A 112464-nucleotide genomic window follows, 5' to 3' on the forward strand; every position below is an offset into this window, starting at 1 on the left:
TAATATGAAGCGTGTGATCTCCATCCTCGGGGTTGGCGGCCTACTCCAGGCGATCCGGGCCTGACGCCTGGCCTCACATTCCGTCACAACGACTGCACCGCAACCCATCCAGCGCTCATCGCACACGCGTTTCCACACGGCCTCGGTCGCATGCGCTCAGGTCCGCTATCCGGAGATGAGGGCGACGGCAGCTTTCGGGCAGCCGCAGCAAGCCTGACCGACCGGAACGGGCGGTTAGCGGACCTATCCGGCGCAAGGAGGACGCGTCAGTACAGCGTCGAATCCCGAGTGGCGCGTCACTAAGGTGGACATCGAACAGGTCGGCTGAAAAAAAACCTTTTAAGGCAACAACCCTTAGCCGCTGCACACTTCAACAGTGATTTCGATGCTATTGCTGGAAACCGCCAAACATTGGCTTGCCCGTTTTTTTCTCAACAAAAACGATAAAGCCACTACCGAACACTGTCGGCTCTGGCTTGCGAGGATCCCGAAAATAATAAATCAGCCAGCCATGGGCGTTCTGATCCAAACTACGGATAGGATGCTCTATCAGTAGCTGAGGGTTCTCGCGTCTCATATATTCGTCTGCAATTACTATCGGTGACCTTCTATCTACAAATTCTCTGCCGCATCCGCCGATATAGAACGCGAACACTATGATGGCAAATAAATTCTGCCACATTCTCGCCATCGCCTCTCTGTTAAAATTATGATCGAGTTATTGCGTTGCCAGCGAAGCATATTTGGAAATTAGCATCGGGAGAACAATGGACACCATCATGCTGTGTCGAATGACGTGCCCCCCATATCGTACGCTAGGTCTGCGCGCTTCAGACAGTGGAGACCACCTCGGAATCAAGTCGGCGAGTCCGCTCCGGGTCGCATCCGGTCATGTCCGCTCCGGGAGCCTGCCGTCGCGGCCGCTGTTCACCCTTTCCGGTCCGACGCTGAGGCGGAACGGCCGCCTGTCTGGCGTGATGTGCCAGCGGCCGCCAACGGCTCGGTGCGGACATGCTTGCATGACCTATCCTCCTGGGTCGTTGGAAGTAAGCCCAGGGATATTGCCCTATGGGTCCAAGACACCTGCCTGTCGGTTCAAGATCGGCGCAGCCAGCGTGTCAGAGTGGCGTCGCCCAGCACCGCCAACACGACGATCAGACCCAGGAGCAGCACGAACCACTGCGGCTGCGCCCCCATGATGATCAGTTGGCTCTGAATCCCGCTGAGCACAAAGGCGCCGATGGCGGCGCCGATGATGGACCCCCGCCCGCCCGCCAACAGGCAGCCGCCCATGACCGCTGCGGCGATGACTTTCAGTTCCATGAGCCGGCCGAAGCTGCCATCGGCGAAGCCCAGCTTGGCCGCCTCCAACACGCCGGCGAAGCCGGCCAGCGTCGAGCACAGGACGAAGTTGACCCACTTGGTCCGGACCACGCGAACCCCCCGCGCGCGGGCGCTCTCGAGGTCGCCGCCCACAGCGAGAAGATGATTGCCGTAGACCGCGGAGGACAGAGCCAGCTGGAAAATGACCACGAGAACGATGAACCAAACGATCGCGGTGTTGAACCCGCCCAGCGTCGTTCCGCCGAAGACTTGATAGATGGAGTCACTGCGGAGTTCACGGGAAGCGGCGAAGTGAAAGCCCTTGGTCAGGGCGTAAGATATCCCGCGGAATACGAAGAGCGTCCCCAACGTCGCAATCAGCGCCGGGATGCCGCCTGTCAGCACCATGAGCCCGTTGGTGAAGCCGATGGCCGCTGCCGCGGCGAGCGACACCACGAGCGCCGCTGGAGCGCCCAACTCACGCCCCACCGCCAAGTAGATCAGAGCACAGATGCCGAAAACGGATCCGACGGAGATATCGATCTCGCCGTTCATGATGACCAGAGCCTGGCCGATTGCCATGATGCCGAGGATGGCCGTGATCTGAAGGATGATCTGGAGGTTCGCGGTCGAGCTCCATCTTCCGCCGGAGACCACGGTAAACAGGACGGCGAGGAACGCGGCCACGACGACCGCCCCGATCTCTGGGTGCTTGCGCGCCAATTTGACAGTGGATCGCGTCATCGCCTGCTATCGTTGCCCGCTTTGGGAGGTGCCGGCTTGGCCTTCACAGCCTGAGCGAGCGGCCACCCGAGCGGATAATGGCCTCCAGTTCGTCCGCCGTCATGTCGCCCTGCGCCACGTCCGCGATCTTGCGCCCGTTTTCCAGGATGACGATGCGGTCGGCTATGGCATGGACCTGGTGGATATCGTGGCTGATGAAGATCACCAACAGCCCTTCGTTGCGCAATCTGACCGCAAGCTCGTGGACATGCTGGCGCTCCCGAACCGACAGCGCGGTGGTCGGCTCGTCCATGATGATGATCCGCTTTTCGAACATCACGGCGCGGCCAATCTTGACCGACTGGCGCTCGCCGCCGGACATCACCTCGACTTCGTCGTCGGGATCGACGTTATCGCGCAGCCCGAAATTGCGAATGATAACCTGCGTCCGCTCGCGCATCTGGGCGAGATCAAGGAAGCGGAGACCGAGCCACCGCACTGTGGGTTCGCGCCCCAGGAACACGTTGCGCGCAACGGACAGGTTGTCGCACAGGCCGATGCCTTGATGGATTGCTTCGATTCCCAGCTCGCTCGCCGCTTTCGGCGAGAATTTCGTGATCCTGGTCCCCGCGACGAAAACCTCGCCTTCCGTAGGCGCATAGATTCCACAAAGAATTCGAATGAGGCACGTCTTGCCGGCGCCGTTGTCGCCGACGACTGCGACAAGCTGTTTGGCCTCGAAGTCGACGCTGACATGGGACAGCGCCTGGAAATGGCCGAATCTGAGGCCGATATCCTTCATTTGGACGAGCGGGTGTCCTGCCACGGTGTGGGACGACCTTGCTGCTGCGATGGGGTTCATGAGCGCCTCAACCACTGGGCCAGTGCTGTGTTGCCCATGACCGCGAGGACAAGCACGATGCCCACGAAGCTGATGAACCAGTACGGCGGTGCGCCCATTGCGATGAGCTCATAGCGGATAGCAGAAATGATGAATGCGCCGAGAACGGCGCCGAGGATCGAGCCCCGGCCACCGCTCAATAGGCAGCCGCCGATGACGGCAGAGGCGATGGATTCGAGTTCCATGTCCTCGCCGAGGGTGACATGGGTGTGAGGTGTATCGGCGATGGTCACGATTCCGGAAAACCCGGCCAGGGTCGAGCACAAGACAAAGCAGCTCCACTTGACCCTGCCGACCCGAACGGCGCGCGCCAACGCGCTCGTTTCGTCCCCACCGACCGCCTGCACGTGATTGCCGAACGCGGTCCGCGAAAGAAGGACGCTGAAGAACACAAGGCAAAGGAAGAGCCAAAGCAGCGCGTTCTCGAAGCCGAAGAGGTAGTTTCCGCCGAGGAGATCGATCAGGTAGTGTTCGCGCGCCTCGGCATCGAGGCTCCTCGCCGTACCGCCGGTGGTCACGTAGATTGCGCCTCGGTAGAAGAAGAGCGCGCCAAGGGTGATGATCATCGACGAGACCCGCCCCTTTAGACTTAGCAGCCCATTGAAAGCTCCGATAAGCGCGACCAGGATCATCGCTGTGATGAAGGAGCCCGTCACACCCACGAAGGGCTCGAAGCTGATGAAGGCTATGGCCCCGATTCCATAGACCGAGCCGACCGACAGATCGATTTCCCTGCTGATCAGCATCAGCGCTTGACCGATGGCAATCAACCCGATGATCGCCGTGTAGCGCAGGATATTGCCCAGCGCGTACACGCTGAGCCAGTCATCGCCGGCGACCACCGTGAGAGCGAGAATTAAAGCCAGCGTGCCGGCGATGGTGCCGGCATCCGGTCGTCTACGCACCGCCTCGAACCATGACCGCCTCATGCGACCCTCCGGCGAGCCGATCGGTTCAGTCGGGTTCTAGAAGTTCGCTGACCGATTGTCGGCGCTGAGGATCGGGCGCAGCGGCACCCGAACCCAAGTACACTCCCCACCCACTTTTCCGCAGGCGGGGCGCCCTCGTTGTTCGCCAAGCCGAGGACGCACCGCCGCGATCAACTCATCAGGATACCCGGGGGACCGCTTACCACTTGCCCATCTCGTCATACTTCTCGGCGAACACAGTCTTGGTGAGCTTCGTCCACGTATCGAGGTTGCCGCTGTGAATGATGATCGGGCCAACCTGCAACCGCGGCGGCGGCGTGTAGCCGAGCGACTTGTAAAAGTACAGCCACTGGGCCGGCTCGTATCCCTGAAGCCAGAACCCCTGGCTGTGCGTGGCGAGAATGTGGCCGGCCCGAATGCCCTCGAGCGCAATCGGGCTTTCGTCCACGGTGATGACAGTAATGCCCTTGTCGTCGACGTCCGGCGACAAGTTCAGCTCGTTGGCCACAGACCAGCCCCACGGCGCCGACCAGGACGCGACGTGGAAGAGGTAATTCACTTGATCCTTGTTGGCCTGTAGATAGGCCTGGAGAATGCTGCGCGCCTTGGCCGGGTCGGCGCCAATGAAGAGCTGTTCAAGCGGCGCTCCAGCCTCCTTCATTGCGTCTTCCATGCCCTTGCAGCGCAGTTGCAGCCCCTGGTGCGCTGCGTCGTGAACAGCGCATAGCACCTTCGTTGGCGACGGGATCTTGCCCTCCTTCGCCTGTTGCAGAGCGAACTTGCCGAGTTGCATGCCGGTCTGATACTCGTCGCCACCGACATAGGTGAGATAGGGGATCTTTTCGCCTTCGGGCCTACTGTCCTCGATGTTGAAGGCGATCACCGGAATTCCCTGTTCGATCGCCCTTGACAGGATCGGTTCGAAGGCGTCCGTGCTGACGATCGGAACCGCGATGCCGTCCGGCTTGGAAGCGATCGCCTGCTCGAGCATTTGCACGTGAGCTTGGACGCTGTACTCGTTAGTCGAAACGTACTCGACCTTGACCTCCGGGTAGCGCTTTTCGAATTCCGCTATCGATAGTGTCAACCACTTCATGTTGGGATCGTTGGATCCGATGTGGGATACGAACACGAATCGATAGCGAGGCTCCTGCGCTTGCACCAGGGTTGCGCCCGCAACGAGCCACAACCCGGCTGCGATAGCCGACAACAGTCTGGACATGTGATCCTCCCTGGCCCGCGCCGCTTCTTCTCGCCGCCAGATCGTTCCGGCGATCCTTTGGTGCGCGGGTCCTAAGTGCGTGATCTGTCACGACTATTTGAAAGCATAGGCCCCCACTTTGGCGGCGTCAACGCGAGCCGGGGGGCGGCTGCGCGGTCGTTATCTTGGCGTCGCCGAACACGGACGGCCACTCGCCGGAGGGCCCATCATCCAGTTCATCGACGATCACAACCGCCGCGCGCCGGCGTTCCCGGACATCCATCCGTAAACCTGGCGCTTACTGGACAGTCACCGCACCGATCTACGGGAACATAAGTGCCGTGGTGGGAGGCGCCGAATGGTGTGTCCTGAAGATCCGCAGAGCCTTAAGGCCGCTCCTCACCCAAAGCGACGGTTCGGCGCGTCGAGGTCCAAAGTTGAGCCGGGACGCTTACGCATGAGATGACGCGAGGGCGCCCCGGTCCGGCAGACGCCTCCGCATATAGGCCTGCGGGCTGCAGCCCATGTCGGTCCGGAACGCGTAGACAAAGGCGGATGCCGAGCCGTAGCCGAGCTCCATCGCCGTCTGCGTCACGCCCAGGCCGCCGCCCAGCAGCTCGATCGCCTTGAACAGCCGCAGGCGCCGCCGCCAGGAGCGCAGGCTCATGCCCAACCCCGCCTCGAAGCGGCGGGCCAGCGTCCGGGCCGACATTCCGAGCTCTCGCCCCCACTCCTCCGGACCGCGTGGATCGGCCGGGTCGGCATAGAGGGTCTCGCATAGGGTTGCCAGGGCCCCTTCCCGCGGCCAGGGGAGCGCGCCCGGGAGGGGCCGCGCGCGCCGGAGCTGATCGAGGATCAGGCCAACGACACGCCCTGAGTAGCCGTCCGGATCGTCCTGTCCCTCGATCGCGGCGGCCTCGACGATCAGGGCCTGCAGCAGTGGCGAAACGCTGAAGACCGTGGGGCTCTTCGGAAGGCCGGCTCCAGCCTCGTGGGCGATCCAGAGGCTGCGGAACTCCGCCCCCAGCAGCGATCCGACCCGGTGCGGCGTGCCGGTCGGCAGCCATACCGCCTGCTCCGGCGAGATCACGAAGGAGCGGCCCGTCACCGCCACCGTCAGCACCCCGGAAATGGCGTAGACCACCTGGTTCCAGCGGTGCTCGTGCTCCGGGAAGTGGTGGCGCGCCGGAATGGACTGCGCACGGACCGTCATCGGCCTCGGGGGAGCCGCGTCAGGTGGCGCCGTGATCGTCTCCCAGGTCATGATCAGTCTCCGGGTTTGTCTGATAATCTACATAGATTGTCAGTCCGTCGAAAGACAGCCATCACATGGAAGGATAGTTTCGGCGCAGGAGAGCACGCCCTTCTTCCGACCTGAGGACCATCATGTCGCACGTCAATGCCGGCACCGCGGCCGGGTTTTCAGCCGCTGCCCTTTACGAACACGAGCGCGGCAATGTCCTCAGGCTGGCTGTCGCGCAGGCGCTCGCCGGAGCGAACTCGACGGTCGTCTACGCGACGGGAGCGATCGTCGGCAACATGCTGGCGCCCAGCAAGGCGCTCGCGACTCTGCCCATCTCCATCTTCGTCGTCGGGATGGCCGCCTGCACCCTGCCCGCCGGCACGATCGCGCAGCGCCACGGCCGCCGCGCCGCCTTCCTGGCGGGGACGGGATGCGGGTTGCTCGTCGGCCTGCTGGCGGCCCTGGCGGTGGTTCTGGGCTCCTTCTGGCTGTTCTGCCTGGCGACGTTCTTCGGCGGGGCCTATGCAGCCGTGGTGCTGTCCTTCCGCTTCGCGGCCGCCGATTGCGCGCCGCCGGAGCGGCGGCCGCGGGCGCTCTCCGCCGTGATGGCGGGCGGGGTGGCCGCCGGGGTCATCGGCCCGCAGCTCGTCACCACCACCATGAATCTGTGGCCGCCGCACCTGTTCGCCGCCACCTTCCTGGCGCAGGCCGCCGTGGCCGCGGTGTCCGCCCTGATCCTGCTCGGCGTCCGGCTTCCCACGCCGACGGCGGCGGCAGGAAAAGCCGGCGGCCGCCCGCTCGGCACCGTCGCGCGCCAGCCGCGCTTCATCACCGCCGTGATCTGCGGGGTCGTGTCCTACCTGCTCATGAACTTCCTCATGACGGCCGCGCCCCTGGCGATGCAGATGTGCGGCCTGTCACAGGAATCGTCCAATCTCGGGCTGCAGTGGCATGTGATCGCGATGTATGCGCCCAGCTTCTTCACCGGGCGGCTGATCACGCGTTTCGGCGCGGCTCGCGTGGTGACGGCCGGGCTGGTCCTGACCGCCGCGTCCGCCGCGGTCGGGCTGACGGGCGTGGATGTCGCGCATTTCTGGCTGACGCTGATCCTGCTCGGCCTCGGCTGGAACTTCGGCTTCGTGGGCGCTTCGGCCATGGTGCTCGACTGCCACGCCCCCGAGGAACGGGCGCGGGTGCAGTCGCTCAACGACTTCGTCGTGTTCGGGACCATGGCCTTCGGATCCTTCCTGTCCGGCAGCCTGCTGACATCCTACGGGTGGACCACGGTCCTCTGGCTGTCCTTCGCCCCTCTCGCCGTGGCCGTCGTCGCGCTTGCCGCCGCGCCTCGCCCCCGCCGTGCAATCGGCTGAAGCGCGCCGATCGCCTCCAAAGCGCTCACTCGTACCGCAAGGCCTCGACAGGATCGAGCCGCGCGGCCCGCCAGGCCGGGTAGATCGAGGCCAGCAAGGACAGCACCAGCGCCATGCCGCAGACCAGCACGACCTCACCCGTGTCGATCTCGGTCGGGATCCGGGTCAGCTGGTACTGCCGGGGGTCGAAGATCGGCGTGCCGGTCAGCTGCTGCAGCCCCTGGCGCAGCGTCTCGAGGCTGTCGGCCAGGGCGATGCCGAGGCCGAGCCCGGCCAGGGTGCCGATCACCCCGATGGTTGCGCCGGCCAGGAAGAAGATGCGCAGGATCGACCCGCGCGAGGCGCCCATCGTGCGCAGGATGGCGATGTCGCCGCCCTTCTCCTTCACCAGCATGATCAGGCTGGAGATGATGTTGAAGGCGGCCACCAGCACGATCAGCGACAGGATCACGAAGATCACGTTGCGCTGGCCGGCGATGATGTCGAGATAGCCGCTCAGCGCCTGCTTCCAGTCGAAGAAGCGGACGCCGGGGCCGGCGGCCCGCTGCAGGGCCGGGCCGATCTCGGCGATCCGGTCCGGATCGCGCAGATAGAGGTCGAGCCGGGACACGCCCTTGAGGCCGAGGAAAGACTGCGCCGTCTCCAGCGGCAGGACGGCGACGCCGGTGTCGAACTGATAGAGGCCGGCATCGAAGATCGCGGCCACGGTGAAGGCGCGCGCCGTCGGGCCGGCGGATTGCTCCCCCTGCCCGGCGGCACCCGGGGCCAGCAGCGTCAGGCGGCCGCCCAGGCCGAGGCCGAGTTTCTCGGCCAGGCCCTTGCCGATCGCGACAGTATCGCCGCCGGCGAGGGCGTCGGGCGACTGCAGCTGCAGGGCCTGCGCGATCAGCGGCCGAGCCAGGAATTCCTCCGGGCGCTCGCCGCGGATCTCGACCCCGGCCGAGGCCTTGCCGGCGCTGGCCAGCGCCATGCCCTGGACTACCGGCACCACCCGGGTGACGCCCTCGACCCCGCGCAGCCGTCCCGCCACCGCCTCGTAATCGGCGATGGCGCGGCCGCCCAGGGGCGCGACGCTGACATGGGCGTTGAGGCCGAGGAACCGGGCCAGCAGCTCGGTCTGGAAGCCGTTCATCACCGAGGTGACGGTGATCAGCGTGGCGACGCCGATGACGATGCCGAGCAGGGAGAAGCCGGCGATCAGCGAGACGAAGCCCTGGCCGCGGCGGGACCGCAGATAGCGGAAGGCGACTTTGCGCTCGAAGGCATTGAACATGGGGATTTTCAGGAGCCGGGCGTCGTTGCGAAGGGGTTGGCGATCCGCAGCCGGCCCTCGACGACCAGCCCGTGCTGCATGTCCTCCGACCACAGCGTCTCGCAGTCGGCCTGGAGCGCCGCGGCGACGATCATGGCGTCGTAGATCGAGAAGCCGTATCGCTCGGCGACGGCGAGGCCCATCTCGTGAAGCGCCGTGGTCAGCGGCTGGACCGGCAGAAGGGCACGCATCGCCGACAGGAATGCCCGCGTCTCCTCCCACGACAGCGCCATCTTCCGGCGCGCCACATTCGCGATCTCGTTCAGCACCTGGACGCTGATCGTACCGCCTTCGGCGATCAGGCGTTCCGCCCGATCTGCCTTCGCCCTATCCGCGGAGGCGATGTAGAGCAGGACGTTCGAATCGAAGAAACTACCGGGCATTCGCCTCGTCCCGGTCGAACTTGAAGTCCGCGGGCAGGCGGCCGCGAAACGCGCGAAGCCGGGCCAGCCATTCCTCCCGGCCAGGCTTGCGCGAGACGCCGAACTCCCGTTCGTCCTGGACGTGGATTTCGATCTCGTCGCCTTCCTTCAGGTTCAGCGCCTCGACCACGGCGGCAGGCAAGCGCACGGCCAAGCTGTTTCCCCATCTGGCAACCTGCACGGCATCCTCCATCCATATACATTTTTCAAAGTATATCATGGAGCAGACACCCCGCCGTACCCCCTAACGCTCCACCAGCACGCCGTCATGCATCTCCACCACCCGGTCCATGCGCGCGGCCAGCTCCAGGTTGTGGGTGGCGATCAGGGCGCCGACGCCGGCCGAGCGCACCACCTCGACCAGCATCTCGAACACCGATTCCGCGGTCGCATGGTCGAGATTGCCGGTCGGCTCGTCGGCGATCAGCACCTTCGGCGCGTTGGCCAGCGCCCGGGCGATGGCGACGCGCTGCTGCTCGCCGCCCGAGAGCTGGGCCGGGCGATGCTCCAACCGGCCGGCCAGGCCGACCCGGGCCAGGAGCTCGCGCCCGCGCTTGCGGGCCTCCGCGCGCGGGCGCCCGGCGATCATCTGCGGCAGCACCACATTCTCGAAGGCGCTGAACTCCGGCAGCAGGTGATGGAACTGGTAGACGAAGCCGATGGCCGAGCGGCGCAGCGCCGTGCGCGGCCCGTCGCCGAGCCCGTCGCAGCGCTGGCCGGCGATGCTGATGGCGCCGCTATCCGGCTGCTCCAAGAGGCCGGCGATGTGCAGCAGGGTCGACTTGCCGGCGCCGCTGGGGCCGACCAGGGCCACGATCTGCCCCTCGGCCAGCGACAGGTCGGCGCCGCGCAGCACGTCGAGCCGCGTCTCGCCCTGCTGGAAGCTACGGCGGATGCCTTCCAGGCGCAGCACTTCGGGACCGGAAGGCGTCATGGCGGCGTCACTCATAGCGCAGGGCCTCCACCGGATCGAGCCGGGCCGCCCGCCAGGCCGGGAAGATCGAGGCCAGGAAGGTCAGGCCGAGGGCGATGAGGCAGACCGCGATCACCTGCCCGGGATCAACCAGCGCCGGCAGCGAGGCCAGGAAGCTGAATTCGGCGGCGAAGGTGCCCGGTCCCAGCACCCGCTGCAGCCACTCGCGGATGGCATCGACATTGGCGGCGAGCCCCAGGCCGAGGGCGAGCCCGGCCAGGGTGCCGACCACGCCGATGGTGGCGCCGGTCAGGAAGAAGATGCGCAGGATGGCGCCGCGCGAGGCGCCCATGGTGCGAAGGATGGCGATGTCGCCGCCCTTGTCCTTCACCAGCATCACCAGGCTGGAGATGATGTTGAAGGCCGCCACCAGGATGATCAGAGTCAGGATGATGAACATGGCGCTGCGCTCGACCTGCAGCGCCGTGAAGATGGTGGCATTGGCGTCGCGCCAGTCCGACACCTTGAGCTCCGGCCCCACCGCCTCGGCCACCTGCGCGCGCACGGCGTCGAGCCGCTCCGGATCGGTGGTGAAGAGGTCGAGCCCGCCGGCCTGGCCCTTCATCTGGAACAGCTGCTGCGCCGCCTCGAGCGGCATGTAGACGGTCAGGCTATCGACCTCCTGCAGGCCGGTGGTGAAGATCGCGGCCACGGCGTAGGTCTTGGCCCGCGGCACCGAGCCGAAGGCGGTACGGTTGAACCGCGGCGTGACCAACGTCAGCTCGTCGCCCAGGCGGACGCCGAACTGGGCGGCCAGGCCGCTGCCGATGGCGATCACATCGGTGCCGGAGAAATCCTCCGGCCTGTCGATCAGCAGCGATCGGGCGATCGCCGGACGGCCCAGGAAATCCGCCGGCTCGACCCCTTGAATCTCGACCGGCGCGCCCTGCAGGCTGGTGAAGTCGGAATCGCGGCTGACCAGCGCCTGATCCTCGATCACCGGCGTCACCTGCACCACGCCCGGCACCTGCCGCAGCTTGTCGGCCAGCGGGCCGTAATCCGGCAGGCCGGCGCCGGCCGCGGCGCTGACCTTGAGATGGGCGTCGAGGCCCAGCACGCGCTGCACCAGCTGCGCGCGGAAGCCGTTCATCACCGACATGACGATGATCAGCGTCGCCACGCCCAGCAGGATGCCGAGGAAGGAGAAGCCGGCGATGACGGAGATGAAGCCCTCCTTCCTGCGGGCCCGCAGGTAGCGGAAGGCGACTTTCCGTTCGAAGGCGTTGAACATGCGGGCGGCCGCGCGCGGGTCGCGGGCTCAGCCCTTGATCCGCGCCACCACCGCGTCGAGCGGCAGCTCGATCTTCTCGCCGGTGGCCCGGCGCTTGATCTCGGCCGTGCCGGCGGCGGCGCCGCGCGGCCCGATCACCACCTGCCAGGGCAGGCCGATCAGGTCCATCTCGGCGAACTTCGCCCCCGCCCGCTCGTCGCGGTCGTCGTAGAGCGGGTCAAGCCCGGCGTTGCGGAAGCGCTGGTACAGGTCCTGGGCCGCCGCGTCGCAGGCGGCGTCGCCCGGCTTCAGATTGATCAGCCCGACATCGAAGGGCGCCACCGCATCCGGCCAGATGATGCCGGCCTCGTCATGGCTGGCCTCGATGATGGCGCCGACCAGGCGCGACACGCCGATGCCGTAGCTGCCGCCCTCGACCGGCCGCGGGGTGCCGTCCGGCCCGGCGACCACCGCGCCCATCGGCTCGGAGTACTTGGTGCCGAAATAGAAGATGTGGCCGACCTCGATGCCGCGCCGGGTCTGCAGCTCGGATTCGGGGATCGGGCACTTGGCCGGGTCGTGCAGCTCGTCCGCCGCGGCGTAGAGGCTGGTGACGCGCTCGACGAAGGCGGCCAGATCGTCCTCGGGGCCGAGTTGCCGCGCCTCGGTGTCGAGCTCGAGCACGCGCGGGTCGACATAGAGCTGGCTCTCGCCGGTGTCGGCCAGGATCTGGAACTCGTGGCTCAGGTCGCCGCCGATCGGGCCGGTGTCGGCCTTGACCGGCACCGCCTTCAGCCCCATCCGGGCGAAGGTGCTGAGATAGCAGACGAAGAACTTGTTGTACGACTTCCGCGCCGCCTCGTAGTCGATGTCGAAGCTGTACGCGTCCTTCATCAGGAACTCGCGACCGCGCATCACGCCGAAGCGGGGGCGCACCTCGTCCCGGAACTTCCACTGGATGTGGTACAGCAGCTGCGGCAGCTGCTTGTAGCTCCTCACCGAGGCGCGGAAGATGTCGGTGACCATCTCCTCGTTGGTCGGCCCGTACAGCATGTCGCGGTCGCTGCGGTCGCGGATTCGCAGCATCTCCTTGCCGTAGTCGTCGTAGCGGCCGCTTTCGCGCCACAGATCGGCGGGCTGGATCGTCGGCATCAGGATCTCCTGACAGCCGAAGCGGTTCTGCTCCTCGCGCACGATCTGCTCGATCTTCTTCAGCACCCGAAAGCCCAGCGGCAGCCACGAATAGATGCCGGCCGCCTGCTGCCGGATCATGCCGGCGCGCAGCATCAGGCGATGCGACACGATCTGTGCCTCGCTGGGAGTCTCCTTCAGGGTGGGCAGAAAGAACTGGGACAGGCGCATCGAGCGGGCTTCCGTCTGGAACCGTTGAGACACTACAGGCGCGCGACTTTAGGGAAGGACCGGCGGCCTGTCCATGCAGGGTTCCGCCGCCTTTCGAATCTTCCGGCCTGGCCGAGATCGAGTGGGAGGACATGACGGAATTCGTGCCCGCCGTTGTCTGCGCGGCGGCGATGCCGCTGGCTTACTCAATCGCCCAGGGAATAGCCTTCGGCTTCATCACATATGCCGGCGTCAAGCTGCTCGCCGGCCGCGTGCGGGACATCCCATCCGGCAGTGGCGATCCTGGCGGTCCTGTTCGTGCTGAAATTCGCTCTGATCTGACCGCATGGGGGGCATGCGATTCTGCGTGACAGCCGCGCTAATCCTCGCTAAGGTCCGGCTCGCCTGAACAATAAAAGCGACAAGGGCAGGCTCGAGTTTAGGGAGGAAACTGTCGGGAGTGCGGGCAGGACGAAAGTCCGCCGGACTCAATTATAAGGACAGGTTTTCGACCGGCAGGCGCTTCGGCCCTGCCGTTTTTTTGTGCATGAATACATATGCCGGACGGCAGCCATCAGCCCGGCTTCGGCAGCGCCTTGTCGCCCCGGCAGCCTCTCGTTCAAGTCTGGCTTCGGGCGGCTTTGACGTATCCCGCGAAGGCGAGGCAGATCAGGGCGACGAAGATCGGCAGGCCGTGCGGAACGGCGTCCATGGCCAGGCCGGCCAGGGTGGGTCCCAGCAGCGCTCCCAGCCCCCAGGCCAGCGACATCAGGGCATAGATCGCGACCAGGTCGCTGCCCTGGAAGCGGCTGCCCACCACCGTCAGCATGATCGTGTAGATACCGACGAACACGCCGCCCCAGAGGAAGATCAACGGATAGGCCAGCAACGGGATGCCGATGACGAAGGGCCAGATCAGCGCGCCGCCCCCGGACAGCAGGCCCAGGATCAGCACGAGGCGCCGCCGGTCCATGCGGTCGCCGAGCCAGCCGATCGGCAACTGCAGCAGGATCGCGCCGATCATCAGCGTGGTCACCAGGAGCGTCGCCGCCCCCTCACCCCAGCCGAGGCCGATGGCGTAGAGCGCCACGAAGGACAGGCCCGCAGTCTCGACCGCGGCGTTGAGCGCGGTGCTGCCGATGGCGATCGGCGCGAGCCCGAGATACTGCGCCAGGCGGCCCGTGGTCGGCTCTTCGAAGCCCGGAGCCTCGACCTTGAACGCGGTCATGACCAGCAGCGCCAGGACCGCGATCGCGCTGCCGGCCAGGAACGGCGGCGCGCCGTCGGAGCCGACGGTGGCGAGGATCACCGGGCCGAGGGCGAAGCCGAGGGACAGCGAGGCCGTATAGACAGCCATGGTCCTGGCCCGGCTCCGCTCGTCACTCAACTGGTTCAGCCAGGTTTCCGACATCACGAACAGGATCTCGGACGCCACCCCGAGGCAGAAGCGGAGGGGGAACCAGAGCCAGATGACCGGCGCCAAAGGAAACAGGGCCAGGGCAGCCGCCGCCCCGGCCAGGGCGAACAGGACGAGCCGCCGCGCGCCCCAGCGCCGGGCAAGACGCGGCAGGGCCGGCGCGACCGCCAGCACCCCGACGGCATGCAGGGCGGCGTTGAGGCCGATGACGGTCTCCTCATAGCCCCGCTCCGTCAGCTGCAGGGCGATCAATGGCGCCGCCAGGCCGTAGGTCAGGCCGAAGATCGTCGCGGTGGCCACGACCACCGCCCGGCTCGCGAGCTGCCGGCGCGGCTGCAGACCGATCTCGGCGTCCGTCATGACCGTCCCACCGTGTCGACAGCCGCGGGGCGCATCCTCCTCAGCCTTCGAGATCGGCCGGGCCGCCATCGACCCGGGACCGGTCTGCCCTGAGGTGCCTCGGCCACAGGCGGTGAGACAGGTGCCGCGATGCCCGTCCGACAACCTGCCAGGGCGCCGGCGGCGGATGCACGATGCCATTCAGCGCCCGCGCATAGTCGAGCACCAGGCCGGGAGTCCACGCCATCGTCTCGGCCCGTTTGCGGAGCTGGCTCGCGATCCAGAGCTCTGAGCTGAGGATCATGCGCAGGACGGCCATCCAGCTGCGGCGGCGGCCGAGCACCCCTTCCAACGCGACCTCCAGGGCATGGGCCACGGTGCTGGAGCAGTTGCGGTTGGTGAGATTGTAGGTGTTGTCCCGGCCGTAGCCGTCCCAAAAGGCGCGCAGCCTGGCCGGGTCGTAGTCGCGGAACACGACCTTGGCGTTGGACTCGCACCAGCCCGCCGCCTCCTCGGCATAGCTCGGCTGGAAGCGGCCGGGGACGTCGTTCTCCGCGGTCGCCCGCAGGATCCGGCCGAAATCCTCGGGCGAGTGGTCGAGCTCCACCGCGGGATAGTGGCTGATATAGAGGTCGGGTGGCATCTCCAGGGCGGCGTGGCCGGTGGAGATGACGCCTTTCCCGTCGACCGCCGCGATGTAGCGGTCGATGATCGGCCGGTGGACCGGATCCTTGGCCGAGCCGAAGGGCGTCCAGACATGGACGATCAGCGGACCGGGCGGCTCGATGGCGCCGGCTTCCCCGGCCGCCACCTCGATCCCGGCACCGCCCCGGGCCAGCAACTGCGGCAGCAGCACATGCTCCGGCAGGCGGCGCAGCCGCAGGGCAAGCCGGAGAATGGCCCAGGCCGAGAGCATCAGGGCGACGCTGACGCAGAGCTCCACGGTGCCGGCGTACCAAGTCGGCCAGGGTTCGAGGATGAAGGCGGCCAGGAGCAGCTCCACCACGGCCGCCGCGACAGACAGGCGCCAGCCGGGAAAGCGGACGACGGTGGCGGCGGCGATCCTCAGGCCCGCATCCAGGGCCAGGCCGAGGCCGAACAGCATCGCGAGTATGACATTGCTGGCGCGGTGCGGGTCGAGGATCAGCAGCGAGATGACGATGAGCGAAAGGCCCCGAACAGAACGCAGCCATTTCTGCGCCCCGATCCCGGCCGGCGCCAGCAGCAGGGCGATGGCGGCGTCGACCAGCAGCAGATAGGCGAAGGTATGGATCGGGAAATACGGGACGTTGTCCAGGCCGTCGACGAAGAGGCCGATGCCGAGCGCACCCCAGAGCAGGCCGAATGCGGCAAGAAATCCCCAGTGTCTCCGCACGGCTTCTGCGCCGAGCAGCAGCAACGCGAGCCGTACCATCAGTCCATTCCGGCTGTGGTGGCGAGGAAATTTTCAGATGATCTTAGCCACAGCAATCGTGCATACAAGTATAATCGGCCGAGACTCCAACAATCCTGCTGAGGCTCTGTCTATATTGAAGTTTAGACGAACTTGACGGGAGCGGCTGAATGGATGCGACGCTCGTCAGGTCTTCTGGATCCTGCACCTGTTCGAGGCTCCGAGCCAGGCGCGCCTAAGGTTCGCGCCGCCAGGGCGGATCGAGCGCCAGGATCCGGGCATAGACCGGGCAGTCCGGGTGATGGGTGCCGGGCAGGTAGCCCAGGCTCATCAGGAACTCGCCCACGATCTCGCCGCCGGTGAAGCGGAAGGTCTTCTTGAACAGCTTCACCCATTCCGCCTTGGTCAGCGGGTGATGGGCGTCGAGCCAGGCGGCGAAGCTGCCGTGGCTGTCGCGGATCGCCTGCAGCCGGCGGGCGTTGTCGATCGCGGCATCGACCTTCAGCCGGTTGCGGATGACACCGGGATCGGCCAGCAGGCGGACGCGGTCGGCCTCGCCGAAGGCCGCCACCTTATCGATGTCGAACCCGGCATAGGCGCGGCGGAAGCTCTCGCGCTTCTTCAGCATCAGATCCCAGGACAGGCCGGCCTGGTTGATCTCGAGGATCAGCCGCTCGAACAACACCGCGTCGTCACGGGCCGGAAAGCCGTATTCGGTGTCGTGATAGGCCTTGTGCAGCGGATCGCTCTCGGCGAAGGCGCAGTAGGTCTTCGCCGGCGCCGGAGTGTTCAGTACTGCCCCTTCGTCCATGATTCGGCCCAATCCCGGAAGGAGAACACGTTCTCGCTGATCAGAACATAGATCACCAGCCATAGCACGATGCTGATGGCGGTGGTGATCAGCACCTTGCGTCCCATCCGCGGATTGGCCGGCGCCCCGACCTGATGGCCCGGCTCCGCGTCGTCGACCTGGGGCCGCACGCCCCAGGGCAGGACCGCGAAGATCACGGTCCACCAGATGATGACGAAGACGACGATGCCGCTGAACAGGCCCATGCGCTGACCTCCCGGACTGCTTGCCTCTTACTCGCCCGCTGTGCCGGGCGACATGGGTCTTTTCGTCCTAGACCTGCTCGATCTCGGTCAGGGTGCCGGCGATATCGGCCGGATGCAGGAACAGCACCGGCTTGCCGTGCGCGCCGATCTTCGGCTCGCCGTCGCCGAGCACGCGCAGCCCCGCCGCGACCAGCCGGTCGCGCGCCGCCAGGATGTCCTCGACCTCGTAGCAGAGATGGTGGATGCCGCCCTTCGGGTTGCGCTCCAGGAACCTGGCGATCGGCGAGCCCTCGCCCAGCGGATGCAGCAGCTCGATCTTGGTGTTGGGCAGGGTGACGAAGACCGTGGTCACCCCGTGCTCCGGCAGGTCGACCGGCGCCGACACCTCCGCCCCCAGCGTCTCGCGGTAGAGGCGCGACGCCGCCGCCAGGTCCGGCACCGCGATGGCGACGTGGTTGAGCCGGCCGATCATGTCACAGCCGGATCAGATGCACTTCGGTGACCGGCTTCTTGCCGTGCCAGCTGCGGATCGTGCGCCGCACCGTCACCCGCGCCGTCTCGCTGATCGCGGCATCGTCGTTGCGCTGGGCCCGTGGCAGGCTCTCGATCGCGGAGCGCACCTCCTCCGCCACCTCGGCCTCGCTGTCGGCCTGGTCCTCGGCGTCCTCGATGCCGAGCAGCGCCACCTTCGGGTCCGCCGCCATCCGGCCGTCGCGGTCGAGCACCAGCGTCACCACCGCGGCGCCGTTGTGGATGATGCGCTGGCGGTCGCGGATCGCCTCGCCACCCAGCGGCACCAGATGGTGCCCGTCCAGCGCCAGCCGGCCGTGTTCGACATTGTCGACGATCTCCAGCGGGCCGGGCGCCAGGCGGATCAGGGCCCCGTTGCGCGGCACCAGCGTCTGCGCCACCTGCCCCGCCTCCGCCAGCGCCGCATGGGCGCGCATGTGCCGTTCCTCGCCATGCACCGGCACCACGGCCTGCGGCTTCAGCCATTGGTAGAGGGTGGTCAGCTCGTCCCGCGCCGGGTGGCCGGAGCAGTGGACCATGGCGTCGTCCGGCGTGATCAGGGTGACGCCCTGGGCCACCAGCGCGTTCTGCACCCGGCCGATCGCCTTCTCGTTGCCCGGGATCTCGCGGGCCGAGAAGATCACCGTGTCGCCGGCCTCGAGCGTGATGTGCGGATGGCTGTCGCCGGCGATGCGCGACAGGGCCGAGCGCGCCTCGCCCTGGCTGCCGGTGCAGACCAGCACGATTCTGTCGCGCGGGATGTAGCCGGCCTCGTCCTCGCGCAGGAACGGCTCCGGCAGGTCGGTCATGTAGCCGGTGCTCTGCGCCGCCTCCATGATCTTCCACAGCGACCGGCCGACCAGGGCGCATTGCCGCCCGGCCTGCTGCGCCGCCAGCGCCACGCTGCGGATGCGCGCGACGTTGGAGGAGAAGCAGGTGACGACGACGCGGTTCGGCTGGGCCGCGATCACCCGGGCCAGGCCCTCGCGCACCTCCTCCTCCGAGCCGGAGCGGCCGGGGGTCAGGGCGTTGGTGCTGTCGCCCATCACCGCGATCACGCCCTTGTCGCCGAGCTGGCGCAGCGTCGCCTCGTCGGTCACGGCGCCGATCTGCGGCGCCGGGTCCAGCTTCCAGTCGCCGGTGTGGACCACGGCGCCGTGCCTGGTCCGGATCACCAGGGCGTTCGGCTCCGGCACCGAATGGGTCATGGTGATGAAGCCGACGCCGAAGGGGCCGATCTCGATATCGCCGCCCAGCGGCACCTCGATGATCGTCACCTGGTCGGCGAAATCGGTCTCGCGCAGCTTGATCCGCAGCACCGCGGCGGTGAAGGGCGTGGCGTAGATCGGGCAGCGCAGGTCAGGCCACAAGAGGGTGATGGCGCCGATATGGTCCTCATGCGCATGGGTGATCACCAGCCCCAGCAGGGCCTTGCGCCGCTGCTCGATGAAGACCGGGTCGGGCACGATCAGGTCGACGCCCGGCACCGATTCGTCGGCGAAGGTGACCCCGCAATCGACCATCAGCCACGCGCCGTCGTGGCCGTAGAGATACAGGTTCATCCCGATCTCCCCGGCGCCGCCGAGCGGCAGGAAATAGAGGGCTTCATCGGGGCCGTTGACCGCGGGAGAGAGATTCATGTGGTGGCGTTTCGCTCGTAGATGAGGCGCAGTCCGCGCAGGGTCAGTTCGCTGTCGATGTGGTCGATCATATCGGTCGCCTGGGCGAAAACGCTACCGAGGCCGCCGGTGGTGATCACCGTGACCGGAGGGGTACCGGTCGGCGACAGCTCTTGCTTGATGCGGGTGATCAGCCCCTCGATCATGCTGAGATAGCCCCAGAACATGCCGGATTGCATGGCCGGGATGGTGCCGGGGCCGATCACTCGCTCCGGCCGCACGATCTCGACCTTGGGCAGCTGGGCCGCCACCTTGTGCAACGCGTCGAGCGCGAGCTGGGGTCCCGGGGCGATGACGCCGCCGATGAAGTCGCCATCGGCATTGACGATGTCGAAGGTGGTGCCGGTGCCGATGTCGACCACGATCAGCGGCTTGGGATAGCTGGCGCCGGCGGAGACGGCGTTGACCAAGCGGTCGGCCCCGGCCTCGCGCGGGTTCGGGAGCAGGTTCTTGATGCCGAGCTCGACCGACGGGTCGCCGACCCGCATCGGGTCGGTGCCGAAATGATCGCGGCACAGCTTCACCAGGTTGAAGGTGGCGGCCGGCACCACGCTGGACAGGATCGACCGGCTGATGTCGACCGGTCGCAGGCCCCGCATCGCCATCAGCGAGACCAGCCAGACGGCATATTCGTCGGAGGTGCGGCGGCTGTCGGTGGCGATCCGCCACTGGCCCTTCTGCTGCGCCCCATCGAACACGGCGAAGACGATGTTGGTGTTGCCCGCATCGATGGCGAGAAGCATCTCAGCCCCTCCCGAAGAAGACGTCGCCCGCGGTGATGCTGTGCCGGCCGGTCTCCGTGCGCAAGATCAGAGCGCCGGTGGGATCGATGTGCTCGAACACTCCCTCCAGCGTCTCGGTCTCGAGCCGCACCGTGATGCGGGCGCCGAGGCCGATGGCGCGGCCGAGCCAAGCGGCCCGGATGGAGTCGAAGCCCTGTTCGCGCCATTCCAGGAGGCGCTGGTCCAGCGCCGCGACATAACGCTCCAGCACCGCTTCGACGGTGGCGCCGGGCGCGCCGGCGGCGTGCAGGTCGGTGGCGTGGTAGTCGGCGAGCTGCGGATGATGGGCGATGTTCATGCCGGTGCCGGCGACGATCCAGTCGACCGACCGATCCGGCGCGACCGCGGCCTCCAGCAGGATGCCGGCCAGCTTATCGCCGGCGATCTGCAAGTCGTTCGGCCATTTCAGCTTCGGCTCGACCCCGAAGCTGGCCGCTGCATCGGCCAGGGCGACGCCGACTACGAAGGTCAGCTCCCCGGCCCGGGCGAAGGGAAGCTCCGGCCGCAGGATGGCCGAGCAGAAGAGATTGCCTTCCGGCGAGGACCAGGCGCGGCCGCGGCGGCCCCTGCCCGCCTCCTGCCGCCGGGCCCAGACGATGGTGCCGTGCGGGGCGCCCGCCACGGCAAGCGCCCGCGCCTCGTCATTGGTGCTGCCGACGCAGTCGCGTGCGTCGAGCCGCCAGCCCCGCGGGAGGGCGATCGAAGGCAGGAGCTGGGGCATCAGCCCCCGAACAGGCTGGCCGCAGCCGCCTGGGCCGCGCCGGTGAGCGGCGCCGGCAACAGCCAGAACACGACGATGAACAGGGTCGACACCGCCAGGATCGCCGGGATCGCCGCGCCTTCCGGCTTGTCGAAGGCAACCTTCGGCTCGTCGAAATACATCACCCGGATGATCTTCAGATAGTAGACCGCCGACACCACGCTCGACAGCACGCCGATCACCGCCAGGATGTAGAACTGCTGCTCGATCACCGCGCGGAAGACGTAGAGCTTGGCGAAGAAGCCGGCCAGCGGCGGGATGCCGGCCATCGAGAACATCATGATGACGAGGGCGAAGGCCAGGCCGGGGCTGGTCTTGCCGAGGCCGGCCAGGTCCTGGATCCCCTCCACCGCCTTGCCGTTGACCCGCATCGACAGGATCACGGCGAAGGCGCCGAGGCTCATCGGGATGTAGATCGCCATGTAGACGATCACGCCGGTGATGCCCTGCTGCGTGCCGGCGGCGAGGCCCAGAAGGGCGAAGCCGACATGGCCGATCGAGGAATAGGCCATCAGCCGCTTGATGTTGGTCTGCGCGATCGCGGCGAAGGCGCCGAGGATCATCGACAGGGCCGAGGCGGCGACGATGATCTGCTGCCACTGGTCTGTGAGCTGGCCGAAGGGCTCGACCAGGACCCGGACGAACAGCGCAATGGCCGCCACCTTCGGGGCCACCGCGAAGAAGGCGGTGACCGGCGTCGGCGCGCCCTCGTAGACGTCCGGCGTCCACATATGGAAGGGCACGGCCGAGACCTTGAAGGCCAGCGCGGCGCAAACGAAGACCAGGCCGATGATCACGCCCATCGCGGTGGCGCCGAGCGCGCCGCCCGGGGCCCCGGCCGCAGCCTGCCCTGACAGGGCCTGGGCCAGCGCCTCGAAGCTCGTGGTGCCGAGAAAGCCGTAGACCAGCGATGCGCCATAGAGCAGCAGGCCCGAGGACAGCGCGCCGAGCACGAAGTACTTCAGCCCGGCCTCGCTCGACCGCTCCGAATCCCGGTTGAAAGCGGCGACGACGTAGAGCGACAGGCTCTGCAGCTCGAGGCCGAGATAGAGCGAGATCAGGTTGTTGGCGCTGACCATCAGCAGCATGCCGACGGTCGCCAGCACGAACAGCACCGGATACTCGAAGCGCGACATGCCCTCATGCTCGAGATAGTCGAGCGACAGGATGAGCGCGAGGGCCGAGCCGATCAGCACCAGGATCTTCATGAACACGGCGAAGCCGTCGGCGACGAACATGCCGCTGAAGGTCACGACCCGCCCGTCCGGCCCCATCAGCAGCAGGGCGCCGGTGATGAGGAAGGACAGCACCGCGAGCGAGGCGACAATCCGGGTCGACCGCTCGCCCAGGAACACGCCGATCAGCAGCAGCGCCATGCCGGCGCAGGCCAGGAAGATCTCCGGCAGCGCCGGCATCAGATCGGGAAGAGACACCATGGCGATCGGATCCCCGGCTCAGCGGACGGCCATCGCGACCGCGCCGGCGCGGCCGAGATCGGCGTGGTATTGGGTGATGAGGTGGTCGACCGAGACCGACATCACGTTCAGGAAGCTGGACGGGTAGATGCCCATCCACAGCACCACCAGGGCCAGCGGCACGAAGATGGCGACCTCGCGCGGGGTCAAGTCGGTCATGCGCCGCACATCCTCGCGCGTGATCTCGCCGAAGATGACCTTGCGGTACAGCAGCAGCATGTAGGTGGCGCCGAGCACCAGGCCGGTCGCGGTCAGGGTCGCGACCCAGGTGTTCACCTGGAAGAGGCCGAGCAGGATCATGAACTCGCCGACGAAGCCCGAGGTCGCCGGCAGCCCGACCGAGGCGAGCATCATGATCATGAAGAACACGGCGTATTTCGGCATGTTGTTGGCCAGGCCGCCATAGCGCGCGATCTCGCGGGTGTGCAGCCGGTCATAGACCACGCCGACGCAGAGGAAGAGCGCCGACGACACCACGCCGTGGCTGAGCATCTGGAAGATCGAGCCTTCGACGCCCTGCTGGGTCAGCGAGAACATGCCGGCGGTGACGAAGCCCATATGCGCGATCGAGGAATAGGCGATCATCTTCTTCATGTCCTCCTGCGCCAGGGCGACGAGGGAGGTGTAGATGACCGCGACGATCGACAGGCCGTAGATCAGCGGCGTCAGCAGCGCCGTCGCCTCCGGCAGCATCGGGATCGAGAAGCGCAGGAAGCCGTAGCCGCCCATCTTCAGCAGCACGCCGGCCAGGATCACCGAGCCCGCCGTCGGGGCCTCGACATGCGCGTCCGGCAGCCAGGTGTGCACCGGCCACATCGGCACCTTTACGGCGAAGGAGGCCAACATGGCGAGCCACAGCCAGACCTGCATCTGGTAGTCGAAATCGGTCGCCAGAAGCGTCGGGATGTCGGTGGTGCCGGCCTGGACGTACATGGCCAGCAGCGCCACCAGCATCAGCACCGATCCCGCCAGCGTGAACAGGAACAGCTTGAAGGCGGCGTAGATGCGGCGCTCGCCCGAGCCCCAGATGCCGATGATCACGAACATCGGGATCAGCACGCCTTCGAAGAAGACGTAGAACAGCACGTAGTCGAGCGCACAGAACATGCCGATCATCATGGTCTCGAGGATCAGGAACGAGACCATGTACTCCTTCACCCGGCTCTGGATGCTCTCCCAGCTGGCCAGGACGCAGAGCGGCATCAGGAAGGCCGACAGGACGACGAACAGCACCGAGATGCCGTCGATGCCCATGTGATAGGCGATGTTCAGGTCGGGGAACCAGGCCACCTTCTCTTCCATCTGGAAGCCGACCGCGGTCGGGTCGAAGCCGAGCCAGATGGCGATCGAGAGGGCGAAGGTGACGAGCGTGGTCCACAGCGCCACCCAGCGCGAGGTGGCGGCCACGGCGGCCTCGCTGCCGCGGGCCAGCAGCAGGATCAGCGCGGCCCCGACCAGCGGCAGGAAGGTGGCGAGCGAGAGGATCGGCCAATTACCCATGAGTCACTCTCACATCCGGCCGCCGAAGACATACCAGGAGACCAGCGCGACCACGCCGATCACCATGGCGAAGGCATAATGGTAGACATAGCCGCTCTCGAGCCGGCTGGCCCGGCGGGCGATGCCGACCGAGGTGGCGGCGACGCCGTCCGGCCCGAGCCGGTCGATGATCGCCCCGTCGCCGCCCTTCCAGAAGGCGCGGCCGATGACGAAGGCCGGCTTCACGAACAGCGCGTCGTAGATCTCGTCGAAGTACCACTTGCGGAAGAACAGCTGGTGCAGCGGCTTGAACGCCCGCACGATCCCGTCGACCAGCGCCGGCGCCTGGATGTAGCAGACCCAGGAGGCGGCGAGGCCGATCAGACCGGCGAAGAGCGGCAACAGCTTGACCCAGAGGGCGACGTGGTGCGCCTCCTCGATGCTGTCCTGGCCGTGCAGGACCAGGATCGCCTCGCGCCAGAAGTGCTCGCGCCCCTCGCCGACGAAGACGTCGTAGCCGATCAGGCCGGCCAGCACCGCGCCGACGCCGAGGATGATCAGCGGCACCATCATCACCGGCGGGGATTCATGGACATGGTCCATGGTGTGGTGGTCGGCGCGCGGCGTGCCGTGGAAGGTCATGAACAGCAGCCGGCCGCTGTAGAAGGCGGTCATCACCGCCGCCAGGATGCCGAGCCAGTAGGCGAAGGCGCCGACGCCGGAATGGGCGGCCCAGGATGCCTCGAGGATCATGTCCTTGGAGTAGAAGCCGGCGAAGCCGAACACGCCCGGGATGCCGATGCCGGCCAGCGCCAGGCTGCCGATCCACATCAGGGCGTAGGTCCAGGGGATCAGCTTCCAGATGCCGCCCATCTTGCGCATGTCCTGCTCGCCGCCCATGGCGTGGATCACCGAGCCGGCGCCGAGGAACAGCAGGGCCTTGAAGAAGGCGTGCGTCATCAGGTGAAAGATCGCCGCCTGATAGGCCGAGACGCCGATGGCGAAGAACATGTAGCCGAGCTGGCTCATGGTCGAATAGGCGATGACCCGCTTGATGTCGAACTGGGTCAGGCCGATCGTCGCGGCGACGAAGGCGGTCAGCGCGCCGACGACGCAGACCACGGCCAGCGCGTCCGGGGCGTACTCGAACAAGGGCGACATGCGCGCCAGCATGAACACGCCGGCGGTGACCATGGTGGCGGCATGGATCAGGGCCGAAACCGGGGTCGGGCCCTCCATCGCGTCCGGCAGCCAGGTGTGCAGGCCGAGCTGGGCCGACTTGCCCATGGCACCGACGAACAGCAGCAGGCTGGCCGTGGTCAGGGCCGGCAGGTCCATGCCGAGGAAGTTGAGCCGCGCATCCACCAGGTTCGGCGCCGCGGCGAAGATCTCCTCATACCGCACCGTGCCGAAGATCTTGTAGACGGCGAAGATGCCGAGGGCGAAGCCGAAGTCGCCGACGCGGTTGACCAGGAACGCCTTCACCGCGGCGGCCCGGGCGCTCTCCTTCTCGTGCCAGAAGCCGATCAGCAGGTAGGAGGCCAGGCCGACGCCCTCCCAGCCGAAGAACAGCTGCACCAGGTTGTCCGCCGTCACCAGCATCAGCATGGCGAAGGTGAACAGGCTGAGATAGGCGAAGAAGCGCGGCTTGGAGTGGTCGTGCGACATGTAGCCGATCGAGTAGACGTGCACCATCGCGGAGACGGTGTTGACCACGATCAGCATCACGGCGGTCAGCGTATCGAACTTCAGCGCCCAGTCGGCGACGAAGGGGCCGCTGCTGATCCACAGCAGCAGCGAATGGGTGCGGACGTTGCCCTCGATCGCGACGTCGAAGAACAGCCACCAGGAGATGACGCAGGCGACGCAGACGGCAAGCGTCGTCACGGCCATCGAGGCGCGGTCGCCGATGAGGCGGCCGAACAGTCCTGCGATCAGGAAGCCGGCCAGCGGCAGGAAGATTGCGGCGATGTCCATCGGGGGCGCCTCAGCCCTTCATCATGTTGATGTCCTCGACCGCGATCGAGCCGCGGTTCCGGAAGTAGACGACGAGGATCGCGAGGCCGATCGCGGCCTCGGCGGCGGCGACGGTCAGCACGAACAGCGCGAACACCTGCCCCACCAGGTCGCCGAGCGCGACCGAGAAGGCGACGAGGTTGATGTTGACGGCGAGCAGCATCAGCTCGATCGACATCAGGATGACGATGACGTTCTTGCGGTTCAGGAACACGCCGAAGATGCCGAGCGTGAATAGGATCGCCGCAAGGACGAGGTAGTGCCCGAGTCCGATCGTCATGGCGTCAGGCCCCTTCCCCGGTGCCGATCTTCTTGATCACCATCACCTCCTCGCGCCGGCGCGCGAGCTGCTGCGAAATCACCTGGCGGCGGACGCCGGCGCGGTGCCGCAGGGTCAGCACGATCGCCCCGATCATCGCGACCAGGAGAACGAGACCCGCGGCCTGGAACGGATAGGCGTACTGCGTGTAGATCAGCTGGCCGAGCGCCGCGGTGTTGGTCGGGCCCGACTGCACCGAAGGCGCCAGGATCGAGGGGCCGCCGACCGAGCCGTAGAGCAGGAACAGCTCGATCAGCAGCACCACGCCGATCAGCGCGCCGACCGGCAGGTAGCGCAGGAAGCCGGCCCTGAGTTCGGCGAAGTTGATGTCGAGCATCATCACCACGAACAGGAACAGCACCGCGACCGCGCCGACATAGACGACGACCAGGATCATCGCCAGGAACTCCGCCCCGATCAGCACGAACAGCGCCGCCGCGTTGAAGAAGGCGAGAATCAGGAACAGCACCGAGTGCACCGAGTTGCGGGCCGAGATCACCATCACGGCGGAGGCCACGGTGATCGCGGCGAAGATATAGAAGGCCAAGGCCTGGATGATCATCTCACGGTGCTCCCTGTCGTCCCCTTGCGGACGCTCGAGGTCACGGTTGCTCTACCCCTCTCCCGGCACCGGCCCTCTCGCGAGGACCGGGCCGAATCTGCCGGCGAGGCGGCGCGGCGGGTCTTACCGGTACGGCGCGTCGGCCGCAATGTTCGCGGCGATCTGCGCCTCCCAGCGGTCCCCGTTCGCCAGCAGCTTCTCCTTGTTGTAGAAAAGCTCCTCGCGCGTCTCGGTGGCGAACTCGAAGTTCGGCCCCTCGACGATCGCATCCACCGGGCAGGCCTCCTGGCACAGGCCGCAATAGATGCACTTGGTCATGTCGATGTCGTAGCGCGTCGTGCGGCGGCTGCCGTCGGCGCGCGGCTCGGCCTCGATGGTGATGGCCTGGGCCGGGCAGATCGCCTCGCACAGCTTGCAGGCGATGCAGCGCTCCTCGCCGCTGGGATAGCGGCGCAGCGCGTGCTCGCCGCGGAAGCGCGGGCTGAGCGGGCCCTTCTCGAACGGATAGTTCAGCGTCGCCTTCTGCTTGAACATGTAGCGGAAGGTCAGCGCCAGGCCGCCCAGGATTTCCTTGAGCAGGAGGCTGCGGGCGGTGCGGTCGATGAACGCCATGGTCTCGGCCTCTCAGTTCGGCAGCCAGCCGAAGGCGGTGAGCACGCCGGCGGTGATGACCACCCAGGCCAGCGAGAACGGCAGGAACACCTTCCAGCCCAGGCGCATCAGCTGGTCGTAGCGGAAGCGCGGCAGCGTCGCCCGGACCCAGATGAAGACGAACAGGCAGAAGAGGATCTTCAGCACGAACCAGATCACGCCGGGGATCCAGGTGAACGGCGCCACGCCGAAGGGCGGCAGCCAACCGCCGAGGAACAGGATCGAGGTCATCCCGCTCATCAGGATCATGTTGGCGTATTCGCCGAGGAAGAACAGCGCGTAGGTCATGGACGAGTATTCGACCATGAAGCCGCCGGTGATCTCGGATTCGCCCTCGGGCAGGTCGAACGGCGCCCGGTTCGTCTCGGCCAAGGCCGAGATGAAGAAGATCACGAACATCGGCAGCAGCGGGATCGCGAACCAGATGGTCTCCTGCGCCTTGACGATGTCGGAGATCCGCAGCGAGCCGACGCAGAGCAGCACGGTGATGATGACGAAGCCGATCGAGACTTCGTAGGACACCATCTGCGCCGCGGATCGCAGGCCGCCGAGGAAGGCGTATTTCGAGTTCGACGACCAGCCGGCGATGATGATGCCGTAGACGCCGAGCGAGGAGATCGCGAACAGGTACAGCACGCCGACATTGATGTCGGCCAGCACCCAGCCGTCGTCGAACGGGATCACCGCCCAGGCCACGAGGCTGAGGAAGAAGGTGATCATCGGCGCCAGGATGAACAGCATCCGGTTGGCGCCGGACGGGATGATCGTTTCCTTGCTCAGCAGCTTGAGGCCGTCGGCGATCGGCTGCAGCAGACCGAAGGGACCGACCACCATCGGGCCCTGGCGCAGCTGCATCGCGGCCATGACCTTGCGCTCGGCATAGGTCAGGTAGGCCACCGCGATGATCAGCGGCAGGACGATCGCGATGATCTGAAGGACGACGAGAACCGTCGGCCAGGCGTATCCGCTCCAGAAGCCCATCGCGTTACTCCGCCGCCGCCTTGTGCTGGCCCAGGATCTCGTCGATGCACTGCGCCATCGTCTCCGAGGCGCGGGTGATCGGGTCCGTCATGTAGAAGTTCTCGACCGCCGAGGCGAAGGGCGCCGAGCCCATCGGGCCCTCGGCGCCGAACGCCCCCCACTCGCCCGGCGCCTGGGTGTCGATGGCCCCGAAGATCGGGTTCACCGCCACCAGGCGCTGGCGCACATCGCGCAGGCTGTCATAGGGCAGCTTGCGGCCCATGACCTCGCTGGCGGCGCGCAGGATCTTCCAGTCCTCGCGCGCCTCGCCCGGCGGGAACACCGCCATGCGGGCCTGCTGCACGCGGCCTTCGGTGTTGACGTAGGTCGCGTTCTTCTCGGTGTAGGCCGCGCCCGGCAGGATCACGTCGGCGCGATGGGCGCCGCGGTCGCCATGATGGCCCTGATAGACCACGAAGGCCTTGCCCAGGCGGCCGGTGTCGATCTCGTCGGCCGCGAGCAGCCAGACGAAGTCGATCTCACCCTTGCTGGCACCGTCGAGGATGCCGGCGACGTCGCGCCCGCCCGGCCCCGGCACGAAGCCGAGGTCGAGGCCGCCGACCCGCGCCGCCGCGGTGTGCAGCACGTTGAAGCCGTTCCAGCCGTCGCGGACTAGGCCACAGGTCTCGGCAATCCGGCGGCAGGCGGCCAGCACCTGGGCGCCGTCCTCGCGGGCCAGAGCCCCTTGCCCCACGATCAGCAGCGGCGCCTTGGCGTTGCGCAGCACCTCGGCGAAATCGTTGCTGCCGTCGGCGATGGCTGCCAGCGTCTCCGGCCCGGCGCCGAGATGGCGGGTGCGGTAGGTCAGGTCGACATTCGGCCCGACCACGCCGACCGTCAGCCCCATCTTCAGCCAGCGCTTGCGGATGCGGGCGTTGACGATCGCGGCCTCGGAGCGCGGGTTGGTGCCGACCAGGAGGATGACGTCGGCCTGCTCGATCCCGGCGATGCCGCTGTTGAACAGATAGGCGCCGCGCGGCCCGGCCGGCAGCTTCGCTCCGTCCTGGCGGCAGTCGAGGTTCGGCGACCCGAAGGCGGCCATCAGGTCCTTCAGCGCCACCATGGCCTCGGCGTCGACGGTGTCGCCGGCGATCGCCGCCATGCGCCTGCCGTCCAGTCCCTTGACCTTGCCGGCGATCGCCTGGAAGGCCTCGGCCCAGCTCGTCGGCTGCAGCTTGCCGTCACGCCGGACATAGGGCCGGTCGAGGCGGCGACGCTTCAGCCCGTCGACGGCGAAGCGGGTCTTGTCGCTGATCCACTCCTCGTTCACGTCCTCATGCAGCCGCGGCAGCACGCGCATCACCTCCCCGCCACGGGCGTCGATGCGGATGTTCGAGCCGACGGCATCGAGCACGTCGATCGTCTCGGTCTTCCGCAGCTCCCAGGGCCGGGCGCTGAAGGCGTAGGGCTTGGAGGTCAGCGCCCCGACCGGGCAGACGTCGATCAGGTTGCCCGACAGCTCGGAGGCGATCGCCTGCTCGACATAGGTGGTGATCTCCATGTGCTCGCCGCGGAACACGCCGCCGAGCACCGGCACGCCGGCGATCTCGTCGATGAAGCGGATGCAGCGGGTGCACTGGATGCACCGGGTCATGAAGGTCTCGATCAGCGGGCCGAGATACTTGTCGGTCACCGCCCGCTTGCCTTCGGTGTAGCGGCCACGGTCAAAGCCGTAGGCCACGGCCTGGTCCTGCAGGTCGCACTCGCCGCCCTGGTCGCAGATCGGGCAGTCGAGCGGATGGTTGATCAGCAGGAACTCCATCACGCCGTGGCGCGCCTTGCGCACCACCTCGGTGTTGGTCTTGATCACCATGCCGTCGCCGGCCGGCATCGCGCAGGACGCGATCGGCTTCGGCGACTTCTCCATCTCCACCAGGCACATCCGGCAGTTGGCCGGAACCGACAGGCGGTCGTGGTAGCAGAAGCGCGGCACCTCGATGCCGAGGCGTTCGCAGGCCTGCAGCACCGACGTGCCCGGCTCGACCTCGATCTCGATCCCGTCAATCGTCAGCTTGGGCATCGGTGCCTTCCTACTCCGCGGCTTCGCGGCGATAGGCGCGGTCGCGATAGTCGCGGATCCGCTGCTCCATCTCGTCGCGGAAATGCCGGATCAGCGCCTGGACCGGCCAGGCGGCCGCGTCGCCCAGGGCGCAGATCGTGTGGCCTTCGATCTGCTTCGTCACCTCGAGCAGCATGTCGATCTCGTCCGACCGCGCGTCGCCGGTGACCATGCGCTGCATCACCCGGTACAGCCAGCCCGCGCCCTCGCGGCATGGCGTGCACTGGCCGCAGCTCTCATGCATGTAGAAGCGCGACAGGCGGGCGACCGCGTAGATCACGTCGGTCGACTTGTCCATGACGATCAACCCGGCGGTGCCGAGCGCCGACTTGACCTCGCGCAGCGCGTCGAAGTCCATCAGGACGGTGTCGCAGATGTCCTTCGGCAGGATCGGGGCCGAGGAGCCGCCGGGGATCACCGCCTTCAGGTTGTCCCAGCCGCCGCGGACGCCGCCGGCATGGCGCTCGATCAGCTCCCGCATCGGGATGCCGAGCGCCTCCTCGACGTTGCAGGGCTGGTTCACATGGCCGGAGATGCAGTACAGCTTGGTGCCCTGGTTCTTCGGCCGGCCGATGCCGGCGAACCAGCCGCTGCCGCGGCGCAGGATCTCGCCGACCACGGCGATGGTCTCGACGTTGTTGACCGTGGTCGGGCAGCCATAGAGGCCGGCGCCGGCCGGGAATGGCGGCTTGTTGCGCGGCTGGCCCTTCTTGCCCTCCAGGCTCTCCAGCAGCGCCGTCTCCTCGCCGCAGATATAGGCGCCGGCGCCGCGGTGCAGGTACAGGTCGAAGTCCCAGCCGGTGCCGGCCGCGTTCTTGCCGAGCAGGCCGGCGTCATAGGCCTGGTCGATCGCGACCTGCATGTTCGACGCCTCGGCGTAGAACTCGCCGCGGATGTAGATGTAGCAGGCGTGGGCACCCATGGCGAAGGAGGCCAGCAGCGCGCCCTCGATCAGCCGGTGCGGGTCGAAGCGCAGGATCTCGCGGTCCTTGCAGGTGCCCGGCTCCGACTCGTCGGCGTTGATGACGAGGTAGCTCGGGCGCCCGTCCTTGCTCTCCTTCGGCATGAAGGACCACTTCATGCCGGTCGGGAAACCAGCGCCGCCGCGGCCGCGCAGGCCGGATGCCTTGATCTCCTCGATGATCTTGTCGCGGCCCAGGTCGACCAGCGCCCTGGTGTCGCTCCAGATGCCGCGGCGCCGGGCGCCTTCCAGGCCCCAGTCGTCCCAGCCGTAGAGATTGGTGAAGATGCGGTCTTCGTCGCGCAGCATCACTTCTCTCCCGTGTCCTTGGTGCCGGTCTGGCGGCCGGGCGGATCGATCTTTTCCTTGGCGCGGGCCTTCTTCTCCGGCGTCGCGTCGCCGCGATGGGCGCCGGGCGAGGCCTCGCCCTGTCTGGCCACGGTCTCGGCCGGGGGCGCCTCGCTCGTCACCTCACCCGGCTTGGCCGGGGTGTGGGCCGGCTCCGCGGACGGGGGCACGGGCTGCCCAGCGACCGAGGTTGGCACGGCCGGCCGGTGCCCCGGCTTCCGGTCCAGCAGCGTGGTCGCGCCGGACAGGGCCTCGGAATGGGTACGGCCGTTCTGCGGGCCCGGCGTGGTCGGCTTGCCGGCCTTCAGCGCCTCGATGATCTCGACCGTCTTGTCGTAGTCCAGATCCTCGTAGAAATCGTCGTTGATCTGGACCATCGGGGCGTTGACGCAGGCGCCCAGGCACTCGACCTCGAGCACGGTGAACTGGCCGTCCTCGCTGGTCTCGTGGTTGCCGCAGCCGGTCTTGTCCTTCAGCGCCTGCATCACCTCGCCCGAGCCGCGCAGCCAGCACGGCGTCGTGGTGCAGACCTGGAAGAAGTGGCGGCCGACCGGCGCCTTGTTGAACATGGTGTAGAAGCTGGCGACCTCGTACACCCGGATCCGCGGCACCTCCAGCAGGTCGGCGACATAGTCCATCGCCGCCCGCGGCAGCCAGTTGTGGTGCTGGCGCTGGGCGATGTCGAGCAGCGGGATCACCGCGCTCTGCTGCCGGCCCTCGGGATACTTGGCGATGATGCGCTTCGCCCGCTCGAGATTCTCGGGCGTGAAGGCGAATTCCTTCGGCTGCTCCGCCTCCGGCGCAATGCCTGCGGCCTTCATCGGTCGATCTCCCCGAACACGATGTCCTGGCTGCCGATGATCGCGACGGTATCGGCCAGCATGTGTCCCCGGCTCATGAAGTCGAGCCCCTGCAGATGGGCGAAGCCCGGGGCCCGGATTCGGCAGCGATACGGCCGGTTGGTGCCATCCGCGACCAGATAGACGCCGAACTCGCCCTTCGGCGCCTCGACCGCGGCATAGGTCTCGCCGGCCGGGACGTGATAGCCCTCGGTGTAGAGCTTGAAGTGGTGGATCAGCGCTTCCATCGAGCGCTTCATCTCGGCCCGCGGCGGCGGCGACACCTTGCGGTCGTTGACGCGGACCGGCCCGTCCTTTGGCATCTGCTCCAGGCACTGCCGGATGATGCGGTTGGACTGGCGCATCTCCTCGACCCGCAGCAGGTAGCGGGCGTAGCAGTCGCCGGTCAGGCCGACCGGCACATCGAACTCCACCCGGTCATAGACGTCGTAGGGCTGCGCCTTGCGCAGGTCCCAGGCGATGTTGGAGGCGCGCAGCATCGGGCCGGAGAAGCCCCAGGCCTTGGCCTGCTCGGCCGTGACCACGCCGATGTCGACCAGGCGCTGCTTGAAGATCCGGTTCTCGGTCAGCAGGCTCTCGAGGTCGTCGACGAATTTCGGGAAGCGCTCGGTATAGGCCCAGATGTCGTCGGCCAGCCCAGCCGGCATGTCCTGGGTGACGCCGCCAGGACGGAAGTAGTTGGCGTGCAGCCGGGCGCCCGAGACGCGTTCGTAGAACTCCATCAGGAGCTCGCGCTCCTCGAAGCCCCAGAGCGAGGGGGTAACCGCCCCAACATCAAGGGCATAGGTCGTGATGTTGAGAAGATGGTTGAGCACACGCCCGATCTCGGCGAACAGCACGCGGATGTACTGGCCGCGCTCCGGCGGAGTGATGCCGAGCAGCCGCTCCACCGCCAGGGCGAAGGCGTGCTCCTGGTTCATCGGGGCGACGTAGTCCAGGCGATCGAAATACGGCGTCGCCTGCATGTAGGTCTTGTACTCGATCAGCTTCTCGGTGCCGCGGTGCAGCAGCCCGATATGCGGATCGGCCCGCTCCACCACCTCGCCGTCGAGCTCCAGCACCAGGCGCAGCACGCCGTGCGCCGCCGGGTGCTGCGGCCCGAAATTCATGGTGTAGGGCTTGATCTGGGTCTCGGCCATGGTGCTTACGCCTTGGGCTCGTTCAGCGCGGCCTTCTCGTCGCCCGGCAGAACCGGACCTTGCCGCGTCATGCCCTCCCACGGGCTGAGGAAGTCGAAGGTGCGGAAATCCTGGGTCAGCTTCACCGGCTCGTAGACCACCCGCTTCTGCTCGGTGTCGTAGCGGACCTCGACATAGCCGGTCAGCGGGAAATCCTTGCGCAGCGGATGCCCCTCGAAACCGTAATCGGTGAGGATGCGGCGCAGGTCCGGATTATCGGCGAAGAAGATGCCGTACAGGTCCCAGGCCTCACGCTCGAACCAGGTGGCCGCCGGGAAGACGCCGGCGGCGGAGGGCACCGGCGTGTCCTCGTCGGTCGTCACCTTCACCCGGATCCGGCGGTTATGCTTGAAGCTGAGCAGGTGGTAGACGACCTCGAGTCGCTCCGGCCGGCTCGGATAGTCGGCGCCGCAGATGTCGGTCAGCTGCTCGAACAGGGTGTCGGGCGCGTCGCGCAGATGGGTCAGCACCCGGACGATCGCCTCGCGCCGGGCGGTCAGGGTCAGCTCGGCCGTCGGCGACACCGCATGCGCGAGCACATCCTCGCCCAGGGCCGCCACGACGGCCGCACCGAGCTCGGTCAGTTCCTGGATCGATGCCATTCCTTGCTTCCCGATCCCTCAGCGGACGATCCGGTTGCCGCGCCGGATCTTCTTCTGCAGCTGCATGATGCCGTAGACCAGCGCCTCCGCGGTCGGCGGGCAGCCCGGGACGTAGATGTCGACCGGCACGATGCGGTCGCAGCCGCGCACCACCGAGTAGGAGTAGTGGTAGTAGCCGCCGCCATTGGCGCAGGAGCCCATCGAGATGACCCAGCGCGGCTCCGGCATCTGGTCGTAGACCTTGCGCAGGGCCGGGGCCATCTTGTTGGTCAGCGTACCGGCGACGATCATGACGTCGGACTGGCGCGGGCTAGGCCGCGGGATCACCCCGAGTCGGTCCAGGTCATAGCGCGGCATATAGGCGTGAATCATCTCCACCGCGCAGCAGGCCAGGCCGAAGGTCATCGGCCACAGCGACCCGGTGCGCGCCCAGTCGAGCAGCGCGTCGAACTGGGTCAGGAGAAAGCCCCGGTCCTGGATCTCGGCATTGGCGGCGCGGATCACCGCGTCCTGCCCGGCGCCCGGCGGGATCGGCGTGCCGACGCCCACGGGGCTCGTCGGCTCTGTCACGCTCACTCCCATTCCAGCGCTCCCTTCTTCCACTCGTAGATGAAGCCGACGGTCAGGACACCGAGGAACACCATCATCGACCAGAAGCCGAACATGCCGATGTCCTTGAGCGCCACCGCCCAGGGGAACAGGAAGGCCACTTCCAGGTCGAAGATGATGAACAGGATCGAGACCAGGTAGAACCGGACGTCGAACTTCGAGCGGGCGTCGGCGAAGGCGTCGAAGCCGCACTCATAGGCGGAGAGCTTCTCGCTGTCCGGATTCTGCTTGCCGACGATGAGGGACGCACCGACCGCGGCTCCGGCGATCACGATGGCGATCGCCAGGAAGACGAGGATCGGAAAGTACTCCGATACAAGAGAGGTCGTCATCGCTCACCCGTCACACGTGGAGCCTGCGCGATCGTGATCGGCAGGCGCTCCACCCCAAATCTCTTTTCTCGTCGAGAGGGCCGTCCATCCCGGTGCCCTTCCGGCGCGGCCTTTATAGGCCGGCATGTCGTATGAGAGAAGCGAATTTCCGCCACATTTGGTAATTGCGAATGCTTCTCAACCGCATGATTTTGCAGGGATCTTCAGCCCTCCCGGATCGGGCGAGCACCATCATCAGCTTGGCCGGCTCCATGTCGGGTATCCGCGACTGGCGCAACTCGTATGGACTGACCTGGATCGTGCCCCCAGACCGATGCTTGGCACGCGCAATGCCGCGCAGCAGGCAGTTGGTGCGATAATCGGGCTCCAGAGCAGAACCGCCCTCCCTCCAAGCCGAGGAGTGCGAGCCATGGGCTTCTACAACAGCGTCATCTTGCCGAGGCTCTGCCATCTAGCCATGCGCAACCGCCGTCTCCTGCCCTACCGCGAGCGGGTGATCGGTTCGGCGGAAGGGCGCGTCCTGGAGATCGGCGTCGGCTCGGGGCTGAACCTGCCATTCTATCGGGCCCCCGCCCGCGAGGTCCTGGGCCTCGAGCCGGACCCGTGGCTCATCACCAAGGCCCGGTCGACCGCGGGCCGGAGGCAAAAGTCGGCGGTGTTCGTCGGCGGCTCCGCCGAGGCGATCCCGCTGGACGACCGCAGCATCGACACCGTCGTCACGACCTGGACCCTGTGCACGATCCCGGACGCTTCCCGGGCGCTCGGCGAAATGCGCCGCGTGCTTCGTCCGGCCGGGCGGCTGCTCTTCGTCGAGCATGGGCTGGCACCAGACGCGGGTGTTCGCTGGTGGCAGGATTGGCTGACGCCTGCCTGGAGGCGCATCAGCGGCGGCTGCCATCTCAACCGGCCGATCCAGGCCATGATCGAGTCGAGCGGGTTCCGCGTCGATCGCATCGAGACCGGCTACATGCCAGGGCCGAAGCCGATGTCCTTCATGTACGAGGGCAGCGCCCGGCCGGACTGACGCCGGACAGGGACCGAGGCAGCCTCAGACATCGCGTCCGCCGAGCCAAGCCGGGTCGTTTGCCAGGGGCCTCCAACGGCACTATGTTCTTGGGCATGAGATCGCTCCTCCTGCGCCGGCTGGTCGGGCTTCTGGCCCTGCTGGTCTTCGCACTCGCCCTGCCGATGCAGGCGAGCCTGGGAGCGCCCATGGCCGGCTGCGCCCCGGTCCATGCCGAAATGGACCACCATGGGTCCATGCCGTGCGGCGACGATGCCGGCACGCCGCTGAAGGCGGCAATCGGCATGCCCTGCGCCGTGGCCTGCGCGCCGGTTCCGGCGGTTCCGCCCCGGGTCGCCGAACCCGTCGACCAAGGCCGTGTCGCGCATGACCCGGCGCCGACGCTGACCCGCGCCGGCCGCGTCACCGCCCCCGATCCCTTCCCTCCCAGACCCACCGTCCGCGCCTGAGCCGCGCCCTGCCTCGTGTGGGCCGTTTCCTGACGCTTTCGGTCTGACGGGCCTCGCCCGCGGCCGATCGTCGTCGCCGACGGGATCGACGGACGTGACCCAACCTTTTCCAATCCAACCGGCCCTCGGCCGGCGCGCCGCATTGCTCGGAGGCGCTGCGGCCGCCCTGTCGCCCTGGCTGCCCCGGGCGCGTGCGGCCCCGGCTGGGCCGAGGACCGTCACCTTGACCGCCGAGCCGGGGCACGCTGCTTTGCTCGGCGAAGACTCGACCCCGATCTGGGGCTATGACGGGCGAGTGCCGGGCCCGGAGATCCGAGTCCGGCAGGGCGAACCGCTGCGGCTCTTGGTCGAGAACCGGCTCGGCCAGGACACCACGGTGCACTGGCACGGTATCCGCCTGCCCAACGCCATGGACGGCGTGCCCGGCCTGACCCAGCCGCCGATCCGGCCCGGCGAGGGCTTCACCTACGCCTTCACGCCGCCCGATGCCGGAACCTTCTGGTACCACCCGCACGCCAACAGCCTGGAGCAGTTCGGACGCGGCCTCGCCGGCGTCCTGATCGTCGAGGAGGCCGAGCCGGTCGCGGTCGACCGAGACCTCGTCTGGCTGCTCGCCGACTGGCGGCTGTCTCGGGACGGTCGGATCGCCGCCGGCTTCGGCAACGGCATGGAGGCCGCGATGGCCGGCCGGGTCGGCAACTGGGTGACGCTGAACGGCACCGCCCCTGCCGACCAGCCGGTGCGGGCCGGCGAGCGCGTCCGCCTTCGCCTGATCAACGCCGCGCTCGCCCGGATCATGGCGCTGCGCGTCGAGGGCCATCGCCCGGTGGTGTTGGCGGTCGACGGCCAGCCCTGCGATCCGCACGAGCCTGAGTGCGGTCGCCTGCTGCTCGGCCCGGCCATGCGGCTCGACGTCGTCATCGACATGCAGGGCGAGCCCGGTCGGCATTACCGGGTGGTCGATGACTTCTACGACGGGCTCGCCTACACGCTTGCCACCCTGGCCTATGGCAAGGAGCCGCCGCTCCGGGCCCAGCCGCCGCCCGACACGCCGCTGCGCCTGCCGCCGAACCCGCTGCCCGAGCCCGACCCCGCCACCGCCGAACGCCACGAGCTGACGCTCGAAGGCGGGATGATGGGCGGCGGCGCCATGAGCGGGATGGGCGGAATGCACGGCACGGCGACGCCCGGCATGCGAGGCGGCGCCGCCTGGGCGATCAACGGCATGGCGATGACCGGCGACGGCAGCGCCGGCATGCCGCCGCTCTTCACCCTGCAGCGCGGACAGAGCTGCGTGCTGACCATCCGCAACCGGACCGCCTGGTGGCATCCGATGCATGTCCACGGCTTCAGCTTCCGGGTGCTGAGCCGCAACGGCACCCCCGTTCCACACCGCCAATGGAGCGACACCGTGCTCTTCGCGCCGAAGGACACGGTCGAGCTCGCCTTCGTCGCCGACAACCCCGGCGACTGGATGCTGCACTGCCATGTCATGGACCACCAGGTGGCGGGGCTGATGACCGTCTTCCGGGTGGCGTGAACCACCTCTTTCCCGACTGGAGAACCTGAGATGAACCATATGTCCCGCATTGCCGCCGTTCTCGCGATCCTGGCCCTGTCGTCGCCGGCCCTGGCCGATCCGGTCGCGGCGACCCTGTACAAGAACCCGCAATGCAGCTGCTGCGAGGGCTATGCCACCTATCTCCGCGACAACGGCTTCACGGTCGAGGTCAAGCCGACGAACGACCTCGCCCAGATCAGCGCCGATGCCGGCGTGCCCGCCGATGTCGAGGGCTGCCACACCATGTTCGTCGACGGCTACGTCGTCGACGGGCACGTCCCGGTCGGCGTGATCCGCAAGCTGCTGGCGGAACGGCCGAAGATAGCCGGCATCACCCTGCCCGGCATGCCGATGGGATCGCCCGGCATGGTCGGGGAGAAGGCCGGGCCGTTCACGATCTACGCCGTGACCAAGGACGGGGCGGCGCCCACGGTCTACGCCGTGGAATGACGCACGGCGATGGGCGCCCTCCTGCCATACCGACGCCTGAGGCTGATCCTGTCGCTCTGGCTCGTCGCCGGTGTGATCGCCGGCATCGCGCTGGTCTCCGGCCGATCCGGCGACCAGGCGCCGAGCCCGGCGTCGACTGCCCCGGTGTCCCGTCTGGTTCTGCACGACGAGCCGGTCCCAGTGCCGGCCTTCGGCTTCACCGACACCGACGGCAGCCCGCTCAACCTCGGCGGCTTCAGAGGCCGCACCGTGCTGCTCAACATCTGGGCGACCTGGTGCGCGCCCTGCCGCAAGGAGATGCCATCGCTCGACCGGCTGCAGGCGGAGATGGGCGGCCCGGACCTCCAGGTGGTCGCGCTGTCGATCGACCGCGGCGGCCTCGACCCGGTCCGCGCCTTCTTCGGCGAGGTCGGGCTCAAGCATCTCGCGGTCTATCTCGACCCGCCGAACGCCTCGACCCGGGCCCTCACCATCGTCGGCATTCCGACCACGCTGCTGATCGACGGCGAGGGCCGCGAGGTCGGCCGGGCCACCGGGCCCCTGGAATGGGACAGCCCCGAGGTGAAGGCCCTGATCCGACAAGGCATGGACGGCACCGCTGCCGGTCCTTCCCCCACAACCGAGGAGAAGAGACTATGACCGACCTGACCTCGAACGCATTGCCCAGACCCGGCCTGGCCGACAGGGTGCGTCCCTGGCTCGGCGGCAGGGGCGCTTTGATCCTGGCCGCGGCCGTCGTAGCGGGAGGCGGCCTCTGGTTCGGCTGGCCCTGGCTGGTCGCCGCCGGCATCGCCCCGATCCTGCTGTCGCTCGCCCCCTGCGCCGCCATGTGCGCCTTGGGTCTCTGCACGATGAAGGCATGCAGCAAGACCGGGAGCACGGCAGCAGATGCCGTTCCGGCTCCGCCCGCGAAGCCGGACGAACCCGCGCCATAGGTTCATGGCGCGACACGGAGCGAACCACCGTCACAACCGGAAAGGGAAAGATCATGCGTAACCGCTTCAGCACCCTGCTCATTGCCGGTGCCCTCGTCGCCGGACTGACCGGCGCCGTTCTCGCTCAAGAGCAACAGCCCCCGGCGCAGCCGCCCGCGACGCCCCAGCAGCCGATGGAGGGCATGATGCAGGGCCAGGGCATGATGCCGATGATGAACATGATGACCCAGATGAGTCAGATGATGGAGAGCTGCAACAAGATGATGCAGTCCAGGGCGCAGCCTCAGGAGCAGGGCGCCACGCCGCAGAAGCAGGGCGGCTGAGCCCGATCGGGCCGGGGTCTTCGGGTCCCCGGCCCGCCTTCCGCATTTCGAGCGAACGGAATGAGGCAATGATCTTGCCGATGCGCGCCCGGCCGGCGCTGCTGGGTTTGCTGCTGAGTGCCGCGCTTCCCGTGGCCGCGGCGGCTCACTCCCTGCACGATGTCGAGGATCGCCTCCGCGAGCAGGAGAAGTACTTCGAGCCGAAGGATGGCTGGCGGTCGGTCGACTTCACGCTGCAGGACGCCGACGGCCACCCGGTCTCCCTGGCGGATCTCAGGGGCAAGGTCGTGGTGCTGCATTTCATCTACGCCAGCTGCACGGAGGAATGCCCGCTGCACGCCGACCTGATCGCCCGCGTCCAGGAAAAGGTGAATGAGACGCCGATGCGCGACCGGGTGCAGTTCGTCACCATCACCACCGATCCGGTCCGCGACAAGCCCGAGGTGATGACGGGCTACGGCCGCGCCCACAATCTCGACCCGGTGAATTGGGTGTTCCTGACCAGCGGCCCCGACCGCCCCGAGGACACCCGCAACCTGGTGAAGCGCTTCGGCCATCAGTTCAAGGAGATCGAGGACGGGGTCGAGCTCCACGGCGTCGTCACCCATATCATCGACCGCGAGGGCAATCTGCGGGCCAATTTCCACGGGCTCGCCTTCGATCCGGTCAACCTCGTCGTCTATGTGAATGCACTGACGAACGAGGCGCATCCCGAGCCGGAGCCGTCCTTCTGGGACCGGCTGCGGAGCTGGTTCTGATGGCAGAACCAAAGTCCTCCGACGAGCCGGCCCTCATCGCAGAGAGGCAGGTGGCGTATGATGACGCCACGAGCTGGCTCGACGCGGACGGGCCCGGCTGCCGCCGCCGGCGCCGACAGGTCCATGGCGACCTGGCGATGCGCCTGGTCCGAGAGCGCGGCTGCGGTGGCGCCGGCCACGCCCCACGAGAGGTCGGCGCCATGAGGCGGAACCATTCACATGGATATGATGCAAGGAATGATGGGCTGGGGGGATGGCGGTGATCTGGATTCTGGTCGTCATCCTCCTGCTGCTCGGGATCGCGGCGCTGGTGAAGTACCTGCGATCCTGATGCCCAGTCGCGCGGCGACAGCCGCTGGACCGATGCCTCGGATCCTGATCGGAGTGGATCAACGTGGGTGAACTCTCCGGCATCGGCCTCATGACGGCCTTCGCCGCCGGCGTCGTCTCGTTCCTGTCGCCCTGCGTGCTGCCGCTGGTGCCGGGCTATCTCTCCTATGTCGCCGGACGGTCCCTCGAAGACCTTCGGGGCGGCACCGGCGACCGGCTCGCCGTGCTGGGGTCGGGCCTGTTCTTCGTCCTCGGCTTCTCGACCGTGTTCGTCCTGCTCGGCGCCAGCGCCACCGCGCTCGGGCAGCTCCTGCTCTCCTACCGCTACGAGGCGAATCTCGCGGGCGGCGCGCTCGTCACCCTGTTCGGGCTGTTCATGACCGGACTGCTGCGATTCGGCTGGCTCCAGCGGGAGCTGCGGGTCCACGCCGATCTCCGCGGCGGCCATCCCACCGCGGCCTATGTCCTCGGCCTGGCTTTCGCCTTCGGCTGGACGCCCTGCATCGGCCCTGTGCTGGGCGCGATCCTGACCATCAGCGCCTCGGCCGCGACGGTCCAGAACGGCATCGCCCTGCTCGGGCTCTACTCGTTCGGCCTCGGCGTGCCCTTCCTGTTGAGCGCCCTGTTCGCCAACCGGGTCCTCGCCCGGCTGAGATCCATGCGCGGGCTCGGCCGGCATCTGCAGCGGGGCGCCGGTCTCGTGCTGATCGCGATGGGGGTGTTCATGATGTCCGGCCGGATGACCGATGTCTCGATCTGGTTCCTCCAGACCTTTCCGGCCCTAGCAAGGATCGGGTGAGTCGAGACCGGCCCGGCGCAAATATCGACGAAGTCGTGAGGGAAGTGGCGCGAGTGACGGGACTTGAACCCGCGGCCTCCGGCGTGACAGGCCGGCGCTCTAACCAACTGAGCTACACCCGCGCAGGGTGCCGGCACGACACCGGGGCGGTCGGCGAGGCGCCGAAGCCCGGAACGAGACCGGAAAGCAGGAAGTGGCGCGAGTGACGGGACTTGAACCCGCGGCCTCCGGCGTGACAGGCCGGCGCTCTAACCAACTGAGCTACACCCGCGCATCTGGCCGCTCGTCGCGGCGAGGCGCTTGAGATACCCGCTGCACCGGGGGCTGTCAACTTGAATTGCCAGCGGGCGGAGCGGGATTTTCGCGGCCTCCGCATCGGCGGATTCGGAGGATCGCTCTGGCGGCGGATGCCGCCGGAAACTGGTGGGCGATGACGGGCTCGAACCGCCGACACTCGGTGTGTAAAACCGATGCTCTACCGACTGAGCTAATCGCCCGGGCGGACCGGCGGGCCGATCCCGCCGGATCCAGACGTGAAGCGGCCGGTCGGGCCGAGGCGCCGACCGGCCGGTTCGGGCATACGCGCGGAGGCTTACTTCTTCTTGCCGCCGGCGTTGTTGACGGCGTCCTTCAGGCCCTTGCCGGCCTTGAACTTGACCTGCTTGGAGGCGGCGATCTTGATGGTCTCGCCGGTCCGCGGATTGCGGCCTTCGGAAGCAGCGCGCTGCGCAACACCGAAAGTGCCGAACCCAACGAGGCGGACTTCCCCCCCCTTCGTCAACGTCTTGGTAACACCATCGATGAAGCTGTCGATGGCGTTGCCAGCATCGGCACGCGACAGACCGGTGCTTTCCGCGACGTGTGCGACGAGATCGTTCTTGTTCACGTGTCGGCCTCCTTTAGGCTCTGTGTTGGTCGTTCCGGCGGGTTTGCCGGATGCAGGCTAGGTACATTCCAAACCGACAACCGTTCGATGCGCCCTTTCCCGACACCGAAACGTCACGAAATGTAAGCGTATCGCGGAAACACGGTCAATCGTCGGCGGCCCTGAAACGCATGGAAATCCGCCAAGTTCCAGGGCCGCTACGATCCGTCAGTGGCGGATCACCGCTTCGTCGTCGCCATCGGCGGCGACGGGGGCGATGTCGTCCACATCCGTATCCTTCCACTCGATCGGCTCCAGAGGACGCACCAAGGCGTTCTTCAGAACCTCCTCGACATTGGTCGTCGGCAGGATTGCCAGGGCCTTCTTCACCGAATCCGGAATATCCGCAAGGTCTTTTTCATTCTCCTTGGGAATAATCACGGTCTTGATGCCCGCCCGGACGGCCGCCAACAGCTTCTCCTTCAGCCCACCGATCGGCAGCACGCGCCCACGCAGGGTGACCTCGCCGGTCATCGCCACGTCGCGGCGGACCGGGTTTCCGGTCAGGGCCGAGACGATCGCGGTGACCATGGCGACGCCCGCCGACGGCCCGTCCTTCGGGGTCGCCCCCTCCGGCACATGGACATGGATGTCGCGCTTGCCGAACAGCGTCGGCTTGATGCCGAAGGACACGGCGCGGGCCTTGGCGAAGCTCTCCGCCGCCTGCACCGATTCCTTCATCACGTCGCCCAGCTTGCCGGTGGCGACCACGCGGCCGCGGCCGGGGACCGGCACCGCCTCGATCGACAGGATCTCGCCGCCGACCTCGGTCCAGGCCAGGCCGGTGACGACGCCGACCATGTCCTCCAGCTCCGCCTCGCCGAAGCGGAACTTGCGCACGCCGGCGTATTTCTCGAGATCCTCCGGCTTGACGACGATCTTCTTGGTGTCGGTGGACAGGATCTCGCGCACCGCCTTGCGCGCCAGGCTCGCGATCTCGCGCTCCAGGCTGCGGACGCCCGCCTCCCGGGTGTAGTAGCGAATCAGATCGCGCAGAGCCTCTTCGGTCAGCGTCCACTCGCCCTTTTTCAGGCCGTTGGCCTCGGCCTGCTTCTGGATCAGGTGGCGCTTCGCGATCTCGACCTTCTCATCCTCGGTGTAGCCGGGGATGCGGATGATCTCCATGCGGTCCATCAGCGGCTGCGGCATGCGCAGGCTGTTGGCCGTGCAGATGAACATCACGTCCGACAGGTCGTAATCGACCTCGAGATAGTGGTCGTTGAAGGTCGAGTTCTGCTCCGGATCCAGCACCTCGAGCAGCGCCGAGGAGGGATCGCCGCGGTAGTCGGCGCCCAGCTTGTCGATCTCATCGAGCAGGAACAGCGGGTTCGACGACTTCGCCTTCTTCATGCCCTGGATGATCTTGCCGGGCATGGAGCCGATATAAGTCCGCCGGTGGCCGCGGATCTCCGCCTCGTCGCGGACGCCGCCGAGCGACATGCGCACGAAGTTGCGGCCGGTGGCCTTGGCGATCGACTTGCCGAGCGAGGTCTTGCCGACGCCCGGCGGGCCGACCAGGCACAGGATCGAGCCGCGGATCTTGCTGGTCCGCTGCTGCACCGCCAGGTACTCGAGGACGCGCTCCTTGACCTTCTCCAGGCCGTAGTGGTCGTCGTTCAGCACCTGCTCGGCGTGCAGCAGGTCCTTCTTGATCCGGGTGCGCTGCTTCCAGGGGATCGACAGCATCCAGTCGAGATAGTTGCGGACCACCGTGGCCTCGGCCGACATCGGGCTCATCGACCGCAGCTTCTTCAGCTCGGCCATGGCCTTGTCGCGGGCCTCCTTGGTCAGCTTGATCTTGTTGATCCGCTCCTCGATCTCCGCCGCCTCGTCGCGGCCGTCCTCGCCCTCGCCCAGCTCCTTCTGGATCGCCTTGAGCTGCTCGTTCAGGTAGTACTCGCGCTGGGTCTTCTCCATCTGCCGCTTCACGCGGCTGCGGATGCGCTTCTCGACCTGGAGGACGCCGATCTCACCCTCCATGAAGCCGTAGACCTTCTCCAGCCGCTCGGTGATCGAGGCGATCTCGAGGATCTGCTGCTTCTCGGGGATCTTCAGCGACAGATGGGCGGCGATGGTGTCGGCCAGCTTGGCGCCGTCCTCGATCTGGTTGACCGAGACCAGCACCTCCGGCGGGATCTTCTTGTTGAGCTTGATGTACTGCTCGAACTGGGCGACCGCGGCCCGGCCCAGCGCCTCGATCTCCTGCGGATCGTTGCCGACATCGTCGAGCGGCTCGACCTGGGCCTGGAAGAATTCCGGATTATCGGCGTAGCGCACGATGCGCGCGCGCCGCACGCCCTCCACCAGCACCTTGACGGTGCCGTCGGGCAGCTTCAGCAGCTGCAGCACCGTCCCGATCGTGCCGACCTCGAAGATCTCCGTCGGCGACGGGTCGTCCTGCGAGGCGTTGCGCTGGGTGACCAGGAGGATCTGCTTGTCCTCCTTCATCACGTCCTCGAGCGCGCGGACCGACTTCTCGCGACCGACGAACAAGGGCACGATCATGTGCGGGAAGACCACGATGTCCCTCAGAGGCAACACCGGGTACAGCGTGTCTTTGTTCAGATTCAACATGCGTTCTGCCTTAAAGGGGTGGGCAGCGGCCCGGGAAGTGGCGCCCTGCCGGCGCCGGACGGTGGAGACCCGGCGCGCCCAATAGACGTGGCGATGACCGGAGGCCGTTCAAGAGACGGACATGCTGCAAGCCCTCGTATCCCGGCCACAAGAGCGCAAACATGCCGCAGTGGCAAGCCCAAGGCGGCATCCTGCGGCAATTACGAAACGAAACAGCCGATGTCGGACGACATCGGCTGTCACGTCGGTCAGGATCTGTCCGCCCCGGACTTTCAGGCGCCGGGGGCGCGTTCCTGCTGTTTCTCGGCGTAGATCAGGAGCGGCTTGGCCCGCCCCTCGACCACCTCGCGGTTGATCACGATCTCGACCACGCCGTTCATGCTCGGCAGGTCGTACATCGGCTCGAGCAGGATGCTCTCCATGATCGAGCGCAGGCCGCGCGCGCCGGTCTTGCGCTGGATCGCCCGGTTGGCGATGCCCTTCAGCGCATCGTCTGTCAGCGACAGATGCACGTCCTCCATCTCGAACAGGCGCTGATACTGCTTCACCAGAGCGTTCTTCGGCTTGGACAGGATCTCGATCAGCGCGTCCGAGTCGAGGTCCTCGAGCGTGGCCACCACCGGCAGTCGGCCGACGAACTCGGGGATCAGGCCGAACTTCAGCAGATCCTCGGGCTCGACCTCGCTGAAGATCTCGCCGGTCGTCCGCTCATCCGGCCCGCGCACGTCCGCGCCGAAGCCGAGCGAGCTGCCGCGGCCGCGCTGGGAGATGATCTTCTCCAGCCCGGAGAAGGCGCCGCCGCAGATGAACAGGATGTTGGTGGTGTCGACCTGCAGGAACTCCTGCTGCGGGTGCTTGCGCCCGCCCTGCGGCGGCACCGAGGCGATGGTGCCCTCCATGATCTTCAGCAGGGCCTGCTGCACGCCCTCGCCCGAGACGTCGCGGGTGATCGACGGGTTGTCCGACTTGCGGCTGATCTTGTCGACCTCGTCGATGTAGACGATGCCGCGCTGCGCCCGCTCGACATTGTAGTCGGCGGCCTGCAGCAGCTTGAGAATGATGTTCTCGACGTCCTCGCCGACGTAGCCCGCCTCGGTCAGCGTCGTGGCGTCGGCCATGGTGAACGGCACGTCGAGGATGCGGGCCAGGGTCTGGGCCAGGAGGGTCTTGCCGCAGCCGGTCGGTCCGATCAGCAGGATGTTGGACTTGGCGAGCTCGACCTCGCCGCCCTTCTGCCCGTGCGCCAACCGCTTGTAGTGGTTGTGCACGGCGACCGAGAGGACCTTCTTGGCGTGCTCCTGACCGATCACGTAGTCGTCGAGAACCTTGCGGATGTCCTTCGGTGTCGGGACCCCGTCACGGTTCTTGACCAGCGTGGTCTTGTTCTCCTCGCGGATGATGTCGGTGCACAGCTCCACGCACTCGTCGCAGATGAACACAGTCGGGCCCGCAATCAGCTTGCGAACCTCGTGCTGGCTCTTGCCGCAGAACGAGCAGTAGAGCGTGTTCTTCGAATCACCGCCTGCGGTCTTGCCCATCACTGCCTCACTTCCGCATCCGCGCTACCGATCCACGAACTCCAGGCCCGCGGGCCGGGATGCGGCTGCCTCCAGATGGCGGCGGCTCCACCCTGCGACAAGATCATCCCGGCGCAAGGCAGATCCGCATCATCACGAATCAAGATAGCGCCCTTCGACCCGGATCGGTAGGGCCGCGGGCGAAGAGATCGATTATTCAACGGTCGGACGCCGCTCGACGACCTCGTCGACGATGCCGAAGCCCTTGGCTTCGTCGGCCGACATGAACTTGTCGCGGTCCATCGAGCGCTCGATTTCCTCGAGGCTCTGGCCGGTGTGCTTGACGTAGACCTCGTTCAGCCGCTGGCGCAGCTTGAGGATCTCGCGCGCCTGGATCTCGATGTCCGAGGCTTGGCCGCGGGCGCCGCCCGAGGGCTGGTGCACCATGATCCGGCTGTTCGGCAGGGCGAAGCGCTTGCCGGGGGCGCCGGCCGCCAGCAGCAGCGATCCCATCGACGCCGCCTGGCCGATGCAGACGGTCATGATCTGCGGCTGGATGTACTGCATGGTGTCGTAGATCGCCATGCCCGCGGTGATCACCCCGCCCGGCGAGTTGACGTAGAAGGCGATGTCCTTCTTCGGGTTCTCGGATTCGAGAAACAGGAGCTGGGCGCAGACGAGGCTGGCGAGCTCGTCATAGATCGGCCCGGTCAGAAAGATGATCCGCTCCTTCAGGAGGCGGGAGTAGATGTCATACGCCCTCTCGCCGCGATTGGTCTGCTCCACGACCATCGGGATCAGGGCGTTCATGCTCGGCTCATACGGAGGCATAGGGTCCTCGAAGGCTCGCGCGGGCCGGCAGGGCGCCGCGGCTCGCCCCTACATTAGGGGAGGGCCACGGCGCCCTTCAACCAATCAAGCGCCGGTGGCGGTGTCGGTGTCGGCGGACTTGGCCTCAGCGCCTTCGGCCTCGGCTTCGGCGGCCTTGGATTTGGCGGCCTTCTTCTTGGCGGGCTTGGCCTCGGCCGCCTTGGTCTCGCCCGCCTCCTCCTCGTCCGGGTCGCGCGCCAGTTCCTCCGGCGTCACGGTGGTGTCGTTGACCTTGATCTTGCCGAGGATGACGTCGACGACCTTCTCCTCGAACAGCGGGGCGCGCAGATTCTCGATCGCCTGGGGATTCTTGCGGAAGAAGTCGACCACCTGCTGTTCCTGGCCCGGATAGCGGCGGGCCTCGGCGATCAGGGCGCGGTTCAGCTCCTCCTGCGTCACCTCGACGTTCTCGGCACGGCCGACCTCGGCGAAGAGCAGGCCGAGGCGGACGCGGCGCTCGGCGATGGCGCGGTACTCGGCCTTCAGCTCGTCCTCCGGCTTGTTCTTGTCCGGATTGTCGTCGCCGGCGGTCTCGAGCGACTGCTGCACCTGCTTCCAGATCTGGTCGAACTCCAGGTCGACCATGCCCTGCGGCACGGCGAAGTCGACCATCTCGGCCAGCTTGTCGAGCAGCTTGCGCTTGGCGCGCAGGCGCGACACCCGGCCGAACTCCTGCTCGGTCTGGCCCTTCACCGCGTTGCGCAGGCCCTCGAGGTCCTCGAAGCCTAGCTCCTTGGCGAAGTCCTCGTTCACCTCGGGCACCACCGACTTCTCGATCGCCTTGACGTCGACCTCGAACTTCGCCGGCTTGCCGGCGTGCTCAGGGCTCGGATACTCCTCGGGGAAGGTCAGCGAGACGGTGACGTGCTCGCCCGCCTTCTTGCCGATCAGCTGGTCCTCGAAGCCGGGGATGAAGCGGTTCGAGCCGATCTCGAGGCGGAACTCCTTGCCGGACATCTCCTCGCTCGGCGCGGCGCCGTCGAGGCTGCCCTCGAAGTCGATCACGGCAGTGTCGCCGGCCTCCAGGCCGCGCTCCTCGGCCAGCGGCTCGAACTTGCGGCGGGTCTCGGCGATCCGCTGCAGGCCGGCATCGACCTGCTCGTCGGTGACCTCGGCGACCGGGCGCTCGATCTCGACGCTGTCGAAGGCCGGCGCGGTGATCTCCGGCAGCACCTCGACATCGACCTTGTATTCCAGGTCCTTGCCCTCGTCGAAGCTGGTCACCTCGACCTTCGGCCGCAGCGCCGGGCGCAGCTTGCGCTCGTCCAGCGCCTGCCGCACGCCCTCGTCGACAGCGCCTTCCAGGACCTCGCCCATGACCGACTTGCCGTAGCGCTGCTTCATCAGCGACACCGGCACCTTGCCGGGGCGGAAGCCCGGGAGCTTGACCCGGCCAGCGAGCTTGACGAGCTCCGTCTGGACGCGCTGTTCGATGTCGGCCGCCGGCACGACGATCTTGAACTCGTGCCGCAGACCCTCGGTGCTGGTTTCGATCACTTGCATCGGTCTTCAGGAATCCGTCGATGTGACAGGTCGGTCGTGCTGTGCCCTGTCGGATGTTCATTGGTGCGGGCGGAGGGATTTGAACCCCCACGGCTTTCGCCGCTGGAACCTAAATCCAGTGCGTCTACCAATTCCGCCACGCCCGCGAAGACCCCCACCCCCGCCCGCCCCCGAAAACGCGCACAAAAAGGCGGGCAGCAAAGGGAGTCGGCCCTGCGAAGCGCCGGTCTATAGCACAGGGTTTTTGCGGGCGACAGGCAAAACGCGGGGCCGGATAAGGCTAGAGCCGGTCGAGCACGCCCGGCAGAGCATCGATCACGTCCTCGGCGATCAGCCCGGCGCCGACCCGCTGCGCCGCGGCGCCGTGCAGCCACACGGCGGCGCAGGCGGCCTCGAAGCCCGGCATGCCCTGCGCCTTCAGCCCCAGCACCAAGCCGGCCAGGACGTCGCCGGTGCCGCCGGTGGCGAGCGTCGGCGGGGCGTTGGCGTTGATCGCCGCCCGCCCGTCCGGCGCCGCGATGATGGTGTCCGACCCCTTCAGCACCACCACGGCACCGAGCTCCGCCGCGGCCTTCCGGGCCCGGGCTAGGCGCGGCGCCTCCTCCTTGCCGAACAGCCGGTCGAACTCGCCCTGATGCGGCGTCAGCACGCTGTCGGTGTCGAGCAGCCCGGCCAGCGCCTGCGGCTCGCCGGCAAAGCTGGCGATTCCGTCGGCGTCGAGCACCAGCGACTTGCCGGCGGCGTGCACCGCCGCGACCGTCTCGCGCAGCGCCGGCCCCGCGCCGGCGCCCGGCCCGATCAGCACCGGACCGAGACGGCGGTCGGCGAGCAGCCCGTCCCAACGCTCCGCCGGCAGCGCCATCGCCCCCGGCCAGTCGGCGCGATAGGCCGGCAGCGCCGCCTCCGGCGCCACCACGGTCAGGAGGCCTGCGCCGATCCGCCGCGCCGCCCTGGCCGCGAGGCGGGAGGCGCCGGTCAGGCTGCCGCCGCCCAGGATCAGCGGGTGGCCGCGATCGTATTTGTGCTGCGTCGGCCCGACACGTGGGAAGGCCGGGCGCCACAGCGCCGGCCCGTTCTCGGACAGGCGCGGACCGATCTCTCCGAGCACCGAAACGTCGATGCCGATATCGGCCACCCGGGTCTCGCCGCACAGTGCGCGGCCGGGCAGCAGCAGATGGCCGGGCTTGCGGCGGAAGAAGGTGACGGTCAGGGCCGCCGGCACCACCGGGCCGGGCGCGGAGCCGTCGTCGCCGAACAGGCCGCTCGGCACGTCCACCGCCACCACCGGCAGGCCGGAGCGCGCCGCCGCCTCGATCAGCGCCGCGGCCTTGCCCTCCGGCACCCGGCTCAGCCCGGCGCCGAACAGGGCGTCGACGATCAGGCCGGCACCGTCCAGCACCGCCGGGTCGGGGGCCTCCACCCTGCCCCGCCACTGCGCCGCGGCCTCCGCCGCGTCGCCGCGCAGGGATTTGACCGGGACCAGCGAGGCCAGCCGCACCGGCCAGCCCCGCTCCGCCAGCAGCCGGGCGACGACATGGCCGTCGCCGCCATTATTGCCGGGGCCGCACAGCACCGCGACCGGGCGCGGCGACCAGCGGGCCCGGATCGCCCGTGCCACCGCCGCCCCCGCCCGCTCCATCAGCACGATGCCGGGGGTGCCGGCGGCGATGGTGCGGCGATCGGCCTCGCCCATCTCCGCCGCGGTCAGCAGCGCCAGGTCGGATGCGGTCATCGTCCCGCCTTCCCGGTCGCCTCCCGGAAGGCGGCGATATCGGCCCGGGCGGCGTCCCGCAGCAGGGTAATGTCGGCCGGGGCGATCACGATATGGCAGCCGTCCTTAACCATCTCGGCGGGCGAGCGGCCGAGCGAGGGCAGCGCGCCGAGCCATTTGCCGCTGTCGAGCACGGCGCGCTCGGCCCGGCGAATCGTGTCGCGCACCTCCGGGTCGTCGAAGCGGCCGAGCTTGCCGAGGCTGCCGGACAGGTCCCAGGGGCCGATGAACAGCGCGTCGACGCCGTCGACCGCGGCGATGTCTGGGATCGCCTCCACCCCCTGCCGGGTCTCGATCTGGCACAGGATCAGCAGGTTGTCGTCGATGGTTTCCCGGTAGTCGGGCGCCAGGCCGAAATCGGCGCCGCGGGCGATGCCGTAGGCGACGCCGCGGATGCCGGCCGGCGGATAGCGGCAGGCGGCGACCGCGGCCTCGGCCTCCGCCTTCGAGCTGACCTGCGGCACCATCACCCCTTCGGCGCCGATGTCGAGGATCCGCTTGGTGTAAACGGGGTCGTTCCAGGGCATGCGGACGATGCCGGTGGCCGGGGTCCCGGCCAGGGCCTGCAGGCAGGGCACCGCATCGGCGACCGAGGCCGGCCCGTGTTCGTGATCGAGCAGCACGATGTCGTAGCCGGTGAGGCCGAGCAGCTCGGACACCAGCGAATTCCCAAGGCCCTGCCAGCAGCCATAAACGGGCTCGCCCGCGCGCAGCTTCCGTTTCGCGGCGTTGGGTCGGTACAAGGCAGCCTCCTCCGATGCGGTCGGAACAGGCGTATCAGACCCAGCTGACGACGGGAATGGGCGGGAAGGGAAATGGGGCGACCGATGGGACTCGAACCCACGACAACTCGGACCACAACCGAGGGCTCTACCAACTGAGCTACGGCCGCCACAGCATTTGCGGCGGCTCATATGAGGCATCGTCGCGACGGCGTCAAGACGCATTCCCGCCGATCGGAGGCGTTGCCGGGAATGACCGGGGCGGCGGGAGGCGGCATAGTCCGCCCCGACACATCTCAGCAGGGGAAGGCATGATGCTGATCCAGGCGGCCGCGATGGCCAATCTCGGCACCGAAACCGCGTTCGACGTGCTGGCGCGGGCCCAGGCGCTGGCGGCGCAGGGCCGTGACATCATCAATCTCGGCATCGGCCAGCCGGATTTCCGCACCCCCGACCACATCGTCGAGGCGGCTGTGAAGGCGCTGCGCGACGGCCATCACGGCTACACCCCGGCCAGCGGCATCCCGGCGCTGCGCCGGGCGGTGGCCGACGACCTGGAGGCCCGGCGCGGCGTCACGGTCGATCCGGACGACGTGGTGATCATGCCGGGAGGCAAGGTGACGATGTGGTTCGCCATCCTGATGTTCGGCGAGCCCGGGGCCGAGATCCTGTACCCCAACCCCGGCTTCCCGATCTACGAATCCGCCATCCGCTTCACCGGGGCGACGCCGGTGCCGGTGCGGCTGCGCGAGGAGAGCGGCTTCGCCTTCTCGGCCGAGGAGGTGCTGGCCCAGATCACGCCGCGCACCCGCCTTCTGATCATCAACAGCCCGGCCAATCCGACCGGCGGCGTGGTGCCGAAGGCCGAGCTGGACCGCCTGGCCGAAGGGCTGGAGCGGCACCCGCATGTGGCGGTGCTGAGCGACGAGATCTACAGCCGGATCCTCTATGACGGGCAGGAGCACAGCTGCTTCCTCTCCTACCCCGCCCTGCGCGACCGGGTGATCCTGCTGGACGGCTGGTCCAAGACCTATGCCATGACCGGTTGGCGCCTGGGCTGGAGCGTCTGGCCGAAGAGCCTGCGCGAGGGTGCGGTCCGGCTGGCGGTGAACTCCCATTCCTGCGTCAATGCCGCCGCCCAATATGCCGGCATCGCCGCGCTGCAGGGGCCGCAGGATGCGGTCGACGCCATGTGCGCCGCCTTCGCCGAGCGTCGCCGGGTCGTGGTCGACGCGCTGAACCGGCTGCCGGGCGTGCGCTGCGTCGAGCCGGGCGGGGCCTTCTATGCCTTCCCCAACATCACCGGCACCGGCCTGTCGGCCAAGGAGCTGCAGACCAGGCTGCTGGAGGATTGCGGCGTCGCCACCATCGCCGGCACCAGCTTCGGCGCCATGGGCGAGGGATTCCTGCGCCTGTCCTATGCCAACAGCGTCGAGGCCATCGAACGGGCCGTGGCGCGCATGGCCGAGGCCCTCTCCGGCTTGATCCGAGCCTAAAGAAGCAGCACCATGCCTAAATTCCGGGCAGCCATCTTTCCGCCCTAGGTCGACATTGCGGAGTCGGCGTCTGGCACAGGGCTTGCTTCTCATCGTCCGCGAGAGCGTTCCGCACCCGGCGGTGGCGCGCAAACGATCCAGGGAACGGTTCCGAACCCATGAAGAAAGTCGAAGCCATCATCAAGCCGTTCAAGCTCGACGAGGTGAAGGAGGCCCTTCACGAGGTCGGGATCAAGGGGATCACCGTCACCGAGGCGAAGGGGTTCGGCCGCCAGAAGGGCCACACCGAACTCTATCGCGGCGCGGAGTACGTGGTCGATTTCCTGCCCAAGGTGAAGGTCGAGGTGGTCATGGAGGACGGTCTCGTCGAACGTGCGATCGAGGCCATCCAGCAGGCTGCCCAGACCGGCCGGATCGGCGACGGGAAGATCTTCGTCACCCCGGTGGAGGAGGTTATCCGCATCCGTACCGGAGAGAAGGGCGCCGACGCGATCTGAGCGTCGGCCGCCTCCCTACCGCCCAAGAACGTCTCTCATCAAAAACACTCGCGTAACACAGGAAAAAAGCATCATGGCCGACGGTGTGACCAAGGTCCTCGATCTGATCAAAGAGAACGACGTCAAATACGTCGATTTCCGCTTCACCGACTTCCGCGGGAAGGTGCATCACGTCAGCCAGCACGTCTCGACGGTGGACGAGGACATGCTGACCGACGGCGTCATGTTCGACGGGTCGTCGATCGCCGGCTGGAAGGCGATCAACGAGTCCGACATGATTCTGATGCCGGACGTCGACACCGCGATCATGGATCCCTTCGCCGCCCAGGCGCAGCTGAACATCACCTGCGACATCCTGGAGCCGGCCACCGGCCAGCCCTACAGCCGCGACCCGCGCTCGATCGCCAAGTCGGCGGAGCGCTACATGGCGTCGCTCGGCATCGGCGACACCGCCTATTTCGGACCCGAGGCCGAGTTCTTCATCTTCGACGACGTGCGCTACCAGCAGGGCACGACCTCCGGCTTCTATCACCTGGACAGCGAGGACGCGTCGGAGAACACCGGTAAGGTCTATCCGGACGGCAACCGCGGCCACCGCGTGCAGCCGAAGGGCGGCTACTTCCCGGTGCCGCCGCTCGACGCCGCGCACGACCTGCGCGCCGAGATGCTGTCGACCCTGGCCGAGATGGGCGTCACGGTCGAGAAGCACCACCACGAGGTGGCGTCCTCGCAGCATGAGCTGGGCATCAAGTTCGAGACCCTGATCCGGGCCGCGGACGCGCTGCAGAACTACAAATATGTGGTCCACAACGTCGCCGACGCCTACGGCAAGAGCGCGACCTTCATGCCGAAGCCGGTCAAGGGCGACAACGGTTCGGGCATGCATGTCCACCAGTCGATCTGGAAGGAAGGCAAGCCGACCTTCGCCGGCTCGGGCTATGCCGACCTGTCGGACACCGCGCTGTACTACATCGGCGGCATCATCAAGCACGCCAAGGCGCTGAACGCCCTGACCAACCCGACGACCAACAGCTACAAGCGGCTGATCCCGGGCTTCGAGGCGCCGGTGCTGCTGGCCTATTCGGCCCGCAACCGCTCGGCCTCCTGCCGCATCCCCTATGTCGCCTCGCCGAAGGGCAAACGCGTCGAGGTGCGGTTCCCGGATCCGAGCGCCAACCCCTACCTGGCCTTCTCGGCGATGCTGATGGCCGGCCTCGATGGCATCCAGAACAAGATCCATCCCGGCGAGGCGATGGACAAGAACCTGTACGACCTGCCGCCGGAGGAGCTGAAGAACGTCCCGACCGTCTGCGGCTCGCTGCGCGAGGCGCTGCTGTCGCTCGAGGCCGACCACGCCTTCCTGCTGAAGGGCGACGTGTTCACCCGCGACATGATCGAGGCCTATCTCGAGCTGAAGTGGGAAGAGGTGTACGCCTTCGAGCACACCCCGCACCCGATCGAGTTCCAGATGTACTATTCGGTCTGATCGGAGGCCGTTGGGGCCACGCTCTCCCCCTCTCCTGTTATGCCCGGGCTTGACCCGGGCATCCAGAGGGTGTCGACGTCCTTTGGATTGCTGGGTCAAGCCCGGCAATGACAGCAGGGGATTGGAAGCCGGCGTCAGCCAGGCCGATCCCGACCCATGGAAACCCCGCCGGAGACGGCGGGGTTTTTTCTTGCGCGAATGGCAGGCTGGATGGGCTTGCGATTGCCCGCGGCACCTGCTGATATCGTTCCCATCGACGCAGCGGCTCGAACCGGGCCATCCCGAAGCCCGGTCGGCCAGGCGCGATGGCGCCAGGGGTCCCCGACGGTCCGCCCCGGCTCCCGCGCCCTGCCGGAACAAGAAACGAGGCCATCTTGACAGGGACGGCAATCGACATTGTCGACGTGACCAAGGTGTTCGGCGGCGACCAGGGCGGCGCCGTCAGGGCCCTGAACGGGGTATCAGTCCAGATCCGGGACAACGAGTTCTTCACCCTCCTCGGCCCGTCGGGCTGCGGCAAGACCACCCTCCTCCGCATGATCGCCGGGTTCGAGGAGCCGACCAGCGGCCGCATCCTGCTGCACGGCAAGCCGATCGAGGGGCTGCCGCCGCACAAGCGGCCGGTGAACACGGTGTTCCAGAGCTACGCCCTGTTCCCACACATGACGGTGCGCGAGAACATCCGCTTCGGCCTGGAGATGAAGGGCGTCGACCGCGCCCGGGCCGAGGCCCGCGTCGCCGAGATGATCGCCCTGGTCAAGCTGGGCGGGATGGAGAACCGCAAGCCGGCGCAGCTGTCCGGCGGCCAGCAGCAGCGCGTCGCCCTGGCCCGGGCGCTGGCCAGCGAGCCGCAGGTGCTGCTGCTGGACGAGCCGCTTTCGGCGCTGGACCTCAAGCTGCGCAAGGAGATGCAGATCGAGCTGAAGCGGCTGCAGACCGAGACCGGCATCACCTTCATCTTCGTCACCCACGACCAGGAGGAGGCGCTGACGATGTCGGACCGGATCGCGGTGATGGACCAGGGCGAGATCCTGCAGATCGGCGGCCCGCGCGACATCTACGACCGGCCGACCCGGCGCTTCGTCGCCCATTTCATCGGCGAGACCAACTTCTTCGAAGGCCCGCTCGCCGCCCGGCTGGGCTGCGCCGACGGCGCCACGCTGGCGGTGCGGCCGGAGCGGATCCTGCTGTCGGCCGAGCCCGGCCCGGACAGCCTGGCGGGAACGGTGGAGACGGTGGTCTATGTCGGCACCGACACCACCTACCATATCCGCCTGGCCGAGGGCGGGGCGCTGGTCACCGCCCGGCTGCAGAACCGGACCGGGGCGCCGCAGAGCTTCCAGCCCGGCGACCGGGTCGGCGTCGCCGTGCCGGTCGGCGCCGGCCACGCCCTGGTCGATTGAGGGCCGCGGCGATGATGCGTCAGAGCCGGCTGCAGATCACCGGGCTGATCGGGGTTCCGGTCGGCTTCATCCTGATCTTCTTCATCGTCCCGCTGGCGATCATGGCGGTCGTCTCGGTCGCCGAGCGCGGCCAGTTCGGCGGGGTGCAGTGGAACACCTTCTCCACCGACGCCTATGTCCGCTTCCTGTATGAGCGCGACTTCGACGACAGCCTGATCTGGAACCCGGCCTATGCCCAGATCCTGCTGCGCTCGGTCTGGCTGTCGCTGCTGACCACCGTGCTGTGCGTGCTGATCGGCTTCCCGACCGCGCTGCACATGGCGATGCAGCCGCCGCCGCGGCGCAACCTGCTGATCTTCCTGGTCACCATCCCGTTCTGGACCAACCTGCTGGTGCGCAACTACGCCTGGATCCTGATGCTGCGCTCCGGCGGGCTGATCGATTCGGCGCTGCAGGGGCTGGGGCTGACCACCGGGTCGCTGAACCTGATGTACACCGAGACGGCGATCGCCATCGGCCTCACCTACTCCTTCCTGCCCTTCATGGTGCTGCCGATCTATTCCAGCCTGGAGAAGCTGGATTTCCGGCTGGTCGAGGCCGCCTACGACCTGGGCGCCGACAAATGGCGGGCGCTGCGCCGGATCGTCATCCCGCTGGCCATGCCGGGCATCGCCGCCGGCGCCATCCTGGTGTTCATCCCCTGCCTCGGCGCCTATGTGACGCCGGACCTGCTGGGCGGGTCGAAATCGATGATGATCGGCAACCTGATCCAGAACCAGTTCGGCTCCTCCCGCAACTGGCCGTTCGGGGCCGCCCTGTCCTTCGCCCTGCTGGCCGTGGTGCTGCTGGCGATGATGCTGTACCTGATCCGCTTCCGCCGCGCCCCGCAGGTGGCGAAATGAGCGCCAATCTGCGCCGCTTCCCCGGCGTCCGCGCCACCGCCTGGGCCTTCTTCGCCTATCTCTACGTGCCGATCGCGGTGCTGCTGGTGCTGGCCTTCAACGCCGGCAGCTCGGCGACAATCTGGGAAGGCTTCAGCACCCGCTGGTTCGGCGTGGTGCTGGGCAATCCGGACATCCTGCGGGCAGCGCGGAACTCGCTGATCGTCGCCGCCGTCGCCGCGGTGGTCGCGACGGTGATGGCAGTGCCGGCCGCGATCGGCATGGCGCGGCGGCGCTTCCGCGGCCAGACCGCGGTCAGCGCCCTGATCGCCCTGCCGCTGGTGGTGCCGGAGGTGGTGACGGCGGTGGCGACGCTGCTGTTCTTCACCGCGATCGCCCTGCCGCTCGGCCTGTTCACCATCATCCTGGCCCATATCGTCTTCTGCATCCCCTTCGCCTATCTGCCGATCCGGGCGCGGCTGGAGGGGATGGATGCGAGCCTGGGCGAGGCCGCTTCCGACCTCTACGCCACGCCCTGGCGGGCCTTCCGCCGGGTGACGCTGCCGCTGCTGTGGCCGGGCATCCTGTCCGGGCTGATGCTGGCCTTCATCATCTCGCTCGACGATTTCGTCATCACCTTCTTCGTCGCCGGTGCCGGGGCGACCACCCTGCCGATCTACATCTACGGCATGATCCGCATCGGCGTGACGCCGGAGGTCAACGCCATCTCGGCGCTGATGCTGCTGATCTCGATCGTCTTCGTCGCCCTGTCCTGGGTGGTTGGACGGGCGCGGAGCTGAAACAAGGGAGGCCGAAATTCCGATCCGCCATCATGTCCTGGCCGCCGCCGTCGTCGCGGCTGCCCTCCTGACCGGCCCCGCCGCCCGCGCGGCCGGCGACCTGTTCCTGTTCAACTGGACCAACTACACCTCGCCCGATCTCCTGAAGAAGTTCGAGGCCGAGACCGGCATCAAGGTCACGCTCGACGTCTATGATTCGAACGAGACCATGCTGGCCAAGCTGCAGGCCGGCGGCGCCAGCTACGACGTGGTGGTGCCCTCCGACTACATGGTCGACATCATGGTCAAGGAGGGCCTGCTGCAGGAGATCGACGCGGCCGCCATGCCGGGCTTCGGCAACGTCATCGCGCCGCACGACAAGCCCTGGTACGACCCGGAGCGGAAGTACTCGGCGCCGTACATGTGGGGCACCACCGGCTTCACCTATGACAGCGCCAAGGTCCAGGGCCCGGTCGACGACAGCTGGTGGTCGATCTTCAACCCGGACGGCCCGTTCAAGGGAAGCCTGGCGATGATGAACGACTCGGTCGAGGTGTTCACCGCCGCCGCCTTCTATCTCGGCATCGACCGCTGCACCGAAAGCAGCGAGGACGCCGGGAGAATCTACAAGCTGCTGGAGGCGCAGAAGCCGGCGGTCTCCGTCTACAACTCCGACGGCTCGGTCGAGCGCATGGCCGCGGGCGAGGTGGTCGCCCACATGCAGTGGAACGGCGCGGCACACCGCACCAAGCTGCAGCGGCCGAGCGCCGTCTTCGTCTATCCGAAGGAAGGCCTGAACCTCTGGGCCGACAATCTGGTGGTGCCGAAGGGCGCGAAAAATCCCGAGAACGCCAAGACCTTCATCGCCTGGATGCTGAAGCCGGAGAACATCGGCGCCGCCTCCAACTTCACCACCTACATGAACGCGATCAAGGGCTCCGAGGCCTTCATGGACAAGGCGCTGAGCGAGGATCCGGCGATCGCCATGCCGCCGGACTATGCCAGCCGGCTGCGGCCGGCCAAGAACTGCTCCCCCGCCGCGGTCGAGCTGCGCGACCGGGTCTGGACCCGCCTGAAGTCCTGAGCGGTCGGATCATCGCCCGGGCGTCGGCCGGGCACCACAGCACAATCCGACGACAACAGAGGAGGTTCGAGAATGGGAACTGCAAGACGGCTTCTTCTCGCGGCGGCCGCGGCGGCCGGGGCGCTGACCGCGGCGTCGGCCGCGCAGGCCGCCGGCGAGCTCTATTTCTACAACTGGTCGAACTACTACCCGCCGGAGCTGCTGGCGAAGTTCGAGAAGGAGACCGGGATCAAGGTCACGCTCGACGTCTATGATTCGAACGAGACTCTGCTGGCCAAGCTGCAGGCCGGCGCCGCCGGCTACGATGTCGTGGTGCCGTCCGACTACATGGTCGACATCATGATCCGGGAAGGCCTGCTGCAGGAGATCGACGCCGGGCAGATGGCGAACTTCAAGAATGTCGGCTCGCCGCACGACAAGCCCTGGTACGACCCGGAGCGGAAATACTCCGCGCCGTACATGTGGGGCACCACCGGCTTCAGCTACGACACCGCCAAGGTCGAGGGCGGCAAGGTCGACGACAGCTGGTGGACCGTCTTCAACCCGGAGGGGCCGTTCAAGGGCAGGCTGGCGATGCTGAACGACCCGGTCGAGGTGTACAAGGCCGCGGCGATGTATCTCGGCGTCGACTTCTGCACCGAGAACAACGAGGACGCCGGCAAGATCTTCAAGCTGCTGGAGGCGCAGAAACCCGCCGTCGCCCTGTACAACTCCGACGGCACGATCGAGCGCATGATCGCCGGCGAGGTGGTGGCGCATATGCAGTGGAACGGCGCCGCGCACCGCACCAAGGAGGGCAAGCCGACCGTCGCCTATGTCTATCCGAAGGAGGGCATCAACTTCTGGAACGACAACTTCGCCGTGCCCAAGGGCGCGCGGAACGTCGAGAACGCGAAGATCTTCATCGACTGGATGATGAAGCCCGAGACCATCGCCGCCGCCAGCAACTTCACCGGCTACAACAGCGCCATCAAGGGCGCGGCCGAGTTCATGGACGCGAAGCTGCGCGACGACCCGGCGGTGAACACGCCGCAGGAGATGCTGGGCCGGCTGAACCCGAACAAGAACTGCTCCGCGGCGGCGGTCGAGCTGCGCGACCGGGTCTGGACCCGGCTCAAGTCGTAGGCGTCAGCCGCCTCCCGCCCCCTCTTCGCGGCCGTCACCGGAAGGCGCAGGTTGCGAAGCGGGGGCCGGCACGCTACCTCTTGCAGGTCAGACAGATCTCTTGAGTGAACAGGATCCCCCATGGTCGACCGCCCGTTCCCGCCGCGTCTCGACGACGAGGAGGAGGAAGAAGAGGAAGAGCGCCCCGAGAAGGAGAAGAAGGAGGAGCTCGGCCCACAGATCGGCAACATCCTCTTCAAGAACCGGACGGTGCTGCTGTTCGGTGAAATCAACATGAAGCTGGCGCAGGGGATCAGCGCGCAGCTGCTGGCGCTCGCCGCCGAGGATGAGAAGAAGCCGATCCGGCTGGTGATCAACTCGCCGGGCGGCCATGTCGAGGCCGGCGACACCATCCACGACATGATCCGCTTCATCGGCACGCCGGTGCAGGCGATCGGCACCGGCTGGGTGGCCAGCGCCGGCGCCCATATCTACCTGGCGGCGAAGAAGGAGAACCGGCTCTGCCTGCCGAACACCCGGTTCCTGCTGCATCAGCCGATGGGCGGGGCCGGCGGCCGGGCGGTCGATATCGACATCGAGGCGCGCGAGATCATCAAGATGCGCCGGCGCCTGAACGAGATCATCGCCCGCGAGACCGGCCAGCCGCTGGACAAGGTCGAGCGCGACACCGACCGCAACTACTGGATGTCGGCCGAGGAGGCGAAGGAGTACGGCCTCGTCGGCAAGATCATCAACAGCCTCAAGGATGTCGGCTGACCCCAGCCGACCGACGACACGGCGGCGGGTCCTGCTCGGGCTCGCCGCTCTCCCCTTCTGCGCCGCGGCCGCCCCGGCCACCGACCGGATGGGCGAGCGGCGCCTCAAGCTCTACAACCCGCACACCGACGAGCGCTTCGACGACGTCTACGCCGTCGACGGTGCCTATGTGACCGACGCCCGGCAGCGGCTGAACTGGCTGCTGCGCGACCACCATGTCGACAAGGCGACCGACATGGATCCGGGCGTCTTCGACCTGCTGTGGTTGATGTCCCGGCGCTACCAGGTCGCCAGGGGCCGGCGGGTGACGATCAACCTGCATTCCGGCTACCGCACCCCCGAAACCAACGAGAAGCTGCGCCCCGAAGGCGCCGCCCGGAACAGCCTGCACATGCAGGGCAAGGCGGTAGACCTGTCGGTGCAGGGCTACGGCATGGTGTTCCTGGCGAACCATGCCCGCGCCGTTGCCAGCGGCGGCCTCGGCCTCTATTGGCGCTCCGATTTCGTCCATCTCGACACCGGGCCGAAGCGCGTCTGGTACAAGCGGTTCTAGGCCCAGGAACGCGCGCGGCCGGTCATTCGCCAGTGCCTCGGTTACTTTCAACACCCTTCTTGCGCCATTTGGCGGGAATGCCGAACTTGCCGCCGGTACCTATTCGTAACCAAGTTCGGAGAATTCCATGGCGAAGCTCGCCCTGATCGGCGCCACCGGCAATGTCGGCTCCAAGATCCTGGCCGAAGCGCTGAACCGCGGCCACGAGGTCACCGGCATCGTCCGCAACCCCGAGAAGCTGCCGCAGCGTCCAAAGCTGACCGCCAAGCGCGGCGACGTGTTCGACGCCGACGGCCTGGCCAAGCTGCTGGCCGTGCACGACGCGGCAATCAGCGCGGTGCATTTCACCGCCTCCGACCCCGCCCTGCTGCTGCGCGCGGTCAAGGCCTCCGGGGTCAAGCGCTACCTCGTGGTCGGCGGCGCCGGCAGCCTCGAGGTCGCGCCGGGCGTGCAACTGGTCGACACGCCGGAGTTCCCGGCGATCTACAAGGAGGAGGCGTCCAAGGGCCGCGACTTCCTCAATCTGCTGCGCGGCGAGACCGAGCTGGAGTGGACCTTCCTGTCGCCCTCGGCCGTCATCGCGCCGGGCGAGCGCACCGGCAAGTTCCGGCTGGGCGGCGACCAGCTTCTGGTCAGCGCGGACGGGCAGAGCCGGATCAGTCAGGAGGACTACGCGATCGCCATGATCGACGAGCTGGAAAAACCGGCCCATATCCGGCGGCGTTTCACCGTCGGCTACTGAGCACGCCGGACGATTGTCTCAGTCGGCGCGACGGATTGTTGTCGGACCGGCGCTTGACGGTGCCGCACCGAAACAACTTATTCATAGCGCCGCCGGAGCCCCGCACCGCGGCGCCTTCCCTCTTCACGATTCTGGAGATCATCATGGCCGATCTGAACGAGCAGCTCGACCAAACGTGGGCGCCGCGCGTGCTCAGCATTCTGCGCATCGCCACCGCCCTGTTCTTCCTGCAGCACGGCCTCGCCAAGCTGTTCGGCTTTCCGCATGTGCCGTTCTTCGACGGGCTGGAGCTGTTCTCGCTGATCGGGCTGGCCGGCGTGCTGGAGATCGTCGGCGGCGTGCTGCTGCTGATCGGGCTGTTCACCCGCCCGGTCGCCTTCATCCTGTCCGGCGAGATGGCAGTGGCCTACTTCATGGCCCACGCCTCGCAGAGCTTCTTCCCGATCCTCAACAACGGCGAGCTGGCGGCGCTGTACAGCTTCGTCTTCCTGTACTTCGCCGCCGCCGGCGGCGGGGCCTGGAGCCTGGACGCGGTCCGCAGCCCTCGGCTGGCGACAGCCTGACCTATCTCGTCATTGCGAGCGCAGCGAAGCAATCCAGGGCCGTTTGCGTGGCCCCTGGATTGCTTCGTCGGCTTCGCCTCCTCGCAATGACGGCCTTTGCCGACGCCCCGGTCAGGGCGCCGGCTGCTGCTGGGTGATGCAGTGGATGCCGCCGCCGCCGAGGAAGATGTCGCGGGCGTGGACCTGGACGACGCGGCGGTTCGGGAAGGCGTCGCGGATGATGCGGAAGGCGCGCTCGTCCTCGGCCACGTCGAAGGCCGGCATCACCACCCCGCCATTGGCGATATAGAAGTTGATGTAGGACAGGCTCAGCCGCTTGCCCCTGTGCTCCTGCCGCGCCGGCTGCGGCACCTCGATCACCTGCAGCGGCCGGCCCTTGGCGTCCCTGGCCGAGCGCAGGATGTCGAGATTGGTCTGAAGCACGTCGAAATTCCCGTCGCTCTTGTTGTCGGTCGACAGCGCCAGCACCACGCCCGGCCGCACGAAACAGGCGATCTCGTCGATATGGCCGTCGGTCTCGTCGTCCTCCAGCCCCTCCGGCAGCCAGATCACGGTGGAGACGCCGAGCCAGTCACGCAGGTTCTGCTCGACCTGGGCCTTGGTCACGTCCGGGTTGCGATTCGGGTTGAGCAGGCACTGTTCTGTGGTCAGCACCGTCCCTTCGCCGTCGACATGAATGGCGCCGCCCTCGAGCACGAAGGGTGCGCGGAAGCGGCGGGCGCCGACATGCTTCAGGATCCTCTTGGCGACCACGGCATCGCGGCTGTAGGGCTGGTACTTCTGGCCCCAGGCGTTGAAGCGCCAATGCGCGCCGGCGAGATGGCCGTTGCGGTCGAGCAGGAAGGTCGGGCCCGAATCGCGCAGCCAGCTGTCGTCGATCTCCATCGACACCACGTCGATCGGGGTGCCGTTTCCGAGCGTCAGCGACGCCTCGGCCACATCCGCCGGGTTGCAGACCATCGTCACCGGCTCGAAATCGGCGATGGCCCGGGCGACGTCGGCATAGGCGGTGCGGGCGGCGTCCATGTGCTCGCCCCAGACCTCCTCGCGGCACGGCCACGCCATCCAGCACCGGCTGTGGCGCTCCCATTCCGCGGGCATGACATAGCCGAGGGATGCAGGGACGGTCACAATAGGGTTCCGCAGTGGTTCTCGCTCAAGCGCCAGAGGCTAGCGCCCGCTGCGTTCGGATGAAAGAGCCGGTTTGCGGTCCCCCGACATGGAACGGGCCCGACCGTATGGCCGGGCCCGAGAAACCGGTCGTCCCAAAGGACTATGACGACAGCGCGACAATCAAATGCGGCGCCGAGAGATCGACTTTTCCCCCTTCGCCAGATGGCGCCCGAACGGGGCCAGACGAATGGTTCCAAAGATCGACAGAAACGACATAAGAAACTCATGCATTGTTTTCGAACGCCATAGATATAGTCGATCTCTGGCGATTTTTGCTCAGCGGCCGGCGCCGTGGGCCGCATGCGCGCCGCGCATGACTCAGAGTGCTGCGCGGCGCCGCGGAAATTCGCAAGGAAACGCCGTTTCGGTTCGCCCCGGCCTCAGCTTCCTGCGGCGAAGGCCAGCTGCTCGTCCCGCCGCCGCTTCTTTTCATGCCGCACCAAGAGGCCGCCGGCGACGACCACGCCGATGGTGACGATCACTACGATGATGGTGGCCAGCGCGTTGATCTCCGGCGTCACGCCGAGCTTCACCTTGGAGAAGATATAGACCGGCAGCGTGGTCGAGCCGGGGCCGGAGACGAAGCTGGTGATCACCAGCGTGTCCAGCGACAGGGTGAAGGACAGGAGCCAGCCGGCGATCACCGCCGGCGAGATGATCGGCAGGGTGATCCAGAAGAACACGGTCAGCGGCCGGGCGCCCAGGTCCATCGCCGCCTCCTCGATCGATTCGTCGAGGCTGACCAGGCGCGACTGCACGATCACCGCGACATAGGCCAGGCAGAAGGTGATATGGGCGATGGTGATCGTCAGCATGCCGCGGCCCTGCGGGAAGCCAAGCAGCCCTTCCATGGCCACGAACAGCAGCAGCATCGACAGGCCGGTGATCACCTCCGGCATCACCAGCGGCGCCGTGACCATGCCGGAGAAGAGTGTGCGGCCTCGGAACCGGCCGAAGCGGGCCAGCACCAGCCCGGCCACCGTGCCGAACACGCAGGCGACGGTGGCGGCGATCGCGGCGATCTCCAGCGACCGCCGCGCCGCATCCAGCATCTGGGCGTTCTCCAGCAGCGTGCCGTACCACTTGGTGGAGAAGCCGCCCCAGATCGTGACCAGGCGGCTGTCGTTGAAGGAGTAGATCATCAACAGGATGATCGGCACGTAGAGGAAGGCGTAGCCGAACACCAGGGCGCTGAACAGGAACCAGGGCCGCCTCACCGCTCCGCCTCCTGCTGTTTCGCCTGGACGTACTGGAAGACCATGATCGGGATCACCAGAACCAGCAGCAGCACGATCGCGACCGCCGAGGCGACCGGCCAATCGGTGTTCTGGAAGAACTCGTTCGACAGCACCTTGCCGATCATCAGCGTGTCGATGCCGCCGAGCAGCTCGGGGATGACGTATTCGCCGACCGCCGGGATGAACACCAGCAGCGAGCCGGCGATGATGCCGGGCATCGACAGCGGCAGGGTGATCAGCAGGAACGCCTTCCACGGCCGGCAGCCTAGATCCTCCGCCGCCTCGAGCAAGGTGACGTCCAGCTTCTCCAGCGTCGCGTAGAGCGGCAGGATCATGAAGGGCAGGTAGGAATAGACGATGCCGATATAGACGGCGATGTCGGTGTGCAGGATCTCCAGCGGCTGGTCGATGATGCCGAGCCAGAGCAGCAGGTTGTTGAGCAGCCCCTGGCTCTGGAGGATGCCGATCCAGGCATAGACCCGGATCAGGAACGAGGTCCAGAACGGCAGGATCACCAGCATCAGCAGCGGCACCCGCCACTGCTGGCCCGACCGGGCGATGGCATAGGCCATCGGATAGCCGATCAAGAGGCTCAGCAGCGTCGAGATCGCGGCGATCTTCACCGAGCTGAGATAGGCGGTGACGTAGAGCGGGTCGTCCAGCAGGAACTGGAAGTTGCCGAGGCTGAGCGTGATGCCGAGATGGGTCTCGTCGACCCAGTCGAGCAGCGCCGTGTAGGGCGGCATCCCGATCACCTTGTCGGCGAAGGCGATCTTCAGGACGATGACGAAGGGGATCAGGAAGAACAGGAACAGCCAGGTATAGGGGATGGCGACCACGAGGGTGCGGCCGAGCCGGCCGCCCAGCCGCCGCAGGATCGACGGCCCTGCCGCGACCCGCGGCGCCGCGCCTTCCGCCGTCTCGCTCGCCGTCACCGCGGTCATTGCGTCAGCACCACGCCGGCGAAGGGCTGCCAGGACAACCAGACCTCGTCCTCCCAGGTGATCGGCATCTCGGTCAGGCGCGAGACGTTCGGCGCCGTCACCCGCACCGTCTTCCCGTTCGGCAGCGCGATCAGATAGATCGAGAGGTTGCCGAGATAGGCGATCTCCTTGACCACGCCGGCGGTGCCGTTATAGGCGCCGTCGCCGCGCTGCTTCGAGATCGCGATCTTCTCCGGTCGCACCGCGACCCAGACCTGAGTGCCGACCGGCACCGGCAGGCCATGGCTGACATGGAGCCGACAGCCGGCCTCCGGGCTGTCGATGATGACGTGCTCCGGATGGTCCTCGGCCACCCGGCCCTCGAACAGGTTCACCGAGCCGATGAAGTCGGCGACGAATTTTGACTGCGGGTATTCGTAGATCTCCGCCGGGGTGCCGAGCTGGGAGATGTAGCCGGAGTTCATCACCGCGATCCGGCTGGACATCGTCATCGCCTCCTCCTGGTCGTGGGTCACGACCACGAAGGTGATGCCGACCTTCTCCTGGATGTTCACCAGCTCGAACTGGGTCTGCTCGCGCAGCTTCTTGTCGAGCGCGCCGAGCGGCTCGTCCAGCAGCAGCAGCTTCGGCCGCTTGACCAGGCTGCGCGCCAGGGCGACGCGCTGGCGCTGGCCGCCCGACAGCTGGTGCGGCTTGCGCTTGGCGAAGCGGCCGAGCTGGACCAGGTCTAGCACCTCGGCGACGCGGGTCCTGATCTCGGCGGCCGGCACCCGGTCCTGGCGCAGGCCGAAGGCGACGTTCTGTTCCACGGTCATGTGCGGGAACAGGGCATAGGACTGGAACATCATGTTGACCGGCCGCTCATAGGGCGGCACGGCGGTCATGTCGACGCCGTCGATGTAGATCTTGCCCTCGGTCGGCCGCTCGAACCCCGCCATCATGCGCAACAGCGTGGTCTTGCCGCAGCCCGACCCGCCCAGGAGGGCGAAGAACTCGCCGCGATAGATCGACAGGCTGACGTCGTCGACGGCGGTGAAGTCGCCGAATTTCTTGGTCACCTTCTCGATCCGGACGTAGGGCTTCTCGTCCGGATTGCGCCATGGCTGCGGCGCGGTCTGCTGCTTCGGCTTGGCTTGGCCCATCCCCGTCCCGGCCCCCTGTCTCCCTCGAGAAGCGGCCGCCGCCCCTGTCCGGATGCGGCGGCCGCCCTTGGCTACTTGCCGGTGCGGATGCGCGTCCAGGCGCGCGTGCGCAGCCGTTCATAGCTGGAAGACGCCTCCTTGATCGCGAACAGGCGCTTCATCACGTCCTCCGGCGGGAAGACGTTCGGGTTGTTGGCGATCTCCGGGTCCATCAGCTCCCGGCTGCCCTTCACCGCGTTGGCATAGCCGACATAGTCGTCGATGCCGGCCATCACCTTCGGGTCGAGAATGTAATTGATGAAGGCGTAGGCCTCCTCCGGATGGGGCGCGTCCTTCGGCATGGCCATCATGTCGAACCAGATCAGCGTCCCTTCCTTGGGGATGATGTAGTCGATGTTGACGTTGTTCTTCGCCTCCTCGGCCCGGGCCTTAGCGATGTTGACGTCGCCCGACCAGCCGATCGCGACGCAGATATTGCCGCCCGCCAGATCGTTGATGTACTGCGAGGAGTGCATGTACTTCAGCTGCGGGCGGAACTTCATCACCGCCTCCTCGGCGGCCTTCAGATCCTCCGGCTTCTCGCTGTTCGGGTCGAGCTTCAGGTAGTTCAGCACCACCGGCAGGATGTCGGTCGGGCTGTCCAGCATGGTGATGCCGCAATCCGCCAGCTTCCTGGCATTCTCCGGCTTGAACACCAGGTCCCAGCTGTCCAGCGGCACGTCGCCCAGGCGCTTCTTCACCTGGTCGACATTGTAGCCGATGCCGACCGTGCCCCATTGATAGATGATGGCGTGCTTGTTGCCCGGGTCGGCGCCCTCGACCAGCTTCAGCAGCTCCGGATCGAGGTTCTTCCAGTTCGGGATCTTGGAGCGGTCGAGCTCAGCATAGACCCCGGCCTTGATCTGCCGGGACAGGAAGGGCTGGGCCGTCGGCACCACCAGGTCGTAGCCGGAGTTGCCGGTCAGCAGCTTGGCCTCCAGCACCTCGTTGTTGTCATAGGTGTCGTAGACCGTCTTGATGCCGGTCGCCTTGGCGAAGTCGTCGAGCGTGGTCTCGCCGATATAGTCCGACCAATTGTAGATGTTGACGACCTTCTCCTGGGCCAGCGCCGGCGCCGCGGCGGCGCACAGCGCCGCGCTCGCGAGAAGGCTTTGCACGAAACGTTTCATGTCACCATTCCCTGTCTGTGATCTGGTCGAGACCCGTCGAGCCGGCTCCCCTTCTGATTCATGCAACCCGGCGCCGTGAACCCTGTCAATCTCGGCGATGGCGCAGTGCACAAGGCGGCGCTCGAACCGCCCTCCTGTGCCCTGGGTTCGTGACATTTGCAACCCCGTCCGCAATGAAGAAGGGCGGCCGCATCACGGCCGCCCCGCCTTCACATCCTGCCGACGTCCCGGGCCGTGGCGTCGATCGCGATTTTGGCCCGCCGCACCAGCTCGTCGACCTCGTCGCGCGAGATCACCAGCGGCGGCGCCAGCACCATCGTGTCGCGCACCGCGCGCATCACCAGGTCGTTGTCGAAGCAGTGGTTGCGGCAGGTGGTGCCGACCGCGCCGTAATTGGGGAAGCGGCGGCGGGTGGTCTTGTCCTGAACCAGCTCGATGCCGGCGATCAGGCCGACGCCGCGCACCTCGCCGACGATCGGATGTTCGGCGAAGGCCTCGCGCAGCCGGTCCTGGAAATAGGGGCCGATATCGGTCCGGGTGCGCTCGACCAGCCGCTCCCGCTCCAGGATCCGGATGTTGGCCAGCGCCACGGCGCAGGCCACCGGGTGACCGGAATAGGTGAAGCCGTGGTAGAACTCGCCGCCCTTCTCGATCAGTGTCTCGGCCACGGTGTCGCCGACCATGACGGCGGAGAGCGGCAGGTAGCCCGAGGTGATGCCCTTGGCCAGCGTCATCAGGTCCGGCTTGATGCCGAACAGGTCGGAGCCGAACCACTCGCCGGTGCGGCCGAAGCCGCAGATCACCTCGTCGGCGATCAGCAGCACGTCGTATTCCCGGCAGATGCGCTGCAGCTCGGGGAAGTAGCTCGCCGGCGGGACGATAACGCCGCCGGCGCCTTGGATCGGCTCGGCGATCACCGCGGCGACGCTGTCGGCGCCGAGCTCCTTGATCCGATCCTCTACCGCCTTGGCGGCGAGCTTGCCGAAGGCCTCCGGCTCGAGGTCGCCGCCGTTGTCGTACCAGTAGGGCGCCATGACGTGGTGGAAGCCCGGGAACGGCAGGTCGGCCTGGCGGTGCATCGCCCCCATGCCGCAGAGCGACACGGCGGTCATGGTCGAGCCGTGATAGCCGTATTGCCGGCCGATGATCGCCTTCTTGCGGTGCTTGCCCTTCAGGTCCCAGTAGTGCCGGACCATGCGGACGATGGTGTCGTTCGCCTCCGACCCGCTGTTGGCGTAGAAGACGTGGTTGAGGCCGGCGGGCGTGATCTCCGCCAGCTTGGCCGACAGCTCGGCCGCGGCCGGCGTCGTGGTCTTGAAGAAGGTGTTGTAGAAGGGCAGCTCGAGCATCTGCTCATGGGCGACGTCGGCCAGCTCCTTGCGGCCGTAGCCGACATTGACGCACCACAGCCCGGCCATGCCGTCGACCATCTGGCGGCCTTCGGAATCCCACAGCCAGACGCCCTCGGCGCGGGTGATGATGCGGCTGCCGCCCTCGCTGGCGAGCGACTTGTAGTCGGTGAAGGGATGCAGGTGATGGGCGGTGTCGATCGCCTTCCACTCGGCGGTGGAGCGGCTGGCGGCAAAGCTGTTCATGACGCGACCTCGCGTGAATCCGATCTGAAGGGGCGGAATCGGGGCCGCGTCCCGCGGCGGCCCCATGCAGGTCAGGCGCGCGGCGGGTTGTAACCGATGCGGGCGCACAGCAGCATCAGCTCCTGCTTGCGCGATCGGCGACTGCGATGGGGCCATGGCCGTGTCATGGTGACCTCAGGATATCGTCACCGATGCACGGCGTCACTAACCAAGCAGCTAGCTCACTGGCGCGGCGCGGTCGAACACGGCGAGGATCGGGCCGACCCGGATGCCCCAGCCGACCGACAGCCCGTCCGGCGCCGACAGGGCCGAGATCGAGCCGTCGAGATAGAGCGCGTTGCGGCAGCCCAGCGCGTCGCGGAACAGCCGGGCGAAGCTGCCGAAGCTGACCCCATCGCGCGAGATGGCGAAGACCACGGTGTGGCCGTCGCGCACGCCGACGCCGTTGCGGATCTTGCGCGACGTGCCGTCCTCGCTGAACAGCGGGTGCAGGGCGCCGTCGATCACCAGCATCGGGCCGGACTGGGTGGCGATCCGGGCGGCCGGGGCCCGCCGCAGATAAGCCTCGGTCTCCAGGATGCCGGCGCCGTCGTCACCGGCGTAGAAGACGCCGTTCGGCTTCATGAAGAAGTTGCCGTCGCCATCCGCCAGATTGGCCGGATGCAGCTCCTGCCCGCCGGAGACGAAGAGCCCGACCGGCGACAGGTCCGAGTGGTACATGCCGGCGTTCATCGCCACCCGCGGCGGGTCGCCCGCGGCCGTCATCGCCCGCTTGAAGGCGTAGAGCGAGCCGTAGGGCTGGCTGTTCCGGTCCTGCCAGAACAAGCCGAGCCGGTAGCGGCGCAGGTCGATCTCGCAGACGGTGTAGTCGACCGCCTCGAAGGACAGCGGCCGGCACAGCGGCGCAGCGGCGGCTTCGGAGGCCGGGGCCGTGACCGGCGCGGCGGGCGCCGGCGGGGCCGGCTCGGCCACGCTTCCCGGCCGGGGCGTGCTGACGCCCGTGCCGCAGGCCGCGGTGGCGAGAACGGCGAGCATGGGCAGAAGCGGCCGGGTACGGCTCATCGGGCGGCGCTCACGTCATCGGATGGCGGGCGGATCTACATAGCAGCGTGGCCGGACAGTGCGGCAAGATTCAGGATGCCGGGTGCGGCGCAACCGGCCTGGGCCCCGGCCCTCGTATCGAATTGTGCAATGCAGCAATCCTGAGATATTTCGCGACAATTCCCGATCCGCCCCGACACAGTTCTGAGACATCCGGCCGGCAAGCTGCGGCGGTATCGGGAAGGCGGGGCTTTCTCCGCCCATCGGCTCGACGCCATAGGAGCGCAGACATGGGACGCCCGGTCACTCGGACGTTGGCGGGAGTTGTCGCACTGGCCCTGATCGGGGGGCTGGCAGGGCTGGGATGGCAGGCGTCGCGGAGCACCGCGGCGACCGGTCAGGCGGCGGCGCGGCCGGCCCCCACCGTGATCGTGTCCCAGCCGCTGGTCCGGCGGATCGTCGATCAGCGGGAATATGCCGGCCGTTTCGAGCCCACCGCCAGCGTGGAGATCCGGGCGCGGGTCTCGGGCTATCTGCATTCGATCAACTTCGATGACGGCCAGATCGTCCAGGCCGGCCAGGTCCTGTTCACGATCGATCCCCGCCCCTATCAGGCCGCGGTCGCCGAAGCGCAGGCGCAGTTGTCCAGCGCCCGGGCGCAGCGCGACCTCGCCGATCTGGAGCTCCGCCGGGCCGAGCAACTGGTCGGCACCTCCGCGGTCTCCCGCGCCACGCTCGACCAGCGCCGGCAACAGAAGCAGGCGGCCGATGCGGCCTTCGAGCTCGCCCAGGCAGGGTTGACGCGCGCGCAGCTCGACCTGGAGTTCACCGAGATCCGCGCCCCGATCAGCGGACGCGTGTCGAACCGGCGGGTCGACCCCGGCAGCCTGGTGTCGGACAGCGGCACCCTGCTGACCACCGTCGTCGCCCTCGACCCGATCTATTTCGTCTTCGACATGAGCGAGCGCGACTTCGTCGCCTATGAGCGGGCGGTCAAGTCGGGAGAGTTGCGGCCGATCCGGGACAAGGGCGTGCCGATCGAGGCCCGCCTGCACGACGACGACGGCTGGCCCTATCGCGGCACGATGAGCTTCGTCGACAACCGGCTCGAGACGGGCGCCGGCACGATCCGCGCCCGCGCGGTGCTGGCGAATGCGGACTTCTTCATCACACCCGGGCAGTTCGGCCGCCTGCGCCTGGCCTCGTCCGGCGCGCACGACGCCCTGCTCATCCCCGAAGCGGCGCTGCTGACCGATCAGGCGAGCCGCATCGTCCTGACCGTGGGGGAGGACGACGACACGCTGCGCGCCGTCCCGGTCCGGCTCGGGCCGCGGCAGCCGGGCGGCCTGCGCGTGGTCGAGAGCGGGCTGCAGCCGGAGGACCGGGTGGTCATCAACGGCCTGCTGCGCGCCCGAGCCGGCCAGAAGGTGGTGCCGGAGGCCGGCGAGATCGCGCCGGCTGCGGCGGCGATGATCAACTGACGCGGGGCCGATCATGCGCCTGGCCCATCTCTGCATCGAGCGGCCGATCCTGGCGACGGTTCTCTCGGTCCTCGTCGTCCTGGTCGGGATCGCCGGCTACGTCATGCTGCCATTGGCGCAGTATCCCGAGATCACGCCGCCGACCGTGGTGGTCCGCGCCCAGTATCCGGGCGCCTCGGCCGAGGTCGTCAGCAGCACCGTGGCCGTCCCGATCGAGCAGGAGATCAACGGCGTCGAGAACATGCTGTACATGTCCTCGCAGGCCACGGGCGACGGCCAGCTCACCATCACCGTCACCTTTGCGCTGGGCACCGATCTCGACGAGGCGCAGGTGCTGGTGCAGAACCGAGTGGCGGTCGCGGAGCCGCGGCTGCCGGAGGATGTCCGCCGCCTCGGCGTGACCGTCCGGAAGGCCTCGCCGGACATCCTGATGGTGATCCAGCTGTTCTCGCCGGACGGCTCGCGCTCGCCTCTCTACCTCTCCAACTACGCCACCCTGCAGATCCGCGACGCGCTGCTGCGCGTCGAGGGCGTCGGGGATGTGCGCCTGCCCACGGCCCGCGACTACGCCATCCAGGTGTGGCTCGACCCGGACGCGGTCGCCGCCCGCAGCCTGACGGCCGGAGAGGTTCTCGCGGCGCTGCGGGCCCAGAACGTCCAGGTCGCCGCCGGGGTCGTGAACCAGCCGCCGGTGTCATCCGACGGCGCCTTTGAGCTCAATGTCGATACGCTGGGGCGCTTGTCCGATCCGGCCCAGTTCGAGGCCATCATCGTCAAGACCGACGCCGATGGCCGCGTCACCCGGATCCGGGACATCGCCCGGGTCGAGCTGACGGCGCAGAGCTTCCGCGGCTCGGCCTATTTCGACGGGCGCGGCTCGCAGCCGATCCAGATCTTTCAGCAGCCCGGCTCGAACGCGCTGGAGACAGCCGACCGCGTGGCCGCGGCGATGGCGGAGCTGGGCCGGAACCTACCGGCCGGGGTCGAATACGCCATCCCGTTCAACCCGACCCGGTTCATCGCCGAATCCGTCAGCGAGGTCTACAAGGCCATATTCGAAGCGATCGCGCTGGTCGTGCTGGTGGTGATCCTGTTCCTACACAGCTGGCGCGCGGCCATCATCCCGATCCTGGCCATCCCGATCTCGCTGGTCGGCACCTTCGCCGTCATGGCGGGGCTCGGCTACTCGCTCAACAACCTCTCCCTCCTGGGGCTGGTCCTGGCCATCGGCATCGTCGTCGACGATGCGATCGTCGTGGTCGAGAACGTCGAGCGGCATCTGCGCGCCGGGCTGTCGCCGAAGGAGGCGGCGCACCGCTCGATGGACGAGATCAGCGGGGCGCTGATCGCCATCGCCCTGGTGCTGTGCGCGGTGTTCGTCCCGGCCGCGATGATGGCCGGCATCTCCGGCCGGTTCTTCCGCCAGTTCGCGGTGACGATCGCCGCGGCGACGGCGATCTCCGCCTTCGTGTCGCTGACGCTCAGCCCCGCGCTCTGCGCCCTGCTGCTGCGGCCGCATGGCGACCACGCGGCCATGCCCCGCAACATCCTGCTGCGCGGGCTCGCCGCCGGCGCCCGCGGTTTCAACGCCGGTTTCGACCGGCTGTCCCTTGGCTATGGCGGGCTGACCCGGCGGCTGCTGCGCGTCGGCCTCCTGGTCCTCGTCGCCTATGCCGGTCTGCTCGGCCTGACCGGCTGGCAGTTCAGCCGGGCGCCGACCGGCTTCATCCCGGTGATGGACCAGGGCTATTTCCTGACGGCGGTCCAGCTGCCGCCCGGCGCCGCCCTGGCCCGCACCGACGCTGTGATGAAGGCCGTGTCCGACCGGCTGGCGGCGACCGACGGCGTCGCCCATACGGTCGCGATCGCCGGCGTCGACGGCGCCACCTTCACCAACGCCTCGAACAGCGGCGTCGTCTTCGCGATCCTGGATCCCTATGAGGAGCGGACAGAGCGCGGCCTCGACGTCGACCGGATCATCGCCGCTCTGACGATGCAGTTAGCCGACGTCCCCGAGGCCCGGGTCGTGCCGATCAAACCACCCTCGGTCCGCGGCATGGGTAACACCGGCGGCTTCAAGATGATGATCGAGGACCGCATCGGCGGCACGGCGGAGGAGCTGGAAGCCGCCGTCCGGCAGGTGGTCGCCGCGGCCGGCCAGTCGCCCGAATTCGCCAACGTCTTCTCGCCCTTCAACACTGCCACGCCGAAGCTCTACGCCGACATCGACCGGGTGAAGACCGAGATGCTGGGCGTGCCCGCCAGCCGCGTGTTCGAGACGCTCGAGATCTATCTCGGCTCGGCCTATGTGAACGACTTCAACCTGCTCGGCCGCACCTTCCAGGTCCGGGCGCAGGCGGACAGCCGGTTCCGCCAGGACTCGGCGGCGCTCGAGGCGCTGAAGACCCGCAGCGAATCCGGCGCCATGGTCCCGATCGGCTCGGTCGCGACCTTCGAGGAGCGGACCGGTCCATACCGCATCCCGCGATACAACCTCTATCCCGCGGCCGAGGTGCAGGGCGCGCCGGCCGCGGGCGTGTCGACCGGCACCGCCCTCGACCGGATGGAACAGATCGCGGCCGAGACGCTGCCCGACGGCTACGGCTTCGAATGGACCGAGGTCGCGTTGCAGGAGCGGCTGGCCGGCACCAGCGCCCTCCTCGTCTTCGCGGCCTCGGCGGTGTTCGTGTTCCTGCTGCTCGCCGCCCTGTACGAGAGCTGGACCCTGCCGCTGTCGGTGATCCTGATCGTGCCGATGTGCCTGCTGGCGGCGCTGACCGGGCTTCTCGCCTCCGCCATGGACGTGAACATCCTGGCGCAGATCGGTTTCGTGGTGCTGATCGGCCTCGCCGCCAAGAACGCCATCCTGATCGTAGAATTCGCGCGGCAGGCCGAGGCCGCCGGCGCCGACCGCTTCGAGGCGGCGATCGACGCCGCGCGCGTCCGCCTGCGCCCGATCGTGATGACCTCCCTCGCCTTCATCCTCGGCGTGGTGCCGTTGGTGATGGCCACAGGCGCTGGGGCGGAAATGCGCCAGTCGCTCGGCGTGGTGGTGTTCTTCGGGATGGCCGGCGTGACCGCCTTCGGCCTGGTCTTCACGCCCGTCTTCTACGTCGCCTGCCGTGGGTTGGAGCACGCGGCCCGACGGCTCGCCGGCCGCGCCAAGCCCCTGACAACGGCGCCCACCGCAGCGTCTCCATCGATGCAGAAAGGTCACGAATGACCACGGACGTGATGACCGCCGCCCCCCGCGAGGCCTCCCGGCGCTACACCGCGACCGCGCAGTGGCTGCACTGGGTCTCGGCCCTGCTGATCCTCGCCGTCCTGGTCCTGGCCTGGGTGATGGAGAGCCTGCCGAACGGCGATGCCTCGCGCGCCACCGTCATCATGCTGCACAAATCGGTCGGGCTGACGATCCTGGCCCTGACCGCCGTGCGGCTGGCGTGGCGGGCGATCCATCCGCCGCCCCCTTCGGCGCGATGGGCGGCCTGGGAGGCCGCGGCCGCCACGGCCAGCCATTGGCTGCTCTACCTCGTGCTGCTGGCGATGCCGATCAGCGGCTATCTGATGTCCGCCGGCCGCGGGCGTGCCATCCCGTATTTCAACCTGTTCGACGTGCCGCTGCTGACGCCGGCGACCGATGCGATCTGGCGGATCGGCAGCACGGTACATGCGGTCGGGCAATGGGCGCTTTACGCCCTCGTCGTGCTGCATGTCGCCGCCGCGGTCTGGCATGTGGCGATCCGGCGCGACGGCACGCTGGACCGGATGCTGCCGGAGCAGACCGGTGCGTGAGAGGCCGTCTCCCGCCACCGGCCCCTACGGCCCGTAGCGGCGCTGCGCCTCGATCGCCAGGCCGACGCCGACCGCACCGAAACTGTCCCCCTCCACCACCCGGGCGGCCGGTGCCTCGGCCAGCGCGGCGGCGCGGAAGGCCGGCAGCAAGGCCGACCCGCCGGTCAGGAACACGGCGTCGAGCCGGTCAGGCGTGAGGCCGGCCGCCTGGATGCAGCGGCGGATCAGCGCCGACAGCCGGCCGACCGCGTCGCGGATCGCCGCATCCAGCGCCGCCCGGCCCGCGCGCAGCCCCAGTTTGGGTTCGACCAGGCGCAGGTCGATCACCGTCGGGTCACGCTCGCCGAGCGCGATCTTCGCCGCCTCGACCCGCAGCGCCAGGCTGTGGCCGAGATTGCCCTCCAGCACCCGCAGCAGCCGGTCGATCTTCTGCGGCTCGCGCGATTCCCGCCGCACCTGGCGCACCTCCGCCACCACCTTGGGGGCGTAAAGGGCGTTGATCCGGCTCCAGGTCGCCAGCATGTGGAAATAGCGGCTGGGCGTCACCGCGCCCGGGCGCTTCATCTTCGCACCCAGGCCGAGCGCCGGCATCACCGTGGCCAGGCTGAACAGCCGGTCGACATCGGTGCCGCCCAGCCGGATGCCGTCATTGGCCAGGATGTCCGCCGCGCGGTCCGGCAGGTCCCTGCGCTGCGGCCCGAGTCGGACGATCGAGACGTCGGAGGTGCCGCCGCCGATATCGACGATCAGCGCCACCTCCTCCCGCCCCAGCCCGGCTTCGTAGGTACGGGCGGCGGCGATCGGCTCGTATTCGAAGGACACCTCGGAGAACCCCGCCTCGCGCGCGATCGCCTGCAGCGTGTCCTGGGCTTTGCTGTCGCCAGCCGGGTCGTCGTCGACGAAATGCACCGGCCGGCCATGCACCACCCGCTCCAGCGCATGGCCGCAGGCCGCCTCGGCCCGCGCCTTCATCTCGGCCAGGAACATGGCGATCACCTGCTTGAAGCCGATGCGCTCGCGCCCGACCCAGGTCTCCTCCTCGATCAAGGGCGTGCCGAGCACGGATTTGATCGACCGCATCAACCGGCCTTCCAGGCTGTCGACATAGGAGTCGATCGCCGAGCGGCCGAAGCGCGGGACGCCGCCGACCATGTCGAACCAGATCGCGCTGGGCAGCGTCGTCGCCGCGCCCTCCAGTGGCAGCAGCCGCGCGCCTCCGGAGTCGACGATGCCGAGGGTCGAGTTCGAGGTGCCGAAATCCAGGCCGCAGACCGCCATCTTCCCCTCCGCTCCAACGCCGAAAAGCCCCGGATCCGGTCGGACGGGGCTGAAGGGCGCGGGTTGTACCCCGGGCGGGAGGCGGAGGGAAGAGGCTGCGGCCCTGTGCCCGTCTCTACGCCAACTCGTTGAGCAGGGCCTTCCCATCTAGCAGGTCGGCGGTCTCGAATCCCTCAGTGAAGGCGTCGATAACCGGCGCGAGCAGCGCGCGGGCCTCAGTAATCTTGCCTGCTTCGCGCCGGAGGCGGGCCAGCCTCTTCGCCGCGCGCAGCTCCCACATGCGCGCCGATTGCGCCCTGGCAACCGTAAGGGCGCGATCGAACTGCGCCTCGGCGCTCACCATGTCGCCCTGGGCAAGCGCGACCTCGCCCGCAAGTCGATGCAGCTCTGCTTCGTACCAACACTCGTCAGTGGCCTGCACCAGGCGCAACGCCTCGTCGAGCTGTTCCTGCGCCTCCGGCCATCGTCCCGCCCGAAGATAGGTCTCAGCCAGGATCGAAATCGTGTAGGGCTGCTCGACCTTCTGTTCCGTCGCAGCAAGCTTTGCCAGCGCGTCGCGCATCAATTCTATGCCGTCGTCCACCGCACCCCGACGGGCGCGCGTCCAGCCTTGAAACACGCGCGCGACCTCATGGAAGACGACGATGCCCTTTTCCGCAGCGAGGCCAAGCAGCGCCTCGACATTCGCCTCCACGGCCGCGCAGTCGCCACAGAAGTGGTGCAGATAGCAGCCATTTCCGAGCGCCATTGCGTAGAGAAACGCGGGCATGCCTTCGGAAGCCGCTATCGCTTCCCCGGCACGGGCATGCGCCTGCTCCGGATAGCCCAGCGCGAACAGCGCCCAGGCGAGATATGTCAACGCGAAGGTAGGGTACTGTCGGTGCGAGTACAGATCGACAAGCGTTCGGTCGCCACCATCGACACGAAGACACTCTTCCAGAAACCTGCGGCTGCGCACGAGATCGCCCAGCAGGAAGGCCGTGCCCCCGATCAGCTGGTACGCCACCGTTAGCGCTGAGGCATTGCGACCACGCTGCGCGATCTCCAGGAATTCCGTCGCGTAGCCTTCGGCGTCGTGCAGCTTCGGTCGGTTGAAAGCGCAGATGAACTGACCATAAACCACCTCCAGCAGCCGATCGGCGTCGCCGACCTGCTCGCAGAGCACCCGGGCGCGCCTGTAGGCCCCCTCGGTCTGCGATGACCCTGACCCACGGATTGCCCGGTATACTGCGCCCAGAGACATCTGCAGGCCGAGCTCGGCATGCTTTCGCCGATCGTCCGGCAGTTCGGGCATCAGCGCGACAGCCCGAGTCAAATGGTGTTCTGCCTCGACGTAGTTGGAACGCTCGCTCGCTCTCGCACCAGCGCGCTGCCAATAGGCAATCGCACGCTCCCACAGTCCTGCGGCCTCATAGTGATGCGCAAGCAGCTCAGGCTGCTCCTCCGTGATCTCCGCGAATTCCTGCTCCAGCGCTTCGGCAGTCCGCGCATGCAGTTGCTGCCGGACGCTCACCAACAAGGTCTCGTAAGCGGCGTCCTGCACCAGCGCGTGCTTGAAGACATAATGTGTCTGAGGCGGCGAGCCTCGGCGGAATATCAGTCCTGCCTGCACGAGCTCGTCCAGAGCCCGGGTCAATATTTCTCCATCCAGTGACGAGACCTCCGCCAACAGAGCCTCGCTGAACTCCCGGCCCAGCACCGACGCGGTTTGCGCGACCTCCTTCGTCGCAGCCGTCCGGTCGAGCCGTGCCATCAGCGTGTCCTGCAGCGTTGCCGGAACGGACAACTGTGGCGGGCCATCACGGACAAGACCGCCTGCGCGAACGGCCGAGAAGCCGGATTCCAGTACGGCCTTGGTCAGCTCCTCGACAAACAGCGGCACGCCGTCCGCTTTCGCAACGATCTGGTCGATGGTCTCCGGCGGCAGGGTCGTGGCGGCAGTCAACTTGCCGACCATGGTCGCCGCCTGCGTTCTGCTCAGCCGGTTCAGCATCAGCACGGTTACATGTGTGCGACGGCTCCACGATGGCGTGTAATCCGGCCGACAGGTCACCACCATCAGGACGCGAGCATCCTGCAGGCGATCAATCGAAGCCGAGATCAGCTCGTCGCTCGATGGATCGATCCAATGCGCGTCCTCGACCACGAACAGCACGGGCTGCCGCGCGGCAAGACCCAGCAGTCGATCGACGAGCGCCGCCAACGTCTTCTCCTTCAGGCGCTGCGGCGTCAGGTCGAGCGCCGGGTAGCGCCCGCCGACAGGAATCGACAGCAGGGCCGCAAACAACGAGGCGACTTCCGGCACTGCCTGTCCAGACTCGGCCAGCACTCGTTCGAGCTTATCCAACTTGGCCTCTGGCGGATCGGTTCTCAGCAATCCGGCCGCCTGCTCCAGCTGGCGCACAAAGGGGTACAGCGCGCTGTTCGTGAAATGCGCCGAGCATTGGCAGCGCAGCCGCACATGCGGGTCCTCGGCAATGCACTCGCGCAACGCCTCGGGGAGGCGCGACTTGCCGATGCCGGGTTCGCCGCATAGCAGCACCACCTGCCCTTTCCCCTGCTTCGCCTGCTCCCAGCGGCGCATCAGCAGGTCTATCTCCGCGTCGCGGCCGACCAACGGGACCAACCCAGTGGCATGCAGCGCTTCGAAGCGGCTCTCGGTCGGGCGTTCACCGATCACGCGCCAGATCTGCATCGGCCTTGCGACGCCCCTCAGCTGATGGACGCCGAGGTCCTCATACGAAAAAAGCCCGGCAACCAGTTGCTTGGTGCTCGGGCTGATCACCAAAGCATTGGGGGATGCCAGCGCCTGTAGTCGGGCGGCGATATTCGGGGTCTCGCCGACGATCGCCATCTCCTCGCGCGCCGCGCCGAAGCCCATCGCGCCAGCGACGACCAGCCCAGTGTGGACACCAAGGCGGACGCCAAGCTCGATGCCCATCTCCCGCTCGAGACGCTCGCTCAGGTGCCTTACCGCCTCGACGATACCAAGGCCGGCGCTCACCGCGCGCTGAGCATCGTCCTCATGGGCACGAGGAATGCCGAAATAGGCCAACAAGCCGTCGCCAATGTATTTCGCGACATGGCCGTCGTACCGTTCAATGACGCTGGCGCAGGCCGCCTGGTAGGCGCGCAGGATCTCACGAAGCTCTTCAGGATCGAGAGAGCCCGAGAGGGCCGTAGAGCCGACCAGGTCGCAGAACATCACTGTCAGCTGACGCCGTTCCGCTTGATCCCCGGGGGCCGCCGGCATCGCGGTCGCAACGCTGCGGACGGAACTTTCGGCCGGCGCGATATCGGCGATCGCCTTGAGCAGCCGCTTGCGGTCAGCCAGGCGGATGATGCCGAGGTCTTTCAGATCCTCGTTGGTGAGCTCAGGCAATAGGTCGAAATCGACGCCATTCTCGGCGAACGCCTCTGCATAGAGGCCGAGCCCGAGATCTTCGAGCCAGCTCTTCAGCTCGCGCGCCATGCCGTCTCCTGAGCATGCCCAGGGAATTTTACCGCGGATGCTGGGGGCCTGTAGACATTCGTTTGACTGGCCCTGACTGAAAATCGGCCGCTCGGTCCCCTGCAAACACCCGAATGTCCACAGACCTCAAGCTGCTGCGCCAGACAGCCCGAACACCTGCGCCACCAGCTCGTAGGAGCGCAGCCGGGCGGCGTGGTCGTGGATCATGCTGGTGATCATCACCTCGCTGGCCACGGCCTCGCCGGCCAGGCGCTCGATCTCGGCCTTCACCGTCTCGGGCGTGCCCACGATCTGGTTACGCCGGGCGCTGTCGGCAACGCGCCGCTCCTCCGGCGTGTAGGAGTAGGACAGCGCCTCCTCCGGGCTCGGCAACAGGCTCGGCCGGTTGCTGCGCAGCCGCACCCAGGACAGCTGGTGCGGCGCCGCCAGCCGCTCGGCCTCCGCCGCATCCTCGGCGCAGTAGACCGAGACGGTCAGGATCGCATGCGGCTCGCGCATCGCCGCCGAGGGCCGGAAGTTGCTGCGGTACAGATGCATGGCCGGCATCGTGTATTGCGGGCTGAAGTGATGGGCGAAGGCGAAGCCGACGCCGAGATGGGCGGCGAAGCGGGCGCCGAAGTCGCTGGAGCCCAGCATCCAGACCGGCGGCAAGGGCACATCCTCCGGCACCGCGCGGACGGACCGGAAGGCATGGTCGGCCGGGAAGGTGCCGTCGGCGAAGGCGCGCAGCTCGGCATATTGTTCGGTGAAGTCGTCGGCGATGACGGCGTCGCGCGAGCGGCGCATCGCCAGCGCCGCCAGCTGGTCCGAGCCGGGGGCGCGGCCGAGGCCGAGATCGATCCGGCCGGGATGCAGCGCCTCCAGCATCTTGAAGGCCTCGACCACCCGCAGCGGCGCGTGGTTCGGCAGCATCACGCCGCCGGAGCCGACGCGGATGCGCTGCGTCACCTGGGCCAGATGGCCGATCAGCACCTCCGGCGCGGTCGAGGCCACGCCGGGGATCGAATGATGCTCGGCCACCCAGTAGCGGGTGAAGCCGAGGCGGTCGGCCAGCCGGGCGAGATCGAGCGAGTTGCGCACGGCCTGGCCGGGCGGGGAGCCGGCGGCGATCGGCGCGAGGTCGAGGACCGAGAGCGGCAGTGTCATGTCCTGAACTTTGGCAGCCCTGCCCGCGGTTCAAGGCGCGGCGCAGCCCGGCACGGCCGCGGCCCGGGCATGGCCGTCATCCGCCTCCGGCGGCATCCGGCGCTGGACACGGCAGAGACTCGTGGCGGATCCAGTCGAGATAGCCGGCGTTGCCGCCCTCGATCCTGAGGGCGACGATGCAGGGCAGCTCGTAGCTGTGCAGCTCGCGCACCCGGGCGGACAGATCGGTGAACCGATCAGCTCGGGTCTTGGCGATCAGCACCGCCTCCGCCGCCTCCTCCACCCTGCCCCGCCAGCGGTAGATCGACCGCGCGCCGGGCAGGATGTTGACGGACGCGGCCAGCCGTTCCTCGACCAGCGCCCGGCCGATGCGGGCGGCCTCGGCCTCCGAACCGGTGGTGACATAGGCAAAGACGACGGCCATGGTCTCCTCCAGGGAACATGCCGCGACGGGCGTCTCTCGTCGGACGCGTCAGACGCCTGCACGCGCGCCGCGGTGCGCCGCCACGCCCGGCGCGACCGCGCAGAGCAGCTCGAACATCAGGGTCGCCCCGGTCAAGGCGGTGAGGCCCGACGGATCGAAGGGCGGCGAGACCTCGACCAGATCGGCCCCGATCAGGTTCAGCCCCGCCAGGCGGCGCACCATCCGCTGCGCCTCGCGGGTGGTGATGCCGCCGATCTCGGGCGTGCCGGTGCCCGGCGCCATCGAGGGGTCGATAGCGTCGATGTCGAAGGTCGCATAGGCCGGCCCCGAACCGAGGATCTCCAGCGCCTCGTCCATCACGTCGTCGGGGCCGCGCCGGTCGAACTCCTCGATGAAGATCATGCGGGTGCCGCAGGCCTTGGCGAAATCGTAGTTGCCGGCATCGGAGATCGAGCCGCGCAGCCCGATCTGGACCATCCGCTTCGGGTCGACCAGCCCCTCCTCGATGGCCCGGCGGAACGGCGTGCCGTGGTTGTAGGGATTGCCGAAGAAGCTGTCATAGGTGTCGGAATGCGCGTCGAACTGGATCAGCCCCACCGGGCCGTCGACGACCAGGCCGCGCAGGATCGGCAGCGAGACCAGGTGGTCGCCGCCGGCCGATATGGGCGTCGCGCCGGACCGGCGCAGCGCCGCATAGAAAGCCGCGATCGCCTCCAGCGATTTCGCCAGGTTGATCGGATCGACCGGGACGTCGCCGCAATCGCCGACGCGCAGGAGATCATAGGGCGAGACGCCGGTGACGTGATGCACGCGGCGCATCAGGCTGGACTGGTTGCGCAGCTCGCGCGGCCCGTGCCGCGTCCCGGCGCGGTTGGTGACGCCGCCGTCGAAGGGCACGCCGACCAGCGCGATATCCACCTCGGCCGGATCCGCCACCGGCAGGCGCATGAAGGTCGGGATGCCTGCGAAGCGCGGCACCCGGCCGGAATCCAGCGGCTCGAACTTGCCTGCCAAGGCCACCTCCCGATCATCGTGCCGAACAGCCCGCTCCGGGCGCTCGTCCGGAGCGGGCCGGCCGGCTCAGACGTTCAGCAGCAGGTTCTCGCGTTCCCAGGAGCTGATGACGCGGTGATAGGCATCATACTCCTTGTTCTTCACCCACCACACCGCGTCGACCAGCTTGTCCCCCAGCACCTCGCGCAGCGGGCGCGAGGCGGAGAACTTGTTCAGGCTGTCGTAGAGGTGGCGCGGCAGGGTGAAGGCCAGGCGCTTGGCCGACCCCTCGATCGGGTTCGACGGCTGCAGCTCGTTGGCGATGCCGAGATAGCCGCAGGCCAGCGAGGCCGCGAACATCAGATACGGGTTGCAGTCGGCGCCCGCCACCCGGTTCTCGACCCGCTTGGCCTGCGGCTCGTCGATCGGCACGCGGAAACCGACGGTGCGGTTGTCCATGCCCCAATGGACGTTGATCGGCGCGTCGCTCTCGGGGTCGAGCCGGCGGTAGGAGTTGACGTTCGGCGCGAACAGCGGCATCGCCGCCGGCACGAATTTCTGCAGCCCCGCGATATAGGCCAGGAACATCTCGCTGTTCTCGCCGGTCTCGGTCGCGAACAGGTTCCGGCCGGTGCTGGCGTCGTTCACGCTCTGGTGCAGATGCATGGCGCTGCCGGGCTCGTCCTTGAGCGGCTTGGCCATGAAGGTGGCGTAGACGTCGTGGCGCATCGCCGTCTCGCGCACCGTGCGCTTGAAGATCAGCACCTGGTCGGCGAGGTCGAGCGGATCGCCGTGGTTGAAGTTGATCTCGATCTGCGCCGCCCCGGCCTCATGCGCCAGGGTGTCGACGTCGAGGCCCATCGCCTCGCAATGGTCGTAGATCTCTTCGAAGATCGGGTCGAATTCGTTGACCGCGTCGATGCCGTAGGACTGCCGCCCGGTCTCCGGCCGGCCTGACCGGCCGATCGGCGGCTCCAGCGGGTAATCCGGGTCGATGTTCTTCTTGACCAGGTAGAATTCCAGCTCGGGCGCCACCAGGGGCTTCCAGCCCCTCTCCTCGTACAGCTTCAGCACCCGCCGCAGCACGTGGCGGCTGGAGATCTCGCAGGGGCTGCCGTCGACATATTCGGCGTCGCAGATCACCTGCGCCGTCGGCTCCTCGTACCAGGGCACGATGCGGGCGCTGCTCGGGTCGGGCACCATGTAGATGTCGATATCGGCCGGGTTGGTGACGTCGTCGTCGGGGTATTCCCCCGTCACCGTCTGCATGAAGATCGATTCCGGGATCCGCATCCCCCGGGTTCTCAATCCCTTGATGAACTTGTCATCCGGCAGGATCTTGCCCCGGGCGATCCCGTTGATGTCGGGAACCAGGCATTCGACTTCGGTCACGCCATGCTCGTGAATGAAGTCTTCCAGTTTTGACATAAAATCATGGCCCTGCCCCTTTAGGCGGGCCCCGCTTCTCGTTTCTGCGCCACCCACCATAGCCGAGCCCCCCGGGGGGGTGGGAAGAGAAGAACGGCATCATGGCCGCCCCGCCTGGGCCCGGCTTGACAGTTTCCGGCCGGCTGCGAGGATGGAGGCCTCGTGGCAACAATTGCGTGACCAAATGCATGAACGCACATCGAACGACATCGTAAGGAATTTCCGCGCGCAATTTCCTGACATCACGCACATCGACGCCCTGGTCTGCGACATGTGCGGCGTCCTGCGCGGCAAGAAGGTCCCGGTCGGCACGCTCGACAAGATCTTCCGCGACGGCCTGACCTTCCCCGGTTCCCTCTTCGCCACCGACATCACCGGCGAGACGGTCGAAGAGACCGGCCTGGGCTTCGCCGACGGCGACGCCGACCGCGACTGCCTCCCCGTCCCGCACACGCTCGATCCGGTGCCCTGGCTGTCGCGCCCGACCGGCCAGGTGCTGCTGGCGATGCAGGACCTCGACGGCTCCCCCTTCTTCGCCGATCCACGCACCGTCCTGGCCAATGCGGTGCAGCGGCTGAATGCCGACGGGCTGCATCCGGTGGTGGCGGTGGAGCTGGAATTCTATCTCGTTGACCGCAAGCGCGGCGAGGACGGGCGGCCCCGCCCGCCGATGTCGCCGATCAGCGGCAAGCGGCAGGACACCACCCAGGTCTACGGCATTGACGAGCTGTACGATTTCAACGAGCTGCTGCACGAGATCTACGACACCGCGGTGGCGCAGGGCATTCCGGTCGACAGCCTGGTCTCGGAATACGCGCCCGGGCAGTACGAGATCAATCTGCGCCACGTCCCCGACCCGCTCGAGGCCTGCGACGACGCCATCCTGTTCAAGCGCGTGGTCCGATCAGTGGCGGCCAAGCACGGGGTCGAGGCCACCTTCATGGCCAAACCCTATCCCGACCAGGCCGGCAGCGGCTTCCACATTCATATGAGCCTGCTGGACGACGCCGGCCGGAACATCTTCGCCGACGAGGATCCGAACGGCAGCCCGGCCCTGCGCCACGCCATCGGCGGGCTCGCCGCCACCATGGCCGAAGGCATGGCCGTGTTCGCCCAGAACCAGAACGCCTTCCGCCGGTTCCAGCCGAACTCCTATGTGCCGCACGCCCCGACCTGGGCAGCCAACAACCGCAGCGTGTCGCTGCGCATCCCGCCGGGCAAGCCGGAGGACCGCCGGGTCGAGCACCGCGTCGCCGGTGCCGACAGCAACCCCTATCTGGTGGTCGCGGCGGTGCTGGCGGGGGCGCATCACGGGCTGAAGCGGCAGATCGATCCGGGCCCGCCGATCCAGGGCAACGCCTATGACAAGATCGAGCCGACCCTGACCTCGTCCTGGATCGTGGCGCTGGAGCAGCTCGACGGCTCGGCCTTCTTCAACGAATATTTCGGCCGCCGCTTCCTCGATGTCTACCTGGCCCTGAAATGGGCCGAGCGGGACAAGTTCTTCTCCCAGATCAGCCAGCTGGAATACGACTGGTACCTGAGCAAGGTGTAAGACTCAGGCCCGCGTCCGGCGTTCCGGGGCGGCTGGCGCCGGTCTGGACCGCCGCTTCGGCGCCTCCTGCGGCTGGGCAACGGCCGGCGTCGCCGGGCGGCGCTGCCGCTTGGCCGCGGCCTTGCGGTCGGGCACATGGATCTGGAGCAGCTCGATCAGTCGCTCCTCGCTGCCGGCGGTCATCTCCGCCCGGGTGGCGAAGGCCAGCTCTCGCGCCTCGTGCTCGCCGAGCTGGGTGACGGAATACTTCTTCTGGCGGCGCACGCCGTCCTGCGTCCAATAGGCCGTCCAGAAGGCGGAGGTCCCGCCGGGACGGACATAGCGCGCGACCCCCGGCACCCCGTGCGGCGTGTTCCTGCGCGGCAGCAGCCTGGTCCGCAGCGAGCGGATCTCGTGATGCTCCTGGAGATGCTCCAGCGCGAAGGCCTCGGCGGCGGCCTTCGCTTTCGCCGACGAACCATGGGCCAGGTCGGAAAAGAACTTGCGCGTGTGCCGGCCGGCGACCGAATACCGCACGAGCCAACCGAGCATTCGTTTTGCGGGATTGTCAATTCGGCTAACGCGCATCGAGATCTCCAGCTTGATCAAGCGGATACTGGCACAGGCTGAGGCCCTTTTGCAGTGATTGTCCAACGATGAAGGAATTGTAAGGTTCCCTCCTGAAAGCCGTCGAGGAGGATCGAATGCTGGAGCTGCGCCCGAACTGCGAATGCTGCGACAAGGATCTGCCGCCCGATTCGCGCGAGGCGGTGATCTGCAGCTTCGAATGCACCTTCTGCACGAGCTGTGCCGAGACGGTGCTGGGTGGCCGCTGCCCGAATTGCGGCGGCGGCTTTGCCCCGCGACCGGTCCGGCCGCCGGCGGCGCTGACCCGCCACCCCGCCTCCACCATCCGGGTGTTCAAGCCGGAGGGCTGCCGTCCGGCCACCGGCTGAAGCCGCCTTCAGCGTCGGACATTCCCGGCGAGGTCGTCTGTGCCGGCAGAGGAGGCTTGTCTTCGTCCACTTATTGTTATGATATAACATTAAAGAAACCGGACGAGAGCCATGCCAGACCAGCCGCACCACACCGTCGAACAGATCGCTCCGGGCATCCACAGCCCGGCCGGCTTTACCCGCGCGATCGGCGAGATCCGCCGCCTGATGGCCGAGCTGGAGGGCGCCGGCCTGTCCGCGGCCGCGCTGTCATCGGCGCTGCTGACCGAAGCCATGCCGCGCCTGGTCGCCGTGCATGGCGCATCGCGCTGCGCCGAGCTGCTCGCCTCGCTCGCGCTCGAGCTGCGCCTCGACCGGGACGCGGCCGATCCCGCCCCTCGCCGGCTGGTGTCGTGACATGCGGCCGGACGCCCGCCTTCCCGTCACCGTCCTGTCCGGCTTCCTCGGCGCCGGCAAGACGACGCTGCTGAACCACATCCTGCGCAACCGCGAGGGCCGCCGGGTTGCCGTCATCGTCAACGACATGAGCGAGGTGAACATCGACGCCGATCTGGTCCGCAACGGCGGCGCCGATCTCAGCCGCACCAGCGAGACCCTGGTCGAGATGACCAATGGCTGCATCTGCTGCACCCTGCGCGACGACCTGCTGCGCGAGGTCCGGCGCCTGGCCGAGCAGGGTCGCTTCGATTGCCTGGTGATCGAATCGACCGGCATCTCCGAGCCGCTGCCGGTGGCCGCGACCTTCGACTTCCGGGACGAGGCCGGCGCCTCGCTGGGCGACGTCGCCCGCATCGACACCATGGTGACGGTGGTCGACGCCGCCAGCCTGCTGGCCGATTTCAGCTCCACCGACTTCCTGCGCGACCGCGGCGAGACCGCCGGCGACGAGGACGGCCGCATCCTGGTCGACCTGCTGGTCGACCAGATCGAATTCGCCGATGTGGTGGTGATCAACAAGATCGACGCGGCGACGCCGGAGCAGCGGATGATGGTCCACCGCGTTGTCGCCGGGCTGAATCCGGAGGCCGCGATCGTCGAGGCGAATTTCGGTGTCGTCCCCCTCGACTCGATCCTCGGCACCGGCCGCTTCGACTTCGACCGCGCCCGCGAGCATCCGCTCTGGTACAAGGAGTTGTACCAGTTCGCGGATCACCGGCCGGAGACGCTGGAATACGGCATCGAGAGCTTCGTCTACCGGGCCCGCCGCCCCTTCCATCCGGCGCGCCTCCACGCCGCCTTCCAGAAGCCCTGGCCCGGCGTGATCCGCTCGAAGGGCCATTTCTGGCTGGCGACCCGGCCCGGCTGGGTCGGCGAGATGAGCCAGGCCGGCGCCTTCCTGCGGCATGAGGCGATCGGCTTCTGGTGGGCGGCGGTGCCGCGGGACCGCTGGCCCAGGAATCCGGAGATGCGTCGGATGATCGACGCGCGCTGGGATCCGGTGTTCGGTGATCGCCGGCAGGAGCTGGTGTTCATCGGCATCGGCATGGACCAGGCGGCGATCCGGCGCGACCTCGACGCCTGCCTGGTGGACCCGGCCCAGGCCGCGGGCTTCGACCCCGTGGCCTGGGAGGACCTGCCCGACCCGTTCCCGGCCTGGCACCGTGCGGCGTAGGTCGTTGCCCTAGGCCGAGGCGCGCGACGCCTGTCCCGGCGCGGCGCCGCGCCGGGGCTGCTGCTTCGCGGCGTAGAGCCGGGCGTCGGCCACGGCGGACAGCCCGTGCTGGTCCTCGGCATCGCCGGGCAGGAAGGCCCAGCCGATGCTGGCGCCGACCGACATCATCCCGGCGCCGACCGGGATCGGAACGGCCAGGGCCGCCCCGATCCGGTCGGCGAGAGCCTCGACCTCCGCAGCGCTCAGCTCACCGCCGATCAGGGCGAATTCGTCACCGCCCACCCGCGCCGCCATCACCCCCTCGGGCAGGACCTCCCTCAGGCGCTGCGCCAGGGCGCACAGCACGGTGTCGCCGGCCAGATGGCCGTGGCCGTCATTGACCGCCTTGAAGCCGTCGAGATCGACCACCATCAGCACCGCGCCCGCCGACCGGTGGCGATAGGCCGCGATCCGCTCGCGCAGCGCGGCATCGAGCGCATGGCGATTGGCCAGCCCGGTCAGGGCGTCGTGATTCGCCAAGTATTCGATCTTCTGCTCCAGCGCCTTGCGGGCCGAGACATCCATGAAGGAGCCAACGATGCGCAGCGGCCGCCCCTCGGCGTCGTGCTCCACCGCCCGCCCCCGCGCCAGCTGCCAGATCCAGCCGCCGTCCGGGGCCGGCCAGCGATATTCGACGACGCAGTCCGGGGACCGGCCGACCAGATGCTCCTCCAGGACCGCCGACGCCCGCTCGCGATCGTCCGGATGGATCCGGCGCAGATAGTCGTCGAGCGGTCGGCGCGGCGCAGCCTCGGGCCGTGCCGCCAGCGAGCCGGAGTCGAGGGCGGAGAGCTGGCGGGACGGCACATCGAGGTCCCAGATGCCGTCCGTGGTGCCCTCGAAGGCCAGGGCCAGCCGGTGTTCGCTCTCCGCCAGCCGCAGCTCGATCCGCCGCCGCGTCGCCATGATGCTGGCGACCAGGACGGCGGCGAGGGAGATGAAGGCGACGGAAAGACGGACCGATAGCAGGATCCGCAGCGGATCCTCGGCCACGGTCTGCGAGGGCAGCCTGTCGAGGCCGAGGCCGAGCGCCGCGAAGATCCAGAGCCCGGCCAGCGCGGCCAGCACCGTGGTCGCGAAGATGCCCGCCCGCATCGCCGACCAGATCAGGGGCAGCAGCAGATATCCGGTGGTGCCGATGCCGCCGGTCACGACCCCCAGCGCCGCCATCAGAACCAGCAGGACCACCGGTCCCGCCAGCTCCGGCGCATCGAAGCGGACCGCCCGCGACAGCCAGCCCGAAGGCCACGGCCGCGCCGGGAAGGTCAGCGCGACCGGCAGTACCGCCGCCAGGCTGGCGATCTCCGACATCCACCAGGTCGCGGTGTTCAGCAGGATCGCTGGATCACCGAGCAGGGCGAAGCCGAGCGCCGAGACGATGCCGCCGGCCAGGGCCGACAGGATGCAGGCGACGCCGACGCGCAGCACCGCGGAGGGATGGGCCAGCTCCCGGTCTTCCGCCCCCAGCGGCGCCAGCACGGCCAGCCCCGCCACGATCTCGGCGAGATTGGACAACAGCAGCACCGCAACCAGGTCGATGCTGCGCCCGTAGCACAGATCGGCGGTGACGAAGGCCAGGACGACGCCAGCCCAGCAGAGCGGGTGCCGACGGGCGGGACGACGCAGGAACCAGCCGATCAGGACGCCGTTCGCCGGCCAGAACAGGGCGAGCGGCTCAAGCCCCTTCGTGGCGATGCCGAGCACCGCCAAGACGAAGGTCAGGACCGTCGCCTCCACCACCTCGCGAATCTGCATGCGTACCGACAAGGGTCACCCCGGGGGTCACGGCATATGGTCCTATTCTTGCCCGTCGGTCCGGTCGGGACAAGCGAACAGCCCGCCGGGCAGCCAGCAGCTGCCGTCATGCGGGCAGGACATGACGGACCGGGCGTCCGCCCGGCTGGCCGGCCCGGCCCGGCGCAAGTTATTGAGGGCGGCATCCGAGGCCATCACCGCTGTGTCATGCAAATTGCCGGCCATGTCCGCTCCTGGTACACCGCCACCGCCAACCGCGACCTTCGCTTCCCCGCGCTCGACGGGGACCTGCGCTGCCATGTGCTGGTGGTCGGCGGCGGCTACACCGGCCTCAGCACTGCGATCGAGCTGAGGGAGCGCGGCCTCGACGTCGTGCTGGTCGAGGCCCGGCGGGTCGGCTGGGGCGCCTCCGGCCGCAACGGAGGCCAGGCGGTGACCGGCTTCAACAAGGGGATCGGCACCATCGCCAGCTGGGTCGGGCCCGACGACGCCCGCAAGCTGTGGGACATGTCCGAGGAGTCCAAGGCGATCCTGCGGCAGCGCGTCGAGCGCTACGGCATCGATTGCGATCTGCGCTGGGGCTATCTGCTGGGGGCGCTGAAGCGCCGGCACATCGAGGAGCTGCAGGCCCTTCTCGCCGAATGGGAAGGGCTGGGCTACGGCCTTGGCCGCATGCTGTCGCAGGGCGAGATCCGGGCGCTGGTCGACTGCCCGGCCTATGTCGGCGGGCTGCTCGACAGCGGCAGCGGCCAGCTCCACCCGCTGAACTATGCGCTCGGCCTGGCCGAGGCGGCGCGTTCGCTCGGGGTGCGGATCTACGAGGACACGCCGGTCACCCGGCTGGACCAGGGCTCGCCGGCGGTGGCGACCACGCCGAAGGGACGGATCACCGCCGATTTCGTGGCGCTCTGCGGCAATGCCTATCTGCCGGCACTGTCGGCCGACGTCGACCGCACCATCCGCGCCCGGGTCATGCCGGTCGGCACCTACATCATCGCGACCGAGCCGCTGGGCGAGGCGCTGGCGCAGCAGACCATCCCGTCGGGCTTCGCCGTCGCCGACGTCAACTTCGTGCTGAACTACTACCGGCTGGGGCACGACACCCGGATGCTGTTCGGCGGCGGCGTCAGCTATTCCGGCTACGAGCCGCGGCGCCTGGCCGAGAAGATGCGGCGGACCATGGTGCGCACCCTGCCCCGCCTGGCCGGGAAGAAAGTCGAGTTCTGCTGGGGCGGCCATGTCGGCATCACCATGAACCGCACGCCCCATTTCGGTCGGCTGGCGCCGCATATCTTCTTCGCCCAGGGCTTCTCCGGCCACGGCGTGCTGCTGACCGGCATGGCCGGGCGGGTGATCGCCGAGGCGATCCACGGCCAGGCCGATCGCTTCGACGTCTTCGCCCGAATCCCGCACCAGCCCTTCCCCGGCGGCCGGATGTTCCGGATGCCGGCGCTGGTTCTGGCCATGGTCTGGTATCGGCTGCGCGACCTGCTGTAGGAGCCGCTGCTAGTAAGCGGCCGCCCACCGCCGCAGCAGCTCGCGCTCGGCCGCCCGCGCCCGGCCGAGCCAGCGCCGGGCCGGCTGCGACACGGTGAGGACATAGGGATCGGTCGCCGCGTCGGCCGCGGCGCGCTGTGCCTCATCGACGATGAAGATGGCAAAGCCGAGCTGCCGGCCGCTGTTGGCCGACAGATAGCCGGCCAGGCCGCGGACATAGCCCATGGTGCCGGTCTTCGCCCGCAGCCGGCCGGCCGCCAGTGGCGGCGGCCCGCCGGCGCCGGCCTCGGCCCCGCCGTCCGGCCGCTCCGGCATCAGCGCCGGCAGGCCGATGCGGTTGCCCTCGATCAGCACCGCGGCCATCTGCACCGGCGAGATCCGGGCGGCGGTGCTGAGGCCCGAGGCGCCGGGGATCGACAGCCCGCTCCAATCCACCTGCGGCAGCTTCTGCGCCCACCAGGCGGCCAGCGCCCGGCCCGCCTCCCCCTGGCTCACGCTGCTGCGGCCCAGGAGCTGGCGCGCCGCCATCATGCCGACCATCTCGGCCGACAGATTGTTGCTGTATTTCAGAACGCGGGCGACGATCGTCGGCAACGGCTCGCTGTCGTGCCGGGCGATGATCGTGGCTTCGGCCGTGCCCGGCCCGATCACCGGGCCCGGCAGGACGATGCCGGCGTCGCGCGCCAGCGACCGGAAGATCTCGGCGGCGGTCGCCGTCGGATAACGGATCGGCAGCAGGTCCGAGCCCTTGTCCGGCAGCGCGGCCGACAAGATCCAGCCCTCATAGCCGTCGATCGGACGATAGGGCGTGGCGGCGCCCTGGCTGACATCGATCCAGGGCAGCGCGAGGTTGCGCCCCTCCGCCACCGCCTCGGCCCGGGCGTCGAACCGCCCCTGCCGCTTCTGCCAGCTCAGCCGCAAGGCGTTGAAATTGACCGCAAGGCCGGACAGGCCGGGATTGTAGGAGGCAGCCAGGGGCTGCAGCGGGTCGAGGAACGGCAGGGCCTGCAGCACCGTGTCGTCGACGATGAAGCGGCCGGTCACCCGGGTGATGCCGGCCTGCCGGATCTGGCGCAGGAGATCGGCAAGATCGTTGATGTCGAGCGTGGGATCCCCGCCGCCGATCAGCGCCAGATCGCCGCGCAGCACGCCCCCCTCGACCGTGCCGCCCGCGGTGACGATGGTGGAGAAGCGATGGTCGGCGCCGAGGATCTCGATCGCCGCCAGCATCGCCGGGACCTTCATGGTCGAGGCCGGGATCATCGGCCGCGTCGGCTGGGCCGTGTCGATCAGCTGACCGCTCTGCGCATCGAACAGGATATAGGCGACATCCTCGGCCGGAAGGCCGTTGCGCGCCGCCGCCCCTGCCTCGGCCCGGGCGGTGTTGCCCGGCAGGCCCGCCGCCAGCGCCAGCAGCAGGAACAGGCGAAACAATCTGGTCATGGGCACGGCCCGGCGTCCTCCGCATCGCGTCGCGTCTTCCTATAGCCGCGGGCGAAGCGAGTCGGAAGCGGCCGCGACACCCGGAACGGGCGCGGCCCCCGAGCGGGGGCCGTGTCCGTCGCCTCTGGGCGGAAATGCAGCCGGCCCGGCCGGCCCGACTAATAGGCGCCGGCGCCGGGGAGGAACACCTTCGGCGTCTTGAACAGGATCACGATGTCGCGCCAGAGGGTCCAGTTCCGGACATAGTCGACATTGAGGCGGATCTTGGTCTCGTAGCTGGTGTCGTTGCGGCCGGAGATCTGCCAGACGCCGGTCATGCCCGGCCGGGTGCTGTGATAATAGCGGATCGCCGAGCCCCAGCGCTCCTGCTCCTCCTCATACATCGGCCGCGGGCCGACCAGGCTCATATCGCCCTTCAGCACATTGAAGAGCTGCGGCAGCTCGTCGAGGCTGGTCTTGCGCAGGAAGCGGCCGATCGCGGTCACCCGCGGATCCTTCTTCAGCTTGAAGCCGGCTTCCCATTCGCGCCGCAGCTCAGGATCCTTCTGAAGAAGATCCGCCAACAGCTTGTTCGCGTTGGGAACCATCGTCCTGAACTTGTGGCAGTAGAAGATCTTGCCGTGACGTCCGACACGCCGGTCGCTGTAGAAGACCCCTCGGCCGGAGCGCCGGATCATGATCGCGCACACCAGAAACAATGGCGAAAACAAAATCAGAAAGACGATCGACAATACGATATCCATCAACCGCTTGGCCGCCATGCCGGTCCGAGCCGTCCGGATCGGTGCCTCTGCGGAAATGTCGACCGCGGCAGTATCGACAAAGCTGTCGGACTGCATATTCCCGTCCCCCCAGAAAACTGAAACTAAGGAGCAAGACTTGCTCTGCCGCCGTATTCGGCAGAACACACGATACTGAATATTGTCTGACTCCCCGCCCCCTAGTCACTAGGGCAATGGCGCATCTCTATTGCCTGGAAGGTGGCAATTTTTGGTATGGTCCGGCAACCACTGGATGTGCCGTCTATGTATAGCCAAAGCCGCCGGGGGAAACAATCCATTTATTGCCATTTGTTATCCGCTACGATCACGCCGGATCAATGATGGAAGGCGAAGAAACTAAACCAAAATCTCAAATACTCCGTTTATAAAGTTGTTTTCAAGCTTCTTTTCCGCGAAGCAATCTCGCCACCAGCTCGCTCTCCCCGACCTTGCCGATCAGCCGGCCGTCGTCGTCGAGCACCAGGATCGGCTGCCGCGTGGCCTCATGCGCGGCGATGAAGCGGCGCATCGAGGCATGGACCGGCATGGTCGCGATCTGCCCCGGCGCCACGCCGTTGATGATGCCGTCGGCGATCTCCAGCGGCTGGTCGGCCTGAGTCACCGCGATCGGCCGGCCGAGATCGTCGATCCGGCAGCGGCAGGTGCGGGCCTTGTCGACCAGGATCGAATCGCCGTCGCGCGGCAGCAGGTCAAGCGGCGTCATCAGCGCCTCTGCCCGCAGCACGTTGAGCGGATTCACGTGGGCGACGAAATTGGCAACGTAGTCGTCGGCCGGCCGGGTGACGATCTCCTCCGGCGTGCCGACCTGGACGATCCGGCCGGATTCCATGATCACGATGCGGTTGCCGATCTTCAGCGCCTCATCGAGGTCGTGGCTGACGAAGATGATGGTCTTCTTCAGCCGGTGCTGCAGCTCCAGCAGCTCATCCTGCAGATGGGTGCGGATCAGCGGGTCGAGGGCCGAGAACGGCTCGTCCATCAGCAGGATGTCGGCATCGGTGGCGAAGGCGCGGGCCAGGCCGACGCGCTGCTGCATGCCGCCCGACAGCTCGCGCGGATACTTCCCGGCCCATTTGTCGAGATGGACCAGCGCCAGCTTCTCGTCGACCACCCGGTCGCGCTGCGCCTTGGGCACGCCACGCAGCTCGAGCCCGAGACCGACATTCTCGCGAATGGTGCGCCACGGCATCAGCGCGAATTGCTGGAACACCATCGACACCCAGTCGGCCCGGAGCCGGCGCAAGGTCGTTTCGTCGCAGGCGGCGACGTCGACCTCCTGCCCGTCGCAGCGCACGATCATGCGGCCGCGGGTGACCTTGTTGAGACCGTTAACGCAGCGCAGCAGCGACGACTTGCCGGAGCCGGACAGGCCCATCAGCACGCACAGCTCGCCCGACGGGATCGCCAGCTCGGCGCCGGCCACGGCCAGGGTGTCGCCGGTCTCGGCCAGGATCTCGGCCCGGCTGCGGCCCTGGTCGAGCAGTGCCAGCGCCCGCTTCGGCGTCGACCCGAAGATCACGTCGACAGCGTTGAAATGGACGGCGGGAAGGCTTGACATCAGTGCGCCCCTCCGACGGGCCGTTCGCTCTTCACCAGGCGGTCGAGGATCACGGCCAGGATGACGATGCACAGGCCGGCCTCGAACCCCATGGGCACGTTGACGGAGTTGAGGGCGCGCACCACCGGCTTGCCCAGGCCGTCGGCCCCGACCAGCGCGGCGATGACCACCATCGACAGCGACAGCATGATGCATTGGGTCAGCCCGGCCATGATCGTCGGCAGGGCGTGCGGCAGCTCGACCTTGAACAGCAGCTGCCGTTTGGTGGCGCCGAAGGCCTCGCCCGCCTCCAGCAACGGGCTCGGCACACCATGGATGCCGAGATAGGTCAGGCGGATCGGCGCGGCCACGGCGAAGACCACGGTCGAGATCAGGCCCGGCGCCACGCCGAGCCCGAACAGGATCAGGGTCGGGATCAGGTAGACGAAGGTCGGCAGCGTCTGCATCAGATCGAGGATCGGCCGCACCACGGCATAGACCAGCGGCCGGTGGGCGCAGAGAATGCCGATCGGGATGCCGATCAGGAGCGACAGGACGGTGGCGCAGATCACCAGCGCCAGGGTCTGCATCGTCTCGGTCCAGTAGCCGAGATTGAGGATCAGGAGGAAGCCGATCGCGACCAGCGCGACCAGCTGCCAGCGCCGGTGCAGCAGGTAGGCAAGGACGGCGACGATCGCGATGAAGACCAGCGGCGGCGGCCACAGGAACAGGTCGATCAGCCATTCGATGGCGGTGCCGAGGCCGATCGAGATGGCGTCGAAGACGCTGGCGAAATTGTCGGTCAGGAAATCCGTCAGGCGCTTGATCCACAGCCCGAGTGGGATCTTCTGGGACAACAGCGCGCTCAGTTCGTCCATGCGGCGTCCTTTTTGTTCCGGCCGTTTGGACGACGCGCCGCCAGGGGGACGGCGGCGCGCCTGTCGGAAGGAATCAGAGGCCGAGCGACGCCTTCACCGCGGCGAGGCCGTCCTTGCCGTCGAAGGTGGTCACGCCCGCCAGCCAGGGGGTCAGCACATCCGGATTGGCCTTGAGATAGTCGGTCGCCGCCTTGTCGCGGTCCTCGCCGCCGGCGATCGTCTCCATCACCGTCGCCTCCATGTCGAGGTTGAAGGCAAGGTTCTGCAGCAGCTTCCCGACATTGGGGCATTCGCTGAGATAGCCGGCCCGGACATTGGTGTAGACCGTGGCACCGCCGTAGTTCGGACCGAAATAGTCGTCGCCGCCGGACAGGTACTGCAGCGGATAGTTCTTGTTCATCGGATGCGGCGCCCAGCCGAGGAACACGATCCATTCCTGGCGCCGGACGGCGCGGTCGACCTGGGACAGCATGCCCTGCTCGCTCGATTCGACCAGCTGCCAATCCTTCAGGCCGAAGGCGTCCTTGTCGATCATGCTCTGGACCAGCCGATTGCCGTCGTTGCCGGGCTCGATGCCGTAGATCTTGCTGTCGAACTTGTCGGCGTTCTTGGCCAGGTCGGCGAAATCCTTGACCCCGGCCTGATACACGTAATCAGGCACGGCGAGGGTGTATTTGGCGCCCTCCAGATTGGCCCGGACGCTCTCGACCGACTTGTCGTCGAGATAGGGCTTGGCGTCGCCGGCCATCGACGGCATCCAGTTGCCGAGGAAGACGTCGATGTTCTTGTTCTTCAGCGAGACATAGGTCACCGGCACCGACAGCAACTCGTCCGAGGGCTCGTAGCCGAGGCCCTTCAACACCGCCTTTGTCAGCGCCGTTGTCGCGGTGATGTCGGTCCAGCCGACATCGGAGAACCGCACCTTCTTGCAGCTCGCCGGCTCGGCCGCCTGCGCCGCCCCGGCGGCCAGGGCCAGGCCCAGCGCCAGCCCGATCAAACGCCTCGACATCATGCGACTCTCCTGTTTGCCCGCCTGTTCCGTCATTTTCGTTCGTTGCGACGCGGCATCCGGCGCAGGATGTGCGACGGAGCGCCTCCGCGCGAGTCTAACGATGGCCCGGGCGTCACCGCTGGCCGATTTCCGGCATGGCGTGACGCAAACCGGCCTCATCGCCCGGCCCCGCCCCGCTAGCATGCGGCCTCGGCCCGAGGAGCGGAACCCATGACGGCAGAATTCGACTATGTGATCGTCGGCGCCGGCTCGGCCGGCTGCGTCCTCGCCAACCGGCTGTCGGCCGAGCCCGGCATCCGCGTGCTGGTGCTGGAGGCGGGCCCCGAGGACCGGACCTGGAAGATCCACATGCCGGCGGCGCTGACCTACAATCTCTGCGACGACAAGTACAACTGGTACTATGAGACCGAACCGCAGGCGGCGATGGACAACCGCCGCATGTACTGGCCACGCGGCCGGGTGCTCGGCGGCTCCTCCTCGCTCAACGCCATGGTCTATGTCCGCGGCCATGCCCACGACTACGACCGCTGGGCCGAGGAAGGCGCCGCCGGCTGGTCCTACGCCGAGGTGCTGCCCTATTTCCGCCGCGCCGAGACCCGGGCCAAGGGCGGCGACGACTATCGCGGCTCCGACGGTCCGCTGCAGGTCTCGACCGGCAGCCAGCCGAACCCGCTGTTCGACGCCTTCATCCAGGCCGGGCAGCAGGCGGGGTATCCGTTCACCGCGGACATGAACGGATACCAGCAGGAAGGCTTCGGCAAGATGGACATGACGATCCATCAGGGCGAGCGCTGGTCGGCCGCCAAGGCCTATCTCAAGCCGGCCCGGTCGCGGCCGAACCTGACCGTCGAAACCGGCGCGCTCAGCACAAGGATCCTGTTCGAAGGCCGCCGGGCCGTCGGCGTCGAATATGCCCAAGCCGGCCAGGTTCGCGTCGCCCGCGCCGCGCGCGAGGTGATCCTGTGCGGCGGCGCCATCAACTCGCCGCAGCTCTTGATGCTGTCCGGGGTCGGCCCGGCCGACCAGCTGCGCCGGCACGGCATCGCCGTGGTGCACGACCTGCCCGGCGTCGGCCGCAATCTCCAGGACCATCTGGAGATGTACATCCAGCACGAATGCACCCAGCCGATCACGCTCTACAGCGTCGAGAATCCGCTGTTTAAGGCCAAGGTCGGGGTCGAGTGGTTCCTGCTGCGCCGCGGCCTCTGCACCTCGGCCCATCTCGAGGCCGGCGGCTTCATCCGCTCGCGCGCCGGCATCCGGCACCCGGACATCCAGTACCATTTCCTGCCCTCGGTGGTGAATGACCACGGCCGCAAGCCGGGCGACCGGCACGCCTTCCAGGTGCATGCCGGCACCATGCGCGCCACCTCGCGCGGCTGGATCGAGCTGCGCTCGGCCGATCCGCGGGCCAAGCCGATCCTGCAGCCGAACTACCTGACCACCGAGGACGACCGCGCGGACATGCGGGCCTGCGTCAAGCTGACCCGCGAGATCTTCGCCCAGCCCGCCTTCGCCCCCTATCGCGGGCCCGAGATCGCGCCCGGTGCCGCGGTGCGCACCGACGACGAGATCGATGCCTTCGTCCGCGCCAAGGCGGACAGCGCCTATCACCCGTCCTGCACCTGCAAGATGGGCGTGGACGAGATGGCGGTGGTCGACCCCGAGACCCGGGTCCGCGGGCTGGAGGGGCTGCGCGTGGTCGACGCCTCGATCATGCCGTCGATCGTCAGCGGCAATCTGAACGCGCCGACGATCATGATCGGCGAGAAGGCGGCCGACCTGATCCTGGGCCGCGAGCCGTTGCCGCCCTCCAACGCCCCGGTCTACGAAGCCCCTAACTGGCGGACCTCGCAGCGCTGACACAGGAGAGAACCATGGCCGGCACGATCGGGCTGCACATCGGCGGACAGGCGGTGGAGGGCGGCGGCACGCCGTTCGACACGATCAACCCGGCGACTGGCAAAGCGATCGGCCGGGTCGCCGCCGCCTCCCCCGCCGATGTCGACCGCGCCGTCGCCGCGGCCAGGGCCGCCTTCGACGGCTGGGCCGGCATGACCGGCACCCAGCGCGGCCGCATCCTGCGCGAGGCGGTGCGCCTCTTGCGCGCCAACCGCGACCGGCTGGCGTGGATGGAGGTCGAGGACACCGGCAAGCCGATCGCCGAGGCCCTGGCGGTCGACATCGATTCCGGCGCCGACGCGATCGAGTACTTCGCCGGGCTGGCCCCGTCGCTGCACGGCACCCATCACGATTTCGGCCGCGCCTTCGCCTATACGCGGCGCGAGCCGCTGGGCGTCGTTGCCGGAATCGGCGCCTGGAACTACCCGCTGCAGATCGCCTGCTGGAAGTCCGGCCCGGCGCTGGCCTGCGGCAACACCATGGTGTTCAAGCCGTCCGAGCTGACGCCGATGACCGCGGTGGCGCTGGCCGAGATCTTCGCCGAGGCCGGGCTGCCGTCCGGCGTGTTCAATGTCGTCCAGGGCAAGGGCGATGTCGGCCAGGCTCTGATCTCCCATCGCGATGTCGCAAAGGTGTCGCTGACCGGGTCGGTGCCGACCGGCCGCAAGGTCGCCGCGGCCGCCGCCGGGGCGATGAAGCATGTGACCATGGAGCTGGGCGGCAAGTCGCCGCTGATCATCTTCGCCGACGCCGATGTCGAGAACGCGGTGAAGGCGGCGATGATGGCGAATTTCTACACCCAGGGCGAGATCTGCTCGAACGGCACCCGTGTGTTCGTCGAGGCCTCGCTCCACAACCGCTTCATGGACGCGCTGGTGGCCCGCACCCAGAAGATGCGGATCGGCGACCCGATGGACCCGGAGACCCAGGTCGGCGCCCTGATCTCGGCTGACCACCGGGCCAAGGTGCTGGGCTATGTCGAAGCCGGGGTGAAGGCGGGCGCCCGCCTGATCTGCGGCGGCCGCGCCCCGGCTGACCCGGCGCTGGCCGGCGGCTATTTCGTCGAGCCGGCGGTCTTCGACGCCTGCCACGATGACATGACGATCGTGCAGGAGGAGATCTTCGGCCCGGTGATGACCGTGCTGACCTTCACCGACGAGGACGAGGTGGTGCGCCGGGCCAACGTCACCGAATACGGCCTGGCCGCCGGCGTGTTCACCCGCGACCTGGCCCGCGGCCACCGCGTCGTCGCCCGGCTGCAGGCCGGCACCTGCTGGATCAACAACTACAACATCACGCCGGTGGAGATCCCGTTCGGCGGATACAAGCAGTCCGGCCTCGGCCGCGAGAACGGCCTCGCCGCGCTCGAGCACTACACCCAGCTGAAGAGCGTCTACGTCGAGACCGGAGATGTCGACTGCCCGTATTGAGTCGACGCTTTAGGATCGCCGAGTAACCCACTGTGTTGCCTCTCATGTCTGGGCAGAGAGGCGACATGCAATGCTCCGGTCATTTCGTCGCCGGCCTGCATCCTTGCCCGGCCGGACGGGCCGGAGCATAGTCCGGCCGCCGTCATGGCGACGGCGGATCGGCCTTGTTGATGACCAGCTTCCGGATACGCGACGACGCTCCGCACTACACCATCCTGACCAAGCTGCAGCTGATGAGCTGGGGGCTGGTGGTGCTGGTCTGCGCCATCGCCGCGGTCGGGGTCATGCTGCTCTACTCCGCCGGCGGCGGCTCCTGGGAGCCCTGGGCCGGCCGGCAGCTCACCCGCTTCGCCACCGGCTTCGTCGTCATGCTGCTGCTGGCGCTGGTCGACATCCGGGTCTGGATGAAGATCGCCTATCCGGTCTACGCCATCGTCTTCGTGCTGCTGATCGTGGTCGAGTTCATGGGCCATGTCGGCATGGGCGCCGAGCGCTGGATCAATCTCGGGCCCCTGGTGATCCAGCCCTCGGAGCTGATGAAGATCGCCCTGGTGCTCGCCCTCGCCCGCTATTTCCACGGCTTCTCGCTGGTCGAGGTGCGCAATCCGCTGGTGCTGATCGTGCCGCTGCTGCTGATCCTGGCGCCGGTCGGGCTGGTGCTGATGCAGCCCAATCTCGGCACCGCCATGCTGCTGGTGCTGACCGGCGGCGCGGTGCTGTTTGCGACCGGCGTCCGGCTGTGGAAGTTCGCCGTGGCCATCGTTCTGGGCCTGTCGGCGATCCCGATCGGCTGGGAGTTCCTGCACGATTACCAGAAGAACCGCGTCTACACCTTCCTCGAGCCGGAGCGCGACCCGCTCGGCGCCGGCTACAACATCATGCAGTCGAAGATCGCGCTCGGCTCCGGCGCCCTGTTCGGCAAGGGCTTCACCGCCGGGACGCAGAGCCAGCTGATGTTCCTGCCGGAGAAGCACACCGACTTCATCTTCGTCGTGCTGGCCGAGGAGTTCGGCATGGTCGGCGCGCTGATCCTGCTGTTCCTCTACGCCATGCTGTTCGTCTATGGGTTGATGATCGCGCTCAGTGCCCGCAGCCATTTCGGCCGGCTGGTCGGCATCGGCCTGACCACGACCTTCTTCCTCTACGTCTTCGTCAATGTGGCGATGGTGACCGGGCTGATCCCGGTGGTGGGCATTCCCCTGCCGCTGGTGTCCTATGGCGGCACGGCGATGCTGACCCTGCTGATGGGCTGCGGCATCCTGCTCAGCGTCTGGATCCACCGCGAGGTGCGGATCCCGCGCAGCGGCATCACCGACTACTGATACCAACGGCCCGAGATATTGATCCGTCATGGCGAGCCCCGAAGGGGCGTGGCCATCCAGCGGCACCGAACTCCTGGATGGCCACGGCGCTTCGCGCCTCGCCATGACGAAAAAAGAGCCGAAGAGTCGATCTCAAAGGCCGTTGGTATGAGATCTGCCGGAGGCGGATGGAGACGTGCGGCCCGTCGTGACGCAGCAGGCCCCGGCCGATTCGGCTCAGGCGTCGCCGCGCAGGGCGGCCTGCAGGCGCTTCAGCTCGGCCAGCAGGACGGTCAGCTCGTCGCGCAGCTCGGCCGACAGGCCCTGGCCGCGGCCGTCGCGTCCGGCACCGGCCAGGAGCGAGAGCTGCATCTCCTCGCGCGGCTTCGTCGGCTTGGTCCGGGTGACCGGGAGGGGATGCGCCGGCCCGCTGGGCGTCGCCTCGCCGGACGGCGCCTCGGTCTCGGCCGACTTGCCCTCCTTCAGCAGGCGCTGTACGCCCTTGATGGTGTAGCCCTCCTCATAGAGGAGACGCCGGATCCGGCGCAGGAGCTGGACGTCCTCGGGGCGGTAATACCGACGGCCGCCGCCGCGTTTGAGCGGGCGGACCTGGGAGAACTTCGTCTCCCAGAACCGCAGCACATGCTGCGGCACGGCGAGGTCGTCGGATACCTCGCTGATCGTGCGATAGGCCGTCGCCGACTTGCGCAGCGGCGCAGGCTTCGCTTCCGATCCTCCCATTCCGGCCATGGCTTACTCGTCGTCGTCCGCAGGAGGAGGGTTGGTGCCGTTGATCCGCCCCTTCAGCACATGCGAGGCACGGAACACCAGCACCCTGCGCGGCAGAATCGGCACCTCCTGCCCCGTCTTCGGGTTGCGCCCGATTCGCTGCCCCTTCTGGCGCACGCCGAAGGTGCCGAAGGACGAGATCTTCACCGTCTCGCCGCGTTCGAGCGCGCCGGAGATTTCTTCAAGCACCGTCTCAACAAGATCGGCGGACTCATTGCGAGACAAGCCGATTTCCTGATAGAGCGATTCACTGAGCTGGGCTCGTGTCACCGTTTCCGCCATGCCGCCTCCCCCTGACGGGCCATTGCGAAGGAAGACCATCGAAAGACGGTACCTCTCGCAAAATAATCCGTCAATTCCAAAGCGTTGGGCGGATTTCCTAACGAGCCCCGAAGACGAGGTCCGCTAACTGCTTACCAGCGCACCAGGGCGGCGCCCCAGGTCAGGCCGCCGCCCATGGCCTCGAGCAGCACCAGGTCGCCCGGCCGGATGCGGCCGTCGGTCACGGCCTCGGCCAGTGCCAGCGGGATCGAGGCGGCGGAGGTGTTGGCATGCTTCTGCACCGTCAGCACCACCTTCTCCGACGGCAGGTCGAGCTTGCGGGCGGTGGCATCGATGATGCGCTTGTTCGCCTGGTGCGGCACCAGCCAGTCGATGTCGGCCGGGGTCAGGTTGTTGGCCGCCAGGGCCTCCTCGACCACCTCGGCCAGATTGATGACCGCGTGCTTGAACACCTCCCGCCCTTCCATCCGGACGTGGCCGACGGTGCCGGTCGAGGACGGCCCGCCATCGACATAGAGCTTGTCCTCGTGGCGGCCGTCGGAATGCAGATGGGTCGACAGGATGCCGGGATCGTCTGTGGTGCCGCCGCCTTCGACCGCGCGCAGCACCACGGCCCCGGCGCCGTCGCCGAACAGCACGCAGGTGCTGCGGTCGTTCCAGTCGAGCAGGCGCGAGAAGGTCTCGGCGCCGATCACCAGCGCGGTGCGCGCCTGGCCCAGCCGGATCATGTTGTCAGCGATCGACAGGGCGTAGATGAAGCCGGAGCAGACGGCCTGGACGTCGAAGGCGGCGCCGCGGGTCATGCCGAGCGCGGCCTGCACCCGCACCGCGGTCGCCGGGAAGGTCTGGTCCGGGGTGGTCGTGGCCAGCACGATCAGGTCGAGGTCGCTGCCCTCGACCTTGGCCATGGCCAGCGCCTTCCGGGCCGCGGCGAGCGCCAGATCGGAGGTCTTCTCCTCCGGCGCCGCGATGTGACGGATGTTGATGCCGGTGCGCTGGACGATCCACTCGTCCGACGTGTCGACCGTCCGGGCCAGGTCGGCGTTGGTGACGACGCGGTCAGGCAGGGCAGAACCGCATCCGATGATGCGCGCGCGGCGAACGGTCATTGCGGTTGTTCGATCCCGATCGGAGCAGTCGGTGGAGCCGTCGAAGCAGCGTCGTCGCCGTTTCGACTGCCTTCGAAGCGGCTGAACTCCTGCTTAACCTTATCATTGAAACCGTGGATGACCAGGTCGACCCCGACATCGATGGCATGGGCGAAGCCCTCGCCGTCGGTGCCGCCGTGGCTCTTCACGCAGATGCCGTTGAGGCCGAGGAACAGCGCGCCATTGTACTGGCGCGGGTCGGTCCGGTGCCGCAGCCGGCGGAAGGCGCCGCGCGCCAGGAGGTAACCGAGCGAGGCGAGCCAGGACGACCGGAAGGTGTGGCGCAGCCAGGTGGCGTATAGCTTGGCCGTGCCCTCGGCGGTCTTGAGCGCGATATTGCCGGAGAAGCCGTCGGTCACGACCACGTCGACCTTCCCGGCCGGGATGTCGTCGCCCTCGACGAAGCCCTCGAACCGGCCGTGGAAATCCAGCTCGCGCAGCCGCGCGGCGGCATCGCGCACCGCGTCCGGGCCCTTCAGCGCCTCGGATCCGACATTCAGCAGGCCGACCGTCGGGTCGACCAGGCCCAGCACCGCCTTGGCGAAGACCGAGCCCATGATGGCGAACTGGACCAGATTCTCGGCGTCGCATTCGATGTTGGCGCCGAGGTCGAGCATGACGCTTTCGCCGCGCAGCGTCGGAAAAAACGACGCGATCGCCGGCCGGTCGATGCCCGGCAGCGTCTTGAACACCATCTTCGCCATTGCCATCAGCGCGCCGGTGTTGCCGGCGGAGACGACGCATTGCGCCTCGCCCGCGGTCACGGCGTCGATGGCCAGGCGCATGCTGGAGTTGCGCCCGCTGCGCAGGGCGGTGGACGGCTTGTCCTCGTTGGTGATCCGGTCGACGGTGTGCCGAATCGACGACACCGCGGCCAAGGCCGGCCGCTTCGCCAGAAGAGGCGCGATCTTCGCCTCGTCACCGACGATCAGGAAGTGCACGTCCGGATGGTGCGTGCGGGCAATCTCCGCCCCTTCGAGCACCATCGCTGGCGCCCGATCGCCCCCCATGGCGTCGAGCGCGATCGTCACTGGGCCAGAGGCCGCCGGGTCGGTCATTCCCTACGCGGGCGCAGTCGATCAGGCGGTCGCCGTCGTCTCGCTGACGACCTCACGGCCGTGATAGTGGCCGCAGGCGTCGCAGACATGGTGCGGACGGGTCAGCTCGCCGCAGTTGGCGCATTCGACATAGGAGGCGCCGGCCAGGGCGTGGTGCGAACGCCGCATGTCGCGCCGCGACTTCGACGTCTTCTTCTTCGGAACAGCCATTTGCTTGAACTCTCGATACGAAAAGGCGGCACCAGGGGGGCCGCCTCGGACGGGCGTTACTTAATGGAAAAGGTCCGGCGGAGCAAGGAAAAGCGATTACTCGTCTGCCTTGTCCGTTCCGCTGCCCTTGAGCACCGCGAAGGGGCGGCGCGTCCCCATCTCGCCTTCCGGCGGCTCGGCCGCGGGTTCCGGCGCGTCGGGTGAGCGCGGATAGGGGTCGAGCGCAAGCGACAGATGCTGCGCCGCCAGCTCGCCCAGGTCGATGCGGCCGTCGGCCAGCGGCTCGACCTCCGCCGCCAGCGGATCGACCTCGACCTCCGCCTCGTCGCGTCCTGTGGCGTCGGCGAAGACCGCCTCGATCTCATCCTCCACTGTGCCGGGCACGGGATCGAGGGTGACGACACAGCGCTGCACCACGGCGGCGTTCAGCGTGCCGGTCACGACCACGGTGTCGCCGCGCCCCGGCGTCAGGGTGAAGCGGGCTTTGAACTCGTCGAGCGCCAGCAGGTCGAAACGCCGGGCCAGCGCCGTCCGCTCCGCCTCGTCGGCCTCGATGGCGATGGTCCGGCCGCCCCGCGGCAAGGTGTTGACGCCGACCATGCGGCTGAATTCCGGGGTTGGGGTCATCAGGCTGCCTCCACCATCTCGGGCGCCGCGCCGAACCGGACCTCTCCGGCCAGGAGCGCGCCCACCGGCTGCGCCGCCAGGCCGGCCGCCTCGCGGCGCATATAGGCGGCGACCGCCCTCACCTGCCCCGGCTCGGGCTCGACCGTGCCGTAGAGGTTACGCCGAAGGGCCGCCTCCAGTTCCGCCGGATCGGCAGCGGCGAGGCCGCGATCATAGGCGACGATGCGGCCGTAGAATCCACGCCCCATCGCCTTCACCTTCTTGCCGATGCTGAAATCGGTGACGCCGATCTCGCGCAGGCTGAGATCCATGTCGTTGAACATGTGGTCGAACAGCGCCTGGGCGAAGTCCGGCGCCGGCGGCGCCTCGTGCTTCAGCCGGTGGAACACCAGGAAGGCGTGCAGGGCAAGCGCCTCGAATCGGCCGTCCAGCGTATCGGGCACGCCGCAGGTGGTATAGAAGGCCGGGCTGCGCGCCTGTTCGACCAGCTTGACGTAGAGCTCGGCGGCGAGACGCTCTTGGCGATGGCGGGCGAACAGCTTGGACAGCACGGGATCGATCGGTTTTGCGTAAACGATTCGGCGATATTGGTCGAGCTTGAGGTGGTGTGCTAGAGGGAAGGCTTCAATTGGGAGCCCTCCGGGGCGCGGAGACATGAGGCGATGACGGAAAGAGCAAGGGTCGTCCGGGCCATGGCGGCCTGCCTGCTCGCGGCGGCGGCGCTGGCGGCCTGTTCGCCGCGGGTGGCGACGCGCGGCAACCTCGTCGAGGACTACCGGCTCGAGCAGGTCCACACCGGCACCAGCACCAAGTCGGATGTGGCGACGATCCTGGGCACCCCGACCACGGTGTCCACCTTCGACGACAACGTCTGGTACTACATCGGCCAGCGGGTCGAGACGGTGGCGTTCTTCGAGCCGGAGGTGACGAAGCGCCGGGTCCTGCGCATGCAGTTCGACCCGACCACCGGCATGCTGACCGACATGAAGGAGCTCAGCCTGCAGGATGGCGAGCAGGTGGCGCTGGTGTCGCGTGAGACGCCGACGCTGGGCCGCCGCATCGGCATCCTGGAGCAGTTCCTGGGCAATATCGGCCGGTTCAACACCGAAGGCACCGGTACGGCGGCCGCCCGGGGTCGCCCGGTCGGCACGGGTGGCGTCGCCAGCTCGGTCGCCGGCGGCAACTACTAACCCCTGCCGCAGGGCGTGAGAAAACCCCGGCGCCGCGGGCGCCGGGGTTTGTGCTGTCGCGGTCTGTCTATCCGTGGGCGAGGATCGCCAGCAGCAGCAGGGCCACGATGTTGGTGATCTTGATCATCGGGTTGACCGCCGGGCCGGCGGTGTCCTTGTAGGGGTCGCCGACGGTGTCGCCGGTGACGGCCGCCTTGTGCGCGTCCGACCCCTTGCCGCCGTGATTGCCCTCCTCGATGTACTTCTTGGCGTTGTCCCAGGCGCCGCCGCCCGAGGTCATCGAGATGGCGACGAACAACCCGGTGACGATGACGCCGAGCAGCATCGCCCCGAGCGCCGAGAAGGCGGCGGAGCGGCCGGCGATCGCCTCGATGACGAAGTACAACACGACCGGGGCCAGCACCGGCAGCAGCGACGGCACGATCATCTCGCGGATCGCGGCCTTGGTCAGCATGTCGACGGCGCGCTTGTAGTCCGGCCGGCTGGTGCCGGCCATGATGCCGGAATTCTCGCGGAACTGGCGGCGCACCTCCTCCACCACCGATCCGGCGGCACGGCCGACCGCGGTCATGCCGAGCGCGCCGAAGAGGTAGGGCAAGAGGCCGCCGATCAGCAGGCCGACGACGACATAGGGGTTGGCCAGGGAGAAATCGAGCGTCAGGCCCTGGAAATAGGGGTGCTCGGCCGGGTTGGCGATGAAGAAATTCAGGTCCGAGGTGTAGGCCGAGAACAGCACCAGGGCGCCGAGGCCGGCGGAGCCGATGGCATAGCCCTTGGTCACCGCCTTGGTGGTGTTGCCGACGGCATCCAGCGCGTCGGTGGTGACCCGGACCTCCGACGGCAGGTCCGACATCTCGGCGATGCCGCCGGCGTTGTCGGTCACGGGGCCGTAGGCGTCGAGCGCCACCACCATGCCGGCCAGGGCCAGCATGCTGGTGACCGCGATGGCGATGCCGAACAGCCCGGCGATGAGATAGGTGACGATGATCGCGACGCAGATGATCAGCGCCGGGATCGCGGTCGCTTCCATCGAGACGGCGAGGCCCTGGATCACATTGGTGCCGTGGCCGGTGGTCGAGGCCAGGGCGACCGACCGCACCGGGCGGAAGGTCGTGCCGGTGTAGTATTCGGTGACCCAGATCAGGAGGCCGGTGACGACCAGCCCGGCGATGCCGCACAGGAACAGCGACAGGCCGGTGAAGCTGCCGCCGCCGACGCTGTAGGTGCCACCGAAGCCGATCACCACCCAGGTGACCAGCAGGATGCCGATCAGCGACAGCGCCGCGGACACCACGAAGCCGCGGTAGAGGGCGCCCATGATGTTGTTGTTGGCGCCGAGCTTGACGAAGAAGGTGCCGGCGATCGAGGCCAGGATGCAGACCGCGCCGATCGCGAGCGGGTAGAGCATCATCGACGACATCACCTCGCCGGCCCCGGCGAAGAAGATCGAGGCCAGGACCATGGTGGCGACGGTGGTGACGGCATAAGTCTCGAACAGGTCGGCGGCCATGCCGGCGCAGTCGCCGACATTGTCGCCGACATTGTCGGCGATCACGGCCGGGTTGCGCGGATCGTCCTCAGGGATGCCGGCCTCGACCTTGCCGACCAGGTCGGCGCCGACATCGGCGCCCTTGGTGAAGATGCCGCCGCCGAGACGGGCGAAAATCGAGATCAGCGAGGCACCGAAGCCGAGCGCCACCAGCGGGTCGATCAGGCCGCGGCCGGTGGCGCCGGAGGCGAGCAGGATGGTGTAGTAGCCGGACACGGCGATCAGCGCCAGGCCGGCCACCAGCAGGCCGGTGACGGCGCCGGAGCGGAAGGCGATGGCGAGGCCGGCGGCCAGGCCCTGGCGGGCGGCTTCGGCGGTGCGGACATTGGCCCGGACCGAGATGTTCATGCCGATATAGCCGGCGGCGCCGGAGAGCACGGCGCCGACGACGAAGCCGATGCCGACCGAAATCCCGAGAAGCAGCGACACGATGATGGCGATGACCACGCCGACCATGGCGATGGTGAGGTATTGCCGGTTCAGGTAAGCGCCGGCGCCTTCCTGGATTGCGGCGGCGATGGCCTGCATTCGGGCATCGCCCGGGCTGGCCGACAGCACGCTCCGTGAAGCCCACACGCCATAAACCAACGCACCCAGGCCGCAGGCCAGCACGAAGACAAGGACCGCTGACGTCATTCTTGAGTCCCTCGCCCCTGTTGATGACGTACCGGCCCGGTTCAGGCCGGCTCCGCTTCTTTTGCGCGGAAACGATGCCAGAGCAGGAAGGGGAGGGCAATCAGCGTGAAATATTTTTGCTTTGTGACAGCCGACGATGCTCCAGAGGCAGCGATTCGGGCGGTCCGATGGCAGCCGAAACCGGCCTCACGGGCCTCGGTCGGCCGAATCCGCCGACGCCGTGGTCAGAAGTGCCGCCAGCCAGTCAGCGACTCGACAGGCCGGCCCAGCGGGTCGAGCAGGCGTATCCCCTGCCCGGCCATGATCCGGCCGATCCGCGCGATCGGCGTCGCTGCCTCATTGGCGGCTGCTTCGATGGCGGCCCGCGCCGAGGCCGGAGCACTGAGCAGCAGCTCGTAATCCTCGCCGCCGGCCCAGGCAATCTCCTGCAGGGACGGATCGAGGGCGATGGCGGCGCGGGCAGCGTCGGACAAAGGCAGCCGCGCCAGATCGACCTCCGCCGCCACGCCCGAGGCGTCGCAGAGATGCGGCAGGTCGCCCGGCAGCCCGTCCGACACATCCATCGCCGCGTGGGCGAGGCCGAGCAGAGCGCGGCCCAGGGCCATCCGCGGCTCCGGCACGCGGTGGCGCTGCGCCAACGCCCCGGCCACGTCCGGCGTCAGGCCCGGAAGCTGGCCGAGGATGGCGCGCAGCCCGAGCGCCGCGTCGCCGAGCGTGCCGCTGACATAGAGGTCGTCGCCCGGCCGGGCGCCCGAGCGGCGCAGCATCGCGCCCTGCGGCACCGTGCCGAAGGCGGTGACCGACAGCACCGCCATTCCCGGGGTGCGCACCGAATCACCGCCGAGCAGGCCGATGCCGTACAGCGCCTGGTCGGCCGCCAGCCCCTCGACGAAACGCTCGATCCAGCTTTCGTCCGGCTGCGCCGGCAGCGCCAGGGTCAGGGTATAGGCCAGCGGCGCCGCGCCCTTGGCCGCTAGGTCCGACAGGTTGGAGCGCAGGAGCTTCTTCGCCACCCGCGCGGGATCCTCGTCCGGCAGGTAGTGGATCGTCTCGACCATGGCGTCGGTGGTGACCACCAGGTCTCGGCCCTCGCCGGGATCGAGCAGCGCCGCGTCGTCGGCAAGGCCGAGCGCCCCGGCGGTGCCGCGGGCCAGCGGCCTGAAGTAGCGATCGATGCGCTCGAATTCGCCGAGGCCCATGGCGCGCCGCCTTCCTGTCGCTTCCTGCGGCTCAGCCGGCGCGGCTCTCGCCCGGCCGCTGCTCGCGGGCGATGCGGTCGAGCACCGCATTCACCATCGCCGGCTCCTTGCCGCCGAAGAAGGCGCGGGTGACGTTGACATATTCCGAGATCGCGATCGGCGCCGGGACATGCAGATTGGCCAGCAGCTCCCACGCCCCGGCCCGCATCACGCAGCGCAGCAGCAGGTCGAGCCGGGGCAGCGACAGCTGCGCGTCGAGCGCGCCGGAGACCAGGGCGTCGACCTCGTCACTGCGGACCCGGGTACCACGTACGATATCGGCGAAGAGCTCGGCATCGGGCTCGACCATCGCCTCGCCCTCGACCGGCTCGCCGAAGCGGTGGCGGACGAATTCGGCGATCACGGTCTCGAGCGGCGTGCCCGACTGCTCCATCTGGTACAGCGCCTGGACGGCGGCGAGGCGGGCGGCGCTGCGGCGGGCCTTGGCGGAAGGTTTCTGCGTCGCCATGGGATCAGGCCGTCAGCTGCTTGAAATGCCGCTTGAGCTC

At 67.8% G+C, this 112464-nt stretch carries 108 protein-coding genes and 5 tRNA genes (1 of these 113 only partly in view); 36 read left to right on the forward strand and 77 right to left on the reverse strand.

Translation table 11 applies throughout. The features are described from left to right. Window positions 1-388: 388 nt before the first annotated feature. The 6 genes from KXR53_RS25125 to KXR53_RS25150 form a co-directional block, all read right to left on the reverse strand. Window positions 389-691: a hypothetical protein gene (locus KXR53_RS25125; RefSeq protein ID WP_437378042.1), complete on the reverse strand. Its 303-nt coding sequence runs from the start codon at window positions 689-691 to the stop codon at window positions 389-391. A gap of 404 nt (window positions 692-1095) precedes the next feature. Continuing rightward, entirely contained in the window at window positions 1096-2067 is a 972-nt protein-coding gene (locus KXR53_RS25130; protein ID WP_437378043.1) for an ABC transporter permease, read from the reverse strand. Between the two features lie 43 nt (window positions 2068-2110). Then, window positions 2111-2908, reverse strand: coding sequence for an ATP-binding cassette domain-containing protein (locus tag KXR53_RS25135; RefSeq protein WP_437378044.1), 798 nt, complete (start codon window positions 2906-2908; stop codon window positions 2111-2113). Beyond that, a complete protein-coding gene (locus KXR53_RS25140; RefSeq protein WP_437378045.1) occupies window positions 2905-3876 on the reverse strand; it encodes an ABC transporter permease in 972 nt (323 codons plus the stop codon). Before KXR53_RS25140 ends, KXR53_RS25135 begins: the two co-directional genes overlap by 4 nt. A gap of 199 nt (window positions 3877-4075) precedes the next feature. Beyond that, a complete protein-coding gene (locus KXR53_RS25145; protein WP_437378046.1) occupies window positions 4076-5098 on the reverse strand; it encodes a substrate-binding domain-containing protein in 1023 nt (340 codons plus the stop codon). Window positions 5099-5528: 430 nt separating this feature from the next. Next, window positions 5529-6341, reverse strand: a complete 813-nt coding sequence (locus tag KXR53_RS25150) for an AraC family transcriptional regulator (RefSeq protein WP_437378047.1) — start codon at window positions 6339-6341, stop codon at window positions 5529-5531. A gap of 122 nt (window positions 6342-6463) precedes the next feature. Between KXR53_RS25150 and KXR53_RS25155 the strand changes: the two genes are divergently transcribed. Beyond that, complete coding sequence (locus KXR53_RS25155) at window positions 6464-7690, forward strand: MFS transporter (RefSeq protein WP_437378048.1); 1227 nt, start codon at window positions 6464-6466, stop codon at window positions 7688-7690. 25 nt (window positions 7691-7715) lie between these two features. Here the strand turns inward: KXR53_RS25155 and KXR53_RS25160 are convergent, their stop codons facing one another. Genes KXR53_RS25160 through proS form a run of 6 tightly spaced genes read right to left on the reverse strand, consistent with a single transcriptional unit; the run spans window position 7716 to window position 12969 of the window. Next, window positions 7716-8963, reverse strand: coding sequence for a lipoprotein-releasing ABC transporter permease subunit (locus KXR53_RS25160; RefSeq protein ID WP_437378049.1), 1248 nt, complete (start codon window positions 8961-8963; stop codon window positions 7716-7718). 8 nt (window positions 8964-8971) lie between these two features. Further along, window positions 8972-9385 (reverse strand): PIN domain-containing protein, encoded by a 414-nt coding sequence (locus tag KXR53_RS25165; protein ID WP_437378050.1) that lies wholly within the window; start codon window positions 9383-9385, stop codon window positions 8972-8974. Further along, the gene (locus tag KXR53_RS25170; RefSeq protein ID WP_437378051.1) at window positions 9375-9617 is read right to left on the reverse strand and encodes an AbrB/MazE/SpoVT family DNA-binding domain-containing protein; all 243 of its coding nucleotides are present in this window, start codon (window positions 9615-9617) and stop codon (window positions 9375-9377) included. The genes KXR53_RS25165 and KXR53_RS25170 overlap by 11 nt, the downstream gene beginning before the upstream one ends. A 51-nt stretch (window positions 9618-9668) precedes the next feature. Continuing rightward, a complete protein-coding gene (locus KXR53_RS25175) occupies window positions 9669-10373 on the reverse strand; it encodes an ABC transporter ATP-binding protein (RefSeq protein WP_437378052.1) in 705 nt (234 codons plus the stop codon). Beyond that, window positions 10366-11628, reverse strand: a complete 1263-nt coding sequence (locus KXR53_RS25180) for a lipoprotein-releasing ABC transporter permease subunit (protein ID WP_437378053.1) — start codon at window positions 11626-11628, stop codon at window positions 10366-10368. Before KXR53_RS25180 ends, KXR53_RS25175 begins: the two co-directional genes overlap by 8 nt. A gap of 27 nt (window positions 11629-11655) precedes the next feature. After that, complete coding sequence (proS, locus tag KXR53_RS25185; protein WP_437378054.1) at window positions 11656-12969, reverse strand: proline--tRNA ligase; 1314 nt, start codon at window positions 12967-12969, stop codon at window positions 11656-11658. 131 nt (window positions 12970-13100) lie between these two features. Between proS and KXR53_RS25190 the strand changes: the two genes are divergently transcribed. Continuing rightward, the gene (locus KXR53_RS25190; RefSeq protein WP_437378055.1) at window positions 13101-13319 is read left to right on the forward strand and encodes a hypothetical protein; all 219 of its coding nucleotides are present in this window, start codon (window positions 13101-13103) and stop codon (window positions 13317-13319) included. Window positions 13320-13567: 248 nt separating this feature from the next. Here the strand turns inward: KXR53_RS25190 and KXR53_RS25195 are convergent, their stop codons facing one another. From KXR53_RS25195 to KXR53_RS25300, 22 genes are all read right to left on the reverse strand, one after another. After that, complete coding sequence (locus KXR53_RS25195; RefSeq protein WP_437378056.1) at window positions 13568-14725, reverse strand: MFS transporter; 1158 nt, start codon at window positions 14723-14725, stop codon at window positions 13568-13570. A gap of 40 nt (window positions 14726-14765) precedes the next feature. Next, window positions 14766-16118 carry a protease gene (locus KXR53_RS25200; protein WP_437378057.1) on the reverse strand — a complete coding sequence of 451 codons (1353 nt, stop codon included), beginning with the start codon at window positions 16116-16118 and terminating at the stop codon, window positions 14766-14768. A gap of 214 nt (window positions 16119-16332) precedes the next feature. After that, the gene (locus KXR53_RS25205) at window positions 16333-16908 is read right to left on the reverse strand and encodes a DNA-3-methyladenine glycosylase I (protein WP_437378058.1); all 576 of its coding nucleotides are present in this window, start codon (window positions 16906-16908) and stop codon (window positions 16333-16335) included. Further along, window positions 16887-17153 carry a DUF1467 family protein gene (locus KXR53_RS25210; protein WP_437378059.1) on the reverse strand — a complete coding sequence of 89 codons (267 nt, stop codon included), beginning with the start codon at window positions 17151-17153 and terminating at the stop codon, window positions 16887-16889. Before KXR53_RS25210 ends, KXR53_RS25205 begins: the two co-directional genes overlap by 22 nt. A gap of 67 nt (window positions 17154-17220) precedes the next feature. After that, the gene (gene mce / locus KXR53_RS25215) at window positions 17221-17625 is read right to left on the reverse strand and encodes a methylmalonyl-CoA epimerase (protein ID WP_437378060.1); all 405 of its coding nucleotides are present in this window, start codon (window positions 17623-17625) and stop codon (window positions 17221-17223) included. 1 nt (window position 17626) lies between these two features. Next, a complete protein-coding gene (locus tag KXR53_RS25220) occupies window positions 17627-19303 on the reverse strand; it encodes a ribonuclease J (RefSeq protein ID WP_437378061.1) in 1677 nt (558 codons plus the stop codon). Then, window positions 19300-20085 carry a type III pantothenate kinase gene (locus tag KXR53_RS25225; protein WP_437378062.1) on the reverse strand — a complete coding sequence of 262 codons (786 nt, stop codon included), beginning with the start codon at window positions 20083-20085 and terminating at the stop codon, window positions 19300-19302. The genes KXR53_RS25220 and KXR53_RS25225 overlap by 4 nt, the downstream gene beginning before the upstream one ends. A 1-nt stretch (window position 20086) precedes the next feature. Next, window positions 20087-20845, reverse strand: coding sequence for a biotin--[acetyl-CoA-carboxylase] ligase (locus tag KXR53_RS25230; RefSeq protein WP_437378063.1), 759 nt, complete (start codon window positions 20843-20845; stop codon window positions 20087-20089). Then, window positions 20845-22320, reverse strand: coding sequence for an NADH-quinone oxidoreductase subunit NuoN (nuoN, locus tag KXR53_RS25235; protein WP_437378064.1), 1476 nt, complete (start codon window positions 22318-22320; stop codon window positions 20845-20847). The genes KXR53_RS25230 and nuoN overlap by 1 nt, the downstream gene beginning before the upstream one ends. 18 nt (window positions 22321-22338) lie before the next feature. Beyond that, complete coding sequence (locus tag KXR53_RS25240) at window positions 22339-23859, reverse strand: NADH-quinone oxidoreductase subunit M (protein ID WP_437378065.1); 1521 nt, start codon at window positions 23857-23859, stop codon at window positions 22339-22341. A 9-nt stretch (window positions 23860-23868) separates the two neighbouring features. Next, window positions 23869-25815 carry an NADH-quinone oxidoreductase subunit L gene (nuoL, locus tag KXR53_RS25245; RefSeq protein WP_437378066.1) on the reverse strand — a complete coding sequence of 649 codons (1947 nt, stop codon included), beginning with the start codon at window positions 25813-25815 and terminating at the stop codon, window positions 23869-23871. 10 nt (window positions 25816-25825) lie between these two features. After that, a complete protein-coding gene (nuoK, locus tag KXR53_RS25250; protein WP_309796378.1) occupies window positions 25826-26134 on the reverse strand; it encodes an NADH-quinone oxidoreductase subunit NuoK in 309 nt (102 codons plus the stop codon). Between the two features lie 4 nt (window positions 26135-26138). Beyond that, the gene (locus KXR53_RS25255; protein ID WP_437378067.1) at window positions 26139-26735 is read right to left on the reverse strand and encodes an NADH-quinone oxidoreductase subunit J; all 597 of its coding nucleotides are present in this window, start codon (window positions 26733-26735) and stop codon (window positions 26139-26141) included. A 123-nt stretch (window positions 26736-26858) separates the two neighbouring features. Further along, window positions 26859-27347, reverse strand: a complete 489-nt coding sequence (gene nuoI, locus KXR53_RS25260) for an NADH-quinone oxidoreductase subunit NuoI (protein ID WP_437378068.1) — start codon at window positions 27345-27347, stop codon at window positions 26859-26861. Between the two features lie 12 nt (window positions 27348-27359). Continuing rightward, window positions 27360-28367: an NADH-quinone oxidoreductase subunit NuoH gene (gene nuoH / locus KXR53_RS25265; protein ID WP_437378069.1), complete on the reverse strand. Its 1008-nt coding sequence runs from the start codon at window positions 28365-28367 to the stop codon at window positions 27360-27362. A gap of 4 nt (window positions 28368-28371) precedes the next feature. Continuing rightward, window positions 28372-30426 (reverse strand): NADH-quinone oxidoreductase subunit NuoG, encoded by a 2055-nt coding sequence (gene nuoG, locus KXR53_RS25270; RefSeq protein ID WP_437378070.1) that lies wholly within the window; start codon window positions 30424-30426, stop codon window positions 28372-28374. Window positions 30427-30436: 10 nt separating this feature from the next. Beyond that, complete coding sequence (gene nuoF / locus KXR53_RS25275; RefSeq protein WP_437378071.1) at window positions 30437-31735, reverse strand: NADH-quinone oxidoreductase subunit NuoF; 1299 nt, start codon at window positions 31733-31735, stop codon at window positions 30437-30439. Continuing rightward, a complete protein-coding gene (gene nuoE / locus KXR53_RS25280) occupies window positions 31735-32595 on the reverse strand; it encodes an NADH-quinone oxidoreductase subunit NuoE (RefSeq protein WP_437378072.1) in 861 nt (286 codons plus the stop codon). Before nuoE ends, nuoF begins: the two co-directional genes overlap by 1 nt. Then, window positions 32592-33773 (reverse strand): NADH-quinone oxidoreductase subunit D, encoded by a 1182-nt coding sequence (locus KXR53_RS25285; protein WP_437378073.1) that lies wholly within the window; start codon window positions 33771-33773, stop codon window positions 32592-32594. Before KXR53_RS25285 ends, nuoE begins: the two co-directional genes overlap by 4 nt. 5 nt (window positions 33774-33778) lie before the next feature. Further along, window positions 33779-34414, reverse strand: a complete 636-nt coding sequence (locus KXR53_RS25290; RefSeq protein WP_437378074.1) for an NADH-quinone oxidoreductase subunit C — start codon at window positions 34412-34414, stop codon at window positions 33779-33781. A gap of 18 nt (window positions 34415-34432) precedes the next feature. Beyond that, window positions 34433-34996: a NuoB/complex I 20 kDa subunit family protein gene (locus KXR53_RS25295; RefSeq protein WP_437378075.1), complete on the reverse strand. Its 564-nt coding sequence runs from the start codon at window positions 34994-34996 to the stop codon at window positions 34433-34435. Then, window positions 34987-35355 (reverse strand): NADH-quinone oxidoreductase subunit A, encoded by a 369-nt coding sequence (locus KXR53_RS25300; RefSeq protein ID WP_026870399.1) that lies wholly within the window; start codon window positions 35353-35355, stop codon window positions 34987-34989. Before KXR53_RS25300 ends, KXR53_RS25295 begins: the two co-directional genes overlap by 10 nt. A 409-nt stretch (window positions 35356-35764) precedes the next feature. Here KXR53_RS25300 and KXR53_RS25305 point away from each other — a divergent pair, with 409 nt between their 5' ends. The 9 genes from KXR53_RS25305 (at window position 35765) to KXR53_RS25345 (ending at window position 41984) form a co-directional block, all read left to right on the forward strand. Further along, entirely contained in the window at window positions 35765-36379 is a 615-nt protein-coding gene (locus KXR53_RS25305) for a class I SAM-dependent methyltransferase (RefSeq protein WP_437378076.1), read from the forward strand. A gap of 95 nt (window positions 36380-36474) precedes the next feature. Next, the gene (locus tag KXR53_RS25310; protein ID WP_437378077.1) at window positions 36475-36828 is read left to right on the forward strand and encodes a hypothetical protein; all 354 of its coding nucleotides are present in this window, start codon (window positions 36475-36477) and stop codon (window positions 36826-36828) included. A 223-nt stretch (window positions 36829-37051) separates the two neighbouring features. Then, window positions 37052-38368: a multicopper oxidase family protein gene (locus KXR53_RS25315; protein ID WP_437378078.1), complete on the forward strand. Its 1317-nt coding sequence runs from the start codon at window positions 37052-37054 to the stop codon at window positions 38366-38368. Window positions 38369-38398: 30 nt separating this feature from the next. Beyond that, window positions 38399-38839 carry a DUF411 domain-containing protein gene (locus tag KXR53_RS25320; protein ID WP_437378079.1) on the forward strand — a complete coding sequence of 147 codons (441 nt, stop codon included), beginning with the start codon at window positions 38399-38401 and terminating at the stop codon, window positions 38837-38839. 9 nt (window positions 38840-38848) lie between these two features. Further along, entirely contained in the window at window positions 38849-39478 is a 630-nt protein-coding gene (locus tag KXR53_RS25325; protein ID WP_437378080.1) for a TlpA family protein disulfide reductase, read from the forward strand. Next, window positions 39475-39774, forward strand: coding sequence for a hypothetical protein (locus KXR53_RS25330; protein WP_437378081.1), 300 nt, complete (start codon window positions 39475-39477; stop codon window positions 39772-39774). The genes KXR53_RS25325 and KXR53_RS25330 overlap by 4 nt, the downstream gene beginning before the upstream one ends. A 53-nt stretch (window positions 39775-39827) precedes the next feature. Beyond that, window positions 39828-40097 carry a hypothetical protein gene (locus KXR53_RS25335; protein ID WP_437378082.1) on the forward strand — a complete coding sequence of 90 codons (270 nt, stop codon included), beginning with the start codon at window positions 39828-39830 and terminating at the stop codon, window positions 40095-40097. 68 nt (window positions 40098-40165) lie between these two features. Beyond that, window positions 40166-40855, forward strand: a complete 690-nt coding sequence (locus KXR53_RS25340; RefSeq protein ID WP_437378083.1) for an SCO family protein — start codon at window positions 40166-40168, stop codon at window positions 40853-40855. Window positions 40856-41249: 394 nt separating this feature from the next. Further along, window positions 41250-41984 (forward strand): cytochrome c biogenesis CcdA family protein, encoded by a 735-nt coding sequence (locus tag KXR53_RS25345; protein ID WP_437378085.1) that lies wholly within the window; start codon window positions 41250-41252, stop codon window positions 41982-41984. Window positions 41985-42029: 45 nt separating this feature from the next. Here the strand turns inward: KXR53_RS25345 and KXR53_RS25350 are convergent. The 12 genes from KXR53_RS25350 to KXR53_RS25405 form a co-directional block, all read right to left on the reverse strand. Then, window positions 42030-42106, reverse strand: a tRNA-Asp gene (locus KXR53_RS25350). A gap of 72 nt (window positions 42107-42178) precedes the next feature. Continuing rightward, window positions 42179-42255 (reverse strand) — tRNA-Asp (locus KXR53_RS25355). Between the two features lie 150 nt (window positions 42256-42405). Further along, a tRNA-Val gene (locus KXR53_RS25360) sits at window positions 42406-42481 on the reverse strand. Window positions 42482-42576: 95 nt separating this feature from the next. Further along, window positions 42577-42870, reverse strand: a complete 294-nt coding sequence (locus KXR53_RS25365) for an HU family DNA-binding protein (protein WP_437378086.1) — start codon at window positions 42868-42870, stop codon at window positions 42577-42579. Between the two features lie 207 nt (window positions 42871-43077). Further along, the gene (gene lon, locus KXR53_RS25370) at window positions 43078-45483 is read right to left on the reverse strand and encodes an endopeptidase La (protein ID WP_437378087.1); all 2406 of its coding nucleotides are present in this window, start codon (window positions 45481-45483) and stop codon (window positions 43078-43080) included. Between the two features lie 272 nt (window positions 45484-45755). Beyond that, window positions 45756-47021, reverse strand: a complete 1266-nt coding sequence (gene clpX, locus KXR53_RS25375) for an ATP-dependent Clp protease ATP-binding subunit ClpX (protein WP_437378088.1) — start codon at window positions 47019-47021, stop codon at window positions 45756-45758. A 192-nt stretch (window positions 47022-47213) separates the two neighbouring features. Then, entirely contained in the window at window positions 47214-47831 is a 618-nt protein-coding gene (clpP, locus tag KXR53_RS25380; protein ID WP_437378089.1) for an ATP-dependent Clp endopeptidase proteolytic subunit ClpP, read from the reverse strand. A gap of 84 nt (window positions 47832-47915) precedes the next feature. Next, window positions 47916-49373, reverse strand: coding sequence for a trigger factor (gene tig, locus KXR53_RS25385; RefSeq protein WP_437378090.1), 1458 nt, complete (start codon window positions 49371-49373; stop codon window positions 47916-47918). A 61-nt stretch (window positions 49374-49434) separates the two neighbouring features. After that, a tRNA-Leu gene (locus KXR53_RS25390) sits at window positions 49435-49519 on the reverse strand. A gap of 134 nt (window positions 49520-49653) precedes the next feature. Then, the gene (locus tag KXR53_RS25395; protein ID WP_437378091.1) at window positions 49654-51105 is read right to left on the reverse strand and encodes an NAD(P)H-hydrate dehydratase; all 1452 of its coding nucleotides are present in this window, start codon (window positions 51103-51105) and stop codon (window positions 49654-49656) included. Further along, window positions 51102-51887, reverse strand: a complete 786-nt coding sequence (locus KXR53_RS25400; RefSeq protein WP_437378093.1) for an HpcH/HpaI aldolase family protein — start codon at window positions 51885-51887, stop codon at window positions 51102-51104. The genes KXR53_RS25395 and KXR53_RS25400 overlap by 4 nt, the downstream gene beginning before the upstream one ends. Before the next feature lie 73 nt (window positions 51888-51960). After that, window positions 51961-52036, reverse strand: a tRNA-His gene (locus tag KXR53_RS25405). Window positions 52037-52177: 141 nt separating this feature from the next. Between KXR53_RS25405 and KXR53_RS25410 the strand changes: the two genes are divergently transcribed. The 12 genes from KXR53_RS25410 to KXR53_RS25465 all read left to right on the forward strand — a co-directional run bounded on the left by KXR53_RS25410 (window position 52178) and on the right by KXR53_RS25465 (window position 63231). Beyond that, window positions 52178-53362 (forward strand): pyridoxal phosphate-dependent aminotransferase, encoded by a 1185-nt coding sequence (locus tag KXR53_RS25410; RefSeq protein WP_437378095.1) that lies wholly within the window; start codon window positions 52178-52180, stop codon window positions 53360-53362. Window positions 53363-53520: 158 nt separating this feature from the next. After that, window positions 53521-53859 carry a P-II family nitrogen regulator gene (locus tag KXR53_RS25415; RefSeq protein WP_026870414.1) on the forward strand — a complete coding sequence of 113 codons (339 nt, stop codon included), beginning with the start codon at window positions 53521-53523 and terminating at the stop codon, window positions 53857-53859. A 73-nt stretch (window positions 53860-53932) separates the two neighbouring features. Then, window positions 53933-55345, forward strand: coding sequence for a type I glutamate--ammonia ligase (glnA, locus tag KXR53_RS25420; RefSeq protein WP_437378096.1), 1413 nt, complete (start codon window positions 53933-53935; stop codon window positions 55343-55345). 374 nt (window positions 55346-55719) lie between these two features. Continuing rightward, window positions 55720-56748 (forward strand): ABC transporter ATP-binding protein, encoded by a 1029-nt coding sequence (locus tag KXR53_RS25425; RefSeq protein ID WP_437378097.1) that lies wholly within the window; start codon window positions 55720-55722, stop codon window positions 56746-56748. Between the two features lie 11 nt (window positions 56749-56759). Beyond that, window positions 56760-57650 (forward strand): ABC transporter permease, encoded by an 891-nt coding sequence (locus tag KXR53_RS25430; RefSeq protein WP_437378098.1) that lies wholly within the window; start codon window positions 56760-56762, stop codon window positions 57648-57650. Next, window positions 57647-58429, forward strand: a complete 783-nt coding sequence (locus tag KXR53_RS25435) for an ABC transporter permease (RefSeq protein WP_437378099.1) — start codon at window positions 57647-57649, stop codon at window positions 58427-58429. Before KXR53_RS25430 ends, KXR53_RS25435 begins: the two co-directional genes overlap by 4 nt. Further along, window positions 58410-59492, forward strand: a complete 1083-nt coding sequence (locus tag KXR53_RS25440; protein ID WP_437378100.1) for an extracellular solute-binding protein — start codon at window positions 58410-58412, stop codon at window positions 59490-59492. The genes KXR53_RS25435 and KXR53_RS25440 overlap by 20 nt, the downstream gene beginning before the upstream one ends. Window positions 59493-59564: 72 nt before the next feature. Continuing rightward, window positions 59565-60617 carry an extracellular solute-binding protein gene (locus KXR53_RS25445; protein WP_437378101.1) on the forward strand — a complete coding sequence of 351 codons (1053 nt, stop codon included), beginning with the start codon at window positions 59565-59567 and terminating at the stop codon, window positions 60615-60617. A 120-nt stretch (window positions 60618-60737) separates the two neighbouring features. Continuing rightward, window positions 60738-61373 carry an ATP-dependent Clp protease proteolytic subunit gene (locus KXR53_RS25450; RefSeq protein ID WP_437378102.1) on the forward strand — a complete coding sequence of 212 codons (636 nt, stop codon included), beginning with the start codon at window positions 60738-60740 and terminating at the stop codon, window positions 61371-61373. After that, window positions 61363-61926: a YcbK family protein gene (locus KXR53_RS25455; protein ID WP_437378103.1), complete on the forward strand. Its 564-nt coding sequence runs from the start codon at window positions 61363-61365 to the stop codon at window positions 61924-61926. Before KXR53_RS25450 ends, KXR53_RS25455 begins: the two co-directional genes overlap by 11 nt. A 127-nt stretch (window positions 61927-62053) precedes the next feature. Then, window positions 62054-62668 carry an NAD(P)-dependent oxidoreductase gene (locus KXR53_RS25460; protein ID WP_437378104.1) on the forward strand — a complete coding sequence of 205 codons (615 nt, stop codon included), beginning with the start codon at window positions 62054-62056 and terminating at the stop codon, window positions 62666-62668. A gap of 143 nt (window positions 62669-62811) precedes the next feature. After that, window positions 62812-63231 carry a DoxX family protein gene (locus KXR53_RS25465; protein ID WP_437378105.1) on the forward strand — a complete coding sequence of 140 codons (420 nt, stop codon included), beginning with the start codon at window positions 62812-62814 and terminating at the stop codon, window positions 63229-63231. A gap of 111 nt (window positions 63232-63342) precedes the next feature. On the opposite strand, the gene KXR53_RS25470 is transcribed toward KXR53_RS25465, so the two are convergent. The 7 genes from KXR53_RS25470 to KXR53_RS25500 all read right to left on the reverse strand — a co-directional run bounded on the left by KXR53_RS25470 (window position 63343) and on the right by KXR53_RS25500 (window position 71554). Continuing rightward, window positions 63343-64362 carry an agmatine deiminase family protein gene (locus KXR53_RS25470; RefSeq protein WP_437378106.1) on the reverse strand — a complete coding sequence of 340 codons (1020 nt, stop codon included), beginning with the start codon at window positions 64360-64362 and terminating at the stop codon, window positions 63343-63345. 422 nt (window positions 64363-64784) lie between these two features. Further along, entirely contained in the window at window positions 64785-65621 is an 837-nt protein-coding gene (locus tag KXR53_RS25475; protein ID WP_437378107.1) for an ABC transporter permease subunit, read from the reverse strand. Then, on the reverse strand, window positions 65618-66586 hold the full coding sequence (locus tag KXR53_RS25480) for an ABC transporter permease subunit (protein WP_437378108.1): 969 nt from the start codon (window positions 66584-66586) through the stop codon (window positions 65618-65620). The genes KXR53_RS25475 and KXR53_RS25480 overlap by 4 nt, the downstream gene beginning before the upstream one ends. Beyond that, complete coding sequence (locus KXR53_RS25485; RefSeq protein ID WP_437378109.1) at window positions 66583-67728, reverse strand: ABC transporter ATP-binding protein; 1146 nt, start codon at window positions 67726-67728, stop codon at window positions 66583-66585. Before KXR53_RS25485 ends, KXR53_RS25480 begins: the two co-directional genes overlap by 4 nt. A gap of 71 nt (window positions 67729-67799) precedes the next feature. Further along, a complete protein-coding gene (locus tag KXR53_RS25490) occupies window positions 67800-68897 on the reverse strand; it encodes a polyamine ABC transporter substrate-binding protein (RefSeq protein WP_437378110.1) in 1098 nt (365 codons plus the stop codon). Between the two features lie 209 nt (window positions 68898-69106). Then, entirely contained in the window at window positions 69107-70492 is a 1386-nt protein-coding gene (locus KXR53_RS25495; RefSeq protein WP_437378111.1) for an aspartate aminotransferase family protein, read from the reverse strand. A gap of 216 nt (window positions 70493-70708) precedes the next feature. Beyond that, window positions 70709-71554: a phosphodiester glycosidase family protein gene (locus tag KXR53_RS25500; RefSeq protein WP_437378112.1), complete on the reverse strand. Its 846-nt coding sequence runs from the start codon at window positions 71552-71554 to the stop codon at window positions 70709-70711. A gap of 269 nt (window positions 71555-71823) precedes the next feature. On the opposite strand from KXR53_RS25500, the gene KXR53_RS25505 reads away from it, so the two are divergent. Genes KXR53_RS25505 through KXR53_RS25515 form a run of 3 tightly spaced genes read left to right on the forward strand, consistent with a single transcriptional unit; the run spans window position 71824 to window position 76809 of the window. After that, window positions 71824-73014 (forward strand): efflux RND transporter periplasmic adaptor subunit, encoded by a 1191-nt coding sequence (locus tag KXR53_RS25505; protein ID WP_437378113.1) that lies wholly within the window; start codon window positions 71824-71826, stop codon window positions 73012-73014. Window positions 73015-73027: 13 nt separating this feature from the next. Next, window positions 73028-76237: an efflux RND transporter permease subunit gene (locus tag KXR53_RS25510; RefSeq protein ID WP_437378114.1), complete on the forward strand. Its 3210-nt coding sequence runs from the start codon at window positions 73028-73030 to the stop codon at window positions 76235-76237. Beyond that, window positions 76234-76809 carry a cytochrome b gene (locus KXR53_RS25515; protein ID WP_437378115.1) on the forward strand — a complete coding sequence of 192 codons (576 nt, stop codon included), beginning with the start codon at window positions 76234-76236 and terminating at the stop codon, window positions 76807-76809. Before KXR53_RS25510 ends, KXR53_RS25515 begins: the two co-directional genes overlap by 4 nt. Before the next feature lie 24 nt (window positions 76810-76833). Here KXR53_RS25515 and KXR53_RS25520 read toward each other — a convergent pair whose 3' ends face one another. From KXR53_RS25520 to KXR53_RS25545, 6 genes are all read right to left on the reverse strand, one after another. Further along, entirely contained in the window at window positions 76834-78087 is a 1254-nt protein-coding gene (locus tag KXR53_RS25520) for an Hsp70 family protein (RefSeq protein WP_437378116.1), read from the reverse strand. A gap of 115 nt (window positions 78088-78202) precedes the next feature. After that, window positions 78203-81559, reverse strand: coding sequence for an adenylate/guanylate cyclase domain-containing protein (locus KXR53_RS25525; RefSeq protein ID WP_437378117.1), 3357 nt, complete (start codon window positions 81557-81559; stop codon window positions 78203-78205). A gap of 126 nt (window positions 81560-81685) precedes the next feature. Beyond that, complete coding sequence (locus KXR53_RS25530) at window positions 81686-82705, reverse strand: LLM class flavin-dependent oxidoreductase (RefSeq protein WP_437378118.1); 1020 nt, start codon at window positions 82703-82705, stop codon at window positions 81686-81688. Between the two features lie 76 nt (window positions 82706-82781). Next, window positions 82782-83129 (reverse strand): divalent-cation tolerance protein CutA, encoded by a 348-nt coding sequence (gene cutA, locus KXR53_RS25535; protein ID WP_437378119.1) that lies wholly within the window; start codon window positions 83127-83129, stop codon window positions 82782-82784. A gap of 48 nt (window positions 83130-83177) precedes the next feature. Next, complete coding sequence (gene speB / locus KXR53_RS25540; protein WP_437378120.1) at window positions 83178-84149, reverse strand: agmatinase; 972 nt, start codon at window positions 84147-84149, stop codon at window positions 83178-83180. A gap of 60 nt (window positions 84150-84209) precedes the next feature. Next, window positions 84210-85550 carry a glutamine synthetase family protein gene (locus KXR53_RS25545; protein WP_437378121.1) on the reverse strand — a complete coding sequence of 447 codons (1341 nt, stop codon included), beginning with the start codon at window positions 85548-85550 and terminating at the stop codon, window positions 84210-84212. A 184-nt stretch (window positions 85551-85734) separates the two neighbouring features. On the opposite strand from KXR53_RS25545, the gene KXR53_RS25550 reads away from it, so the two are divergent. Next, on the forward strand, window positions 85735-87105 hold the full coding sequence (locus tag KXR53_RS25550) for a glutamine synthetase family protein (protein WP_437378122.1): 1371 nt from the start codon (window positions 85735-85737) through the stop codon (window positions 87103-87105). Between the two features lie 3 nt (window positions 87106-87108). Here KXR53_RS25550 and KXR53_RS25555 read toward each other — a convergent pair whose 3' ends face one another. Next, window positions 87109-87636, reverse strand: a complete 528-nt coding sequence (locus tag KXR53_RS25555) for an AP2/ERF family transcription factor (protein ID WP_437378123.1) — start codon at window positions 87634-87636, stop codon at window positions 87109-87111. A gap of 152 nt (window positions 87637-87788) precedes the next feature. Between KXR53_RS25555 and KXR53_RS25560 the strand changes: the two genes are divergently transcribed. From KXR53_RS25560 to zigA, 3 genes are all read left to right on the forward strand, one after another. Next, window positions 87789-88040 (forward strand): DUF1272 domain-containing protein, encoded by a 252-nt coding sequence (locus tag KXR53_RS25560; RefSeq protein WP_437378124.1) that lies wholly within the window; start codon window positions 87789-87791, stop codon window positions 88038-88040. Window positions 88041-88151: 111 nt separating this feature from the next. Continuing rightward, window positions 88152-88436, forward strand: a complete 285-nt coding sequence (locus KXR53_RS25565) for a hypothetical protein (RefSeq protein ID WP_437378125.1) — start codon at window positions 88152-88154, stop codon at window positions 88434-88436. A gap of 1 nt (window position 88437) precedes the next feature. Then, entirely contained in the window at window positions 88438-89652 is a 1215-nt protein-coding gene (zigA, locus tag KXR53_RS25570) for a zinc metallochaperone GTPase ZigA (protein WP_437378126.1), read from the forward strand. A gap of 9 nt (window positions 89653-89661) precedes the next feature. Here the strand turns inward: zigA and KXR53_RS25575 are convergent, their stop codons facing one another. Next, window positions 89662-91446 carry a diguanylate cyclase domain-containing protein gene (locus KXR53_RS25575; protein ID WP_437378127.1) on the reverse strand — a complete coding sequence of 595 codons (1785 nt, stop codon included), beginning with the start codon at window positions 91444-91446 and terminating at the stop codon, window positions 89662-89664. Window positions 91447-91653: 207 nt separating this feature from the next. Between KXR53_RS25575 and KXR53_RS25580 the strand changes: the two genes are divergently transcribed. Next, the gene (locus KXR53_RS25580) at window positions 91654-92943 is read left to right on the forward strand and encodes an NAD(P)/FAD-dependent oxidoreductase (protein WP_437378128.1); all 1290 of its coding nucleotides are present in this window, start codon (window positions 91654-91656) and stop codon (window positions 92941-92943) included. 9 nt (window positions 92944-92952) lie between these two features. On the opposite strand, the gene dacB is transcribed toward KXR53_RS25580, so the two are convergent. Both dacB and KXR53_RS25590 read right to left on the reverse strand, forming a co-directional pair. Continuing rightward, on the reverse strand, window positions 92953-94386 hold the full coding sequence (dacB, locus tag KXR53_RS25585) for a D-alanyl-D-alanine carboxypeptidase/D-alanyl-D-alanine endopeptidase (protein ID WP_437378129.1): 1434 nt from the start codon (window positions 94384-94386) through the stop codon (window positions 92953-92955). 158 nt (window positions 94387-94544) lie between these two features. Continuing rightward, on the reverse strand, window positions 94545-95147 hold the full coding sequence (locus tag KXR53_RS25590) for a sugar transferase (protein ID WP_437378157.1): 603 nt from the start codon (window positions 95145-95147) through the stop codon (window positions 94545-94547). Between KXR53_RS25590 and KXR53_RS25595 the strand changes: the two genes are divergently transcribed. Then, window positions 95062-95304, forward strand: coding sequence for a hypothetical protein (locus KXR53_RS25595; RefSeq protein WP_437378160.1), 243 nt, complete (start codon window positions 95062-95064; stop codon window positions 95302-95304). The genes KXR53_RS25590 and KXR53_RS25595 overlap by 86 nt on opposite strands. 240 nt (window positions 95305-95544) lie before the next feature. Here KXR53_RS25595 and choV read toward each other — a convergent pair whose 3' ends face one another. The 3 genes from choV to KXR53_RS25610 all read right to left on the reverse strand — a co-directional run bounded on the left by choV (window position 95545) and on the right by KXR53_RS25610 (window position 98595). After that, complete coding sequence (gene choV / locus KXR53_RS25600; protein WP_437378130.1) at window positions 95545-96726, reverse strand: choline ABC transporter ATP-binding protein; 1182 nt, start codon at window positions 96724-96726, stop codon at window positions 95545-95547. Continuing rightward, window positions 96726-97583 (reverse strand): choline ABC transporter permease subunit, encoded by an 858-nt coding sequence (gene choW, locus KXR53_RS25605; protein ID WP_437378131.1) that lies wholly within the window; start codon window positions 97581-97583, stop codon window positions 96726-96728. The genes choV and choW overlap by 1 nt, the downstream gene beginning before the upstream one ends. Window positions 97584-97656: 73 nt before the next feature. Beyond that, window positions 97657-98595 (reverse strand): choline ABC transporter substrate-binding protein, encoded by a 939-nt coding sequence (locus KXR53_RS25610; RefSeq protein ID WP_437378132.1) that lies wholly within the window; start codon window positions 98593-98595, stop codon window positions 97657-97659. A gap of 210 nt (window positions 98596-98805) precedes the next feature. On the opposite strand from KXR53_RS25610, the gene betA reads away from it, so the two are divergent. The 3 genes from betA to rodA all read left to right on the forward strand — a co-directional run bounded on the left by betA (window position 98806) and on the right by rodA (window position 103249). Continuing rightward, window positions 98806-100458, forward strand: a complete 1653-nt coding sequence (betA, locus tag KXR53_RS25615) for a choline dehydrogenase (protein WP_437378133.1) — start codon at window positions 98806-98808, stop codon at window positions 100456-100458. Between the two features lie 14 nt (window positions 100459-100472). Further along, complete coding sequence (betB, locus tag KXR53_RS25620; protein WP_437378134.1) at window positions 100473-101927, forward strand: betaine-aldehyde dehydrogenase; 1455 nt, start codon at window positions 100473-100475, stop codon at window positions 101925-101927. Window positions 101928-102097: 170 nt separating this feature from the next. Beyond that, window positions 102098-103249 carry a rod shape-determining protein RodA gene (gene rodA, locus KXR53_RS25625; RefSeq protein ID WP_437378135.1) on the forward strand — a complete coding sequence of 384 codons (1152 nt, stop codon included), beginning with the start codon at window positions 102098-102100 and terminating at the stop codon, window positions 103247-103249. 216 nt (window positions 103250-103465) lie between these two features. Here the strand turns inward: rodA and KXR53_RS25630 are convergent, their stop codons facing one another. The 7 genes from KXR53_RS25630 to KXR53_RS25660 form a co-directional block, all read right to left on the reverse strand. Continuing rightward, entirely contained in the window at window positions 103466-103978 is a 513-nt protein-coding gene (locus KXR53_RS25630) for a MerR family transcriptional regulator (RefSeq protein ID WP_437378136.1), read from the reverse strand. Window positions 103979-103981: 3 nt separating this feature from the next. Further along, window positions 103982-104299 carry an integration host factor subunit alpha gene (locus tag KXR53_RS25635; RefSeq protein WP_437378137.1) on the reverse strand — a complete coding sequence of 106 codons (318 nt, stop codon included), beginning with the start codon at window positions 104297-104299 and terminating at the stop codon, window positions 103982-103984. Window positions 104300-104430: 131 nt separating this feature from the next. Then, on the reverse strand, window positions 104431-105408 hold the full coding sequence (locus KXR53_RS25640; protein WP_437378138.1) for a beta-ketoacyl-ACP synthase III: 978 nt from the start codon (window positions 105406-105408) through the stop codon (window positions 104431-104433). Beyond that, the gene (gene plsX, locus KXR53_RS25645; protein WP_437378139.1) at window positions 105405-106505 is read right to left on the reverse strand and encodes a phosphate acyltransferase PlsX; all 1101 of its coding nucleotides are present in this window, start codon (window positions 106503-106505) and stop codon (window positions 105405-105407) included. The genes KXR53_RS25640 and plsX overlap by 4 nt, the downstream gene beginning before the upstream one ends. A 21-nt stretch (window positions 106506-106526) precedes the next feature. Beyond that, window positions 106527-106715, reverse strand: coding sequence for a 50S ribosomal protein L32 (rpmF, locus tag KXR53_RS25650; protein WP_026870455.1), 189 nt, complete (start codon window positions 106713-106715; stop codon window positions 106527-106529). Window positions 106716-106811: 96 nt separating this feature from the next. Then, on the reverse strand, window positions 106812-107342 hold the full coding sequence (locus KXR53_RS25655; RefSeq protein WP_437378140.1) for a YceD family protein: 531 nt from the start codon (window positions 107340-107342) through the stop codon (window positions 106812-106814). Next, window positions 107342-107893, reverse strand: a complete 552-nt coding sequence (locus KXR53_RS25660) for a ubiquinol-cytochrome C chaperone family protein (RefSeq protein ID WP_437378141.1) — start codon at window positions 107891-107893, stop codon at window positions 107342-107344. Before KXR53_RS25660 ends, KXR53_RS25655 begins: the two co-directional genes overlap by 1 nt. Before the next feature lie 111 nt (window positions 107894-108004). Here KXR53_RS25660 and KXR53_RS25665 point away from each other — a divergent pair, with 111 nt between their 5' ends. After that, window positions 108005-108532: an outer membrane protein assembly factor BamE gene (locus KXR53_RS25665; protein ID WP_437378142.1), complete on the forward strand. Its 528-nt coding sequence runs from the start codon at window positions 108005-108007 to the stop codon at window positions 108530-108532. 67 nt (window positions 108533-108599) lie between these two features. On the opposite strand, the gene KXR53_RS25670 is transcribed toward KXR53_RS25665, so the two are convergent. The 4 genes from KXR53_RS25670 to KXR53_RS25685 form a co-directional block, all read right to left on the reverse strand. Continuing rightward, a complete protein-coding gene (locus KXR53_RS25670; protein WP_437378143.1) occupies window positions 108600-110717 on the reverse strand; it encodes a sodium-translocating pyrophosphatase in 2118 nt (705 codons plus the stop codon). Between the two features lie 224 nt (window positions 110718-110941). Beyond that, the gene (gene thiL, locus KXR53_RS25675) at window positions 110942-111916 is read right to left on the reverse strand and encodes a thiamine-phosphate kinase (RefSeq protein WP_437378144.1); all 975 of its coding nucleotides are present in this window, start codon (window positions 111914-111916) and stop codon (window positions 110942-110944) included. Window positions 111917-111947: 31 nt separating this feature from the next. Next, entirely contained in the window at window positions 111948-112424 is a 477-nt protein-coding gene (gene nusB, locus KXR53_RS25680) for a transcription antitermination factor NusB (RefSeq protein WP_437378145.1), read from the reverse strand. A 4-nt stretch (window positions 112425-112428) separates the two neighbouring features. Then, window positions 112429-112464 carry the 3' portion of a 6,7-dimethyl-8-ribityllumazine synthase gene (locus tag KXR53_RS25685; RefSeq protein ID WP_437378146.1) on the reverse strand. The gene runs 447 nt beyond the window's last position, so 36 of the gene's 483 nt are visible here — the last part of the coding sequence; its start codon lies beyond the right edge, outside the window; its stop codon occupies window positions 112429-112431.

The sequence above is a fragment of the Inquilinus limosus genome (genome assembly GCF_051487185.1).
Classification (GTDB): Bacteria; Pseudomonadota; Alphaproteobacteria; order DSM-16000; family Inquilinaceae; genus Inquilinus; species Inquilinus limosus_F.

Coding starts and splice junctions, on each gene's coding strand:
- KXR53_RS25590 (WP_437378157.1), bottom strand. CDS start 95,147: ATGGCGGCCAAGCGGTTGATGGATATCGTATTGTCGATCGTCTTTCTG.
- rodA (WP_437378135.1), top strand. CDS start 102,098: ATGACCAGCTTCCGGATACGCGACGACGCTCCGCACTACACCATCCTG.
- KXR53_RS25195 (WP_437378056.1), bottom strand. CDS start 14,725: ATGACGGACGCCGAGATCGGTCTGCAGCCGCGCCGGCAGCTCGCGAGC.
- betB (WP_437378134.1), top strand. CDS start 100,473: ATGGCCGGCACGATCGGGCTGCACATCGGCGGACAGGCGGTGGAGGGC.
- KXR53_RS25485 (WP_437378109.1), bottom strand. CDS start 67,728: ATGGGCCAAGCCAAGCCGAAGCAGCAGACCGCGCCGCAGCCATGGCGC.
- KXR53_RS25510 (WP_437378114.1), top strand. CDS start 73,028: ATGCGCCTGGCCCATCTCTGCATCGAGCGGCCGATCCTGGCGACGGTT.
- KXR53_RS25220 (WP_437378061.1), bottom strand. CDS start 19,303: ATGAATCTCTCTCCCGCGGTCAACGGCCCCGATGAAGCCCTCTATTTC.
- KXR53_RS25295 (WP_437378075.1), bottom strand. CDS start 34,996: ATGGGAGTGAGCGTGACAGAGCCGACGAGCCCCGTGGGCGTCGGCACG.
- KXR53_RS25580 (WP_437378128.1), top strand. CDS start 91,654: ATGCAAATTGCCGGCCATGTCCGCTCCTGGTACACCGCCACCGCCAAC.
- KXR53_RS25520 (WP_437378116.1), bottom strand. CDS start 78,087: ATGGCGGTCTGCGGCCTGGATTTCGGCACCTCGAACTCGACCCTCGGC.
- KXR53_RS25175 (WP_437378052.1), bottom strand. CDS start 10,373: ATGAGTGACGCCGCCATGACGCCTTCCGGTCCCGAAGTGCTGCGCCTG.
- KXR53_RS25300 (WP_026870399.1), bottom strand. CDS start 35,355: ATGACGACCTCTCTTGTATCGGAGTACTTTCCGATCCTCGTCTTCCTG.
- rpmF (WP_026870455.1), bottom strand. CDS start 106,715: ATGGCTGTTCCGAAGAAGAAGACGTCGAAGTCGCGGCGCGACATGCGG.
- nuoL (WP_437378066.1), bottom strand. CDS start 25,815: ATGGACATCGCCGCAATCTTCCTGCCGCTGGCCGGCTTCCTGATCGCA.
- zigA (WP_437378126.1), top strand. CDS start 88,438: ATGCGGCCGGACGCCCGCCTTCCCGTCACCGTCCTGTCCGGCTTCCTC.
- KXR53_RS25410 (WP_437378095.1), top strand. CDS start 52,178: ATGATGCTGATCCAGGCGGCCGCGATGGCCAATCTCGGCACCGAAACC.
- KXR53_RS25125 (WP_437378042.1), bottom strand. CDS start 691: ATGGCGAGAATGTGGCAGAATTTATTTGCCATCATAGTGTTCGCGTTC.
- KXR53_RS25310 (WP_437378077.1), top strand. CDS start 36,475: ATGAGATCGCTCCTCCTGCGCCGGCTGGTCGGGCTTCTGGCCCTGCTG.
- KXR53_RS25240 (WP_437378065.1), bottom strand. CDS start 23,859: ATGGGTAATTGGCCGATCCTCTCGCTCGCCACCTTCCTGCCGCTGGTC.
- KXR53_RS25435 (WP_437378099.1), top strand. CDS start 57,647: ATGAGCGCCAATCTGCGCCGCTTCCCCGGCGTCCGCGCCACCGCCTGG.
- KXR53_RS25560 (WP_437378124.1), top strand. CDS start 87,789: ATGCTGGAGCTGCGCCCGAACTGCGAATGCTGCGACAAGGATCTGCCG.
- plsX (WP_437378139.1), bottom strand. CDS start 106,505: ATGACCGACCCGGCGGCCTCTGGCCCAGTGACGATCGCGCTCGACGCC.
- KXR53_RS25575 (WP_437378127.1), bottom strand. CDS start 91,446: ATGCAGATTCGCGAGGTGGTGGAGGCGACGGTCCTGACCTTCGTCTTG.
- KXR53_RS25205 (WP_437378058.1), bottom strand. CDS start 16,908: ATGGACGAAGGGGCAGTACTGAACACTCCGGCGCCGGCGAAGACCTAC.
- KXR53_RS25635 (WP_437378137.1), bottom strand. CDS start 104,299: ATGGCGGAAACGGTGACACGAGCCCAGCTCAGTGAATCGCTCTATCAG.
- nusB (WP_437378145.1), bottom strand. CDS start 112,424: ATGGCGACGCAGAAACCTTCCGCCAAGGCCCGCCGCAGCGCCGCCCGC.
- KXR53_RS25180 (WP_437378053.1), bottom strand. CDS start 11,628: ATGTTCAACGCCTTCGAACGGAAAGTCGCCTTCCGCTACCTGCGGGCC.
- KXR53_RS25210 (WP_437378059.1), bottom strand. CDS start 17,153: ATGGGCCTGTTCAGCGGCATCGTCGTCTTCGTCATCATCTGGTGGACC.
- KXR53_RS25490 (WP_437378110.1), bottom strand. CDS start 68,897: ATGAAACGTTTCGTGCAAAGCCTTCTCGCGAGCGCGGCGCTGTGCGCC.
- KXR53_RS25670 (WP_437378143.1), bottom strand. CDS start 110,717: ATGACGTCAGCGGTCCTTGTCTTCGTGCTGGCCTGCGGCCTGGGTGCG.
- KXR53_RS25565 (WP_437378125.1), top strand. CDS start 88,152: ATGCCAGACCAGCCGCACCACACCGTCGAACAGATCGCTCCGGGCATC.
- KXR53_RS25135 (WP_437378044.1), bottom strand. CDS start 2,908: ATGAACCCCATCGCAGCAGCAAGGTCGTCCCACACCGTGGCAGGACAC.
- KXR53_RS25335 (WP_437378082.1), top strand. CDS start 39,828: ATGCGTAACCGCTTCAGCACCCTGCTCATTGCCGGTGCCCTCGTCGCC.
- KXR53_RS25330 (WP_437378081.1), top strand. CDS start 39,475: ATGACCGACCTGACCTCGAACGCATTGCCCAGACCCGGCCTGGCCGAC.
- KXR53_RS25450 (WP_437378102.1), top strand. CDS start 60,738: ATGGTCGACCGCCCGTTCCCGCCGCGTCTCGACGACGAGGAGGAGGAA.
- nuoI (WP_437378068.1), bottom strand. CDS start 27,347: ATGGCGTTCATCGACCGCACCGCCCGCAGCCTCCTGCTCAAGGAAATC.
- KXR53_RS25165 (WP_437378050.1), bottom strand. CDS start 9,385: ATGCCCGGTAGTTTCTTCGATTCGAACGTCCTGCTCTACATCGCCTCC.
- clpP (WP_437378089.1), bottom strand. CDS start 47,831: ATGCCTCCGTATGAGCCGAGCATGAACGCCCTGATCCCGATGGTCGTG.
- KXR53_RS25320 (WP_437378079.1), top strand. CDS start 38,399: ATGAACCATATGTCCCGCATTGCCGCCGTTCTCGCGATCCTGGCCCTG.
- KXR53_RS25155 (WP_437378048.1), top strand. CDS start 6,464: ATGTCGCACGTCAATGCCGGCACCGCGGCCGGGTTTTCAGCCGCTGCC.
- nuoG (WP_437378070.1), bottom strand. CDS start 30,426: ATGCCCAAGCTGACGATTGACGGGATCGAGATCGAGGTCGAGCCGGGC.
- KXR53_RS25505 (WP_437378113.1), top strand. CDS start 71,824: ATGGGACGCCCGGTCACTCGGACGTTGGCGGGAGTTGTCGCACTGGCC.
- KXR53_RS25525 (WP_437378117.1), bottom strand. CDS start 81,559: ATGGCGCGCGAGCTGAAGAGCTGGCTCGAAGATCTCGGGCTCGGCCTC.
- KXR53_RS25230 (WP_437378063.1), bottom strand. CDS start 20,845: ATGCCCCAGCTCCTGCCTTCGATCGCCCTCCCGCGGGGCTGGCGGCTC.
- choW (WP_437378131.1), bottom strand. CDS start 97,583: ATGGACGAACTGAGCGCGCTGTTGTCCCAGAAGATCCCACTCGGGCTG.
- KXR53_RS25515 (WP_437378115.1), top strand. CDS start 76,234: ATGACCACGGACGTGATGACCGCCGCCCCCCGCGAGGCCTCCCGGCGC.
- KXR53_RS25395 (WP_437378091.1), bottom strand. CDS start 51,105: ATGACCGCATCCGACCTGGCGCTGCTGACCGCGGCGGAGATGGGCGAG.
- nuoE (WP_437378072.1), bottom strand. CDS start 32,595: ATGAAGGCCGCAGGCATTGCGCCGGAGGCGGAGCAGCCGAAGGAATTC.
- dacB (WP_437378129.1), bottom strand. CDS start 94,386: ATGACCAGATTGTTTCGCCTGTTCCTGCTGCTGGCGCTGGCGGCGGGC.
- KXR53_RS25445 (WP_437378101.1), top strand. CDS start 59,565: ATGGGAACTGCAAGACGGCTTCTTCTCGCGGCGGCCGCGGCGGCCGGG.
- KXR53_RS25290 (WP_437378074.1), bottom strand. CDS start 34,414: ATGGCATCGATCCAGGAACTGACCGAGCTCGGTGCGGCCGTCGTGGCG.
- cutA (WP_437378119.1), bottom strand. CDS start 83,129: ATGGCCGTCGTCTTTGCCTATGTCACCACCGGTTCGGAGGCCGAGGCC.
- betA (WP_437378133.1), top strand. CDS start 98,806: ATGACGGCAGAATTCGACTATGTGATCGTCGGCGCCGGCTCGGCCGGC.
- KXR53_RS25480 (WP_437378108.1), bottom strand. CDS start 66,586: ATGACCGCGGTGACGGCGAGCGAGACGGCGGAAGGCGCGGCGCCGCGG.
- KXR53_RS25305 (WP_437378076.1), top strand. CDS start 35,765: ATGGGCTTCTACAACAGCGTCATCTTGCCGAGGCTCTGCCATCTAGCC.
- KXR53_RS25550 (WP_437378122.1), top strand. CDS start 85,735: ATGCATGAACGCACATCGAACGACATCGTAAGGAATTTCCGCGCGCAA.
- nuoF (WP_437378071.1), bottom strand. CDS start 31,735: ATGCTGCGCGACGAAGACCGCATCTTCACCAATCTCTACGGCTGGGAC.
- nuoH (WP_437378069.1), bottom strand. CDS start 28,367: ATGGGCTTCTGGAGCGGATACGCCTGGCCGACGGTTCTCGTCGTCCTT.
- KXR53_RS25160 (WP_437378049.1), bottom strand. CDS start 8,963: ATGTTCAATGCCTTCGAGCGCAAAGTCGCCTTCCGCTATCTGCGGTCC.
- KXR53_RS25460 (WP_437378104.1), top strand. CDS start 62,054: ATGGCGAAGCTCGCCCTGATCGGCGCCACCGGCAATGTCGGCTCCAAG.
- KXR53_RS25415 (WP_026870414.1), top strand. CDS start 53,521: ATGAAGAAAGTCGAAGCCATCATCAAGCCGTTCAAGCTCGACGAGGTG.
- KXR53_RS25190 (WP_437378055.1), top strand. CDS start 13,101: ATGACGGAATTCGTGCCCGCCGTTGTCTGCGCGGCGGCGATGCCGCTG.
- KXR53_RS25610 (WP_437378132.1), bottom strand. CDS start 98,595: ATGATGTCGAGGCGTTTGATCGGGCTGGCGCTGGGCCTGGCCCTGGCC.
- thiL (WP_437378144.1), bottom strand. CDS start 111,916: ATGGGCCTCGGCGAATTCGAGCGCATCGATCGCTACTTCAGGCCGCTG.
- mce (WP_437378060.1), bottom strand. CDS start 17,625: ATGATCGGCCGGCTCAACCACGTCGCCATCGCGGTGCCGGACCTGGCG.
- KXR53_RS25545 (WP_437378121.1), bottom strand. CDS start 85,550: ATGTCAAAACTGGAAGACTTCATTCACGAGCATGGCGTGACCGAAGTC.
- nuoN (WP_437378064.1), bottom strand. CDS start 22,320: ATGGTGTCTCTTCCCGATCTGATGCCGGCGCTGCCGGAGATCTTCCTG.
- proS (WP_437378054.1), bottom strand. CDS start 12,969: ATGCGCCTGTCCCAGTTCTTTCTGCCCACCCTGAAGGAGACTCCCAGC.
- KXR53_RS25455 (WP_437378103.1), top strand. CDS start 61,363: ATGTCGGCTGACCCCAGCCGACCGACGACACGGCGGCGGGTCCTGCTC.
- KXR53_RS25530 (WP_437378118.1), bottom strand. CDS start 82,705: ATGACACTGCCGCTCTCGGTCCTCGACCTCGCGCCGATCGCCGCCGGC.
- KXR53_RS25655 (WP_437378140.1), bottom strand. CDS start 107,342: ATGACCCCAACCCCGGAATTCAGCCGCATGGTCGGCGTCAACACCTTG.
- KXR53_RS25495 (WP_437378111.1), bottom strand. CDS start 70,492: ATGAACAGCTTTGCCGCCAGCCGCTCCACCGCCGAGTGGAAGGCGATC.
- lon (WP_437378087.1), bottom strand. CDS start 45,483: ATGTTGAATCTGAACAAAGACACGCTGTACCCGGTGTTGCCTCTGAGG.
- KXR53_RS25465 (WP_437378105.1), top strand. CDS start 62,812: ATGGCCGATCTGAACGAGCAGCTCGACCAAACGTGGGCGCCGCGCGTG.
- nuoK (WP_309796378.1), bottom strand. CDS start 26,134: ATGACGATCGGACTCGGGCACTACCTCGTCCTTGCGGCGATCCTATTC.
- choV (WP_437378130.1), bottom strand. CDS start 96,726: ATGTCAAGCCTTCCCGCCGTCCATTTCAACGCTGTCGACGTGATCTTC.
- KXR53_RS25555 (WP_437378123.1), bottom strand. CDS start 87,636: ATGCTCGGTTGGCTCGTGCGGTATTCGGTCGCCGGCCGGCACACGCGC.
- KXR53_RS25145 (WP_437378046.1), bottom strand. CDS start 5,098: ATGTCCAGACTGTTGTCGGCTATCGCAGCCGGGTTGTGGCTCGTTGCG.
- KXR53_RS25630 (WP_437378136.1), bottom strand. CDS start 103,978: ATGGCCGGAATGGGAGGATCGGAAGCGAAGCCTGCGCCGCTGCGCAAG.
- KXR53_RS25150 (WP_437378047.1), bottom strand. CDS start 6,341: ATGACCTGGGAGACGATCACGGCGCCACCTGACGCGGCTCCCCCGAGG.
- KXR53_RS25130 (WP_437378043.1), bottom strand. CDS start 2,067: ATGACGCGATCCACTGTCAAATTGGCGCGCAAGCACCCAGAGATCGGG.
- KXR53_RS25595 (WP_437378160.1), top strand. CDS start 95,062: ATGATCGCGCACACCAGAAACAATGGCGAAAACAAAATCAGAAAGACG.
- KXR53_RS25170 (WP_437378051.1), bottom strand. CDS start 9,617: ATGGAGGATGCCGTGCAGGTTGCCAGATGGGGAAACAGCTTGGCCGTG.
- glnA (WP_437378096.1), top strand. CDS start 53,933: ATGGCCGACGGTGTGACCAAGGTCCTCGATCTGATCAAAGAGAACGAC.
- tig (WP_437378090.1), bottom strand. CDS start 49,373: ATGCAAGTGATCGAAACCAGCACCGAGGGTCTGCGGCACGAGTTCAAG.
- KXR53_RS25200 (WP_437378057.1), bottom strand. CDS start 16,118: ATGGTACGGCTCGCGTTGCTGCTGCTCGGCGCAGAAGCCGTGCGGAGA.
- KXR53_RS25665 (WP_437378142.1), top strand. CDS start 108,005: ATGACGGAAAGAGCAAGGGTCGTCCGGGCCATGGCGGCCTGCCTGCTC.
- KXR53_RS25140 (WP_437378045.1), bottom strand. CDS start 3,876: ATGAGGCGGTCATGGTTCGAGGCGGTGCGTAGACGACCGGATGCCGGC.
- KXR53_RS25430 (WP_437378098.1), top strand. CDS start 56,760: ATGATGCGTCAGAGCCGGCTGCAGATCACCGGGCTGATCGGGGTTCCG.
- KXR53_RS25500 (WP_437378112.1), bottom strand. CDS start 71,554: ATGAGCCGTACCCGGCCGCTTCTGCCCATGCTCGCCGTTCTCGCCACC.
- KXR53_RS25225 (WP_437378062.1), bottom strand. CDS start 20,085: ATGCTTCTCGCCATCGATGCGGGCAACACCAACATCGTCTTCGCCGTG.
- KXR53_RS25340 (WP_437378083.1), top strand. CDS start 40,166: ATGATCTTGCCGATGCGCGCCCGGCCGGCGCTGCTGGGTTTGCTGCTG.
- KXR53_RS25640 (WP_437378138.1), bottom strand. CDS start 105,408: ATGACCGTTCGCCGCGCGCGCATCATCGGATGCGGTTCTGCCCTGCCT.
- KXR53_RS25255 (WP_437378067.1), bottom strand. CDS start 26,735: ATGATCATCCAGGCCTTGGCCTTCTATATCTTCGCCGCGATCACCGTG.
- KXR53_RS25285 (WP_437378073.1), bottom strand. CDS start 33,773: ATGGCCGAGACCCAGATCAAGCCCTACACCATGAATTTCGGGCCGCAG.
- clpX (WP_437378088.1), bottom strand. CDS start 47,021: ATGGGCAAGACCGCAGGCGGTGATTCGAAGAACACGCTCTACTGCTCG.
- KXR53_RS25325 (WP_437378080.1), top strand. CDS start 38,849: ATGGGCGCCCTCCTGCCATACCGACGCCTGAGGCTGATCCTGTCGCTC.